This is a genomic window from Nocardia abscessus (assembly GCF_015477775.1).
GTDB classification, from domain to species: domain Bacteria; phylum Actinomycetota; class Actinomycetes; order Mycobacteriales; family Mycobacteriaceae; genus Nocardia; species Nocardia abscessus_A.
Map to the genome: position 1 here is coordinate 171,820 of NZ_JADLQO010000004.1, position 114,770 is coordinate 286,589.

Sequence of the window (114,770 nt, forward strand, 5' to 3'; positions counted from 1 at the left end):
CTGTTCTTCCTCGGCCTGGCCCAGCCGCTGCCCACGCTGGTGAACTTCGCCGAGCAGCAGAGCAAGCTGGTCGCCGCCTACCTGACCGGTCGCTACCACCCGCCGTCGGCGGAGGAGATGCGGGCGGCCATCCGGACCGCGGAATCGGCCAGGACGGGGCGCTACTACGACTCGCCCCGGCACACCATCCAGATCGAATTCGAACCGTATGTGCGGGACATGCAGCGGGAGCTGGCACGCGGCGCGAAACGTGCCGCCGCCGCGGGGAACGCCCTGCCGGTTCCGGCTCGGACGCTCGAACACGTGTGAGGCCGGGATGACCACTACGACAGGAACCGCGACGTCGGGATTCTGCGCCGAGCGATTCGCGCGGGTCCGCACGGAATTGGAGACCCGGCTCGCCTCCGGCGAGGAGCTGGGCGCGTCGATCTGCGTCATGGTCGACGGCGAACCGGTCGTCGACCTCTGGGGCGGCTACCGCGATCTCGAGCGCACCGCACCGTGGACCGAGGACACCTTGGTCAACGTCTTCTCGATCACCAAGACCATGACCGCGCTCAGCGCTCTGCTGCTGGTCGAGCGCGGCGAACTGGACGTGCACGCGAAGGTGGCCAGGTACTGGCCGGAGTTCGCGGCGAACGGCAAGGGCGACATCGAGATCCGTCATCTGCTCGCGCACACTTCCGGCGTCTCGGGCTGGCAGCCGCCGATCGAGCTCGCCGACATCTACGACGCGGAAGCGTCCGCCGCCCGCCTGGCGAGCCAGCCGCCCTGGTGGGAGCCGGGCACCGCGTCGGGGTATAACGCCCTCGCCTACGGACACCTGATCGGCGCGGTGATTCGCCGCGTCACCGGACGCTCGCTGGGCGAGTTCTTCGCCGAGGAACTCGCGGGGCCGCTGGGCGCGGACTTCCACATCGGCACCGCGCCCGAGCACCACGGGCGGATCGCCACCTTGGTCCCGCCCGCCATGCCGGAATTCGACATGGCCGCGCTCGACCAGGACAGCGTGCTGGTCAAGACGCTCACCAGCCCGCTGCTCGACATCGCCGAGACGGCGAGCGCGGGATGGCGGCAGGCCGAGATCGGCGCGGTGAACGGCCACGGCAACGCTCGCTCGGTGGCGCGGGTGCAGTCACTGGTGTCCTGCGGCGGCGAACTCGCCGGACGGCGGCTGCTGTCGGAGGAGACGATCGAGCTGATCTTCCAGCAGCAGTCCGACGGCGTGGATCTCGCGCTGCTGATGCCGCTGCGGTTCGGCATCGGCTACGGCCTGCCCGAGCGCCGGACCGCCCCGGAGGTGCCCGACGGCCGGGTGTGCTGGTGGGCCGGATACGGCGGCGCGATGGTGGTCAACGACCTCGAACACCGCACCACGTTCGCCTACGCGATGAACCGGATGGCTCCTGGCCTGATCGGCTCGGACCGCGCCGACGCCTACCTGCGCGCGACGTTCGCGGCGATACGCGGATGATGCGGGCACTGCAGCTCACCGAGCCCGGTGTGCTGGAACTGCGCGAGGTACCGATCCCGGAGATCGGTCCCACCGACCTGCTGCTGCGCGTGGGCGCGGCGGGCATCTGCCATTCGGACCTGCACGTGCTGCACATCCCCTTCCGGATGCGCGAGGAGCCGTTGACCCTCGGCCACGAGATCGCGGGCACCGTCGAGGCCGTCGGCGACGGAGTGGACGGCCGCCGGGCCGGCGAGCGCGGCATCGTGTACCTGTGCTGGTCGTGCGGCGTCTGCCGGGAGTGCGTCGGCGGCAACGAGAACGTCTGCCGCGCCGCGGGCCGCACCGCGATGCCGCCGTGCCCCGGCCTCGGGCCGGATGGCGGCATGGCGGACTACATCCGCGTCCCCGCGAGTTCGTTCGTGCCGATCGGCGACCTCGATTTCGGCCAGGCCGCGCCGCTGGCCGACGCCGCGCTGTCGAGCTATCACGCCATCCGCGGCGCTCGCGAGCAGCTCGGACCCGGGTCGGTGGCGGTGGTCGTCGGGATCGGCGGCCTCGGCCACGTCGCGGTGCAGATCCTCGCCGCGACCACCGCGGCGCGAGTGCTGGCCGTGGACGTGAGCGCCGACAAACTCGACCTCGCCGCGCGGTGCGGTGCGGCGGAGGGACTCCTCGCGAGCGACGACACCGCGCGCGAGATCCTCGACCGCACCGCAGGCCGCGGCGCGGACGCGGTGTTCGATTTCGTCGGCGTCGACACGACCGCACGGCTCGCGGTGGAGTCGGTGGCGCCCAACGGGGCGTACCGGATGATCGGCCTCGGCGGCGGCGCGCCGGAGATCACCGCGGCGCCGGCGGGCGGCACAGGCTGGCCGTGGGGCGCTTCGGTCCGAAAGTCCTACGGCGGCACCAAATCCGACTTGATCGACGCCGTGGCACTGGCCGCGTCGGGCAAGCTACGGGTCGAGGTGGAGCGCTACCCGCTGACCGAGGGCCGCGACGCCCTCGACCGGCTGGAACGCGGCCTGGTCACCGGCCGAGCGGTCCTGGTGCCCGAGCCGTGACGAATCAACCCAGTGCAGTGACGAGGAAGTACCCGATATGACGAAACCCATCGACCCGCAGGCGTTCGTGGCACAGGCCGCGAGCCGGCTCACCGGACCCGGCGGTCGATTCGAGATGGTGGTCGAGGACGTGCTCGGCGCACCGATGCCGGTGGTGCGCCACCGCAAGTCCTCACTGCGCGAAGTGCTCCTCGCCGCGGCGGCGCACGGCGATCGGGACTACCTGGTCACCGCGGACCGCAGGTTCTCGTTCACCGAGCACGCCGCCGCGGTCGCGGCGCTGGCCACGGCCCTGCGCGACCGATACGGCATCGAAAAGGGCGACCGCGTCGGCATTCTGGCGGCGAACACACCCGAGTGGGTGCTCACCTTCTGGGCGGCCCAGGCGCTCGGCGCGATCGCGGTGGGCTACAACGCGTGGTGGGCGCCGCGCGAGATCGCCTACGGCGTCGAGCACACCAGCCCCTCGGTGCTCGTGGTCGACGCGAAGCGCGCCGCGCTGGTGGCGGAGCTCGACATCCGGATCCCGGTGCTCACCATGGAGCACGACGTACCCGCACTCGTCGCCGAATACCGGACCGACACTCTGCCGGACACCCGGATCGACGAGGACGACCCGGCGGTGATCTTGTACACCAGCGGCACCAGCGGGCGACCCAAAGGCGCGGTGCATTCGCACCGAAACCTGGTCGCGGTCACCGACTATCACGTCTTCAACGACGCGCTGGCGGCGGCGCTCACCGGGGCGCAGGAGCTGCCCAGCGGGCGGCGCTTCCTGGTCACCTCGCCGCTGTTCCACATCGCCAGCCTGCACAATCTGGTGGTTCCCCGGCTGGTCACCGGCGACGCGGCGGTGATCCACCAGGGGTCGTTCGACGCCGACCGGGTGCTGCGGCTGATCGAGTCCGAACGGATCACCAACTGGGGCGCCATGCCGACCATGGCCACCAGGATGCTCGAACTCGACCTGTCCGGCTACGACCTCTCCTCGCTGGCCGCCTTCTCGCTGAACTCGGCGCCGTCCTCGGCCGCGCTGCAACAGAAACTGCGCGATCAGATCCCCGTCGCCCGCAACGCGCTGGTGACCAGCTACGGACTGACCGAATGCAGCACCGCCGCGACGCTGGCGAGCCCGGCCGAGCTGGCGGCGTTCCCGGACACCGTGGGACGACCGGTCGTCGGGGTCGCGCTGGAGATCCGCGACAGCGCGGGCGGCGCGGTCCCCGACGGCGCCGAAGGCGAGATCTGGGTGCGCAGCCCCTACGTGATGCTGGGGTACTGGCAGGACGAGGCGGCGACCGCCGCGGCGATCACGCCGGACCGCTGGCTGCGCACCGGCGATATCGGGGTCCTGGAGGACGGCAGGCTGCGTCTGTCCGGGCGCCGGTCGGATCTCATCCTGCGCGGCGGGGAGAACGTCTATCCCACGGAGATCGAGCAGTGCCTCGAAGAGCATCCGGCGGTGCGCGAATGCGCGGTGGTCGGCGTGCCCGACGCCGACCTCGGCCAGCAGGTCGCCGCCTTGGTCGTGGTCGACGACACCACGGCGATCACCGAAGACGAGCTGCGCGCGTTCGCCGCGCAACGGCTCGCCTACTACAAAGTGCCCGCCCGCTGGCGCCTGGCCACCACCGCACTCCCGCGCAATGCGACCGGCAAGGTCGTGCGCACCGATCTCGAGGTGTAGATCCATGTACGACACCATCATCGCCAACGGCCGCTGGTTCGACGGCACCGGCGCCCCCTCGGCGATCAGGCACCTCGGCATTCACGACGGGCGGATCGCGACCGTCTCGGCCGACCCGATCGAGGACCCGGCCTGTCCGAACATCGTGGACGCCACCGGAAAATGGGTGATGCCGGGCATGCTCGACATCCACACCCACTACGACGTGGAAGTGTTGCAGCATCCCGCGCTGACCGAATCGGTGCGCCACGGCATCACCACGGTGCTGCTGGGCTCGTGCTCGCTGTCGACCGTCCACGTCGACGCCTCCGACGCGGGCGACCTGTTCGCGCGGGTCGAGGCGATTCCGCGCAAGCACGTCGTCGGGGCGGTCGAGCAGCACAAGACCTGGCGCTCGGCGCACGAGTACGCGGCCGCGCTGGAACGACTGCCGTTGGGTCCGAACGTCGCCGCGTTCATCGGGCATTCGGATATCCGTGCTGCCCAGCTGGGGTTGGAGCGCGCGACCCGCAAGGACGTCCGGCCCGACGCCGCCGAACTGGCCGGGATGGAGGCGAAGCTGACCGAGGCGCTGGACGCCGGGTTCGTCGGGATGTCCTCACAGCAGCTGATGTTCGACAAACTCGACGGCGAAGTGTGCCGCTCGCGCACCCTGCCCTCCACCTACGCGACCACCCGGGAGCGGCGCAGACTCAACGCCGTTCTGCGACGGCGCGGCGGGGCGTTGCAGGGCGGACCCGACGTGTCCCGGCCGCACAGCCTGGTCACCATGGCGGCGAGCAGCCTGGGCCTGTTGCGCAGGCCGCTGAAGGTCAGTCTGCTCTCGGCCGCCGACATCAAGGCCATTCCCGGCGTGGTGCACCTGTTTCCGCTGATCGCGCGGGTGCTGAACGCGCTGGGGGGCAACTTCCGCTGGCAGCACCTTCCGGTGCCCTTCGAGGTCTACGCCGACGGCATCGACCTGGTGGTGTTCGAGGAATTCGGTTCCGGCGCCGAAGCGTTGCACCTGGCCGACCAAGTGGACCGACGACGGGAACTGCTGCGCGACGAAGACTATCGACGCCGTTTCCGCGCGGACTACGACAAGAAATTCGGCCCGAGGGTGTGGCACCGCGACTTCTTCGACGCGCGGATCGTCGAATGCCCCGACCCTGCGGTGATCGGCAAGTCCTTCGGCCAGGTGGGCTCCGAGCGCGGCGGCTCGCATCCGGTGGACGCCTTCCTCGACCTCGTGGTGGAGCACGGCAACAAGGTCCGCTGGCGCACGACGATTTCCAACCATCGACCGGAAGTGCTCGATCGGCTCGCCGCCGACCCCGGTGTGCAGCTGGGCTTCTCCGACGCGGGGGCGCATCTGCGCAACATGGCGTTCTACAACTTCGGGCTGCGTTTCCTGCGCCGAGTGCGCGACGCCGCCGAAGCGGGTCGGCCGTTCCTGTCCGTGGAGCGGGCGGTGCACCGGCTCACCGGCGAACTCGCGGACTGGTACGGCCTGGACGCCGGGCACCTGCGGGTGGGCGACCGGGCCGACGTCGTCATCCTCGATCCGGACCGCCTGGACGATTCGCTCGACGCCTACCGCGAGTCCCCGATCGCCCCGTTCGACAACCTGTCGCGCATGGTGAATCGCAACGATGACACGGTCACCGCGGTGTTCGTCGGCGGCGTGCCGGTCTTCGGCGACGGCGCTCCCGCTGCGGTCCTCGGCACCCGCCGGACCGGCCGGTTCCTCCGCGCGTCGACCGCCATCCGGTGACCGGAGTGCCCCTGCTCGGCCGTACCCGCCACGTAGAATCGCGAAGATGCGGCGGCTCGTCCGCCCGCAGTCCGTAGGGAGTCGGCGTGGACGTTTTCGAACATCGGGGCAGGGCCGTCGTCTTCGACCGCACCGGCAGCGGGTCGCCGGTCGTCCTCCTGCACAACGCGGGCACGCAACGGCGGATCTGGGACGACCAAGTCGCAGTCCTGCGGGACGAGCACGAGGTCTTCGCGCTCGATCTCCCCGGCTACGGTCGGTCCGACCAGCCCGCCACGGGCTACCGCCTCATCGACTACGTCGACATGCTGACGGAGTTCCTGGACGCCCACCGCCTCACCGACGTGGTGCTGATCGGCAACTGCCTCGGCAGCGCCACCTCGCTGCGCTACGCCATGGGTCATCCGGAGCGGGTGCGCGCGCTCGTGCTGATCAATCCGCTCACCTCCGACACCGTCCGCTCGGGCCGGTCGGCGGGCTTGGCCTGGCTCGACGCGCGACTGCCGCTGGCGCTGCCGGCGCGCCGGATCAGCTTGCCGAGCCCGATCGTCTCACTGATTCTCGGCAATCAGCTCGGTCCCCGCGGCCGAGCTCAGCACAACCAGCACGAGCCGCGCGTGCGGGCGCACTGGACCGATCGGGGCAGGCTGCATGCCCTGCACGGCCTGGTGCAGGATTTCCCGTCCTATCGCGCGTTGGACACGTTCGATCCGCCTGCCGGCTTCCCGCCGATCTGCACGATCTGGGGACGGCGCAATCGCATCCTCTCGGCGAAGGCGGGCGGGCGGCTCAACCGCAAGCTGCGCCCGCACACCGCGGTGGAACTACCCGACTGCGGTCATCTTCTGATGGTGGAGGCACCCGACCAGGTCACTTCGACCATCACCGGCTTTCTCGCCGCGATCGAAGCGCCCACCCCGAAGCGGGCCGACGGCCGCTGAGTACCGCTCACAGTGGAGCGGCGGTCGGGCAGAGTTCCGGGAAGCTGGCGGAGCGCACTCCGCAGCCGGTGCATTCGAACGCCATGCCCATGTCGAGCATCCAGTGGATGCGGGTATGGCAGGTCTCGCACAGGAAATCCACACCGGCCGGGTGGCAGCAGGACCGTTTACGGATGAACCATTCCGCGCGATGTCGACACGGCACGGAGTCGAAGCGGAACGTGCACCTCGGCGCAGCGGGCAACGCGGCGACGACGGCCTCGAAAGCCGTTGTGGCCGTACGGGTGTTCACAGCAGATACCTTCCGGCGAAGCAGGGGCGGGAGGCGGGAGCGTGCGCCACGGCGCCTCTCCTCCTGGATCGATCTCCCTCGAATTGCTGTTACCCGGATGAGGCGGCCTTCACACGGCGGCGGACCGGCTTGTTTGGTCACGAATCGCGCGGGAATCCGAATCGTGACGACATCAAGGGAAGGGGTTCTGTCATGTTATTGCGCCGACTCGCCCGGCCGCTGCTGGCCACCGCGTTCGTCGTAGACGGGGTCGATACGCTGCGGCGCCCGGACGAGCGGGTCAAAGCGGCGAACGCACTGCTCGAACGGGGGCAGCGGCAGCTCCCCGAAGAGATAGCCACAAAGTTGCCATCCAATCCGACGACCGTCGTGCAGGTCAACGCGCTCGCTCAGGTGAGCGGCGGCGTCCTGCTGGCACTGGGCAAGGCGCCGCGATTGGCCGCGCTGGTGCTCGCCGCGACCGTGGTGCCCGCGGCCGTCACCGAGCAGGATTTCTGGAACGAGCAGGATCCGGCGCGGAAGTCGGCGAAGCGGACCGCGTTCCTCAAGGACCTCGGACTGCTGGGCGGGCTGATGATCGCCGCGGCCGATACCGAGGGCAAGCCGTCGCTGGGCTGGCGCGGCCGCCGAGCCGCGCGTGACGCCGCTGCCGCGGTCACCGCCGCGCTGCCGTTCGGCGCGGCCTCGGACACCACGACCGGCGCGGCACTGCGCAAGCACGCGCAGGAGGCCGCGGAACGGGCGCGAGCGCTGGGCGCGGTCGCCGCGAGCAAGGGTGCGGAACTGGCCGAAACGGCGCAGCGGCACGGGCCGGAGTGGGCGGAAGCGGCCAAGGAACACGGCAGCGACCTGGCGGAGACCGCCAAGGTGCACGGGTCGGAGTGGGCCGAGGTAGCCAAAGATCGCGGCACCGACTGGGCCGAGTTCGCCAAAGAGCACGGCGCGGAATGGGCCGAGATCGCCAAGGAGCGGGGGGCCGAATGGGCGGAGATCGCCAAGGAACGGGGTGTTCGTCTCGCTGATCTTGCCAAGCAGCGCGGAGGCGAATGGGCCGAGATCGCCAAAGAACGCAGCGCCGAATGGGCGGAGATCGCCAAGGAGCGTGGACCGGAGATCGCCGATGCGGCGCGGGAACGCAGCGCGCACACAGCGCAGCTGGCCCGCGAACGGAGTGCGCAGAAAGCTCAGGCAGCCCGCGAGGCAATCGAGTCGCGTCGCCACTGACGCTTCGCACAGGCAGGCGTCGGCCTCGGCCCGGCGGTGAAATACGCGTTCGGCGGCCCCACTCGGGCCGCCGAACGCGTTTGCCGCGGCCGCGCCGGTCAGGCAGTCTCGTCGTAGCCGGGCGAGAGGTCCACGAGGGCGGCATCGAGCGAGGCGACCCGATGGAACCGGTCGGCCAGGCCGGTGATCTCGATGGCCCGGTCCACCGGCCGCACCGTGGTGATCAGCACGATCCGGTGGCGTGAGCGCGCCGCTTCGGTCTGCGCCTCGACCAAGACGCTGAGCCCCGCCGCGGCGAGGAAAGTGACCGGTGAGAGGTCGAGGACGAGCGTGGCCGCGCGGCGGAGGAAGGCGCACGCCAGCTCGGCACGGAACCGGGGCGCGGTCGCGGCATCGATTTCACCCGCGACCATCAGCATGGTGACGTCGTGGCGCGGGCGGCACACCGAAAAGCGAAGCGGGTCAGTCCGTTCGGTGTGTCGGGACATGCGCTCACTCCTGGCCGGAAGCTGGCACTGCACAGACCTTGGGCTTCCAGTGAAGCACGGTGCGCGAGGTCTGTACAGGCGCGGACTGCGTTCGCCGCCCGCCGTTTCCGGCCGCACCGGCCCGCCGCTAGGACGTACTCGCGCTCCCGCCGCAGGAAATGGTGATCGCCTCCCCGTTGAAGTGACGGCCGTGTTCGGAGACCAGCAACAGCGTCGCCTCGGCCACCTCGGCGGGCTGGATCAAATCGCCGTTGGGCGGACCGGATTCGATGATCGCCATCCAGTCCTCCTTGGTCGGGTTCTCCTTGTCCGGCACCATGAGCCGCCACGTCGCCGGGTTCTGGATCATGTCGGTGTCCACGCCGGAGGGCAGCAGGGCGTTGACCGTGATGCCGTACTCCGCCACCTCCAGCGACAGCGATTTCACCAGTCCGAGCACACCCCATTTGCTCGCCGCATAGTGCGCCGCGTTGCGCACGCCCATCTTCGCCACGATGGACGAGGTGGCCACCACGCGGCCCCAGCGGCGCTCGATCATGTGCGGGACCACCGCGCGGAAGCTGTGGAACACCCCGGTCAAATTGGTGTCGATCATGTCCCGCCACAAATGCTCGTCCATCTCGGCGACGGGTGAGTTGGACGCGATGCCCGCGTTGGCGATCAAGATGTCGACGCGGCCGAATTCCTCGATCGCGCGGTCGGCGACCGTCCGCATCTGTTCCAGGCTGCGCACGTCGGCCTGCACGGCGACGCAGCGGCGGCCCGCCCGCTCGACCAGGGCGGCGGTCTCGGCCAGGTCGTCCGGAGTGCTCAGCTCGTAGGGCAGGCCGGACAGCGGGGCGGCGATATCGCAGACCACGATGTCCGCGCCGGCGCTCGCCAGGGCCAGGGCGTGCGCGCGTCCCTGCCCGCGGGCGCCGCCGGTGATCACCGCTACCCTGTCGTCGAGATTCCCCATGGCGGGCCCTTCGTCGGTCGGTACCTGCTTCGGCCGCCACCCATCGTGTCACGGGCGCACCGAGCGAGCTCCCGATTTTCCGGCGGCCACATCACGACCGGCGTTTCCCAGAAATGGGAACTGTCCCGAGCCGACCCACACCGGCTTGCACCGGGGCGCGCGGTGCCCGCACACCCCGCGCCGACGAGGCGCTTTGCCGAAATATCCAGGGGCAGTGGGACAATGAGTCCGGTCTCGGCACCGGAGCGGGAACGGTAACGGCACGGGCGAACCGACCCGACTGCGGCAGGGAGACCACATGCGACAATTCCGACCCGGTCCAGCGACCAAATGAGTGCGATGTACGCTGCGCCCGGAACGACCCTGCCCGTGCCTACGCATCGTTCCTGGCACGGTCCGGCGCATCCACAATGGTTCCTGGGGGCCCGATGACCGATTGTGAGTACCTTTCCGTGAATCTCGACCGACAGCTCGACGCCGAACCCACCGAGCACGACAGCGCCGTGGCCGAACGGCTCACCAGCCCGCGCCTGCGCAGGCTCTTGAATACGGCCATCGGCCTCTCCGAGGATTCCGTCGATCTGCTGACGACCATGACCACCCGCCTCCGTGCCGCCGAGGGCATGATCCTGCGCGACCCGCTCGAAGAGTGTTGACCCGCGGGCGGTCGCCGGTCCCGAGCGAGCGGCACGGGCCTGCGGCCGCCGGGCGGCAACGGCCCGCGTGCGGGTAGGTTGCCGAAGCAGCAACGATATTTGCTGATCCGGTCGACCCCATGGATGGTGGGACGCATGAGTGCGACACACCACGACCACGCGGACCGGACGACGTCGACGACGGTCGAGTACTGGGAAAACTTCTACCAGGAGCGCGAGCGGATCTGGTCGGGACGGCCGAACTTCTTGCTGGTGCGGGAGATCGAATCGGTCGCCGCCGGCTCGGCACTGGATCTGGGCTGCGCCGAGGGAGCCGACGCGATCTGGCTGGCCGAGCGCGGCTGGCGCGTCACCGCCGTGGACGTGTCGGAGACCGCGCTGGCCCGCGCCAGGGCCCAGGCGGCACGCCAGGAACTGGCCGGCGAAATCGACTGGCAGCGGCACGATCTCGACCACACCTTCCCCGACGGACGATTCGACCTCGTCACGGCGCAGTACCTGCATTCGCCGCTCGCCCAGGACGGCGAACGGATGCGCATCCTCCGACGAGCCGCCGAGGCGGTGGCCCCCGGCGGGCTGCTGCTGATCGTCGGGCACGCGGAATGGCCCAGCTGGGTGTTGGAGCCGCCCGCCGACGTGCACTTCCCCACCACGGCCGAGGTGCGCGCGGGGCTGGCTCTGGACCCGGCCGCATGGCAGGTGGAGGTGGACGAGCTCGTCGAGCGCGAGCAACCCGGCCCCGAGGGGCAGCCCGGCACCAGGAAAGACAACATCCTGCGCATTCGCCGCAGCTGACCGAGAGCGCGAAGCGCGGCCCGACCCCGCACAGCGCACTCCCAGGTTTGCCCCAGGGTGCGGGCAGACAGCCTTCCTAGCCTTCGGAAAAGGTTTCCCACGGCAAGGAAGGCGAATTCATGGCCTCGATCAGCGTCCCGGAGGACGTGGCGGCCACCCCGCGACGGCCCAGACTTGTCGGCGAGGTCTGCGACGGACCGCTCGCCAGTCCTCCGAACCCGCGCTCCGCGTCGGCCGGTCCGAGACGCTCACAGGAAACACCCAGCTCGCTCGCAGATTGCTCGGCGCTTGCGCCGTAATCATGGGCTCATGACCAGTCGTGAACCCGAAGCCCGCGTCCTCATCGTGGACGACGAACCGATGATCATCGAACTGCTCGCCGTGAGCTTGCGGTTCCAGGGATTCGAGGTGGCCGGCGCGCTCAGCGGGACCGAGGCGCTGGACCGGGTGCGCGGGTTCCGGCCGGACGCGTTGATCGTGGACGTGATGATGCCGGGCATGGACGGGTTCGGGATGCTGCGGCGGCTGCGCGCCGACGGGGTGACCGCCCCCGTGCTGTTCCTCACCGCCCGCGACGACGTCGACGACAAGCTCACCGGGCTCACCCTCGGCGCGGACGACTACGTGACCAAACCGTTCAGCCTGGAGGAAGTGATCGCGCGACTGCGCGTCATCCTGCGCCGCAGCGGATTGCAGTCCGCGGGCGAGAGCGCCAACCGCATGACGGTCGGCGACCTGGTGCTCGACGACGACAGCCATGAGGTGTGGAAGGCGGGTGCGCCGGTGTCGCTGTCCCCGACCGAGTTCACGCTGCTGCGATATTTCATGGTCAACGCGGGCAGGGTGCTGAGCAAGCCGAAGATCCTGGACCACGTGTGGCGCTATGACTTCGGCGGCGACGCGGGCGTAGTCGAGTCCTACGTGTCGTACCTGCGGCGCAAAGTCGACACCACCGAACCGAAGCTGCTGCACACGCTGCGCGGCGTGGGCTACGTCCTGCGCGAACCCCAGCCGAGCCGGACGTGAGCGCGCGGGCGAAACCGGCGCGGCGGATATCGGCGGTCCCGCTGCGGGTGGGGCTGGTGATCGTGTTGCTGCTGCTGACGGCGACGGCGCTGTTCGCGTCGGGCGCGGCGGTGACCTCCGCGCTGAGTCGCTCGCTGACCCAGCGCACCGACGAACAACTCTACGACGCGGCGCGCTCCTGGGCGCAGCCGCGTCCGATGCGCCAGGTGATCACCAGCGACGGTCGCGTGCAATGGATTCCGGCCGACCTGCCCGCCGCGCCCGTGCCGCCGAGGTCGGCGGGCGAACAACCGCGGCGGTTCTTCGAACTGCGCACAGGCGCCGACGGGCAGGTCTATCAAGACCTGCCGAGCGGCAACAGCACCGGATCTCCCGATCTCGGCGCCGCGACCGCGGGCACCCCGAAGACGGTGCCGTCCTCGGACGGTTCTTCGATGGATTGGCGGGTGCTGACCACCACCAACCAGTACGGTTCCACCACCATCGGCCTGCCGCTGACCGACAACCAGGAGACGGTCTCCCGGTTGATCTTCTTCGAAATCGGCACGGGGGCGGCGGCTCTACTGGCCTTGGGCGCCGTCGGCTACCTGGTGATCCGGCGCAGCCTGCGGCCGCTGCGCGAGGTGGAGCGGACGGCGGCGGCGATCGCGGGCGGTGACCTGCACCGGCGGGTGCCGGTGCGCGGCGTCGACACCGAGGTCGACCATCTGGCGCGGTCGCTGAACGAGATGCTCGCGCAGATCCAGCACGGCGTGGCGGCCACCGAGGCGTCGGAGGAGGCGGCCCGGCGCTCGGAGGCGCGGATGCGCCGCTTCGTCGCCGATGCCAGCCACGAACTGCGCACGCCACTGACCACGATTCGCGGGTTCGCCGAGCTGTACCGGCAGGGCGCCAGTACCGACGCCGGGATGGTGGTCGGCCGGATCGAGGCCGAGGCCGAGCGGATGGGGCTGCTCGTCGAAGATCTGCTGCTGCTGGCGCGGCTGGACGAGAAACGCCCGCTGGAGCGCAAGCCCGTAGACCTGCTCGCGCTGGCGGGCGACGCCGTGCACAATGCCCGGGCCGTCGCCGCCCGCCAGAAACCGTCATCCGACGCGCCGGACCGCCCGATCACGCTGGCGATCGGCGACGGCGAGGGAACCATGGACGTCATCGGCGACGAGGCCCGCCTGCGCCAGGTACTGGCCAACCTGCTCGGCAACGCCCTCACCCACACACCGCACGAAGCGGCGGTCGCGGTGCGGCTCACGGCCGCCCCCGATCGCGTCCGCATCGACGTGATCGACGCCGGTCCCGGGCTGTCACCCGATGCCACCACCCGGGTGTTCGAGCGGTTCTACCGCGCGGACGCCTCGCGCACCCGCGCCAGCGGCGGCACCGGGCTCGGCCTGTCCATCGTCCAAGCCCTGGTCACGGCGCACGGCGGACGGGTCTCGGTCGAGAGCGAACCGGGCCGAGGGAGCACCTTCACGGTGATGCTGCCCCGTGAGCCGTCCGTCACGCCGACCGCGGATCAGCCGGCTCGGTCGCGGTGAACCGAAGCGGCATGCCGCCTGCCCGTTCGAGGCGCGTTCCGGGCGCTCACCTCGGCGCGGCCGCGAGCCCGGAGGCCGGCTCGGCGTGCACCGCGCGCCGAGCGCCTACCGCGAGCAGCCCGACCGCGATCCAGGCCAGCGCCCACGGGGCGGGCTCGAGGATGACGCCTGCGACAACGGACCAGATGCCCAGCGTCCACGTCAGGAACGACGGCGGCACGATGCCCCGTCGATCCAGCCACAGCACGAGCACGCCGATCAGGGCCAACGGCACGCCGAAGCTGCCGGTGGTCAGCCAGAACGACGCCATAGCCGGGCTCATCTCGCTGATTCCCTCCTCGGGGCTCCACAGCTTCGCGCCGAACCATGAGTCGGCATGGTCGGGAGCCACCAGGACATAACTGCCGAGTGTGTGCCCGACTCCGAGAAACACCAGGAGACGTCCTGCCCACTTGATCATTGGAATCCACCCTCCGTTACGGAACTGACAGTTCCGATACTGTCAGTTCCGTATACTAGGAGCGTGCCGAAACCGAAACAAGGGCAAGGACGTCCGCGCAACAGTGAGGTCGATCTCGCTATCGTCCGCGCCACGCGAGAACTCCTGGCCGAGCGCGGCTACGCCGGCCTGACGGTCGACGCCGTCGCGGCGCAGGCCGGAATCGGCAAGGCCGCGATCTACCGGCGCTACGCGACGAAGCAAGAGATGATCTTCGCGGCCACCGTGCACGACATGCGGGAACAGCCACCTCCGGACGCCGGGACCCTGCGTGCGGACCTGGCCGCCCTCACCCGGACCATCGCCGCCCAACTCGGCCGTGCGCCGACCGACGTGCTCGCCGGTCTGCTGGCCGACATCTACGCCGATCCCGCGCTGAGCGCCCGCTTCACCGAGACCTTCCTCGAACGGGAACGACAGGCCGTGATCGAAGTGCTCGACCGCGCGGTCGGCCGCGGCGAACTGGCCGCGCCACCCGACCCGGCCACGGTGCACGCCCTGCTGCTCGGCCCGATCTTCGCCTGGCTGCTGATCCTGGACGGCGATCGCGACAAGATTCCGGAACTCACCCGCACGGTCGCCGAATCGGCAGCCACCGCACTGCTGTCCCCTACCGACTGACCGCGATGTGCGTCCGCGAATCCGCTCGACCACGCAGCGGCGCGGGTAGACGCATTCAGCGCGGCGCCGGTTCGAAGATGTCGGTGAGCGGTGCGCCGGCGCCGGGAACGGCGCCTTCTTCGGCAAACCATTCCCAGCGCAGAACCCGGCCGAGCACGGGACCGGGTAGGCGGAGCAGGACACCGGCGATGGTGGCGAACCGGCTGGAGCCCTCGATGATCGAGCGGTGCGCGGTCAAGGCGGCTCTGCGCCGCGCCGCGTGTGCGCCGACATCGATGCGGTGCGTGATCTCCGAGCGCGGACTGAAGAGCGAGGCGAGGATCGCTGGGTCGTAGCGGAACGGGATCGGCAACCGCCCGAGGAAGCGGGCCAGGCGTGCGCAGCCCTCGCGCGGCAGGGTGGCGTCGAGCACGCGGGAGACACCGGCGAGTTCGGCCGCGCGCTTGCCCACCTCGTGCACGCGGATGTGGTCGCGGTGCCCGTACCCGCCGTTGCGGTCGTAGCTGAGCAGGATGTCCGCGTTCTCGTCGCGCAGGATCGCGGCCAACCGCTCGGCCGCCTCCTCGGAATCCGCACGGACGAACCGCGTCCGGTCCGGCGGGTCCGCGTACAGTACGGCGCCGTGTCCGCTGTCGGCGTAGCCGAGATGCGCCACCCGGTGCACGCCGAGCGCGGCGGCGCTGGCCGCCAACTCGCGCAGCCGCAGCGCTTCGCGCCCGGCCAGATCGGCCATGTGACCGTCGGTGGCCACCACGATGACGGTTCGGTGCCCGGCGGCCGACAGCTCGGCCAGCGTGCCACCGGTCAGCAGTGTCTCGTCGTCCGGGTGCGCGTGGAATGCCACAACGGTCGCCATCGCCCCAGAGTGCCAGAAACTCTCAGCGCAGGTCCCTGGCCAGGCGGGTCGCGCCGACGAGCATGTAGCCGCCGGTCAGAGCGACCAACGCGACGGCGGTCGGCCGCGGCACGTCACCGCGCAGCACGCGCACCCCGCCGTGGGTCGTGTCGAGGATGTCCACCAGCAACGCGAGGCGCTGCCAGCGGGGCAGTTCTTCGACGGGCGCGGTGAGATATCCGAGACCGAGCGCGATCGCCCGCGCACCGAAGATGCGGGTCATGTAGTCGAGCTCGGGCGTGGGACGCACGCCGAGCGCCTTGGTCAACATCGCCGGGGCCACGAGGGCGGCCGACCCCAGCGCGACCCGGCCGAGCGCCAGACCGCGCAGCGCGCCGGCCAGTGGAGAGCGGGACTGCCGCATGCTGTTGGTCACCATGCCCCGAGCCTGACCGACAAACGCCGTCAGGTCGATTACCTGCGAGGTAATCGACCTGACGGCGTGGATGGACGGACTCAGAGCAGCGGAATCCACCGGTCGAACAACCAGAACCCGTGCGGGCTCGGCTGCGGATCCTGGTGGTGCTGCTCGGGCACCGGGCCCCGCCCGTGGACTTCAACACCTTCATCCCTGTCTCCTTCGTCTGGCCCGTCAGGCCGCGGGCCGAACGTCGACCGCGAGAACGATCCTCGGTCGGCGCTCTCGAGGCACCCCGAGACTCCGCTGGGAGAACCCTGACAACCGGCCTACGCTGAGGTCTTCCGCCAGCCACCACCAGGAGAGGGCCATCCGTGAAACTTCTCGTCACCGGCGGCGCCGGCTACATCGGCAGCGTCGTCGCGCATCAGCTCGTCGACGCGGGCCATGAGGTGGAGATTCTCGACGACCTGTCCACCGGATTCGCGTCGAACCTCCCGCGACGGGCGGTCTTCCATCAGCTCTCCATCCACCGGGTCGCCGACGTGCTCACCCCGGCGTCCGGCTTCGACGGCGTGCTGCATTTCGCCGCCAAGATCGAAGTCGCCGAATCGGTCGCCGACCCCGAAAAGTACTGGTGGAACAACATCGAAGGCTCGCTCGCTTTGCTGCGCGCCGTCCGGGCCGCCGGGGCGCCGCGCCTGATCTTCTCCAGCACCGGTTCGATGTACACCGGCGACGGAAGCACCCCTTTCGACGAGAACGCCGAAGTGCGTCCGGCGAACCCGTACGCGGCGACCAAGGCGACCGTGGACATGATGATCGCGGGCGAGTGCGGGGCGAGCGACCTCGGCGCCGCGTCGCTGCGCTACTTCAACGCCTCCGGAGCCGTCGTCGCGGACGGGGTGCGGCTGGGCGAGCGGCACCACCCGGAGTCGCACCTCATCCCGATCCTGCTGCAAGCCGCGGCGGGACAGCGTGATTCCTTCACGCTCTACGGCACCGACTATCCGACGCCGGACGGCACCTGTGTTCGCGACTACGTGCACGTGGCCGACCTGGCCGCCGCCCACCTGCTTGCGCTGGAGACCATCCGGCCCGGCGAATACGAGGTGTACAACCTCGGCAACGGCGGCGGCTACTCCAACCGGCAGGTGCTCGACACCGTTCGCGAAGTCACCGGACGCGACTTCCCCGTGCACTACGGCCCGCGCAGGCCGGGCGATCCGGCCGTCTGCGTGGCCGCGAGCGGCAAGGCGGGTGCCCGGCTGGGCTGGAAGCCGCAGCGCCCGGACCTGGCCGACATCGTGGCCGACGCATGGGATTTCCACCGGTCGGTGTACGACGACTGATCGACCGGGCGGCCGCCCCGTGGGTTCCCTGGCGATCCTGGTTCGCTCGCCGGGAACCACGATGCGCTCAGAGAATGAGCAGAATCAGTGCTTTCTGCAGGGTGTCCACGATGCGGCCGATGGTGATGGCGATTTCGACGGTGCCCATGACAGGCCCCTTTCCTCGGGCATGGTGAATCCTCGACCCCTCAATTCAAGCGCGGACTAACGGGATTCGGAAGCTCGGGCCGGTATCGCCGGGTTCCGCCCGACCGCCCTCGCCGTACGACCGGCCCGCCGGAGCATGATTCGTGCACCGGAGTCACGGTGGAAGGTTGTCGAGAAGGGTTGATCCGCGAGGCCCGCCTCTTCGAATCATCTGTGTCGCGGCACCGGTCGCGGCCGTGAACGCGGATTACCGCACCGAGCAGACAATTCCAACCATCGTCAGGAGCATCTGTGTCGTCGCACCCGTTGGCCCCAGGAGACCAGCACGACTGTTTTCGGGATGCGGTGAGCACGGTCGGACAAGCCACGGCGATACTCGGCAGGCTTCGTCTGGTCCCCGCCGATCACGCGGCGGTGCGCGCGGGGATCGCGATACTCGCCGATCGAAGCGACGACATGGTGAGTGCGGCACCGGCGGACCGCCGCCACCTCGGCCGGTCCCTGCACAGTGTCCTCCTACACCTGCGGACGACGGCCGAGCGCGCGGACCGGCACGGCGTGACGTCGCTGACGAACGAACTCGCGGAAGTCGTCGGCATCATCGAGGAATGCGGTGGGCACACCGCCCGACTGATCGCGGCGCCGTTCGACCCCACCTGGGCCGCGTGGTATCGCGCCGAGATCCTCCGGCTGGCCGACGACGCCGACGACGCTTTCCGCCGGCTGTTCGCGCGGTGGTACTTCGACACCGACGACCTCTCGGCGGTGGCCGGGATGCGGGACGTCAGCGACGAACTGGAGAACGTGGTGCGAGCCTTCGAGGAGGTCGCCGACGCCGTGCTCGCGACCGTCGCGGACCAGCCGAGCGAGCTACCCCGATGAATCCGCTTCCAAGAAGCTACATTCCGACGAAATCGATGATCGGCCCCGGATAGTCCGCCGGATCGACGCCCGCACGCCACGGCCGATGAATGCGCGTACCGGGCAGGTGCGCCAGTTCGGGCACCCAGCGCCGTACGTACGCGCCGTCCGGGTCGTAGCGTTCGGCTTGACGCAGCGGATTGAGCACCCGGTTCGGCCTGGTGTCGGTGCCGGTGCCCGCCACCCACTGCCAGTTGAGCTGGTTGTTCGCCAAGTCGCCGTCCACCAGCCAGCGCAGGAAGTGCTCCGCCCCGACTCGCCAGTCGACGCGCAGCGACTTGGTCAGGAAGCTGCCGGTGATCAGCCGCGCCCTGTTGTGCATCCAGCCCTCCGCACGCAGCTGCCGCATCCCGGCGTCCACGATCGGATGCCCGGTGCGCCCTTCACGCCAGGCGTCGACGGCCTGCGGGTCGTCGCGCCAGCGAATCGCGCGCTCGTGGTAGTCCGACCAGGCCGCGGACGGGCGGGCGGCCAGCAGCTGGTGGTGGAAGTCCCGCCAGGCCAGCTGCCGGGCGAACGCGTGTCCGCCCTCGGTGGACATGTCCACCCGATGCGCCAGCTCCAGCGGGGACACGCAGCCGAAATGCAGGTACGGCGACAGCCTCGAGGTGGCATCGGCGGCAAGATCGTCATTGTCGCGCGCGTAGTTCTCGACCGGTCCGGACAGCCAGTCGCGCACGATCTTCCGTCCTGTGGTCTCGCCGCCGACGGCCAGCTGCGGCGAGCCCGGGCCCGCGCACAGTTCACCCGCGTCCGGCAGCGGCAAACTCGACACCCGGGGCACCGTGAGGTCGCGCGGCTTGCCGAGCGGCTTGCGCTGCGGCGCCTCGCACCAGCGCCGGAAGTACGGGCTGAAGATCGCGAAGTGGTCGCGTCCGGTGGCGGGCAGCAGCGACGCCGGATCGGCGGCGGTGATGGTGGCGGGATGTGTGTGCAGCAGACAGCCGCGGCGCGCGAGACGCTCGCGCAGAGCACGTTCCCGATGGCGGCTGTAGCCGCTGACGTCCGCGGCCACGTGCACACTCTCGGCGTGGACCTGCGCGACCACGCGGTCGACCTCCGTGGCCACATCGCCGCGGCGCAGGACCAGACTGCCGCCGATGGCGCGCAATTCGTCGTCCAGCTCGGCGAGCGCCGCGGACAGGAATCGGGCGCGGTTCGGCGCGGCGAAGCGGCCCGAGAGGATGGCGTCGTCGAGGACGAACAGCGGCACCACCGCCGCACCTTCCCGGTGTGCCGCGGTCAGCACCGGGTTGTCCCACACCCTCAGGTCGCGGGTGAACAAAGCGATCGTGACGGTCATCGGACGCGCTCCCCCTGTGCGACAGAGCTGTTCATCGGCGAACCTCCCCCTCGCGCTGAGCCGCAGCGGGTGCTCGGCGCCCATGAGGGCCGCGCCGGGGCGGCATCGGGCGGCTCAGCCATACCGCCGACGACGCGACCCTCACGAGCGCCGAGCATGCCGATCACCCCGCGCAGAGCGGGACGATGCGCGAGTCACCGCCCGTCGTCGGGGAGGTCAGATACAGGCACGCGTTCTGACCGGCCGCGGTGATCGCCGCACGCACCTGCTGCCAGGCGCCCGCGTCCAGCGCCGCGGCGCGGGCCAGGACGAACCCGGATATCCGGCTCGGGTCGGTGACCAGCGCCCACGAGTAGTCCGGGCCGAGCGCGGTGACGATGTAGTTCGTCTCCCCCTCCAAGCGGTCCTGGGTCGGCACGCCGGGGAAGCTGACGTGCAACTGCGCCTTGGTCTCCTGGTCGGTGACCGTCGCCGTGCCGTTGATCTCGTTACGCGTGTTCGCCCACGTGGTGCAGGTGTTGCGCACCGCGATATCGCCCTGCGGATCGAGCGAGTAGTTCGCCTGCGTGTCACGCGCACAGGCCAGGTTGAAGTACTGCGGCACGGCGGCGAGCTGACGCCACGTGCCCAGATACCGGTCCAGGTCGAGGCTCGGCACCGGCGCAGGCCCGGCGACCGGGCTGGGCGCCGCGGTGGCGCCGCCTGCCGCGAGCACCGACGCGGCCAGCGCCGACACCGTCCCGGCGAGCAGGCGAGTAGACGTACGCAGCAGGTTGCGACGGTTCACGCTAACTCCTCGATAATCGGCGACGTCCACCACGGTAGCACAATAACGATGCATAATTGATGCAACCGAGATTTCAGGAGGGAGCGATGACCCGGGCGCCAGTGCCACGCCTCGCGGGCACCGCGGTCTCCTTCCGACGCGCCGCGCCGTCCGGCCGGTGCGGCCGGACGGACGACGACACCGCGCGCCGCGCCGTGGCCCGCATCGCCGGAATGCGCGATTTCGCTTCCGGTCCGGCTCTCGTACTCGCCCCGACACAGAACGCCGTATGGCCCGCGAGCGAGGTCGGCACCGGCTCGGATCGCGGCGATGCCGTGGCGCTCGGGCGGGCGTCGCGCGGACAACCGCAGTGCGCCGAGACCATCCCGGCAGCGGTGAACCGGGGCCTGCGGCGTTCCGCCCACACCGGGCGGGGGTGACGCCATGCCGGAACCGCGCGGACCGACCACACCGCGCAACCACACGGGCGGGGCGGATCCCGCCGGCGGGGGCGGGCAGAATAGGGCGATGCCCGCCGGTTCCGTCCCCGTGTCCGACGCGGCCGGATACACGGTGCGCGCGGTCGCCGAACGTCTCGGTATCCCGACCGCGACACTGCGCAGCTGGAACCGTCGTTACGACATCGGGCCGCCGCAACACCGCCCGGGCAAGCACCGCCTGTACACCGAGGCCGACATCGCCATGCTCGAGCGGATGCTCACCCTGATCCGCGCGGGCGCGAGCCCGGCAGGGGCGGCGGCGACGGTGCGCGGGCCCGCGCCCACGCTCGGCCGGCGCGAATCACTGCTGGCCGCGGCCTTCGCGCTGGACACCGGGTCGGTGTCCAGCCAGCTCGACGCGCACGTCCGCGCCTTCGGCGTGGTCGACACGTGGAACCTGCTGTGCCGCCCCGCCTTCGCCGACATCATCGATCGGCAGCTCGGCGGCGAGGGATGCGTCGACGTCGAGCACTTGCTGTCCTGGTGCGTCATCTCGGTGCTGCACCGGACGTACCCGCCGCCGATGGCCGACGGCCCGACACCCGTGGTGCTCGCCTGCACCAGCGGCGAGACGCATTCACTGCCGCTCGAGGTGCTGCGCGCGGCCCTCGCCGAACGCGGCACCGGCGCGCGGATGCTCGGCGCCGACGTCCCCGCCGCGGCCCTCGCCGACACCCTCGCCCGGTTCGACCGCCCCGCCGCCGTGCTGCTGTGGTCGCAACAGGAGTCCACCGCGTTGACCTCCGCGGTGCGCGCGTGTCTCGGCGCGGGCGCCCGGGTTCTGGTCGGCGGCCCGGGATGGGAGGCGGTCTTCCTCCCCGACGGCGTGGAGCGCGTCGACAGCTTGGTCGACGCCGCCGACCGGCTCGCCTGAACTCTTCCGCTCCCGCGGCGCATAACGCCGTCGACCGCCTCCGCACCCGACGCTGTGCGAATCCTTCCTCGCCGCGCCCGTCCTCGGCCGCCTGACGCGGGGTTATCGCGAGGAAGGCAACCACACTGGCGATGTCCCGAACCGGTCCGCGGCTCGACGTTTAACGATGCGCAATCGATGCATCGTTGACGCTATAGGGATGGCAGCAGCCGAGGTGAGGAGTGTGGCGATTGTCGAGCACACTCCATTCGAATGGTCGAGCACACTCCATCCGGAAGGTCGGTGGTTGCGTCCACCAGCTGGGAAGGGGGTTTCCACCTCACCGGCGACTCCGGCCGACGCCCGACGTCAACCAGCGGTCCTGCCGAGCAGATGCCGCAGCGCCGGTTCCAAGGTCTGCGCGCGGAACCGATGCCCGGCCTCGGCCAGCCGCGTGGGAACGACCCGTTGGCAGGCGGACGCCACCTCCCGGTTACCTTCTCGGCCCAGTAGCAGCGCAGGACCGAACCCGGGTACCGGGAACAGTGCGGGCCGGTGCAGTACAGCTGCGAGGACCTTCGTGTATTCGGCATTGCGAACCGGTTGCGGCGCAACGGCATTGACCGCGCCCGACAGCCCGGCGTCCCAGAGTGCCCGATGGTAGACATCGATCAGGTCGTCGATCCCGATCCAGGACAGCCACTGACGACCGTCACCGATGCGTCCGCCCAGCCCGGCCGCGAACAGCGGGCGTAGTAGCCGCAGCGTACCGCCGCGCGGGGACTGCACGATCCCGGTGCGCACACGCACCACACGCACACCGGATTCCGCGGCGGGAGCCGTGGCCGCCTCCCACCCGTCGACCACGTCGGCGAGGAAGCCGTCACCGCGTTCCGACTGCTCGGTCAGCGTCTCGTCGCCGCGATCGGCGCCGTAGTACCCGATCGCCGAGGCACTGACGAAGACCGGAACCGCCGCCCCGGCCGCCACCTCGGCGAGCTTCCGGGTCGGCCCGATCCGGCTGTCGGCGATCGCACGCTTGCGCTTCTCGGTGAACCGGCCCGCGATGGATGCCCCGGCCAGATGCACCACCGCGTCCACGCCGTCCAGCAGATCCGGCGCTGGATCGTCGGTGTCCCAACGCCTTTCGTCCGCAGCACGGGGCGTGTGCCGGACCAGCCGCACCACCCGGTGCCCCCCGGTGGTCAGGAACGCGACCAGCGCCGAGCCGACCATGCCGGACGCTCCGGTCACCGCGACCGTCCTGCCCACGAAACCCGCTCGCGCCGCCCGCGCGTGGGCCGCCAGATCGTCGGCGAGCTGCCGGTGACGGTAGGCGAACATGGGGCGCAGCACCGCGGCGGGCACCGGCGCGTCCACCCGGTCCACCACCCTGGTGCGGTTCTCCTCGACGACCTCGAAATCGTGGGTGTGCCGCCAGGGCAGCAATCCGGCGGGCAAGGAGCCGACGCCGTCGACCGTGACCGCGTCGACGAAACGGCGCGGCGGGTCGTACTCCCGTGGATCGTGCCGGGCCACCCAGCGCAGACCACCGGGCAGTCCGAGCACCGCCTGCCCGTCGGAGAGCGAGTCCGATTCGGCGCGCGGCGATACCGGCTGCCAGGGCGGCGCCAAGCGGGTCAGCGCGCCGGGACGCGCGTGCCAGGCGAACACCTCGGACCGAGGAAGATCGATGACGCTCGCGTACTCGATGCCCATGACCCGACTGTAGCCCGAAACCGACTCGATGCAGCGTTTATGCATCGTTACTTGAGGCGAAATCTGCAAAACCGCAGGAATTGACCTATAAACAGTCTGTCCGATGCAATACGGTGGCTCGTTACCGTGCCCACCCAGACGAGCGCGCCGGGCCGCAGCCGAGTCGATTCGCCCACGCGGCGGACCCGCCGCCCCTCGAGCGGGTCGACTTCCGCGGCAACCTGCGGCAACCCGCGCAGATCCGGCATGACCTGCGACCCGCACCCCGACGCGATGCGCGGCCGCTCCGCCGAACGGTCAGACCACGAACGGAATCAACGCCTTGCGCCCGGCCGGATAGTCGGCGAACTTCTCCCGGTACCACTTGTGCGTAGCCAAGGCGCGCGGGACCAGGTTGCCCGCGGTGATCAGGAAGATCACCACACCAGCCAACGACCACGTCGCCAGCGCGAAGCCCGCCCACGCGAGCAACTCGCCCAGATAGGCCGGACTGCTGACGAAGCGGAAGCCTGCCCCGTAGGGGATGCGGTACTCGGCGGCGCCGGGATTCGCCTTGTCCCGCAGATTGCGCACGATCGATTCGGAGCGCACGAGCAGCGCGAACCCACCCAGATAGACGACGAGTCCGAGCAGGAACCGCGGATCGGTCAACCATTCCGGCCCGTACTGATCGAGGTAGTCGTGGCTGAAGAACGAACCGTTGAGGTAGCCGTGCAACGCCGTGACGAACACGCCCGCGGCGAGTACAGAGATGTTGAAACTGCTCCGCTTGCCCGGCACCTGCCGGATGGACAGCGGGAAGAACCAGCCTCGGTTGCCGTAGTGCAGCACCCAGATCGCCGCGAGCACCAGCGGGGTGGGCTCGAAACGGTTCGGGCCCGCGAGGTAGCAGACCGCGAACACCACCGTCGCCGGGATCTCCATCAACCACCAGCCCAGCTTCGGGTTGAGGTTGAAACCGACCTCGGTGGTGGCGAAACGCCCGTAGGGACTCTGTGCGAAGAAGCCGCCGACGAGCACGAACGCCGCGAATGCGAAGGCGATCGTCAGTACGGTGTCGTAGGCGGTGTTCCCGGTGTACCAGTCCATCGAGTTCCTTCGTCGTGCGGAAGCGACCGGTGCGACACCGGAACGCGACGCCAAAACTAGAACTTGTTCTACCATGTGTCGAGTCCCGGGCTCGCGTCAACGGAGGTACTGCCATGCCGCTGGATCCTTCGGCCGCAGCGCTGCTGACGGCCGTCGAGGCGTCACCGCGCGCGGTCGCCGCGCACGACAGATCCGCGTGGGTCGGCCTGTTCGCCGCCGACGCCGAGGTCAATGACCCGGTGGGCTCCCGCCCGCATGTCGGCCGCGCGGCCATCGAACGCTTCTACGACACCTTCATCGGGCCGAACACGATCGAGTTCCAGGTGGACCGCGACCTGGTCCACCCTCCGACGGTGGTGCGCGATCTGACCATCGCGACCACGATGTCGACCGGCGCCACCGTCTCGGTCCCGATGCATCTGAGCTACCGGCTGGTCGAGCAGGACGGGGTGTGGAAGATCGCCCATCTGGCCGCGCACTGGGAGCTGGCGGGCATGATCTGGCAACTGCTGCGCACGGGGCTGCCCGGACTCGCCGCCGCGCTGAAGCTCGGACCGCAACTGATCGCCAACCAGGGCGTGAGCGGGGCACTCGGCATGTTGCAGGCGCTCGGTGGCGTGGGCCGCAGCGGAAAGCGCGCCACGACAAGGCTTTTCGCGGCAGCGGCGAGCACCGACCTGAGCCGGGTACGCGAGCTGCTCGGCCATCGGGCCGACATCGAATTGCCCGCGGGAACGCCGGTATCGGTGGAGGAATTCACCAACCGGGTGCGAAACATGCGCTGGAGCAAGGTGATCGCCGCCGGGCGCACGGTCACGGCGAGTGTGCGGCTCGGCGGGGTACCGGGCGTGGCGGTCGCGGAGTTCGCGCCCGGCAGCGACGGCATCGTGGCCCTGCGGTTCTATCTCGATTCCGTCTGACGACCGCGAATCCTTGTCCGCTGATCGCCGGGCGCGCGCGCCGTTTCACCTCCCCGGATCTCCCCTGAATCAGCCTGGTGGGCGCACAGCCTCGAAGCACGATCGCGCTCCGAACACGGCTGGCCGGACGCGCTGGGACGCCCGGCCACCTCGGGTACACAGGGGTTCGAGCGGCGCCGAAGGACGCCGTCGCGGTCAGCAGGTGAGCTGCCCGACGCGTGCTGTCACCTGGCCGGCGGCCGGGATCTCGACTCGTTCCGACACCGGACCCTCGACTCGTTCGGACACCGGCTCGGCATGCTCCGTCCAGCCGGGCGGGCCGAAGACGTACCCGAGCCGGCCGCGCCACGTGCTCGCGCCGCGCACGTCGCGGATCAGCGCGGCCAATTCGTGATAGTTCACCTTCAGCGGGTTGTCGGTGCCGATGTTCTTGGTGAGGCCGTAGCGGACCGGTTCGGTCTCGGCGGCGAAGCTGCCGAACAGCCGATCCCAGATGATCAGGATGCCGCCGTAGTTCTTGTCGATATAGGGCTGGTTCGAGCCGTGGTGCACACGGTGGTGCGACGGTGTGTTGAACAAGAACTCGATCGGCCGCGGCAGCGTCCGCACGCGCTGGGTGTGGATCGGGAACTGGTAGAGCAGGCCGATGCCCTGGAGCAGGAAGATCATCCACGCCGGGAAGCCGAGCAGCGCCGCAGGCACCCACGCCAGCCCGCGCAGCACGCTCGCGACCGGATGCAACCAGGACAGGCGGATCGCGGTGGAGAGGTTGAAGTACTGGCTGGAGTGGTGCACGCTGTGCGCGGTCCACATCAGCCGGACCCGGTGGTCGGCGCGATGCGCCCAGTAGTAGCAAAGGTCCGTCACGACCAGGCCGAGCAGCCAGACCCACCACGACCGCGGCGACAGGTGCAGCGGGGTGATCGCCGCGGCACCGACCACCGCCGAGAACGGCACCAGGTACTGCAGCAGTGGCTTCGTCAGCCTGCCCAGCGTGAACGTCACCACGTTGGAGGCGGTGTCGCGGACCGACCCGCTGGTCTGCGGCCGGTCCGGATCGCGCCGGTAGGCGATCCACTCCACCAGCATGAGCACCGCGAACGCCGGAATGGCATAGCTCAACAACTCCACACGGCCCATCAGTTCTCCTTCACCGTCCGTCGTCGACCTTCGACGCTACGGACGCGGGCGAGTGCGGACATCGCGCAGGCGAGGGATTCCGCATCCCCCGTGCGGGGGACGCGCAGCGCGGCCCGCCGGTGCAGAGTTGTCGTCCGGCGAGGCCGAGCAGCATGGCTAGGATGCCAGGGACGCGGCGCCGGACACGGACGGAGGCGGTGACCATCTGTTGGATGTGAGCAGGTCGCTGGCCCGCCAGTCGGTGCTGGTCGCGGTGGTGGCCGCTGTGATCGACGCGGTGGTGCTCGGACTGAGCGGCGTGTTCACCGTGGCGCCGTGGCAGACGCTCGCGGCTGTCGCGGTGATCGTCGCCGCCGATCTCGCCTTGGCCTTGCCGCCCCGTACCGCAAGCGTGGTCGCGGTGACGCAGGTGCTCGTGCGCCTGCTGGCCGCGCTGCTGCTGTATCGGCACGGATTCCCGATCCGATTCGCCGACGTGGGGTTCCTGGTGGCCGGATATCGCGCGGGGGCATGGCTGGCCGGTCCTGTTTCGGTGCTCACCATGGTGCTGCTGTGCGCCGGGGTGGCCGGAGCTCACTTGTTCACCGACAGCGCCGCGGCGCACGACTGGAGAATGCTCCTGGCCGCCACGGTGTCCGCGGGCTGCGTGCCGTGGCTGGTCGGCCGCTACACCGCGGCACGGGGCGCCTACATCGCCGATCTGGAACAGCGTGCCCGATTGCGCCGCCAGGAGCACCGTACGGCATTGGAACGGGCCGTCACCGAAGAACGGGCCGCCATCGCGCGGGACCTGCACGACGTGATCTCGCATCACGTCAGCGCGATCGGCATTCACGCCGGTGCGGCGCGGCTGGCCCTGGGCGGCGCCGCCGACGCGGCCGCCGCCCGCTCGCTGTCGGCCGTGGAGTCCAGCAGCCGAGCCGCCATGGTCGATCTGCGCCGCCAGCTCGATCTGTTGCACGGGCGCGAGGACGACGGACAGCGCCAGCCGGGACTCGCCGACATCGACGGGCTGATCGAGCACGTCCGCGCGGCCGGGCTGGAGGTCGAGGTGACCGTACGCGGCGACGCGATCGAGCTGCCGGACTCGCTGAACCTCACCCTGTACCGCATCGTGCAGGAGATGCTCACCAACGCGCTGCGGCACGGCGACGGCACGCACGCGCGATTGGACGTGGAGTACCTGCCGAAGCGGATGGTGCTGCGTGCGACCAATCCCCTCGCCCGCGAACCGGCGATCGCCGACACCTCGGTTCCGCGCGGGCTCAACGGGATACGCCGCCGCGCCGAGCTGTTCGGCGGTGAAGTGGACTACGGCCGCGACGCCACGCACTGGCGCACCACGGTCTCGGTGCCGATCGGAGGATCGTGAACTCGCCCATCCGTGTCTTGATCGCCGACGACCACAGCATGTTCCGCTCCGGTCTGCGCGCCGTCGTCGACAGCCAGGCGGACCTGGATTGCGTCGCCGAGGTGGGCGACGGCCGCGACGCCGTCGCCGAGACCGCCCGGCTGCGACCGGATGTCGCAATCCTCGACGTCCGGATGCCGAAGCTGGATGGGCTGGCCGCCACCGCCGCGATCGTCGCCGCGGGCGGAACACACGTCCTGGTGCTCACCACCTACGACAGCGAAGCCAACCTCTATCGCGCCTTGCAGGCGGGTGCGAGCGGATTCCTGCTGAAAAGCCTGCCCCCCGAAGAACTGGTCGCGGCCATCCGGATCGCGGCACGCGGCGACGCCCTGATCGATCCGTCGATGACCCGCCGCCTCGTCTCCCGCTTCGCGAGCACGCTCGCGCCGCCGCGCACCCCGCCGGAAGTCCGGCTGCTCACCGCTCGCGAACTGGAAGTGCTGCTCCTGCTGGCCGATGCGCGCAGCAACGCCGAGATCGCCGCGCGGCTGTGCGTCGGCGAGGAGACGGTGAAAACCCACGTCTCCCGCATCCTCGCCAAACTCGGCGTGCGCGACCGCATCCACGCCGTCGTCTACGCCCACCAGCACGGCCTGGTCACGCCGGGGGCGGCGCGCTGCGACTGACCCGGCGCGCCGCCGCACCGCTTCGACTCAGGCGCCGGCCGGGGGTTCGCCGACCGTGGTCGTGGGGTCGATGATGCCGAAGACCTCACCCTGCGGGCCCTGGACGATGCCCATGCGGCCGAAGGGGCTGTCGTCGGGGCCCGCCATCACGGTGGCGCCGAGATCGCGCGCCTTGGCCAGCGCGTTGTCGGTGTCGCCGACCTGGAACCAGGTCAGCCAATACGACGGGTCGTCGCCCGGCATCTTCGTCGAGTCGTTGATCCCGCCGATGGCGTCGCCGTCCTGCGTCCGGCTGAAGGTCGAGTAGACGAAACGCTCACCATCACCGATCTCGGTGTAGTGCCAGCCGAACACGTCGGCATAGAACTGCTGCGCCTGCTTGTAGTCGCCGGTGTGCAGTTCGTTCCAGCAGTAGGCGCCGTGCTCGTTGTAGATGCCCGCGCCGGTGTGGGCCTTGGACTCCCAGACCCCGAAGACCGCGCCGGTGGGGTCGGCGGCGACGAACATGCGGCCGACGTCGAGCACGTCGAACGGTTCCATCATCAGCGAACCGCCCGCGCCCTTCACCTTCTGCGCGATGTCGTCGGCGCTGTCGGCGGCGAAGTACGTGGTCCACACCGACGGCATCGGCATGCCCTCCGGCTTGGGTCCGATGCCCGCGGCCGCGCGGCCCTGGCGCATCGCCATCAGATATCCACCCGCCTCGGGCGGGCTGTCCTCGATCTCCCAGCCGAAGAGTTCGCCGTAGAACCCGCGGGCACGCGCCGGGTCGTCGACCTGACTGTCGACCCAGCACGGCGTTCCCTGCGGCCAGCTTCCGTCGTGAGTGGGCATTGCGGGGTGCCTCCTGACATCGGTTGCCGAGGTGCGGCCGGGACAGCCGGCACACGGCTAGTCAACCATCAGCATTCGGTGCGGGTGAGCCGATTCGGCCAACCGCTCCGGCGGCATTCGCGAACCTGGAGTTCCAGGTGAAAGATCCCCTTACACAGATCAGTCCCCGGTAGTCTCGTCGAAACCGTGAGCCTCAGTCGTCGCTGTGGCTCCGGTGTTTCAACTGGCTGCCGGGGGCCTAGCCGGATCTTGGATCGGTGCTGTCATTGCCTGCCGACGTCTCAACGGACAATGCGAACACCTACCGGTGTTCCGGTGTACCTACCAGTCTCCTCCACTTTTTCCGCCAGTCAAGGGGGCCGCACCGCCGATTCTCAGGGCGGCGTCCGGCGCGAACGGCACTGCGGCACACCACCGCAGACATCCTTCAGCAAACCGATCTCGGCGTGTACCCTTGGCGAACGGACCAGATAACTGTGACTGGGGTCACATCACAGTGTTCGCGCGCACGCCATCCGCAAACCGCCCCCTTCGGGGCCACCGGATCCGTCACTACGGAGACATCATGAGCGCACCGAACCGATTCGACGAACTGCAGCACCGCGTCGCGGACCTCGCACCGGTGTTTCGCGAACCGCTGGACTCGCCCTACGAGATCTCGAACGAATTGTTCGCCGCACTGCGGCACGTCCTGCACGACGTGGGCGGCCAGCCGGACATCCCGGTCGAGTACCGGGAGAAAGAGGAGGAGCCCTGGGAGATGAGCACCTACGTCACGTGTGAATGCCTCGGCTGGCGTGGCGTGTGGAACTCCGAGGAACGCCGGCGAGCGGAGAACGACCTCGGCGCGACGCTGTACTTCGGTCTCCCCTACTACGCGCGCTGGGCGACCGTCGCGGCGAAGACCTTGGTCGCCAAAGGACTGATCACTCCTGACGAGCTGTCGGCCAAGCTGGACGAAGTACGCGCCCGACGGGAGGCGCGCGCATGACGAGGAAGTACCGGATCGGCGATCGCGTCCGGATCCGCGAGGCCACCTCGATGTTCCACACCCGCACCCAGGCCTACACCCGCGGCCGCACGGGCGTCGTCGTCGAGCACCGGCCGGAGTGGATCATCCCGGAGGACGAGGCGTGGGGGCGTGAGGACGGCCGCGTCGAGCCGTTCTACGTCGTGCGATTCCGCCAGAAGGATCTGTGGCCCAAATACACCGGCTTCGACGCCGACACCTTGGAAACGGAGGTTTCCGAGCACTGGCTCGAGCCCGCAGAGGAGGATGCCCGGTGAGCCGGACGCACGACCACGAGGCGCACGCGCCGATCCAGACGAGCGAACAGATCAGCGAGTTCGAGGTGCTCGAGACGGCGATCCGGGAACTCGCCATCGAAAAAGGGCTGTTCTCCCAGGAAGACCACCGCAGGTTCGCCGAGTGGGCCGAATCCGTCGGCCCGCACGGCGGATCGAAACTGGTCGCGAAGGCGTGGATGGACCCCGACTTCAAGGCGCGCCTGCTCGCCGACGGCACCGAGACGTGCAAAGAGGTCGGCATCGACTGGCGCGACCCGACCGGATCCGGGACGCCGAGCGACTACACCTACTTCTACGTGCTGGAGAACACTCCCCAGGTGCACAACCTCATCGTGTGCACCCTGTGTTCGTGCTATCCGCGACCGGTGCTCGGGATGTCACCGGACTGGTATCGCACGCCCAACTACCGCCGGCGCCTGGTGCGCTGGCCCCGCGAGGTGCTCGCCGAATTCGGCTTGCACTTCCCGCCCGAGGTCGAGATCCGGGTGCACGATTCGAATCAGAAGTCGCGGTTCATGGTGATGCCGATGCGTCCGGAGGGCACCGAGGGCTGGACCGAGGAGCAACTGGCCGCCATCGTCACCCGGGACACGATGATCGGCGTGGCGCTGCCCCAGGTCGACTGGACCGCGCAGCAGCCGCCGAACCGAGCCGAGTCCGCCACGAGGAAGGACGACCACCGGTGACGAGCGGCCCGTACGACGTCCTGCTGCACACACTGGACCCCGAGTCGCGCCGGGAGAGCACATTGCCCGAACTAGACCGCAAGCCCGATCCCTGGGAGTCCAGCATGCAGGCCACGTGTGAGTGCCTATCCTGGCGCGGCGCCCTGGACAACCTGGAACGCCGCCATGCCGAGGACGTGCTCGGCGAGACGATCTATCACGACTTCCCGATACGAACGCGCTCGGTCGTCGTCACCGCGCACACGCTGATGGATCGTGGCGTGATCACCCCGGCGGAACTGCGCGCCCGCATGGACGCCGTCCGCGAGCGGTTCCACCGGCAGTAGGGTCTGCCGACGAACCGGACACATGGCACAGACGAAAACGGCCCGGAACCTCTTGGTTCCGGGCCGTTTCCCTTTGTAGCGGGGACAGGATTTGAACCTGCGACCTCTGGGTTATGAGCCCAGCGAGCTACCGAGCTGCTCCACCCCGCGTCGGTGAACACAACATTACACACGGGTTCCCGCAGACCGCAAATCGCCAGTTCAAAGCACCTTTCGGGAGTTGAACAGACCAGGGGAAGCCGAAGCGCAGGTACATCGCGGACCGCCGAATCGCACGGCAGCAACCGCGAACACGATGCGCATATCGCTCGCGCCCACAAGATTCTCCACGGAGCGAGTACTTCAAACGTGACGTACTTCACTATATCATGGTGATCTCACTCACATAACGATGCGATAACTTACCACCCTTCGAGCGTGTTGATGGCGTTTACCACCTGGAAAAACGTCGATATTCGGGTTATTCGCTTCACGCGATTCCAGCGTTATCCAGATGTGATCTGCTGAGATTTCTTCGTTACCGTCAGTCCACGGCCCGGATCATCCGAGACGGGCTCGAACTCGAACCGCCGAACACCGGCGACCCTGTCCCGCGGTTCGAGGATCCCCGACGACCTGGGGACAGGGACACGGCAGCTGGATCGCCGTGCCGGCGGGCGCAGGGAGGGAAACGACCATGACTGAGAACCGGAAGATCAGCACCCGCGCCTTCGGCCTCGCCGCCATCACCGGCGCTCTTGTTGCCGTCCCGTTCGCATTCTCCACCGCTTCTGCCTCCGCGGCGACCCACGACTGGGACGGCGTCGCACAGTGCGAGAGCGGTGGCAACTGGGGAATCAACACCGGAAACGGCTACTACGGCGGCCTGCAGTTCTCGCAGAGCACCTGGGCCGCCAATGGCGGCAAGGGCTCCGCCCACACCGCGAGCAAGGAAGAGCAGATCCGCGTGGCGGAGAACGTGCTCGCCACCCAGGGCCCCGGCGCGTGGCCGTCGTGCGGCAAGTACCTGCGTCCGGGCACCTCCGAGCCCGCGCCGCTCGTCCGGGCCGAGGAACTTCCCGAGGTGCCCGAACCCGCCCAGCCCGCTGTGAGCGCCGCGCAGACCGTGGTCGAGCAGGCCAAGTCCGCCGCGGGCGAGCTGGCCGAGCGGTACGGCCTCGAGGGCCAGTTCCAGCAGCTCGTCGACCAGAACAGCACGCTGATCGACTCCTTCGGTCGCTGACGCACCCTGCACCGCAAACAAAAGACGCCGCCATCGCGATGATGGCGGCGTCTTTTGTCGTCGCGGCTAATGCGACGGCAGCGCTATATCAGCGACCCGCGTCCTGATACGCCTTGACGGCGGCTTCCAATTCATCGAGCGCTCGACCGAAATCCTGGAAGTTTCCGCTGCGCATGGCATTTCGGACATTCTCGATCTTGCGGTTCAGCTCCGTGGCCGCGGCGTCCTTGGCCGAGGACGATCCCGTGCCGGGCGGCGGGACCGACGCGGGCGGCGGTGTTCCGGCATTGCTGACGCCGTTGTTGCCCTGGTCGGCAGGCGGCGGAGCGGTGCCGGGCTTCGGCCTGGTGCCCGAGTCACCGCCGGACGGCGTCGCCAGCGCGCCCGCGGACGGGATGACCTGGTTCAGCGCCTCCGTCAAGGTCGAGGCGTAGCCCACCTTGACGTTGCCCGCCTCGTCCCGATAGCTGACCAGCACCCGCAGCAACTGCGGGAAGGTCGCCGTGTTCGGCCCCGTATTGCGTTCGTTGTAGAACGGCTCCACGTACAGGATGCCGCCGTCGGCGATCGGCAGCGTCAGCAGATTGCCATATTTGATCTTGTTCGAATTGGACAGCAGCGTTTTCTCGCGCGACACCTCGGGCGCGGTCGTCATCCGGTTCTGCGTCTGCTGCGGACCCAATGTCTGTGTGTCCGTGGGCAATCGCAGAATCGTGAACTTTCCGTACCCATCCGGGTCCGAGCGCACCGAGATATACGCCGCGAGATACGGCCGGTTGTAACCAGTCATGGCACTGGTCAGATTGAACGTGGGTTTGTTCGTTTTCTGGTCGCCGAGCAGCACGTAATACGGCGGCTGGTTGGCGGTGGTCCCGCCCTCGGAGGTCGGGTCGGCGGGGACCGACCAGAAAGCGTTGTTGGTGAAGAATTCCCGGGGGTCGTCCACGTGGTACTTGGACAACATTTCGCGCTGGACCTTGAACAGATCCTCCGGATAGCGGAAGTGCGCCCGCAGTTCCGGCGAGATCTCGTTCTCCGGCTTCACCGCGCCGGGGAACACCCCGCGCCACGCCTTCAGCACCGGGTCCGACGAGTCGACCTCGTACAGGGTGACGGTGCCGTCGTACGCGTCGACCGTCGCCTTGACCGAGTTGCGGATGTAGCTGACCGACTTGCGCGGCAGCAGCCGGCCGGTCTTCTTGTCGATGCTGTCCTCGACGCCCTCCAGCGCGGTGGACTGCGCGTACGGGTAGTTGTCCAGCGTGGTGTAGGCGTCCACGATCCAGACGATCCGTCCGCCGACCACCGCGGGGTAGGCGTTCCCATCGGTGGTCAGCCAGGGCGCGACCTTCTGCACCCGTTCCCGCGGGCTGCGGTTGAAGATGATCTTGGAGTCGTCGGCGATGGCCGAGGAGAACAAGATATTGCGCTCGGCGTACTTGGCCGCGAAGGCGAGTCGGTTGATCCAGTTGCCGATCGGCACGCCGCCCTTGCCGGTGTAGGTGTACTGCGCGGTGTCGGAGTCGTATTCGCGCGGACGCTGGCCGTCCATCGCGCCGACGATCGCGTAGTCCGGATTCCACTGCGAGATCAGCTCGCCGAAGTACACCCGGGGCTGGTCGACCCTGATCCGCTGCTTGTCCGCGGGCGTGAACAGGTCGCTCACCATGAAGATCGGGTAACCGCCGTCGCCGCTGCCTCCGGCGGCGTTCGGGTCCTCGGACGGCGGCTTGTTCACCCGGTTGGCCGGAGCGGCGACGAAACCGTTGCCGTGGGTGTAGACGGTGTGCCGGTTGATCCAGTCGGTCTGGTTGCCGCTCAGCGCCGCGGGCGAGAGCTCCCTGGCGGCGACGACGTAGTCCTGCACATCACCGTCGAGGTTGTAGCGGTCGATGTCCAGCGACTCCGGGAAGCCGTAGAAGTTCTTCAGCTGGCGCAGCTGGGTGAACGTGGGCGAGAGTATGTTCGGATCGAGCAGCCTGGCGTTGCCGATGGTCGCGGCGTCCACCGGGACATCGAGCGGGCTCTTGCTGCTCTCGCCCTTGTAGTCCTTGTAATCGATCCTGTCGTTGGTGATGCCGAACGCCTGCCTGGTCGCGGCGATGTTGCGTTCGATGTACTCGCTCTCCTTGTCCGCGGCGTTCGGACGCACCGAGAACTGTTCGACCACCAGCGGCCACACCGCGCCGACCAGGATCGAGGACAGCACCAGCAGCGCGGCGGCCATCGCGGGCACCCGCAGATCGCGCAGCACGATGCCGGCGAAGAACGCGAGCGCGCAGATCACCGCGATGGACAGCAGGATGAGCTTGGCGGGCAGCACCGCGTTGATGTCGGTGAACGAACCGCCGGTGAAGGTGGGTTCCTTGCGACTGCTGGAGAGCAGTTCGTACCGGTCGAACCAGTAGGCGATCGCCTTGAGCAGCACGAAGAGTCCGGCGAGCACGGCAAGCTGGATACGCGCGGGCCGGGTCAGCGTGCCCTCGCGGCCGGTCAGCCGCAGTCCGCCGAACACGTAGTGGGTCACCAGGCTGGCGAAGAACGCGATGACCACCGCGACGAACAGCCAGTTCAGCACCATGCGGTAGAAGGGCAGGTCGAAAGCGTAGAAGCCGACGTCGAGGCCGAACTCCGGGTCCTTCTCGCCGAACGATCCGCCGTTGAGGAACAGCTGCACCGTCACCCAGTTCGACTGCGCCACCAGGCCCGACAGCAGGCCGAGCAGCACCGGGATGCCCGCGCCGAACAGCCGCAGCCTGCTCATCACGGTGGTGCGGTAGCGCGCGATCGGGTCGTTCGGGCCCGCCACCGGCACGAACACCGGCCTGGACCGATAGGCCAGCAGCAGCGCCAGCCAGACCACCAGGCCGACAAAGGCCGCCACGGCCACGAACAGCAAGACCCGAGTCCGCAGCACCGTGAGGTACACGTTGCGGAAATCGACTTCGCCGAACCACAGCCAATTCGTGTAGGCGTCCGTCAGCCGCGGCCCGAGCAGCAACAACGCCGCGAGGACGATGGCCGCCACCAGCAGCACACGGCTGCGTCGGGACAGCGAAGGTAAGCCGGTGGGGGGCCGCATGCCCACGATGCCACTCTCCAAGGTCCGGCGACGCTCGCACCGATACGCCCGGCCGATGCGCCGCAGTCCGATGTTGCGGGTGGTCCTTCCGGACCGTGTCCCGGCCCACTCTACGGAAATCGGACACCGTGCAGCTGGCAGGGTTGCGCTTGCCGCGCCGGGGAACCGATCGCCCGGGTTTCCGGCTGGCCCGCTCGGCGGTTTGGTTGGATGTTCGCGTGACCCCAGACCTGCACGCCGAACTCGTCCTTGCCCGCTCCGTCCGGGAGGTGGCGGAATTCGTCGACGCGGAGGGGTGGGGTCGTCCCCCGCAAATGTTCGCGCTGGTGCCGACCGCGGACCTGGTCGCGGCGCAGCCGGAACTCGAGGATCAGCTCGACGAGGGCGACGAGCTGACGCCGGTCGCCCAGGAGGCGTTCCCCGACGACGTCACCGGCGGCTCGATCGCCCTGGACGAATTCCTCGCCACCACCAGCTGGCCCCCCGCCGTCCAAGGTTGTGTGCTGGTGCAGGAGATCGTGGTGCTTCCGCCGGACGCCGAGTCCACGCTCGACGACGCGCTGGCTCCGCTGCTGGCCGACCACGACGCCGCCGACGCGGCCGCGCGCGCCGCCGCCGAAGCGCACCCGGAGCGCCGGGAGGCGCGGTTGTTCGCCGCGGTGCTGCGCGACGGCGCGTCGCTGTGCCTGCTGCAACTGCGCCCCGAGGACGACGCCGACGATTTCGGCGACCTGGACCTGCGCACCTATCCCAACCTGGCGCCGAACCTGGTCGAAGCGCTGCACCACACGCTCGAGTGAAGCGCGGGCCGTGCGCCCGGGTGCGGCCTCACCCGCAGCTGACCGGCTCCTTGCCGGTGTTGATCTCGTTGAGCGACTGCACCGCGCCGGTGAGGTTCTCGACCCGCACCAGCCGCAGCCCGTCCGGGATCCGCTGCTTGGCCTCGTTGCAGTTGGCCTCGGGCACCAGGAACGTCTCCGCGCCCGCCTCCCGCGCGGCCATCATCTTGTACTGGATGCCGCCGATCGGACCGACCTTGCCGTCCTGATCGATGGTCCCGGTGCCCGCCACGAACTTGCCGCCGTCCAACTCGCCCGGGCTGAGCTTGTCGATCAGGGCCAGGCTGAACATCAGGCCGGCCGACGGGCCGCCGATGTCGGCGAGGTTGAACGCGACCTGCAGCGGCGGCCGGGCGCCCTCGCCCGGCGTCACGCCGAGGTAGCCCTTGGCGGGGTCGTCGGGGCGGGCGCCGAGGACGATCGTCGCCGTCTGCTCGGTGCTCTCGCGGCGGAACACCACGGTCAGAGTGCTGCCGGGCGCTTGGCCGGAGACCGCCGTGATGACGTCCTTCGGCGTGGTCATGGGCGTGCCGTTGATGCTGATCAGCTCGTCGCCCGCGCGCAGCGCGTCATGGGCGGGTCCGTCCTCGGCCACCTTGCGCAGCAGCACGACGGTCGGCAGGTTCAGGTAGTGCAGCGCGGCGACCTCGGCGTTGCCCTCGGAGTCCTTGAAGTCCTGCTGATTGGACTTGTCGATCTCCTCGCGCGAGACGCCGGGCGGGTAGACCTCCGAGCGCGGCACCAGGCCGTGCTGGCCGCTGGCCCAGAAGCCGAACGCCTCGAAGATGCTCAACCCGTCGCGCACCGAGACGGTGGTCATATTGAGATGCCCGGTGGTCGGATCGACCTCGGTCCCACGGACGTCCACGACTTCCTTGCCGTCCACCTTGCCGAGGGTGTTGAAGGTGGGGCCGGGACCGAGTGCGACGTACGGCACAGTCACGACGCTGCCGACGACGCCGAGCACGAGCACCGGGATCAGGGCGGCCACCAGGGTGAGGATCCGACGATTCACCTGGACCACAGTAGTGATGCCCGGCGTCGCGGACCGCCGGAGGCGGTCATTTCACCCGGGCGCGCCGCCGCCGGTTTCGCGGCGCGCGAACATCGAGACGCTGTGCTACACGCGTAACGTGAAGGGCATGAACGACCTCCCCTTCGGATTCTCGAACCGCGACGACGACGATCGCAAGCGCGGTGACGAGCCGAGCGGTCCCGGCCCGAACGACCCGTTCGGTTTCGGTATCGGCGGGTCCGGCGCGGGCGGATTCGACCCGGCGCAACTCGGGCAGATGCTGACCTCGCTCGGCCAGATGCTCAGCGGCATGGGGCAACCGGGCTCGGCGCAGGCCGGGCCGGTGAATTACGACGTCGCCAAGCGGCTGGCCCGTCAGCAACTCGGCTCGACCGTCGCTCCGGTGCCCTCGGGCGCCGCGAGCGCGGTGGCCGACGCCGCGCACCTCGCCGAACTCTGGCTCGACAGCGCGACCACCCTGCCCGCGGGCGCGACCAGGACGGTCGCGTGGACCGCCAACGACTGGATCGAGCAGACCCTGCCCACCTGGCAGCGCCTGTGCGACCCGGTGGCGCAACAGATCTCGGGCATGTGGACCGCGGCGCTGCCCGAGGAGGCCAGGCAGTTCGCCGCGCCGATGGTCGGCATGCTCGGCCAGATGGGTGGCCTCGCGTTCGGTTCGCAGCTCGGTCAGGCGCTCGGCCAACTGGCCAAGGAGGTGCTCACCTCCACCGACATCGGCCTCCCGCTCGGACCCACCGGCACCGCGGCGCTGCTGCCCGCTGCGATTTCGGAGTTCAGTGCGGGACTCGAGCAGCCGGAGAGCGAGATCCTGGTGTTCCTCGCCGCGCGGGAAGCGGCCCACCAGCGACTTTTCGCGCATGTGCCGTGGCTGCGCCAGCAGGTGCTCGGCGCGGTCGAGGACTACGCGCGAGGCATCCGCATGGACTTCTCCGCGCTCGAGCAGGCCGCGCAGGGCATCGACCCGATGTCGCTGACCGATCCCGCGAAGCTCGAGGAGATCCTGGCGCAGGGCACGTTCGAACCGCAGACCACGCCCGAGCAGAAGCAGGCGCTGGAACGGCTGGAAACACTGCTGGCGCTCATCGAGGGCTGGGTACAGGTGGTGGTCGGCGACGCCGTCGGCGACCGGTTGCCCGGCGCGGGCGCCCTGGCCGAGACGCTGCGCAGGCGCCGCGCCACCGGCGGGCCCGCGGAGCAGACCTTCGCGACCCTGGTCGGCCTGGAGTTGCGCCCGCGCAAGCTGCGCGAGGCGGCGGCGCTGTGGCGCAGGCTCACCAGCGACGCGGGCATGACCGCACGCGACCAGGTGTGGGCGCACCCCGACCTGCTGCCGGATTCCGACGACCTGGACTCCCCCGCGGGCTTCATCGACTCGGTGATCGGCGGCGGCACCACCGCGTTCGACGATCCGCTGGCGCAATTGGCCGAAACCGAGGCTCGGGAGCAGGCCGCGCGCGAGCGCAAGGACGACGACGCGGGCCCCGACCTGGGTAAGGAAGGCGACGCGTCCGCCTGATCAATCCTGTGGATGAAGCGAAACCCTGTGGATAACTGAGGATTTCGGCCTGGCCCCGCGGCACGTGGTCCGCATACTGATGACATGACAACGACGTGTCGCGGTCCGCGATTGCGGCCGCGGGTGACCGTCCTGGTCCGCCCGACCGGTGTCGTGCAGCTCGGGTGCGATCCGGAGACCGCGGTGGTGCTCGGTCCGGAAGGCATGGACGCCGAGACCGTCCTCGCTTTCCTGCGCCTGCTCGACGGTCTGCGCACGAAGCCGCAGATCATCTGGCGAGCCGGAGAGTGCGGGATCGACGCCGAGCGCGCCGTGGCCTTGCTCACGCTGGTCGACGAAGCCGGGCTGCTGGACCATCCCGAGGACCGGGCCGGGCAGGTGCGGTCCGTGCGGGTGCACGGCCTCGGTCCGCTGTCGGACGCCGTGTCGGCCGGTCTGCGCGCGCTGGGTGTGCGGCCGAGCCGGTCCAGGGACTACCCGGTCGGCGCGGCGACGGTGCGATCGTGGGGGTCGGATCTCGTCGTGCTCGCCGACGCGCTGATGCCCGATCCACGGCTGGTGCACGATCTGCTGCTGCACCGCATCCCGCATCTGCAGATGCGCATCCGAGACAACAAGGGCGTGATCGGCCCGCTGGTGCTGCCCGGCGTCACCAGCTGCCTGCGCTGCGCGGACCTGATCCGCGCGCAGAACGACGCCGACTGGCCGCACCTCGCGGCGCAACTGCTCGGCCGCGTGGGACACGCCTCTCCCGCCGGGATCGCCGCGACCACGGCGGTAGCCCTCGGCGAACTGGAGGCGATCATCGACTGCTCACCGCGGCGCACCCCGGCCACGCTGGACGTGACGCTGGAACTGGATCTGGATTCACACGTCCTCGATCGGCGCGAGTGGGACCGCCATCCCGCGTGCGCGTGTGCGAGTGTTTCCGCTGGACTCGGCGCCGGAGCGCGGGGGTGATCAAGATTGCCATGGCCGCGGGCTGGTCCGTCCGCCATGATGGGTACGTGTCAGAGATCGTGCGCCGTCGCTCGTCCCGCAACGCCAAGTTGGCCAAGATTCCGCTCGGCATCGCCGGCCGTGCCGCCGTTGGGTTCGGTAAGAAGCTCGCCGGGGGCGATAAGTCCGAGATCAACGCACAGCTCAATCAAAGGGCCGCCGAGCAGCTGTTCACCGTGCTCGGCGAGCTCAAGGGCGGTGCGATGAAGTTCGGGCAGGCACTCAGCGTGATGGAGGCCGCGGTCCCGGAAGAGTTCGGCGAGCACTATCGCGAGGCCCTCACCAAGCTGCAGGCCGCCGCTCCGCCGATGCCGGCCGCCACCGTTCACCGGGTGCTCGACCAGCAGCTCGGCACCCAGTGGCGCAGCCGGTTCAGTGAGTTCGACGACACTCCGGCCGCGTCGGCCAGCATCGGGCAGGTGCACCGGGCGGTGTGGTCGGACGGCCGGACCGTCGCGGTGAAGGTGCAGTACCCCGGCGCCGACGAGGCGCTGCGCGCCGACCTCAAAACACTGTCGCGCATGTCCGGCCTGGTCGCGTCCGTGATTCCCGGTGCGGACGTCAAGCCGATCCTCGCCGAGATCACCGAACGCACCGAAGAGGAGCTGGACTACCGCAACGAGGCGGCCAACCAGCGCAGCTTCGCCAAGGGCTTCGACGGGCACGGCGAGATCGTGGTGCCGAAGGTGGTGGCCAGCGCACCGAAGGTGATCGTCACCGAGTGGCTGGACGGCGTCGCCGTCTCGACGATCATCAAGCAGGGCGCCGAGGATCCGGAGGGCACCCGTGCGCTGCGCAATCGCGTCGCCGGCCTGATGGGCCGGTTTCACTTCTCCTCCCCCGAGGTGGTCGGGCTGCTGCACGCCGATCCGCACCCGGGCAATTTCATGATGCTGCCCGACGGCAAGCTCGCCGTCATCGATTTCGGCGCCTGCGCACCGATGCCGGAGGGCTTCCCGCCGGTGCTGGGCCGGATGCTGGCTTTGGCGGTCGAGGAGCGCTTCGCCGAACTCACCGAACTGCTCTACGACCACGGCTGGGTGATCCCCGGCCGGGTGGTCACCCACCAGGAGATCGCCGATTATCTGCGGCCGTTCACCGACCCGATCCAGACCGACTCGTTCCACTTCACTCGCCGATGGATGCAGCGCGTGGCAGGCAAGGCATCGGAGTTCTCCAGCCCCGAGATGAAAACCGCGCGGGCACTGCAACTCCCGGCGGAGTACGTGATGATCTTCCGCGTGCTCGGCGGCTCCGTCGGCATCCTGGCCCAGCTCGACGCCGAGCTGCCGTTCATGCAACTCGTCCGCACCTGGATGCCAGGCTTCAGCGAGGAGCGCACGGCCTCCTGAGCCGAACCCCCAGCTCTGTCGAGTGGTCAGCCACCCCGCGCTCTCCACTGGACTGGAACGACTGTGCACCTGCTCCAACCCTCGGGTGCGAGTCTTACGAGCACCGTTCGCGACCCGTCTCGCGTCCGAGTGGGCGAAGCGCATGCGCCGCAGGCGCTGCAAACCAGACACAGCCGCCCACCAGGTAGCGGTGGGCGGCTGGTCTGCTTTCTCGTTCGTTGGCTCGGCCCGTGCCGGGACCGACCGAATCGAGCACATCGACCGGAGGGAGGGAAATCACTCCCCGGCTCATGCCGGGACCGCGACCTTGCGCGGACGACCGCGGGGACGCTTGCGGGCGATCACGACACCCTGGTCGAAGATCTCACCGCCCCAAACACCCCATGGCTCACGACGATCCATGGCGGCGCTCAGGCAGCCCTTGCGGATCGGGCAGGTCGCGCACAGCGCCTTGGCCTGCTCCAACTGGACCGGGCTCTCGGCGAACCAGAGGTCAGGGTCTCCAGCACGGCAGGGCAGGACCTTGGTGATCTCCTGGGTCCGAGTAGTCGACGCCACGGTTCGGCATGTCACGTCAGTAGTGGCCTGCGGCCAACCCTGTGCGGTGAACACGTCGTTCTCCTTCAGCTCGTTTGCAGCGGTTCGTTTGTTGTGCGAAACCGGTGCCGGTCGGCTGAAGGGCCGGAGAATACTGGCCACGGTTTCGCTGTTGTGCGATCCGTGGCCAGGAGGTCGGGGAGGAGTTCCCTACCTAGGTCGACATCTGTGTCGAGTCCTGATCACGGTCGCTGGGTGTGCGGTGCGGAGGCGTGCTGCCCGCGGATCCGCCGGCTCGAAGCCGACTTCATCCGCGAAGACACCGACTGCTGCCTCGGCAGCCGTCGGGTGCCAGCCCGCGCTGGGCTTGCCCTGAATCTCGGTACGGAATGACGCGTGCATCGCAGCGGAATTCACTTGCGTGCAAGACGTGCCGAACGCACCGATTTCGGACAGACCGATCCCCTGCAAAGCGAGGATCCCCCGGGAGGCCGCCATGGGCGCATAGACCGCAACGCCATTGGCGCTGAAGTTCATGATGTTGTCCATTGCTCTGCCTCCCTCCTGTACTCGTGTGTGTCGGTAACTGTGCGCGCCGAGATGCCCTCCCGGTGCGTGAAATCCACCATAGGCAAGATCGTCCAACGCCACAACCTATTTTCTACCTGCGGTTTTGTGATGTGGATCGAAGTCGGGATGCGACGATCGCGAGCACGTCCGCGCCGAACTGGTCGATCTTCTTCGCACCGATGCCCGCGATCGCGGCCAGCGCGGCGTCGTCGGCGGGCAGTTGTTCGGCGATCGCGGTGAGCGTGGTGTCGGTGAACACCACGAACTCGCGCACCCGCAGCGCCTCCGCCTTCTCCGCACGCCAATCCCGCAGTGCGGCAAGCAGTTCCGCGTCCATTTCGGCCGGGCAGCGACGGCAGCGGCCGAGCATGGTCGCGTAGGTGCCGATCAACGGTTTCGCGCAGACCCGGCAGGTCGGGCGGACGCCGCCGGCCGCAGAGGACGGCGCCGCGATCCGCGACGCGGGCGAGTCGTCGGGGACCAGACCGTTGAGGAATCGGGAGCGCCGCCGGATGCGCCTGCCGCCTTCGTTCCTGGCCAGCGCCCAGGACAGCCGCAGATGCTCGCGCGCCCGGGTGACCCCGACGTAGAGCAGCCGCCGCTCCTCCTCGAGCGCCGCCTCGTCGGCGACCGAACCGTCGTCGGCGAGGACGTGCGCGATCGGCACGGTGCCGTCGGACAGGCCGACGAGGAACACCGCGTCCCACTCCAGGCCTTTCGCGGCGTGCAGTGAGGCCAGCGTGACCCCTTGCACCGTGGGTGGGTGCCTGGCTTCGGCACGGGTCGCGAGCTCCCGCAACAGGCCGGTCAGGTCCAGCCGGTCGTCGTGGCCGACCAATTCCTCGGTCAGGCGCACCAGGGCGACCAACGAGGACCAGCGTTCGCGCGCCTGGGCGCCCGCCGGCTCGGTGGCGGTCAGGCCTACCGGGGCGAGCACCGCGCGTACCAGCGAGATCAGGGCGCTGCCGCTGCGCGCCTGATCGGGCAGATCGTCTCGGGCGGCGGCCTGCCGCAGCGCCTGCACAGCCTGCCTGACCTCGGCACGCGTGAAGAACCCCTCGCCGCCGCGGACCTGGTACGGGATGCCGCGCTCGGTGAGCGCCTGCTCGTAGCTCTCCGATTGGGCGTTGATCCGATAGAGCACGGCGATCTCGGCGGCCGGTGTACCCGCCTCGATGAGCCGGCCGATCGCCTTGGCCACCGCCGCGGCCTCGGCAGGCGCGTCGTCGTATTCGGCGAAGGCGGGCTCCGGTCCGGCGGCCCGCTGGCCGATCAGTTGCAGCCTGGTGCCCGCGATGCGGCCGCGCGCCGCCCCGATCACCCGATTGGCCAGCGACACCACCTGCGGCGTCGAACGGTAGTCACGTTCCAGGCGCACCACGGTGGCGTCCGGGAAGCGGCGGGAGAAGTCCAGCAGGTAGCTCGGTGTGGCTCCGGTGAACGAGTAGATCGTCTGGTTGGCGTCGCCGACGACGGTCAGGTCGTCGCGGTCGCCGAGCCACGCGTCGAGCACGCGCTGCTGCAGGGGCGTGACGTCCTGGTACTCGTCCACGACGAAGCTGCGGTAGCGGCTGCGGAATTCGTCGGCCACCGCCGGATAGTCCTCCAGCGCGGCCGCCGTATGCAGCAACAAGTCGTCGAAATCCAGCAGCAACCCGTCGGGCGTCGCCTTCAGCTTCTCGTAGGCCGCGTAGACCTCGGCGACGCGCAGTGCGTCATAGGGCGTCTCGCGGTGCTGTTTCGCGACCGCCGCCGTGTAGTCCTCCGGCGCGATGAGCGAAGCCTTCGCCCACTCGATCTCGCCGAGCAGGTCGCGGACGCTGTCGGTAGCGGTGGACAGCCCCGCCCGGTGCGCCGCCTGTGCGACGATCGGGAATTTGGCATCGATCAGCCGCCACGGGACGTCGCCGACGATCTGCGGCCAGAAGTACTTCAGCTGCCGCAGCGCCGCCGCGTGGAAGGTCCGCGCCTGCACCTGGCTGGCCTCGCCGCCGAGGCCGAGCGCGCGCAGCCGGGTACGCAACTCCCCCGCCGCCCGTGCGGTGAACGTCACCGCGAGCACCTGATCGGCCTTCACATGCCCCTGCGCGACCAGATGCGCGATGCGATAGGTGATGGTCCTGGTTTTGCCGGTACCCGCGCCCGCGAGCACACATACCGGACCGCGCGGCGCACGGACGGCGGCGGCCTGCTCGGGGTCGAGGTCTGCGAGGTCGAGAGCGGGCACGCGGTCCATCATGACAGCGCCCACCGACACCCACCGATCGGCCGGGGTCCGCCCACGAGCTGCACGCCCTCAACGAGCCGAACTTCCCACCGCACCCCGGCCAACACGCACCGGACTTCGCGACGCACCCGCAGCGGACAACGGCGCCCAACTTCGAGACCCGGTTCGACGCCGTGTTCCGCCGTGCGCGGACTGTGGCGCAAGGCGGAAAAGGTTCGAGTTGGAACAGTGAGCGGTCCTGCGGCGTTGCAGTGTCCGTGACTGACGCGAACCCCACCCTGACGATGTACTCGACCACCTGGTGCGGCTACTGCCGCAGGCTCAAGAAGCAGCTGGACGAGGCGGGCATCATCTACGTCGAGATCGACATCGAGCAAGATCCGGCGTCGGCCGAGTTCGTCGGGAGCGTGAACGGCGGCAACCATGTCGTGCCGACCGTGAAGTTCGCCGACGGGTCCACCGCGACGAACCCGTCGCTGGCGGCGGTCAAGCAGGTCCTGGCCGGCCTGTCCTGATCAGCCGCCGCGCGCGGGCCGCAGCGGCCCGCGCGCGTGCGCTCAGTCGATCGCGGCCCAGGATTCCACGATGGTGCGCGCGATGGAGATCGAGCCCGGCAGCAGCAACTGGGCTCCCTCACCCTGCTTCGACCAATCGCCCACCGCCAGCGCTTCGCGTACCTGCGCGCGGGTGAACCAATTGGCTTCGGCGATCTCCCCGTCGGAGAAGACCAGCGGCTGCTCGGGATCGGCGACCGCGGCGAAGCCGAGCATCAGCGAGCGCGGGAACGGCCACGGCTGGCTGCCCAGGTAGCTGATCTCGCGCACGTCGAGGCCCACTTCTTCGCGCATCTCGCGCTCGACGCAGCGTTCCAGCGACTCGCCCGCCTCGACGAACCCGGCCAGCAGCGAGAACAGCGACTTCGGCCAGCTCTGCTGACGCGCGAGCAGCACCCGGTCACCGCCGTCGTGGATAAGGCAGATCACCGCCGGATCGATGCGCGGGAACTCTTCGTAACCGCTCTCGGTGATGCGCGACCACCCGCCCTTGGACACGGTGGTCACCGCTCCGTCCGCCCCGTTGTATCCCGCCTTGTCGTGCCAGTTCAGCAGTGCGATCGCGGTGGAGAGCAGCCCGGCGGTGCGGTCATCGATGGCGCCGCCGGCCAGCGCGCGCAGGTCGGTCAGCCTGCCCTCCAACTCCGCGTCGCGCACCGCCCACAGGTGAACACCGTCCTCGACGCCGAGGAACACCGCGTCCGGGTTCGGCTCGGCGGACAGCTCGAGGGCGGCGTCCAGGATCAGGACGCCCTCGTCGAAGCGCACCTGCCCGCGCCGATTGACCCGCAGGAGTTTGGCGCTCCCCCAGCCCTCCTTCAGAGCCTGAGCGTCACCCCGGATCGTCTCGGCCCGATCGACTACGGAACGGGACAGCAGTGGAACACCATTGAGCTGAAATGCCGGCACGGTTCGAGACTATCGCGCCCGAGCTACCACCCGGCCCGCGCCGGGGTCACTTCCCCGATCGGCGGATGTACAGCAGTTTGTCGCCCGCGTCGATCGCGTCGACTTCCGGCTCGCCCACTCGGTGGAGCACGCCGTCGCGCACCACACCGAGGACGATATCGCCGAGATGCCGTGGCGAACCGCCGATCTCGGACGGCTCCACCTCGCGTTCGGCGACGGCGAAGCCCTCTTCGGGCGTGAGCAGATCTTCCATCATCTCCACCACGGTGGGTGTGGTCGTCGCGATGCCGAGCAACCGGCCCGCGGTCTCCGAGGACACCACCACCGAGTTCGCGCCGGACTGCCGCACCAGGTGGGTGTTCTCCGCCTCCCGGATCGACACCACGATCTTGGCGGCCTTGTTCAATTCCCGGGCGGTCAGGGTGACCAGCACGGCGGTGTCGTCCCGATTGGTCGCGACCACCACCGAGTCGGCGTTCTGCGCACCGGCCAGCCGCAGCACGTCGGACTGCGTGGCCGAGCCGTGCACCGTGACCAGTCCGGCGTTCGCGGCCGCCTCCAAGGCGACCACGTCGGTGTCGACCACGACGATGTCGCCGGGCTGCACCCCGTCGCCGAGCATGGCGTCGATCGCGGTCCGTCCCTTCGTGCCGTATCCGACGACCACCGTGTGATTGCGCACTGTGTGCCTCCATCGCTGAATCTTGAAAGCCTGCCGGGAACGTTCGGTCAGCACGCCGAGGGTGGTCCCGACCAAGACGATCAGGAACAGGATGCGCAGCGGGGTGATGATGACGATGTTCGCCAACCGCGCCTCGGGCGTCACCGGGTGGATGTCGCCGTATCCGGTGGTCGACAGCGACACCGTCGCGTAGTAGAACGCGTCCAGGAACGAAAGTTCGTTCCCCGAGTTGTCGTGGTAGCCGTCGCGCCCGACATACACCACCAGCGCGGCCAGGAAGAGCAGCCCGGTGGCGAACAGCACCCGCCTGGTCAGCGAAATCCACGGGCTGGACTGCACTTCCGGGATGCGCAGCACGCCGACCAGTGCGAAATCGGGGCGGCTGGCCACTCCCAGTCCGCGCGCGCGATCACCGAACACCGGACACACCGGTCATCTCGTTGCTCGTGTCGGTCATCTCCGGTATTCCTTGTCCCTCCGGCACAGCAGGGGAGCCTACTGGTTTTATTTGTCCAGCGCCTGCGGCGCTGGGTGTCGTTCTGTGGTGCGCACCGTCGAGTCCGCATTCGCACGACCCGGCTCGAACGGAAGCGGGCATTGATGTAAGGGTTCCTCATGGCAGAAAACACGCTGACACCCGCGCTCGACGGTGGCCGACGGCCCGCGCTGGCCCTCGCTGCCCTGCTGTTCGGCACCGGGGTGCTGCATTTCGTCTGGCCGAAGCCCTTCGATTCCATCGTGCCGCGCGGACTGCCCGGCAAGGCTCGTGACTACACCTACGCCTCCGGCGTGGCCGAAATCGGCGTCGCCGCCGCACTGGCGGCGCCGCGCACCCGCAGCTTCGGCGGACGTCTCGCGGCGCTGCTGTTCATCGCGGTGTTCCCGGCCAATGTGCAGTTCACCGCGGACATGCTGGCCAGCGAGAAGGCGCCGCGGCTGGTCAAGATCGGCTCCGCGCTGCGGCTTCCGCTGCAGATCCCGCTGATCACTCAGGCGCTGGCGGTGAGCCGGCGGGCGCGACGTTCCTGATCAGCTCGGCCAACTCCTCCGGTCCGGCCAGGTTCACCGGCGCGATGGTGCGCCCGGTGCGCACGTAGTGGAACGCGGCGCCGACGCGGTGCAGCATCTCCTGCTCCGGCCGTCCCTCCCGCGCGGCCATCAACCGCGCCCACGCCAGGCGGTAGACCGCCAGCTGCATGGCGACCGCGGGTTCCTCCGCCGTGCTCGGCTCGGCGCCCGTCTTCCAGTCGACCACGGTCCAGCGCGCGCCCGGCTCGGCGAACACCGCGTCCATCCGCCCGCGGATCACGGTGCCCGCGATCGAGGTCTCGAACGGAATCTCCACCTCGATCGGGCTGCGGTCGGCCCACCGCGAGTTCAGGAACGCCTCCTGCATCGCGGTCAGCTCGGCGTCCAGGCCCGCGTCGGCCGCACCGTCGGCGGCGCCCGGCAGCTCGTCCAGCCCGAGCAGGCGGGTGGAACCGAACCACCGCTGCACCCAGGCGTGGAACGCGGTGCCGCGGCGCGCGAGCGGATTCGGCGGGTAGGGCAGCGGACGACGCAGGCGGGCGGCCAGTTTCGCCGGGTCGGCGCGCAGCTCGACCAGGGCGGTCGCCGCGATCTGGCCGGGTAGCTCGACCTCCGCGGCGGCGACCGCGGCCGCCTGGTGCTCGGCGAGCAGGGCATCGACGTCGGCGGCCCAGCCTTCCGGGTCGTCCGGGTCCGGTGCGGGGTGGGTGCGCTCCGGCCGGTACGGGTCCTCCGGCGGGGGCGGAGCGAAGCCGCTCGCGGCGAATACCGGCTCGTCGGCGGACAGGTACTCCTCCACCGGGTCGGGAGCCGCGCCGAAGTACGGCTCGATGTCCGCGTACGGGTCGGCGTATTCGGTCCGCGTGAAGTCGAAATCGTCCGCGAGTTCGTCCGGTGGGAACTCGTCGTCGGGCGGATAGTAGGCCGGTTCGTCCGGGTAAGCCGCCTCCGCGTCCGGCGGTGAAGCTTCCCCGTGCGACGGTGAAGCCACCTCGTTTTCCGGTGAAGCTCTCGCGTCCGACGGTGGAGCCACCCCGTCCCGCGATGAAGCCTTCTCCTCCGGCGGTAAGGCCTCCTTGTTCGGCGGCGCCAGGCCCTCCTGGTCGAGGGCGACGCGGGGCTCGTTGGTCTCATGCGCGTCCGGACCGGTATGGGCCGGACGAGCGCGCAGGTCGGCCAGCGCCGCGCGGACCAGCGCGGCGCCCTGTTCGATGGGGTCGCGGCGGGTGCTGAGCGGGTCGCGCGGCCACTCGGCGGTGGCGGGGTTGTCGGTGAACGGGTTGACGGCGTCGGCCGCGGGCGGGTCGTCCCAGCGGTCGATCGCCAGGACGTCGTATGCCGGGCTGCCGGGGTCCTCGTGCGCGTGCTTCAGCTCCAGCAGGAAATCCGAGGGGCCTTTCGGCGTGCTGCCGGTCTCGGCCCAGTAGTGGGCCGAGACCAGCAGCACGCGTTCGGTTCTGGTGAGCGCGACGTAGAACAGGCGGCGTTCCTCATCGATCCGGCGGCGCTCCAGCGCCTCCTTGTGCGCCTTGATCGCACGGTCGAGGTCGGCGCGGTCGTACAGGTCGGTGAGATCGAGCACCGGCACGCCCTCGGCCGCGTCGTCCTGCTGCCGGTCGCCCCGCAGCGACGTCGGCAGCTCGGCGAGCGCGCCCAGCCACGTGCCGGAACCGACCTTGGACGGGAACACGCCCTCCACCACGTGCGGGACCGCGACGATCTCCCATTCCAGGCCTTTCGCCGCGTGCACGGTCAGCACTTGGACGCGATCCTTGGCGACCTCGACCTCGCCCGGTTCGAGTCCGTTCTCGACCTCCTCCGCGGCGGTGAGAAAGGCGAGCAGCCCGCCGAGCGAGGCCCCGGTGTCCGCGGCGTATCCGGCCACCACTTCCGCGAATGCGTCCAGGTGCTCGCGCCCGGCGCCGGTGCCCGCCATCGCTCGCCGGGTCTGGGTCTCCACACCGACGCCGATGGTGCGTTCGACATCGGCGACCAACTCCGCCAACGGCTGACCACTGCGTTCGCGCAATGCGGCCAGCTCACGCCCGAGCGCTTCGATCCGAGCGAACCCGGCCGCCGAATACTGCTCCGGCGGACCTGGATCGGCGACGGCGTCGGCCAGCCCGGCCTGTTCGGCGGGCTCCGGGGCCACGTCCCGCAGCGCCTCGTCCAGCGTGGCGCCGTCGGCTATCTCGGCCCCCGCCTCGGACCCGGGTCGCCGGATGGAGAGGTCCCTGGCGCGGCGGGCGAGAGCGGCGATGTCGGCGACGCCGATGCGCCAGCGCGCGCCGGTCAGCACGCGCATGGCGGCGCTGCCGGAGCCGGGTTCGGCGATCAGCCGGAGGGTGGCGACGATGTCGGCGACCTCCGGTGTGGCGAGCAAGCCGCCGAGCCCGACGATCTCCACCGGAAGTCCTTGCGCGCGTAGTGCTTCCGCGAGCGGCGCGGCGTCGGCATTGCGCCGTACCAACACCGCCGAGGTGGGCGGTTGCTGCTGCGCCGCGCGCCGGGCGGCCCACTGCGCGGCGATCCGCTCGGCCACCCACTCGCGTTCGCCGGCGACGGTCTCGGTCAGCGCGAGCGCCACCTCCCCCGGCCCGGCGTCGGGCTTGGCGCGCAAAGCGTCGACCGTCACCCCGCCGCCCTCGATCGCCTTGCGCCGCAACGGTTCCGCGACCAGGTTCGCCAGGGCCAGCGCCTCCGGAGGATTGCGCCAGCTGGTCAGCAACGCCAGCGTGGGGGCCGGTACCCCCGGCGCACTGGGGAAATCGGTGGCGAACCGGGGCAGATTCGCCGCCGAAGCGCCACGCCAGCCGTAGATCGACTGCATCGGATCGCCCACGGCCGTCACGGCAAGCCGCTGCCCATCGTGTCGCGCGCGCTGGTCGCGACCGGCCGCGGCGTACGGATCGTGTGCACCAGCCGGTGCGGATGTATTGCCGATCGGCGTGTCCGGGTCTCGGACGATGTCGTGCGGTTCGCGCGCGGTCGTGCTGGTGTGCAGCTGATCGCCGTCCGCGCCGGGTGACAGCGGGTCCGCCTCCCCCGTGGCGGAATTCGGCTCGTCCGTGCCGCCATGTCCTTCCCGCTCGGCTGAATCGGCGTGCGCGGTCGTGTGGGACGCATCGACTGTCGCCGAGTCCGCCGACGTGCCGCCCGAGAGCGGATCGTCGAGGCCGTTGGCGGCCTGCGCCGCTCGTTGTGGGTGCACGTTCGCGCGTGACGAATCCTGGTCCCTGTTAGCAGGATCACCATCCGTTACCGGAGGAACGTCGTGCGCGTCATGCGGCGGTGTCGAGCCCGGCACACCGCCGAACAGGGCGGCGAGCAGGACTCGCTGGGCGTGGCCGGTGTCCTGGTATTCGTCGAGCAGCACCAGCCGGAACCGGGCGCGTTCGGCGGCGGCCACCTCGGGGTGCTCGGCGGCCAAGCGCGCGGCCAGGGACATCTGCGCGCCGAAATCGAGTGCGCCGCGGCGGCGCAACGCCTCGGTGAGCTGGTGCACCAGCGGCAGCAGCGCCACCCGTTCCTGCTGCACCTGCACGATGTTGAGCAGCGTTTGACTGGGTCCGCCGCGCTGCCGCGGACCCGCGGGCAGCGTGTGCACCAGCTTCGCCAACTCGGTGTGCGCCTCGGCCAACTCCTCCGGCTCGACCAGATGCTCCGCGAGCTGCCCGGACAGCGCGAGCACCGCCTCGGTGACCGACACCGGGGTGCGCTCGGTCTCCAGATCGCCGTCCCAGGTGCGGACCACCTGGTGGGCGAGCTGCCAGAGCTGGGTCTCGGTCAGCAGGGTCGCCGAAGGTTCCACCGGAAGAAGCAGGCCGTGTTCGGTGAGCAACCTGCCCGCGTACGAGTGGTAGGTGCTGATCTCCGGCTCCGCGCCGGTCAGCTGGGCGCGCAGCCGACCGCTCGGGTCCAGTTCACGCAGCAGCGGCGCGCCGGCCAGCCGGGCCAACCTGGTCCGGATGCGGGCGGTCAGCTGCTGGGCGGCTTTGCGCGTGAAGGTCAGCCCGAGCACCTCGTCCGGCAGGACGAGCCCGTTCGCGACCATCCACACCACGCGGGCGGCCATCGTCTCGGTCTTGCCCGCGCCCGCGCCCGCGACCACGAGGGTCGGGCCCGGCGGCGCCGCGATCACGGCTGCCTGTTCGTCGGTCGGCGGCGGCAGGCCCAGCGCCTGCGCCAGCTGATGGGGCGTCACCCGGTCGTTCACGGCGGCGCCCCGGCGACCTGCCGCGGCGAGGCCGAGGGCGCGCTCACTCGTCGGTCACCTGTCTCCCGCTGTCCTGCACGGGACAGCTGCCCGCGACCGCGCAGTGGCGGCATCCGTCGTTGCGCATGGCGAGGTAGCTGGGGCCCTGAGTGGACGCCGCGGCTCGGTGAATCGTGTCACGCCAGTGCTCGAGCGCCTCGGCGTCCAGCGGGGGCTGCAAGCGCTGGGTCGCGCCCTCCGCCTTGCTCGGCTTCGCGACATAGACCAATCGTGCCCCGCCGGGTTCGCCGGACGGATCGGCCCCCTCGGCGGAGCCGGATTCTCCCGCGGCGTCGAGGGCACCCGTGGCGGCCGCCACCTGATAGGTCGCCAGCTGCGCGTGATCGACGGCGGCCTGCTTGGTGACCGGGGACTTGCCGGTCTTCACGTCGACGATCACGAAACGGCCTTGCGCGTCCCGCTCCAGTCGGTCGACGCGGCCCCGGATCCGCACGGCGCGTTCGTCTTCGGTGCGCGCGGGCAGCACGCAGTCCACCGGCACCTCGACACCGGCCTGGGTGAGTTCGCCGCGGGTGTTGCGAACCCAGGCCTGGAAGTTCTCCAGCATGGCCTCGGTGCGGCGCAGCTCCTGCCTGGAATGCCAGCCCGTCCCGGGATCCACCGCCTGCCAGGCCCGATCCAGCGCCGCACGCACCTGGTCCGGGGGCACCTTGCCCGCCAGCGCCTGCACCAGCGTGTGCACCAGGTTGCCCTTGACGGCGTGTGGATTGTCGCCGTCGGTGCCGCCGTGGCGTTCCAGTGCCCAGCGCAGCGGACAGGTGCGCAGCAACTCGACGGTGGAGGGTGACAGCGCCACCGCGCCCTCGTCCTCGGCCCACAGCGGACGCAGCGAACTGAGCTCGGCGGTGCCGTACCAGTCGTCGGGGTGGGTGCCGCGCACGCCCGCGTCCGCCAGCCGCGCGAGCTGGTGCGCGGCGCGACGCCTGCGCTCCGGGTCGGCCTCGGGATCGCAGACCACGCCGCGCAATTCGGCGACCAGGGAGTGCATCACCAGGGCGCGGCCGGGATCGACCACCGGGAGCGCGCCGGGCTCGCCGTCGTCGTCGTGCCCGAGCAGCTCGGCGAGAAAACGCGAGGGCACCAGGTCACGTTCGCCCGCCACCGACTCCACCGCGGTGACCAGCAGCGATCGCCGGGCCCGGCTGCACGCGACGAGCAGTAGCCTGCGCTCCTCGGCGAGGATCGGCGCCGCACGGCTCACCCGCTCACCCGCGTCGGACACCCCGGCGGTGAGATCCACCAGGTCCTCGGTGTGCAGCAGGGTGCCGCGCGAGCGCGGATTCGGCCAGATCCCCTCCTGGACGGCGGCGACGGCGACCACGTCCCATTCCCGCCCTGCGGCGGCGTGCGCACTCAGCAGCGCCACCGCCTCGCCCGGTGCGGTGCGCGGCGCCGCGTCGAGCGGAATCTCCTGCTGCGCCAGATATTCGACGAACCCTTCGATGCTCGCGCGCGGCAGCCGGTCGACGTAGGCGGCGGCCGCGTCGAACAGCGCGACGGCGGCGTCCAGATCGCGATCGGCCTGCATGCCGACCGCGCCGCCGCGCTCCGACTGCGCCACCCAGCGCCGTTCCAGCCGGGAACCGGTCCACAACGCCCACAGGACGTCCTCCAAGCCCGCGCCGCGTCCGCGCGCCTTGCGGGCCCGGTGCAGGGCGTCCAGCACCCGGCGCAGCGGCGCCGCCTCGACCTCGGTGAGCCGGCCCAGGATCGCCGGATCGCCCGCCCCGATCAGCTGGTCGCGCAGCACCTGCGCGGAGGGGCGATCGATATCAGTGCCGCGGTGCTGGGGCGGATCGTCGCCGGTATCCGGGGTTTTCGCGCTGGCGCGCGCGGATTCCAGCACCGCGCGCCGAACGCCGCGGCGCAACCGGCGCAAGGCGATCTGGTCGGCGCCGCCGAGCGGCCCGGACAGCAGGTCGAGGGCGTCTTCCGGCTCGAACGCCGGTTCCGCGCCCCGCTGCGCCGCCTCGCCCGCCAGCACCGCGCGCAGCGACAGCAGCATCCAGGCAGCGCCGCGCCTGCGCGCCAGCGGCGTGTCCAGCGCGGGCTGCCGCACCGGCACGCCCGCGGCGAGCAGGGCACGGCGCAGCGGCGCCAGCGACAGCGGCACCGATCGGACGATCACCGCCATCCGCGACCACGGCACCCCGCCGGTGAGGTGCGCGCGGCGCAGGTGGTCGGCGATGAGCGCGGCTTCCTTCGCGGGTGTGGCAAGCACGCGCACCCGCACCTCGGTGCCGTCGTCCCGCGGTTCGGCCCGTTCCGGCACGGGGATGCGCTGCGGCGCACTGCCCGGCAGACGTGCGGCGATCCGCGCGACCGCCAGCTCAACCTGACCGCTGAAGCGATGGTTGGCGCGCAGCACGACGCGCCGGTCGTCCGGCACGTCGAGTTCGGCGACGAACCGCGCGTCGGCGCCGCGGAAGGCGAAGACGGCTTGATCGGGATCGCCCGCGATCACCGTGATCCGCGCGCTGTGCCCGATCGCCTTGACCAGGATCGCCGCCTGCGGGTCCAGGTGCTGTGCGTCGTCGACCAGCAGGTATCTGATCCTGGCGCGTTCGGCGGCAAGCAGATTCGGGTCGGCGGCCAGCGCGTCCAGCGCCGCGCCGACCAGTTCGGCGGCGTCCAGCGCGGGCGCGGTCGCCTCCGGCGCCTCCACGCCGACCGACCAGCGCAGCAGCATCGTCTGCTCGTAGCGGATGGCGAACTTGCCCGCGGCCACCCACTCCGGTTTGGCGTGCTCGCGGCCCAGCCGTACCAGGTCTTCCGGCCCGATGCCGCGTTCGGTGGCGCGCAGCATGAGATCGCGCAATTGCTCGGCGAATCCGCCGAGCGCGAGCGCGGGCCGCAGTCGCTCCGGCCACAACCCGCGCGCGCCCTCGGCCATGTCGGCCAGGTCGCCGCGCAGCATTTCGCGCAGCACCGCGTCCTGTTCGGCTCCGGTCAGCAGACGGGGCGGCGGGTTGCCGTGCGCTGTCGCGTGCCTGCGCAGCACGGAGAAGGCGTACGAGTGCAGGGTGCGCACCAACGGTTCTCGTGTGGCGCCGGGCACACCACCCTCGCCGCCGGGCTCGGGTCCGCTCAGCCGCGTGGTGATGGCATCGCGCACGGCGCCCGCCGCCTGTTTCGAATGAGTCAGCACCAGCACCGAATCGGGATCGGCTCCGGCCGCGATGCGCTCGGCGGCCAGGTCGACCAGCAGGGCTGTCTTGCCGGTTCCGGGCCCGCCGAGTACCTGCCAGGGCCGCCACCCGGGGCGCGCGGGACCGGCCTCGGTCGCGGCGTCCAGCAGCGCGCGAACGTCGGCGCCCCAGTCTCGCGGCCGGGGCGCCACCACATTCCGGCGAACCAGTCGCACCGCGCCATCCGATCGCACCACGCGGGCTATTGCAACAGACACGACCGACACGCCGGTACACGCCTCCGTGTGACCGGCACTGCGCGCGATTCCGGCGCAGGTCACAATGGACCGGTGTCTGTTCTGAATGTCCACCGGTTCGGTCCGACGACAGGACCGGTGGTGCTCGCCCTGCACGGCGTGACCGGCCACGGCAAACGCTGGGAAGACCTGGCCACCCGGCATCTGCCCGACGTCCGCGTGCTCGCACCCGACCTGCGCGGACACGGTCGCTCGACCTCGCTGCCGCCGTGGAACTTCGAGACCATCGTCGACGACCTGGTCGACCTGGTCACCACCGAGGCGGAAGGGCCGGTGGTGGTGGTCGCGCACTCCTTCGGCGGCGCGTGCGCGCTGCACCTGGCGCATCGGCATCCCGACCTGGTGCGCAAGCTCGTGCTGCTCGATCCGGCCATCGCGCTGGAACCGGAATGGCTCAACGAGATCGCGCTGTCCACCCTGGTCTCGGCCGACTACGACAGCGTCGACCACGCGCGCCGGGACAAGCTGGACACCGGCTGGGGCGATGTCGAGCCGCGGCTGCTCGAAGCCGAACTGCTCGAACATCTGATGCCCACCGCGGACGGGCGCTTCGGCTGGCGGATGAGCCTGCCCGCCATCAACTCCTACTGGGGCCAGCTGGCCCGCCACTGGGTGCTGCCGCCCGCCGACCTGCCCACCGTGCTGGTGCAGGCGATGAAGGTGCACCCGCCGTTCGTCACCCCGGAGTTCCGCGCGGCGCTCACCGAGCACATGGGCGCGAACCTGACCGTGCTCGAGTGGAACTGCGATCACATGGTGGCCCAGGCGTATCCGGCCGAGACCGGCGAACTCGTGCGCTCGGTGCTCTGAGCCGATGCCGACCAGCGACGCCCAGATCGAGCGGGTTCGCGCCCTGGTGGCGTCGGTTCCGCCCGGCCGGGTCGTCACCTACGGCGACATCGCCGCGGCCGCGGGACTGTCCACGCCACGCACGGTGGGCTGGATCATGCGCACCGACGCGGCCGACCTGCCCTGGCATCGCGTGCTCGGCGCGAGCGGCAAGCCCGCCGCGCACCTGGCCCGTCGCCAGCTGCGCCTGCTCGCCGAGGAAGGCGTGCCGATCCGGGACGGACGCGTCGACCTGCGCGCCGCGCGCTTCCCGCTGCCCGATCCCGCGGCAGGCTGACACCGCTTTCCGAAATGCCTCCGAGCCGGATCTGCGGCCAGTACCGTTGATCCATGCCCACCCGCCTGGCATGTGTCGTGTTCGATGCCGACCGGCCGCGTTCGGTCGCGGATTTCTGGGCCGAACTGCTCGGCTGGAGTGTGACGCTCGACCGGCCCGACGAGGTGAACGTCGCGGCCCCCGACGCCGACGGTGGCGAACTCGCGCTGACCTTCCTGCCCGCGATGCGGGCCAAGGTCGGCAAGAACCGCCTGCATCTGGATCTGGCCACCCGCTCGCGGGAGCACCAGCGCACCCAGGTGGACCGGGCGCTGGCCCTGGGCGCGCGAGCGGTGAACATCGGCCAGGGCGCGGTGCCGTGGGCCGTGCTGGCCGACCCGGAAGGCAACGAATTCTGCGTGCTCGAACCCAGGGAGGAGTACGTGGACACCGGAGCCGTCGCGGCGGTGGTGGTCGACACGCGCGAGCCGCAGCGCCTCGCCGACTTCTGGGCGGTCGCCACGGGCTGGCCGTCCGCCCGGCGCGGTGAGCGGCTGGCCGGGCTGCGTTCGCCGACCGGACTGGGCTCCTGGCTGGAGTTCGTGCGCACCCCCGACGCGGGGACCGGCCGGACCAGGCTGCGCCTGGACCTCACCTCGTTTCCCGCCGACGACCGCGCCGCCGAGGTGGCCAGGCTGCACGCGGCGGGCGCCACCACCGTCGACCGCGGCGCTCCGGCCGCCGACCGCGACACCGACCTCGTGCTCGCCGACCCGGAGCTCAACGAGTTCCGCTTGCTGCCACCGGCCCGCTTCTGGTCCAACGCCTGATCGACGCCGTCCGGTCCACGGCTTCCCCGCCGTGACGAATTAGCATGACCGCCATGGTGTACCCAGCTCGAAGTCGTGGCCTATGACCGCCGCCGACGCGATCGTGCTCGCGGGCGGCCGGGCCAGCCGGATGGGCGGCGTGGACAAACCGGCTATCGTCATCGGCGGCCGTTCCATGCTCGAGGTGGCGCTCGCCGCCGTGGCTTCGTGCGGGCACACCGTGGTCGTCGGACCGCACCGTCCCGAGCTTCCGCCGCGATTCGTCCAGGTGCGCGAGGTACCGCCCGGGTCGGGTCCGGTGGCGGCGATCGATACGGGGCTGCGCGCGCTCGGGTCCGCCGCTCCGCTGGTGGTCGTGCTGGCCGCCGACCTGCCGTTCCTGGCTCCGTGGGCGGTCACCGAACTGATCCGGCACGCCACCGAATCCGGCGCGGACGCGGTGTTCGCCGCCGACGAGTCCGGACGCCCGCAGTACCTGATCGGAGTGTGGCGGCGCTCCGCGCTGGCGGCCGCGCTGGAGGGGCTCGGCGCGCTGATCAACCAGCCGATGAAGGCGCTGGTGCCCGCCGCCGCCGCGATCATCCCGCTGCCCGGAGTCGGCGACTGCGACACCGAGGAGGAGGTTCGGCAGGCCAGGGCCACCGTCGACGCGCCACGGCGGCACCCGGCGCTGGATCTCGACGCGGCACGAGAGATGCTGCGCGGCAATCTGTCCCGGCTCACCGCCTACGAAGCCGACCTGCGTTCGGTGATCGGGGCCGCGCTCGCGGATCCGCTGACCGCCGCCGGGCCGTTGCCCCGCTTCGACGTCTCCGCGATGGACGGCTACGCGGTGGCGGGCGAGGGGCCGTGGCGCCTGCGCCGCGACATCGGCTTCGCGGGCGGCAGGCGGCCGGTGGGGCTGCTGCCGGGCGAGGCGGTGCGGATCGCCACCGGCGCGCACGTACCGGACGGCACCACGGGTGTGCTGCGCGACGAGTTCGCGCACGTCGCCGACGAAACGCTGTACCGCCTGCCGGACACCCCGCTGCGCGACGACATCCGCCGCCGTGGCGAGGACCGGCAGGCCGGTGATCTCGTCGCACCGCAGGGCTCGCCGGTCACCGCCGCGTTGATCTCCGCGGCAGCGAGCGTCGAGGTCACCGCGGCGCCGGTACGCGGCCCGGTGCGCGCGCGCATCGTCATGACCGGTGACGAGATCCGCAGCGAGGGGCCGTTGCAGGCGGGACAGACCCGCGATTCGATCGGCCCGATCCTGCCGGAGCTGCTGTCCTGGTACGGCATTCGCACCGCCGACCGAGTGCACCTGCGCGACACTCCGCACGGATTCGACGAGGTCATGGCCGTGGCGCCGGATCACGACCTGCTGGTGATCGTCGGCGCGACCGGCGGCGGGGCCGCCGACCAGCTCCGTGCCGCCCTGGCCCGCGCCGGAGCCGAGATCCTGGTGCCGCGCCTGCGGCTGCGCCCCGGCGGCTCCACCGTTGTCGCCGAACTCGCCTCCGGCACGACGGTGCTCGGCCTGCCCGGCAACCCGTTCGCCGCCGTCGCCACGCTCATGGCGCTCGCGCCCGCGATCGTCGAGGGCCGCACCGGCGCGCCCGCGGCCCGCCCGCTGCGTGGGCCGCTGCACAACGCGGCGGAGATCGCGGCGCAGGTGACTCGCGTCGTGCCCGCTCGCGCCGCCGAGGAAGGCGGCTGGGTCGGCGACCCGGCCATCCGCACCGCCCATCTCGGCGGCCTGATCGATCGCGAGGGGTTGGTCGTGGTCCCGCCCGGCGCCGTCGACGGCGTGACGGTCGAGTTCCTTCCGTTGCGCGGCTGAGCGTGGCGTACGGCACGACTCGTCCGCAGCTACCTCCCCTCATATGCCGCGAAAACTATTGCGGTGCTTGTGGTTCAACGGTGCGAGCGAGCGTTGTCGACGCGGGAATGCGCACTCTGGTCTCGGATGACGGAAAACTGTTGCCGCACAACGATATTCTCGACGGCGACAACGACACGATCCATCCGACGCGCACGTTTCGGCATCGCAATTCGATTCTTCGCGATAAATCCGATGTCACGCGGAGCCGGAGCGATATCGACCGCTCTCGAACAGGTTCACGCGACCCGGTTTGTTGCCGCTTCGAACACTCGACCGAACCTCCGGCAACCCGCCCGTCAAAAATGGCAGTACGCTGCCCACCCAGCCGCGTTCGCCACTGAAACCCACCTTCAATAGCACCTCTACCTGCGGAAATGCTGCAAACAGCCGCTCCGGGCCATATTTTTCATTTCCCCTTCCGGAAGCTCCATCAGCTCGCTATCGTTTGTTCGTTAGGCTGTTCGTTAGGCGAATATCAATCCCCCGGAAAGGACCGTGTGGAGATGGCTGAAAAGTCGAAGAAAACGCCTAAGAAAATGCCGAAGCAGATGCCGAGGCAGCAGCAGCAACAGCGCCAGGAGCAGGACATGCGCGAGGGCGCGGATATGGAAGGCCGTCGGGGCACCAGGTCCGAGATGCCCGACCGGCGCGGCGAGCAGGACCGTCGCCACTAGCTGATCTGCGCCACCCGCGCCGCCGGCCCCAACTCCTCCCGGGACCGGCGGCTGCGGTCGTGCAAGGTCCGGTGTACTCACCCCGGAGGTACTTACCCCGGAGGTATTTACCCCGGAGGTATTTACCCCGGAGGTAATTGTCACCCCGCGCGCGGCGGACCTACCGTCGGTTCGACGCCACTCCCGGCGTCTTCGAACGAAGGAACGCCGACCATCATGTCCGCCTATGGCTTCGCCCACCTCCGCGGTCGCAGGCCCCATCCCGACATCCTGGAATACCTGAAGCGCATCCAAGCCACCCTGGACCCGTTCGGTGGCCGCTTCGTCATCCACGGGCCCCCGGCCGAAGTCGTGGAAGGCAGCTGGCCCGGGAGCATGGTGCTGATCGAGTTCCCCGGTATGACCGAAGCGCGGGAGTGGTACCACTCGCCCGCCTACCAGGAGATCCTGCCGCTGCGCGCCGATCACGTCGACGGCGACCTGCTGCTGATCGAAGGCGTCGGCCCGGACTACGACCCGAGCGAACGCGCCGACAAGCTGCGCGCCGAGGCGGTCTGACGCGATTTCCACCCGCCATCCGCTGTCCGATACCGTTGACCAGGCACGACACGGCTCGACGCGATAAGGATGCGCCCGATGGACGACAGCTCTCTGGTCTGGGACGACGGCGCGCTCGTCACCATCGACCAGCGCGGACTGCCGCGCGAGGTACGTGAGCTGCGACTGAGCACGGTGGACCAGGTCATCGACGCGATCAAGGCGCTGGCCATCCGCGGCGCGCCCGCCATCGGCATCGCCGGAGCGTTCGCCGTCGTCATCGCCACCGCCGCGCACACCGTGGACGGCGTGGTCGACGAGGCTGCGGTGCAGGCCGAGGCGGACCGGATCGCCGCGGCGCGGCCGACGGCGGTCAACCTGGCCTGGGCGGTGCGGCGGGTCCGGGCTCAGGTGGGCCGGGGCGCCGACGCGGTGCTGGCCGAGACGCTCGACATGCTGGCCGAGGACGGCCGGGTCAACCGGGCCGCCGCCACCAACGCCGCCGACCTGGTGCAACGCCTGTGTCCGGACCGGCCGCTTCGGGTGCTGACCCACTGCAATACCGGCCGGCTCGCCACCAGCGCGTTCGGCACGGCCATCGGCACGCTGCGGGTGCTGTCCGAGCGCGGCGCGATCGAGTACGTCCTGGTCGACGAGACCCGTCCGCTGCTGCAAGGCGCGCGGTTGACCACATGGGAGCTCGCCGAAGCGGGTATCCCGCACCGGCTGACCATCGATTCCGCCGCCGCCTGGGCGATGGCGACCGGGCAGGTCGACTGCGTGCTGGTCGGCGCCGACCGGGTCACCGCCAACGGCGACGTCGCCAACAAGATCGGCACCTACGGTCTCGCGCTGGCCGCCCGCCACCACGGCATCCCGTTCGTCGTCGTGGCCCCGGAGTCCACCCGCGATCTCGCGATGGCCACCGGCCGGGAGATCGTCGTGGAGGAACGGGCGGCGGCCGAAGTGACCGGATTCGGTGGTGTGGCAACGGCTCCCGCGCACACCGAGGTCTTCAATCCGGCCTTCGACGTGACGCCGGCCGAACTCGTGACGGCGGTGGTCACCGAGCACGGCGTGGTGCACCGATCCGATCGGTCGCACGGGGCGGCGATCGCGGACGTCGCACGCGAGCTGTACCGGCGCGGCTGGATGCCGGGCACGGCGGGCAACATCTCGGTGCGCACCGGCGCGACCGCCGTCGTCACCGGAAGCGGGTTGTCCAAAGGCGAACTCACCGAGCGCGACATGGTCACCGTGCGCGTGGCGGACTCCGCGCCGGTGGCCGACCACGGCCGCAAACCGTCCGCCGAGACCACCATCCACACCGCCGTGTACCGGGCCCGCCCGGCCCAGGCCGTGGTGCACATTCATCCGCCGTTCGCCACCGCGCTGGCCGGCCGCTCGGCGGCGCGCGGCGCCATCGGCACGCTGCGGATCACCGACTACGAGCTGATCAAAGGGCTCGGCGGCGCTGATTCGGCCATCGCCGACATCCCGGTCTTCCCGAACTGGCCCGAGGTGCCGCGCATCGGCGCGGACATCGAGCGCTACCTTCTCGACCATCCGGACGCTCTGCCGGTGCTGGTCATCGCCGGGCACGGCATCACCGCATGGGGCGAGAATCTCGCCCAGGCGCGCGATCGCGCCGAATGCCTGGAAGCATTGTGTGAGCTGGTGTCCCGCACCGGCAGTCCGGCGGCGTTCGGCCCGCGCGACGATGTACTCGAGATTGGACTGACATGACCCTGCTGCAGGTGATGGCCGCCGCCGACGCGGCCGACGTGCGCGTGCGTACTACCGACGACGAGCGGATCGGCACCGAACTGGCCAGGCACGGCATCACGTTCGGCCGCTGGCCGGTGGTCGAGAACGCCGCGTCGGTGTCCTCCGACGAGCTGCTGGCGCACTACGAGAAGAACGTCGCCGACCTGAACGAGTTCGGACGCTACAAGCACATCGATATCGCCCGCATCCACCCCGACGACGCCGACCCGCAGTGGCCGGAGATCGCCAAGGGCGCGCGCGGGAAGTTCCTCGACGAGCACCGGCACGCCGAGGACGAGGTGCGCTTCTTCGCCGCCGGACGCGGCTGCTTCTATCTGCACCTGGGCGACGAGGTCCTCGCGGTGGTCTGCGAAGGCGGCGACCTGCTCTCGGTGCCCGCGGGCACGCTGCACTGGTTCGATATGGGCGAGCGCCCGGACTTCATCGCCATCCGCTTCTTCGAGGAAGAGGACGGCTGGGTCGGCGACTTCACCGGCGACAAGATCAGCGCGGGCTTCCCCACTCTCGACGAGCTGCTGACCGCGCCGTGATCGGCGCCGTCGTCGTCGACATCGAGGGCACCACCAGCCCTACCGCCGCGGTCCGCGAAGACTTGTACGGCTACACCCGGCAGCGGCTTCCGGGCTGGCTGGCCGAGGACAGCCCGGCGGCGGCCGCCGTCCTGGCCGCGACCAGGGAGCTGGCCGGGCAACCGGACGCGGGCCCGGCCGAGGCCGCCGCGATCCTGCGCGGGTGGCTCGACTCCGATGTGAAGGCCGAGCCGCTCAAGACCGCCCAGGGCTTGATCTGCGCGGAAGGCTTCCGCAGCGGTGCACTGCACGGCGAGTTCTTCCCGGACGTGCCACCGGCTCTCGCCGCCTGGCACGCCGCGGGGCTCGCGCTGTACGTCTACTCCTCGGGATCGGTGCGCAATCAACAGGATTGGTTCGCCTTCGCGCGCGGCGGCAGCCTGTCCGACCTGATCAGCGGGCACTTCGATCTGTCGACGGCGGGCGGCAAGCGCGAATCCGCCTCCTACGACAAGATCGCGGGCGCCATCGGCGCGCCCGCCGAACGCATCCTGTTCCTGTCCGACCACCCGGACGAACTCGATGCCGCCGTCGCCGCGGGGTGGCGGGTCGTCGGTCTGGCCCGCCCCGGGGAGCCGAATCCGCCACGGCCACCACACCGCTGGGTCGACACGTTCGCCGAGATCGATCCCACCGCGATCGCCTGAACGCGCTATGCGCCCTTACGGGCAAGTGCCGCAGTCACTTTCAGCACCGGCCTCATCAGTCCCCGAGGCGACGGCCACAGCACAGCTGGTCAACGGGTCGGGAACCGGCGCGGTGGTAGTGCCGCCATTTTCCGCGGCACGGGGGTAACCGGTCCCGCTGGGCTGCGAGGCGGCCGCCGCACCGAAACCGCGTCCGCCACCGGTCACGACATAAGACAGTGCCATCTGGTCGATGGTAGACAGACCGGCCGCCGCGACCACACCGGTGAATTCGTGGCGGCCGGACCCTCGCGCTCCGCCGGGCACTGAATTCATCAGCAGCAGATAATTTTCAGCGAATTGTGATTGTGCTTACAATACGTGGCGCGGAAGTCCGGGCCGAAACGCTGCGGAGGCGGTAAACGCGACGCCTACGACGAACGATCGGATGTGTTAACAAATGTAAAGCACTGGAGAACCCGCCGTTTCCAAAGCATCACCGACGATGCCGCGGGCGGGCTCTCCGGATCCGATTCCGTACAGCTCAGAGCATATTTCCCCTGGTCGGCCCGCAGGACGGCGCGCGGATGCGACGGGCTACCGTGACCGTGACGTTGCGCCGGTCTCACAACTCACCATGCTCGCAAATGGGCTGTGAGAGAGATGTTTGGCCAGCCGTGCACGCCTCTTTACAGTCGGAGCATCCACCCGATCGCACAGCTCGAAGGGGACGTCGTGGTTAATTCGCGTACCCAGGGTCGCGTACCCTCCGCTCCGGCCACCGACGCCGGGGACGCGCTCCTGCGGCTGGGGAAATATTTCCACCGGGGCGAGGTGTCGGCCGATCAGCGCACGCTGCACAAGGTCGGCGGGCGCAGCGCCGACGAGTTCTACCGCGATCGCTGGTCGCACGACAAGGTGGTGCGCTCCACGCACGGCGTGAACTGCACGGGATCGTGCTCGTGGAAGATCTACGTGAAAGACGGCGTGATCACCTGGGAGTCGCAGCAGACCGACTACCCCTCGGTGGGCGCCGACAAGCCGGAGTACGAGCCACGCGGCTGCCCGCGCGGCGCGTCGTTCTCCTGGTACACCTATTCGCCCGCCCGAGTGCGCTACCCCTACGTGCGCGGCACCCTGCTGGAGCTGTACCGGGAAGCCAAGTCCCGGCTCAAGGACCCGGTGCTGGCCTGGGGCGAGATCGTCGAGGATCCCGAGAAGGCGCGCAGCTACAAGGCCGCCCGCGGCAAGGGCGGATTCGTGCGCGCCGAGTGGTGGGAGGCGGCCGAAATCGCCGCTGCCGCACACGTCTACACGATCAAGCAGTACGGCCCGGACCGGGTGGCCGGATTCTCCCCGATTCCGGCGATGTCCATGGTCAGCCACGCCGTCGGCGCCCGGTTCATCTCGCTGCTCGGCGGCTCCATGCTGTCGTTCTACGACTGGTACGCCGACCTGCCGGTGGCCTCGCCGCAGGTGTTCGGCGACCAGACCGACGTGCCGGAGTCCGCGGACTGGTTCGACGCCGGGTACCTCATCATGTGGGGCTCGAACGTGCCGGTCACCCGGACGCCGGACGCGCACTACATGACCGAGGCGCGCTACCGCGGCCAGAAGGTCGTGGTGGTCTCCCCCGACTACGCCGACAACACCAAGTTCGCCGACGAGTGGGTTCCCGCGCGTCCCGGCACCGACGCGGCGCTGGCCATGGCGATGGGCCATGTGGTGCTGAAGGAGTTCTTCGTCGAGAAGTCGACGCCGCGCTTCCTCGACTACATCAAGCGCTTCACCGATCTGCCGTACCTGATCACACTGGACGAGCACGACGGCGCCTATGTGCCCGGCAAGTTCCTCACCGCCGCCGACCTCGGGCACACCGGCGAAGGCGTGCAGTTCCAGACGGTGCTGCTGGACGCGCAGGCCCAGCCGGTGGTGCCGAACGGGTCGCTCGGGCATCGCTTCGGCGAAGCGGGCGCCGGGCGCTGGAACCTCGATCTCGGGGACGTCGATCCCCTCCTGAGTCTGTATGGCCGCACCGACGATGCTGCGGCCGTACAGATTCCCCGCTTCGACAGCGACACCCCGGGTGTGCTCACCCGCGGTGTGCCCACCACGACCGTCGCGGGCAAGCGGGTCACCACGGTCTTCGATCTGCTGCTCGCGCAGTACGGGGTCGGTCGCTACGGGCTGCCCGGCACCTGGCCGAGCGGCTACGACGACGCCTCCGAGCCCTACACCCCGGCCTGGCAGGAGGCCATCACCGGCGTGCCCGCCGTGCAGGCCCAGCGCATCGCGCGGGAGTTCGCCGACAACGCCGACCGCTCCGGCGGCCGGTCGATGATCCTCATGGGCGCGGGCACCAATCACTGGTTCCACTCCGACCAGATCTACCGCGCGTTCTTCACCCTGACCCTGCTGACCGGCTGCCAGGGCGTGAACGGTGGCGGCTGGGCGCATTACGTCGGGCAGGAGAAGTGCCGTCCCGTCACCGGATGGTCCACCCTGGCCTTCGGCCTGGACTGGCAGCGCCCGCCGCGGCAGATGCAGGGCACGGTGTTCTGGTACCTCACCAACAATCAGTGGCGCTACGACCCGTTCACCGCGGAGTCGTTCGCCTCGCCGCTGGGCACCGGGAAGTTCGCCGGCCGCACCGCCGCCGACAACATCGCGCTGGCCACCCGGCTTGGCTGGATGCCGAGCTACCCGACCTTCGACCGCAATCCGCTCGACCTGGTGGACGAGGCCGAGGCCGCGGGCAAGACCGCGCCCGAGCACGTGGTGGACGGGCTGAAGTCCGGCGACCTGCGGTTCGCCTGCGAGGACCCGGACGCGCCGGAGAACTTCCCGCGCTGCCTGACCGTGTGGCGGGCCAACCTGCTCGGCTCCTCGGGCAAGGGCAACGAGTACTTCCACCGCCACCTGCTCGGCGCCGACTCCAACCTGCAGACCACCGACGCCACCGGCGTGCGGCCGCAGGAGCTGACCTGGCGCGAGACCGCCGCCACCGGCAAGCTGGATCTGCTGCTGTCGCTGGACTTCCGGATGACCAGCACCACGCTGTTCTCCGACATCGTGCTGCCCGCCGCCACCTGGTACGAGAAGCACGATCTGTCCTCCACCGACATGCACCCGTTCGTGCACGCCTTCTCCCCGGCCATCTCGCCGCCGTGGGAAGCCAAGACCGACTTCGACGCCTTCCACCGGATCGCGCGCGGGTTCTCCTGGATGGCCGAGAAGCACCTGGGCAAGCGCAAGGACATCGTCGCCGTACCGCTGCAGCACGACTCGCCAGACGCGACGGCCCAGGCGGGCGGGCGCGTGCTGGACTGGAAAGCCGGTGAGTGCGAACCGATTCCGGGCAAGACCATGCCGAAACTGGTCGTGGTCGAACGCGACTACCCGAAGCTCGCGGAGAAGATGGCCGCGCTCGGGCCGCTGATCGACACGCTCGGCGTCACCACCAAGGGCGTCACCACCTACCCCGACCAGGAGGTCGAGTACCTCGCCGGGGTGAACGGCACCGTGGTGTCCGGCGTGGCGCAGGGCCGCCCGTCGCTGGCCAAGGACACACACGCGGCCGAGGCGATCCTCGCGCTGTCGGGCACCACCAACGGCCGGCTGGCGGTGGAGGGCTTCCACGCGCTGGAACGCCGCACCGGAACCAAACTGGCCGACCTGGCCGCCGAGCACGAGGGCAAGCGGATCACCTTCGCCGACACCCAGGCTCGGCCGGTGCCGGTGATCACCTCGCCGGAGTGGTCGGGCAGCGAGACCGGTGGACGCCGGTACTCGCCGTTCACCATCAACACCGAGCGGCTCAAGCCCTGGCACACGCTGACCGGGCGGCAGCACTTCTACCTGGACCACGACTGGATGATCGAGCTCGGCGAGCAGCTGCCGATCTTCCGTCCGCCGCTGGACATGACCGCGCTGTTCCACGAACCCTCGATCGGCGACGTCGGTGACAAGGGCGTCACGGTGCGCTACCTGACCCCGCACTCGAAGTGGTCGATCCACTCCGCCTACCAGGACAACCTGCACATGCTGACGCTCTCGCGCGGCGGGCAGACGATCTGGATGTCCGATCGCGACGCGGCGAAGATCGGTGTGGCCGACAACGACTGGATCGAGGCGATCAACCGCAACGGCATCGTGGTCGCGCGCGCCATCGTCAGTCACCGGATGCCGGAAGGCACCGTGTTCATGTACCACGCCCAGGACCGGGCGGTGGACGTACCGCGCATCGAAGGCCTCGGCGAGGACACCAAGGGACGAGGCAAGCGCGGCGGCATCCACAACGCGCTCACTCGCATCATGATCAAGCCATCGCATCTCATCGGCGGCTACGCGCAGCAGTCGTTCGCGCTGAACTACCACGGTCCCACCGGGAACCAGCGCGACGAGGTCACCACGATCCGCAAACGCTCGCAGAAAGTGGAGTACTGACATGAGCGAGCCCGGCACGAGGACACCCACCGACGCGAGAAAGCGGTACTGACATGCGCGTCATGGCACAGCTGGCCATGGTGATGAACCTGGACAAGTGCATCGGCTGCCATACCTGCTCGGTCACCTGCAAGCAGGCATGGACCAACCGCGGCGGCACCGAGTACGTCTGGTTCAACAACGTGGAGACCCGCCCCGGACAGGGCTATCCGCGGCAGTACCAGGACCAGGAGAAGTGGAAGGGCGGCTGGACGCTGAACAAGCGCGGCAGGCTCACCCTGAAGTCCGGGTCCCGGCTGAAGCGGCTGCTGAACATCTTCGCCAACCCCGATCTGCCCACGGTCGAGGACTACTACGAGCCGTGGAGCTACGACTACGACAACCTGCTGTCCTCGCCGCCGATGGACACGACACCGGTGGCGCGGCCCAAATCGCTGATCACCGGCGAGGACACCAACGTCACGTGGGGCGCCAACTGGGACGACGACCTCGGCTCCGGTCCCGAGCAGGTCGGCCGGGATCCGCTGCTGGCGAAGCTGTCCGACCAGGTGAAACTGGAGTTCGAAGAGACCTTCATGTTCTACCTGCCGCGGATCTGCGAGCACTGCCTGAATCCGTCGTGCGCCGCGTCGTGCCCCTCCGGCGCGATCTACAAGCGCGCGGAAGACGGCATCGTGCTGGTCGACCAGGACAAGTGCCGGGGCTGGCGGCAGTGCGTGTCGGGCTGCCCGTACAAGAAGATCTACTTCAACCACAAGACGGGCAAGGCGGAGAAGTGCACCTTCTGCTACCCGCGCGTGGAGGTCGGCATACCCACGGTGTGCTCGGAGACCTGCGTGGGGCGGCTGCGCTACATCGGCGTCATGCTCTACGACGCCGACGCCGTGCTGGAGGCCGCGTCGGTCTCCGAGGACAAGGATCTCTACCCGTCCCAGCTCGGTGTGTTCCTCAATCCTCATGATCCGCGGGTGATCGCCGAGGCGGAGCGGGCCGGTATCTCGCCGGAATGGATTCAGGCGGCCCAGGATTCGCCGGTCTACAAGCTGATCGTGGACTACCAGATCGCGCTGCCGCTGCATCCGGAGTACCGCACCATGCCGATGGTCTGGTACGTGCCGCCGCTGTCGCCGGTGGTGGACGTGCTCGCCGAGACCGGCCACGACGGCGAGAACGCGTCGAACCTGTTCGGCGCCATCGACGCGTTGCGCATTCCGGTGGAGTACCTGGCCGAGTTGTTCACCGCGGGCGAGGTGGGTCCGGTGCGCGCGTCATTGCAGCGCCTCGCGGCGATGCGCGCGTTCATGCGGTCGGTGAACCTCGGGGAAGAGCCCGATCCCTCGATCGCGCCGTCGGTGCGGCTGGAGCCCGAAGAGATCGAGGCGATGTACCGGCTGCTGGCCATCGCCAAGTACGAGCACCGCTACGTCATCCCGACCGGCGCGGGAGCCCGTGCGCACGAATTGGATTCGCTCGCCACCGGATGCAGCCTGGACACCGACGGCGGGCCGGGTATGACGGCGTTCGACCAGATGGTGGAGAAATTCCACCTCACCGACAGCAACGGCGCCGCGCCGCAAGAGAAGTCGTCCCGGATCAATCTGCTGAACTGGGACGGCAAGAGCACCGAGGGCTTGGTGCCGAACGGGCAGGCGGACGACAACGCCAACGGGCACACGAACGGCGCGTCCAACGGGCACACGAACGGTACCGCCAACGGCGGGCATCCGAGCGGCAGCGGCAACGGGCACGCCGACGGCACGGGCGTCGCGGGCGACCCGGCCTCGACCGGAGCAGGCCGATGAGCCTGCTCAAACTGCGCCGCCGCCCGGAACCGGTGGTCGAACTCGCCCAGCGCGACCGGCAATTGGTGTGGCGGATCGCCGCGCTGCTGCTGGACTACCCGAGCGAGCAGACGCTGGCCATGGTCGACCAATTTGACACCGCCGCAACCGGATTGCCGGACGAGGTGCGCGCACACCTGAGCGACTGCCTCGACTACCTGCGGACGACCCCGCCCCTGGAACTCGCCGCGGACTATGTCGCGACCTTCGACATGCGCCGCCGCGCCAGCCTGCACCTGACCTTCTACGCCTACGGCGACACCCGCAAGCGCGGGATGGCGCTGCTGCGGTTCAAGCACGCCTACCGGCACGCGGGCGTCGAACTCGGCGACGAGGAGCTGCCCGATCACCTGCCGGTGTTGCTGGAGTTCGCCGCCACCGTCGATCCGATCGGCGGCGAACGGTTGCTCGGCGAACACGTTCCGGTGCTGGAGCTGCTGCGACTCTCGCTGTCCGACAACGGATCTCCCTATGCCGGTGTGCTCGCGGCGGTCGGTGCGACGCTGCCCCCGCCGACCACCGCCGACCGGCGGCGCATCGCCGAACTCGCCGCCCAGGGCCCACCCGAGGAGGAGGTCGGGTTGGAGCCCTTCGCGATGGACCCCTCCCTGTTCGACGGATCGGAAGGCCGACGATGAACGCAACGCCGAACCTGCCGACCGCGCTGTGGCTGATCCTGCCGTACGTCGCGTTCACCTCATTCGTGCTCGGGCACCTGTGGCGCTACCGCAACGACCAGTTCGGCTGGACCACCCGTTCCTCGCAGATATACGAGAGCCGCCTGCTGCGCCTGGGCAGCCCGCTGTTCCACTTCGGCATGCTCGGTGTGTTCGGCGGTCACGTGCTCGGCGTGCTGATCCCGGAGTCGTGGACCGCCGCGATCGGGATCTCCGAGCACCTCTACCACGTGATCGCGGTCGGGGCGGGGTCGGTGGCCGGTCTCGCCGTGCTGGCCGGGGTCGGCATCCTGCTCTACCGCCGGTTCACCGTTGCGGCCGTCCGCAAGGCGACGACCGGCAACGACAAGCTGATGTACGCGCTGCTGGCCGCCGCGCTGATCACCGGCCTGCTCAACACCTGGGGCAGCAATCTGCTGTGGGGCACCTACAACTACCGCGAGACGGTCTCGCCCTGGTTCCGCAGCCTGTTCACCCTCGCCCCGCAGCCCGAGCTCATGGTGGACACCCCGTGGACCTTCCAGCTGCACGGATTGGTCGTGCTCGCGCTGATCGGGCTGTGGCCTTACACCCGGCTGGTGCATATGTTCAGCGCGCCGGTCGGCTACTTGGTGCGGCCGTACGTGGTCTACCGCAGCAAGGAATACGACGCTCCCGACAAGCGCCGTTACGCCCGTGCGTGGGACTCTCCCGTGACCCCCGAACGCTGGCGCTGACGGCGCCGTCGAGCGCGGGACCCCGCCCGGACAACGGCGTCCGGGCGGGGTCTTCGACGCGTGTGGATCAGGCGTTGGCGGCGTTGGCGGCGTTGTCGGCGTTGTCGTAGGCGTCCTGCAAGACCTGGACGTCGAGTTTGGACATCGATCGCAGGGCGGTGCCGACGGCGATGGTCTTGGCGGGATCGTCGCCGCCCATCAGCTTCGGCAGCGCGGCGGGCACGACCTGCCAGGACAGGCCGTAGCGGTCGGTCAGCCAGCCGCACGGCCCGGGCTCGCCGCCGTCCGCGGTGAGCGCGTCCCACAGTCGATCGACCTCGTCCTGGGTGTCCACGATCACCTGCAGTGACGCGGCATCGGTGAGCGGGTGGTCCGGCCCGCCGTTCATCAGCGTGACCGCGTGGCCGTCCAGCTCCAGCGAGACGATGAACGCCGAACCATCGGAGTTGCGGGAGACGTCGACCACCCGCGAGTTCGGGATCGCGGAGGCGTAGAAGGCGGCGGCTTCCTCGGCGGCGTTGTCGAACCAGAAGAACGTGTTGACGGACATGTGGTGCTCCTGTGTGGTGGTGTCCTGCTGTCACCTACCGGTCGGAGCCGCCGGTTCGTCTTCGACATACTTCGCGAATTTCCCCGAATTTTTTTCCGGCAGCGTCGACCACTCTTGGCCAGGTGATCGCTGAAAGCGCTTCGATCCCCCGGGGCTTCGCAGCTTTTCGCAGGCAGAACCCATCGACCCAATGGATAACCAGGCATACGCTGATGTTTGGCCAATGCGATGTGGTCTACCCCACTTCCGGGGACATCATGTCTCGACCCCCGGCTTCGCCGGTGCACAGCGGTCGAGGCGAGCAAGGAGTGAGCAATGAAAGGTGGAGGAAGAATCGCGCTAGGGGTGGGCATCGGGTATCTGCTCGGCCGCACCCGCAAGATGCGCTTCGCGTTGTCGCTGGCAGGCGCCGCGATGGCCAAGCGGTCGACGGGAACCCCCGGTGATCTGCTCGAACGCGGGACGTCGCTGCTCAAATCGTCGCCGGAGTTGACCCGGATCACCGACACCGTGCGCGGCGAGTTGCTCGGCGCCGCGCGGTCCGCCGCGGTCACCGCGGCGAGTAGCCGCCTCGACGCGCTGAACGCCAGGTTGCAGCAGGGTTCGACGCCGACCGACGAGGATCGCCGTGGCTCGCGAGAGACCGATTCCGACGAGTACGAGGACGAGGACGCGTCCGCCGACGACGATCTCGAAGACGAGTACGAGGAAGACGAGGACCAGTCCGACCAGGGCGAGGACGAGGACGACACCGAGGCCGAGGACGACACCGAGCGGCCCGCCGCGCGGCGCGCTCGCCGACCGAGTACCGCGGGCAGGCGTGCAGCGAGTTCCCGCACCGCGGACCGTTCGGCCGACTCGGCGGATCGCAAGCCGTCCGGGAGTCGTGGACGCCGTAGTCGCACCGATACCGGCGCCGCCCCTGTGCGTCGCACGAGGAGGTGACTCCGATGGCGAAGACGTTGCGTGACGCGACAGCCGGAGTCGGCAAGCTGGCCACCGACACGGCGGGCAAAGCCACCAAAGCCGCGGGCCGGGCGGGATCGACCGCCAAGAAGAAGGCCCCACCGCCCACGCCGACCGGCCTTTTGCAGCAATCGGTGCAGAACCTCGCCGGAACCCTGGCCGAACGCGCGGTATCCGGGCTCGGCAACCAGGTGTCGAAGACCGCGGACCGGTTGACGGACTATGCCGAAGGTGGCGGAGGGAATCTGCTGTCGGCGGTGACCGGCGTGGAAAAGCTCGCCGGAGGTGCCTCGCCGTTCCAGGCGGCCATGAGCATGGGCAAGGCCAAGCTCGGTCATACGCTGCGCGGAGGGTTCGAATCGGTGAAGGAGACCCTGACCGGCGGCAAGGGCAAAGGTGGCGGCAAGAAGATCAAGCTGACCAATATCGTCGAGCACATCGACGTGGGCGTTCCGGTCGACCTGGCCTACGACCAGTGGACCCAGTTCGCGGACTTCCCGAAGTTCACCAAGAAGCTCGAGCAGGTCGAGCAGACGGCCGACGAGAAGCTCAGCTGGACCGGCAAAGTGTTCTGGTCCAGACGCACCTGGGAATCCACCATTCTCGAGCAGGTGCCGTTCGAGCGGATCGTCTGGCGTTCCAAAGGCCACAAGGGCCACATCGACGGCGCGGTCACCTTCCACGAGATCACGCCGGGTTACACCCGCATCCTCGTGGTACTGGAGTACCACCCCAAGGGTTTCTTCGAGAAGACCGCCAACATGTGGCGCGCGGCCGGTCGCCGGTGCCGCCTGGAACTCAAGCACTTCCAGCGGCACGTGATGACCGAGACCGTGCTGCACCCCGACGACGTCGTCGGCTGGCACGGCGAGATCCGCGACAGCCAGGTCGTCAAGGACGACGAGACCGCACGACGTGAAGAAGAAGAGGAGAACGCCGAAGAAGACCACGCGGACGACGAGAGTTCCGCGGGCCAGGAGCCGGAGGACGAGGAGCCGGACGAGGAAGACGAAGACGAGACCGACGAGCAGGATGCGGACGAGCGAGACGAAAACGAGCGAGACGAGGACGAGGACGAGGACGAGGAGACCGAATCCGAGCCGTCCCGCCGTCGTCCGGCCGCCCGCCGCCGCACCACGGTGACCCGCCGGTCGCGCGAGAAGCGAGAGGCACACGCATGACCATCGAACCCGCAGGAGGCTCGGGCGGTGGCGGAGCAGGCACGATGGCGCGCCCGAACTCCTCCAGCCTGGCCGACGTGATCGACACGATTCTCGACAAAGGCCTGGTCATCGACGCGTTCGCGCGCGTGTCGCTGGTCGGCATCGAACTGGTGACCATCGACGCACGCGTCGTGGTGGCCAGTGTCGATACGTATCTGCGATTCGCCGAAGCCGTCAACCGGCTGGAGATCTCCACCAGCGAACCGAAGGGGATCACCGACATCGTCGGCGACGTCACCCAGGGCGCGGCGAAGCACAAGACGAGCGGCGCCCTCGAGGCCGCGGGTGAGAAGGTGATGAACTTTCTCGGCGACGTGGAGGAGAAGCGTCAGACCGCCAGCAGGCCAAGGCACAAGGAGGATCGATGACTACCGGTCAAGCCTCCGTGTACGTGTACGGCATCGTGCCCGCCGACGTGGAGCCCGAGCCGCACGCCACCGGTGTCGGCGACCCGCCCGGCGAGGTCGGGGTGGTGCGGCACGGCGAGATCGCCGCGCTGATCAGCACGCTCGAATCGGACCGGCCACTGGGCACACCCGACGACCTCACCGCGCACGCCGAGCTGCTGGACGGCTCGGCCGCCGTCGCTCCGGTGCTGCCGCTGCGGTTCGGCGCGGTCATGACCGACGCGGAGGCGGTGGAGAACGAACTGCTCGAGGCGAACGAAAACGAGTTCCGCTCCGCGCTGGAGCAACTCGAGGGCCGCGCGCAGTTCGTGATCAGAGGGCGCTACGTCGAGGACACCATCCTGCGGGAACTGCTCGACGAGAACGCCCAGGCCGCCCAGCTGCGCGACGAGATCCGCGACAAACCCGAGGACGCCACCCGCAATGCCAGGATCGCGCTGGGCGAGCTGATCAATCAGGCCATCGAGGCCAAGCGAGCCGAGGACACGCGCAGAGTGGTCGCCGAGCTCGAGCAGTTCGAGGCACTCGTCAATCAGCGCGACCCCTCCCACGAGGAGGAGGCCGTCCACGTCGCGGTGCTGGTCGAGCTGGCCCGGCAGCAAGAGCTGGAGGAGACGCTGCGCCGGCTCGGCGAGGAGTGGGACGGTCGGGTGGAGCTGAACTTGCTCGGCCCGATGGCGGCCTACGACTTCGTGACGAAACGCGCACCCGAGGGGTGAGGACATGGGTCTGCTCTCGACGATCTTGACCTTGCCGGTCGCCCCGGTCCGCGGCGTCATCTGGCTGGGCGAATTGATCCAGGACCAAGTGGACCAGCAGCTCCACGATCCCGCCACCATGCGGCGGGAGCTCGAGGAGATCGATGCGGCCGCGGCAGCCGGTCAGCTCTCCGAAGAGGAGCGGAAACAAGCGCAGCAGGCGGTCCTGGATCGCATGACCGGTCGGCAGGCGTGATCGCGATCGATCGGAAGGAGTGACTCGCGTGGCACGCAAGACCACTTCCGACGACTCGGAGGATATGCGCTCGGCATCGAGTGAATCATCGTCCCTTTCACCGACCAGAGCCGCCGCGACGGCGGTCGAACACCTCGTGGAGCTGACTTCCAAGCAGGTGGAGGGCGTGACGTCGATGGAACCGACGGAGGACGGCTGGGCGGTGGAGATCGAGGTACTCGAGGACCGCCGGATTCCGTCGTCCGCGGACATCCTCGCGCTCTACGACGTCGAGATCGATCTGGACGGTGACCTACTGGCCTACCGCCGAACCAGACGCTATGCCCGCGGCAGCACCGACATCGGAAGGGCTCGGCAATGACGGTCGTCGGCGGCGGATCGTCCGCACCGCAGCCGTACGGAGGCGGCGGCGGCCATTCGTCGACGAACCTCGCCGACATCCTCGAGCGGGTGCTCGACAAGGGCCTGGTGATCGCGGGCGACATCCAGGTGAACCTGCTGGACATCGAACTGCTGACGATCAAGCTGCGATTGGTGATCGCATCCTTGGAGACGGCCAAAGCGGTGGGCATCGACTGGTGGGAGACCGACCCCTGGCTCAACAGCAAGGCCCGCACGCTGGAACGGCAGGATCGCGATCTCGAGCTCGAGAATCGGGAACTCCGCGACCGGATCGCCCAACTGGAAGCGGGGAGCGAACGCCGCCAACCCATCGAACGCCGCCAACCCATCGAACGCGGCCGCGCGCCGAAGGAAGAGCAATCGTGACCGATGGTCTCGGAGTTTGGCTGTACGCGGTCACGTCCAGCCGAGGCGACGCGCAGGACTCGGGCGAGCTGACCGGGGTCGCCGGTGAGCCGGTGCGCTCGGTGGTCTCGGACGATCTGACCGCGGTCGTCGGCTCGGTGCCGCTGGAGGTGTTCGGGGAGGAGCCGCTGCGGCGGAATCTGGAGGATCTCGACTGGCTGGAGGGGACGGCCAGGGCGCATGACGCCGTCGTGGCGGCCTTGGTGCGCCGAGGTCCGACCGTCCCGCTCCGGCTCGCCACCGTCTTCCGCGACGACGACCGGGTACGCGACCTGCTCGATGAGCGTCGAGCGGACTTCACCGCCGCCCTGGCGCTGGTGAGCGGCCGCACCGAGTGGGGCGTGAAAGCGTACGGCGACCGTGCCGCACTCACCGCCGCCGTGGCAGAGGCCCGCGCCGCGGGCGAAGGCAACGCGAAAGGCGCGGGCGCGGCATACCTGGCCCGGCGACGCGCGCAACTGTCCGCACAGGAAACCGTGGAACGCGACGCGGCGGAGCGCGCCGAGGAGATCCACACCCGCCTGGTGCATCAGGCCGCGGCGGGACGACGTCAGACGCTGACCGACCCGGCCCTCAGTGGCCGCCGGGACTGGATGGTGCTCAACGGCACCTACCTCGTGGACGACGACCGCACCGACGACTTCGCCGCGACAGTCACCGCGCTCAGCGCCGAATTCCCCGGCATCCGGCTCGAACTCACCGGCCCGTGGCCGCCGTATTCGTTCGCGGGCGTGGAACGGGAGCCGGCATGAGCCGGGTCGCCCAGCAGCACGTCGACGACGAGCGCCGCGTCGCGCTGGTGGACCTGCTGGACCGGGTGCTGGCCGGAGGCGTGGTGATCACCGGCGACATCAAACTCGCCATCGCGGACGTCGACCTGGTGCAGATCTCGTTGCGGGCGCTCATCTCCTCCATCAGCACCCTGTCCGCGCCACTCGGGCCCGCGACGAACCGCGCACCGGAGACGCCCGGCGATGACTGAATTCGGCGGCATACCCCCGCGCATCGACACCGACCCCGAATCCGTCGAGCGCGGGTTGGTCTCCCTCGTCCTCACCCTGGTGGAACTCCTCCGGCAACTGATGGAGCGCCAAGCACTCCGCCGTGTCGACGCGGGCGACCTCACCGACACCCAGATAGAACGCATCGGCACCACCTTGATGCTTCTCGAACAACGCATGGAGGAACTACGCGAGCACTTCGGCCTCACCCCCGAAGACCTCAACATCGACCTCGGTCCCCTCGGCACCCTCCTCCCCCGCGACCCGTCTTGACCCACCGCGCGCTGTGGACCTCGGCTGACCGCCCACGGCCACCGGCCACGACGGCAGCATGGTGTCCGCCTCGAGTCGAGGGTGTGGTGAGCATGCGGAAGGATTGGCTCATCATGACGGACAACGACGATTCCTTCCCGGCCGGCCGACGGTGGCACATCGTGCGGCTCGCGCTGTTCGCCGTGTTCCTGTTCGGGATGTTCTATCTCGTCGCCGTCACGCGGGTGATCGATATCGAGGCTGTGCGCAGCATGGTCGCGGCTACGGGGCCTGCTGCGCCTTTGGTCTATGTGGTGGTGTCGGCGGTCCTCGGAGCCATATTCGTGCCCGGCCCACTGCTGGCGGCTGGAAGCGGTCTGCTGTTCGGGCCGCTGGTCGGGACGTTCGTGACGCTGGGTTCCGCGGTGGGTACGGCGATGATCAGCAGTTATCTCGGGCGGCGGGCGGGCCGCGAGAGTGCGCGGGGGTTGCTCGGCACGGAGCGCGCCGAGCGCATCGACGCACAGATCGAGCGGCGCGGCTTGTGGGCCGTCGTCGGGCAGCGCTTCCTGCCCGGCGTCTCGGATGCGCTCGCGTCGTATGTGTTCGGAGCGTTCGGAGTTCCGTTGTGGCAGATGGCCGTCGGCGCGTTCATCGGCTCGGCGCCGCGCGCATTCGTCTACACCGCGCTCGGCGCCTCGATCGGCGATCTGTCCGGCCCCCTGGCCTACACCGCGATCGCGGTGTGGTGCGCCACCGCCGTCATCGGAGCCTTCGCCGCACATCGTGGATATCGGAGCTGGCGCGGCCGCGGTGCACGTCTCGAACGGGAAGCGGCGCCGGATCCCGCCCCGGAGCCGGGCAGCTGAAACCCTATTCTCCGATCGTCGAGCACCGGCCTGGCGGGGACTTCCCGAGAGGTATTTACTGAGAGGAACGGCCGACTTCGCAGCGGCCGGCCGACGGCCTTCGAGGTATGTATGCCGGTATGGCGACTACGCGAGTTCCGTGACGATGATCTGGATCAGGCCATCCAGATCTGGGAGCAGAGCCGTGTGCCTACCGCGGACGAGCCGGTCTTCGCCCTGGCGGAGGTGACAGCGGCCGCGCGAGCGAAGCAGTCGGCGGTGGTGGCCGAGGTCGGCGACGAGATGGTCGGGATGGCGGTCGCCCAGATCCATGGCGAGCGGGCCTGGGTCCTGCTGGTGGCGCTGGCGTCGCGGTGGCGGGGACGCGGAATCGGCAGCGCACTGCTTGCCGAACTGGAGCGGCGACTGCGCTCGAGCGGCGTGCGGCGGATCTGCACGCTGGTCCCCGAGGGCGCCACCGGGTCGGTGGCGTTCGAGAATTCCGGATACTCGCGCCGGGCGGGCCTCGTCTACTACGAGCTGCTGGAACCGTTGGCCCCCGCGCAGTCCACTCTGCTGACCGAATTGGGCGGGCGACTGCTCCCTCGGGGACTGTGGCAGTCGATGGCCGGGATGGACCGAGAGAAAGAGATCATCGAACGCCGGGTCGTGTTACCTCTGTCGAATCCCGATGTGGCCGAGCGTTATCGGGTTCTGCCGCCCAAGAGCGTCATTCTCTTCGGACCACCGGGGACCGGCAAGACCAGCTTCGCGAAAGCGGTCGCTTCCCGGCTCGGTTGGCCGTTCGTCGAATTGTTTCCGTCCCGCTTGGCCGCGGCGACGACCGGAGGGCTCGCGGCCTCGCTGCGCGAGGTATTCGCCGATCTGACCGAACTCGACGAACTACTGCTGTTCATCGATGAGGTGGAGGAGATCGCGGGCACGCGTTCGGGTACTGCGACCAGCCCTGCGCACGGAGTCACCAACGAACTGCTCAAGCTGATACCGACGTTCCGGGAGAACTACACCCGCCTGCTGATCTGCGCGACGAACTCGGTCCGCTCATTGGACCCGGCATTCCTGCGCCCCGGTCGATTCGACTATGTGATCCCGATCGGCCCGCCGGACGAACCCGCGCGCAATGCGATCTGGCAACGTTATCTCGGCTCCGCCACCGAAACCATCGATGTCGACCGTTTGACATGCGCCACAGCGCAATTCACTCCCGCCGACATCGAGTACGCGGCCCGCGCGGGCGCACAGTCCGCGTTCGAACGCGCAATGCGCGACGACACACGCGAACCCGCGACGACCGAGGACTACCTGACCGCGGTCGCCAACACCCGCCCGACCCTGACACCCGAAATCCTCACCGCGTTCGAGCAGGACCAGCAGGACTACACCCGATTGTGAGAAAGCGTGCACCCCAGATAGACAACGACCGGCCCGGAAGACGCGAGCGGTGCATGACCGCGTGTCGCGAGGGCCGAGCTACGCGCAGGGCGGGGCGGGTGCGTCGACGAACAGCGGCTGACCGGTGGGTGGGGCGTAGACCACGTCGAGGACGAGCGGTTCGGTACCGAGGTTCAGGCCCACGTGCACGTTCCATTCGCCCGCCGGCTCGTAGATGAACTCGCCGGTGCGGTAGACCGGGGCGTCGCAGTCGGGGCCGGGGTGGGTGAGCGTGCCCGATCGGACGAAGCCGAAGACGGGGCCGACGTGGTAATGCCAGCCGGTGGACCCGCCGGGGCCGATCGTGATCTCGCGAACGACCAGATCGGTGCCCTCGACGAACGGAAGCAGGCCGGCGGGGATCTGAGCCTGCCCGAGAGTGACGGCGGTGATGTCGCTACCGGGCGTCGCGTCGGCGTGCGCCGCACTCACCAGCGCGCCGGCGACGACGACCGGCACTGCGGCGACGCGGAGAAAGAGCGTCATCCTCGCAGCTTAGCCACGGGAGTGTGGCACCGGAACCTCGTTCCGCGCCCCTCTCGTCGCGCTGTCGCGGATGGCGTCGTGCCGCCGTGGCGAGTATCCGTGATCAGAGCACTGGATTACCGTACTTACGTGGCCCTGACGGACGAAGAGGATGCGGCGGCGAAGATCATCGACGCCGTGGTGTCGATGCTCGAGTCGGACGGCTACGACGCGGTCCAACTGCGGGCGGTGGCCCGGAAGGCGCATGTCTCCCTCGCCACGGTCTACAAGCGATATCCCACCCGCGACGACCTGATGGTCGCGGCGGTCGAGCGCTGGATGGCGACCAACACCTATGCCACCCCTGTCCCGCCGATCGAAGGCGAGACGCTGGGCAATGGCCTGATGCGGTTGCTGCGGTACGTGTTCGAACCGTGGGAACGAAATCCTCGAATGCTCGAGGCCTACTATCGCGTGCGATCCGGCCCCGGTGGCCGACGACTGGACGCCCAGGGCTTCGACGCCGTGCTGCCCGCCGCCGGGGCCTTGTTCACCGACGTCGATCCCGACTACACCGCGGACATCGCGCTCGTGCTGACCAACATGATCTACGCGCTGATCGGCCGCTTCGCGACCGCCGATCTCGACATCGCCGAAATCCTGCCCGCCCTCGAGCGAACCGTCCTCAGGCTGACCGGGAACAACGAACCGCTGGCGGCTGCCGCCAGGCCAGCGCGGCCGGGTGGCACGAGCTTTCCTTGGAGCGCTTCGCTCGTCTCCCCGTTCTCCCCCGGTCCCACCACAGGACCGGCACCGTCGCCGCATCCGTCGATCACAACGGATCACCCACCGCAGTAGATCAGTCCGGCCTCGGCCTGCCCCGGTAGTCATCCGACCCGCCCGGCTCGATGAACGCCGGACGACACCGGTCGCGGGCGAGAGGCGTTCGGACGACGCACATTCGGGCAAATGCCCCATATCGCGGCGAGTCCGGGGTATTCCCGCCTGCGGTGCGGTGTCGAGTTGCTCCGGCGCACCCGTCCGGTACAGCATCGGCGGTATGCCGTCCACACCGCTGAATCCAGCAGGCGACGTTCCCGACACCGGAATTCCCAGCCATCTCGCTGCCGATATGACCATCACCGAGCAGCACGAGTGGCATCGCGCCCACCTGCGCCGTCATCCGGTCTCGCGACGCAACATCCTGCGCGGCGCCGCGGCGGCCGCCGCCGTGGCCGCGATCGGCACGGCGCCGTTCGGCAGGCGCGCCTACGCCGAAGAGGCACAGCTGGCGGTGGGTGGACGGCGCGTTGCCTTCGGTCCGGACGCGGCCAGCCAATTGCGTTTCGCGGCGCAGCTGTCGCGGCGTCCGGCGGGCGCCACGGTGTACCTCGACCACGGACCGACCCCGGCGTTGGGTGCGACGGTCGAGGCCGAAGTGCGCAACCTGCTCACCCAATTGCCCACGGCCGACGGCGGCGTGCTCGCGGCCGAACAGTTCTACGTCCACGCCCCGGTGGACGGCTTGCCCGGCCGGGTGCCGCACTTCTACCGCTGGCGGACCTCCGACGGATTCGTCGGCGACATCCGTGCCGCCGCGCCCGCGATGCCCACCGCCCGACCCGCGGTTCTTCCGTTCCGCTTCACCATGATGGGCGATCAGGGCACCGACGCGACCCCGGCGCTGCCGGAAGGCGTCGCTCCCGGCGACTACGACGACAAGTACTACAAGGCCGACGATGATCCGGCCGCGCCGCACGCGAGCAACGTGCTGCGCCAAATCGCCGCGTCCCGGCCCGATTTCCACATCCTGGCGGGCGACATCGCCTACGCCGACCCGTCCGGCGCGGGCAAGCCGGGACAGTTCGTCGGGCACGGAGCACGGCCCACGGGCGGGTTCGACAAGTACAACCCTTATGTCTGGGACGTCTACTTCAACGCCATCGAGCCCAGCGCCGCGCAGACGCCGTGGATGTTCGCCACCGGCAACCACGATATGGAGGCGACCTACGGCGACCACGGCTACGGCGGGCATCTGGCGCGGCTGGACTTCCCCGGCAACGGTCCGGCCGGCTGTCCGGCGGCGTACTCGTTCACCTATGGCAACGTCGCGGTGCTCTCCCTGGACGCGAACGACGTCTCCTACGAGATCCGCGCCAACACCGGCTATTCGGGTGGAGCGCAGACGAGTTGGGTGGAGCGCACCTTGGCCGCCTACCGCGCCGACCCCGACATCGACTTCATCGTCTGCTTCTTCCACCACTGCGCGTACTCGACCACCGAAGCGCACGCCAGCGACGGCGGCGTGCGGGACGCTTGGGTGGAGCTGTTCGACCGCTACCAGGTGGATCTGGTGCTGCAAGGCCACAATCACGTCTACGAGCGCACCGATCCGATCCGCGGCGGACAGGCGACCAAGGTCGCGGGCGACAACTCGATCGTCTACCCCGAGACCGACGGAACCGTCTACTACACCGTGGGCGGTGGCGGACGCCCGCGCTACGAGTTCCAGCCGGGATCGCGGGAAAGCTTCCGGGGCCACGAGTTACCCGACACCTCGGTGCCGAACAGCTACGTATGGACGCCGGGCGGCGGCAAACAGGACGAAGCCGCGCCGTGGTCGCGGGTCCGCTTCCGGAACTATTCGTTCCTGCGCGTCGACGTCCGGCCGGGCGTCTTCGCCAGCGAGATGGACGTGGTCGCGGTCGACGAGTACGGCCGCGAATTCGACCGCGTGCTGTTCCGGCGGCAAGTCCGGCCCTGAGCCGGGGCTACTTCTTCTTCTTCTTCTTTTTGGGTGGGAGGGTCCGGGCGTAGGCTACGCCGCGCTCGACCCATTCCCGCAGGACCTCGTCGTCGTCGACCGCGGTGACCCGCAGCCAGCCGACCATCTCGCGCCCGCCCATGACCATGGGCTCCACTGCGTCACCGAGCAACCGCTCGCCCTCGTCGGGACCGACCCGCACCAGCAGACCGCCGTGGCCGCTCGCGGCGACCGCCATATTGCCGCCGATCAGGAAGGCGAGGCCGCCGAACATCTTCTGCTCGGTGAGCTCCGGGCCGGGCGCGATCAGTTCCCGGATCCGCTCGGCCAGCTCCTCGTCGTATGCCATGGCGGCATTGTCCACCTCGGGTACGACAGTTCGGCGATTCCGCCGTCCCGACCGGCAACGTGTCCTTCTCCCGCTCGTCCGCGAGTACATGACGGCCGCGAACTGTGCGCACCCCGACGCGCGATCGACCGGCCGAGTGGCGGCGTCTAGCGAAAATTCCTGCACCACAGCTGGATTGATTCCGCCCATAGGTAGCGCGCGAGGTACGTACGTACACTCCCGAGCCCCCTGGATGTCATTGGACGTTCAAGCGGATGTTTCCGTACCTGACTGTAATACAGGGCATGAGACGGGGGCCCGCATCGTCGATGCCTCTCGCGCGCAACCAGTTTCAGAGCTCGCAGTCGACTGCGCTCCCGAGACGGGAATAAGGACTCCTCCGTGCACATCTGCCCCCCGGTGGTGCGATCACGCACTGTCCGTCATCGTTCGTCCAGGCGGAATTCGATCCGAGTCCCCGGCACGTTCCCGATCCGCGGCGGTGTGCCGCACTGGTGGTCGCGCTTCGGGGCGAGCGCTTGGCGGAGGCGGGTGATCTGGATCGCGCTGATTCTCTTCGCGCTCGTCGTATTTCCGGGCTGCGTCGGCGCGCTGGCTGTCGCGCAGGACGCGGCGGGCTCCACGCGAGGTAGCTCCGAGATCGACGGGCTCAGCTGGATGAATATTCGCGACTCGTCGGGAGTTCTGCTCTCTGACTATCGGTTCGCGACGGGCGACGAAAGCCTGTTCAAGCCGCGCGCCACCATCCTGTGGGCCGTGCTGGGCTTCGAGTTCATCGGCTACATAGCCATTGTGACGACGGCGATCTGGTTGATCGGCTACGCGTTGAGCTTCCGTTGGCTGGACATGTTCAGTGCGGCGTTGCGCGGCGTGGCCGATGCTCTGACGGCACAGATCGCGACCCCGATCATGCTGATCACCGCGGCGAGCATCGGCGCGTTCTTCGTCGCGTATTTCATCGCGCGCGGGTACCACGCGAAGGCCACCATGCAAGTGGTGACGATGGTGGGTGTGGCGTTGCTGGGACCGCTGTTCCTGGCCGAGCCGCTGGCGGAGGTGCTGTCCTCACACGGGTTGCTCGCCCAGGGCCGCGATCTGGGCATCTCGGTGGCGGCGGGCTTGAACGGGAACTCCAACCCGAATCCGAACCAGTTGGTGTCGACGATGCAGAGCGACCTGGCCGACAATTTCGCCCGGCAGCCGCTGCAAGTGTGGAATTTCGGGCATACCGTCGACCAGCGGCCGTCCTGTCGCTCCGCGTGGTCGGCCGGGGTGGCGGCCGGCGACGACGCCCGGGTGATCAGCGGCTTGAAGGCATGCGGGGACACCGCCGCGCACGCCAAGGCCGAGAACCCCTCCATGGGGCAGGTCGCCACCGGGCTCATGCTGCTGATCTGCGGTGGCATCCTGTTGGCCTTCGCGACGTACCTCGGACTCAAGGTCATCAAGGCCGCGCTGGATACGATCTATCACGGATTCATGTCGATATTCGGTTTCGCCGCGGGCGGATTCGTGTACGGCCCCACGCAGACGTTCCTGGTCCGCAATGTCGTGGACAGCTTTGTCGCGGCGGCGCGAATGACGGCGTACACCATCTTTCTCGGGGTCTACATACTGTTCATGGGCAACCTGTTCGCGCAGGCTCGCGGCCAGGTGATGGCGGTGATCATCATCGCGGGCACCGTCGAGATCGTCGCGATATTCCAGCTCAAACGCCTCAGCAGTGGCCTCAACCGCGGCAACGACTGGATCGCCAACCGGTTCGGTCTGGCCGTCCAGGGCGCTGGGGGCAAGTCGTCGAGCAGCAGCGGCACCGCCCTAGGCATGGGTGGCGGCAGTAGCGGTGCGAAAGCCGCACCCGGGATGGGGCTCGTGAGCACACTCACCACGCTGAATGCCGTCAACGCCTCGCCGGTGACGGCATGGCTCGCCGGGGGAAGGGTGAATCCGTTGAATCCGCTGTCGAGCACACGACGCAGGATCGAACGCTCCACCAACAGAATCCTGACCAGCCGCGAAGAGGGATACATCGAGCACCAGCTGGCCCGCACGAACTGGCGGGGCGCCGCGGTCGCCGCGGCCACGGCGGCCGGGGGCATGCATACCCAATTGGGCGTCTCCCGCGCCCTGAAAGTGCTGCGCGACAACAAGGTTCCCGATTCACGCATTCATTCCGTGCTGCTCGCCTCCGGCGCCACCCACGAGCGGGTCACCCATGCGCTGACGGCATACTCCGTCCAGGAGTCGACGGCGTCGCAGAATCCGTACAGCTTCGCCCCGTTGCAGAAGGCGATCGCGGCGGCGTGGGCGGTCGACAACCACGTCGGCCACGAAGCGCACGACGCCTTCGCCGCTCAGGCGGTCATCTCGGCGGACAGCTTCGTCCGGCACAGCAACGCGCCGGCCCCCGGCGCCCCGATCGATCATGCGTTCGTGCAGCGGGTCGAGCAGAACTGGCATTCGGACCGGGCACTGCGCGCGGCGATCACCCCGGACGAGTGGGACGGCGCGGGCCGTGACACCCGGTGGGCGATCGGCCACCGGGTCGCGACCATGCACCAGGGCGCGGCCCGGGCGTACTACGAGAATCCGACCGATATCAACCGCGAAGCCCTGATGCGATCGGCCAGGCGGGTCGCCAACCTCGATCACCTCGACCCCGATGGTGGACTCGACCCCTGGAACCCGTAACGGAGGTCGTCCGGCCCACGCCGGTCAGGCCGCGCGCAGTACCTCCGCGAACACATCGTCCGGATCGGACGCTTTCAGGCCGAACGTGTCTCGGATGGCGGAGTCGTCGACCGTGAAGGGCGCGTGCGACATGTGGTAGGTCTCGAACAATTCCGGCCAGAACGGATCGGTGACCGCCAGCAGGGTCAGCTCGCGATCGCTCATGACCGCCAGCTGCGGCTCGGGCGCTCCGACCGCGGCGGCGAACCGTCCGGCCAGCTCGCGCACGGTCACGGTGATGGTGGGCGCGTGCCAGGCCCGGCCCCAGGCGCGTTCGTCGCGCGCGACCGCGACCGCCGCCGCGGCCGCGTCACCGATCGCGGTGTAGGCATGCGGCAGGTCGAGCGCCTGCGGCAGCAGCGCCAACCGCCCGTTCCGGATACTCGGCTGGGCGAGTAACGAGAACAACGAGACCGCGCCGGGGCCGAGGAATTGCCCTGCCCGCACCTCGACGGCACGCACCCGCCCTGCGCGGTGGGCCTGTTCGGCCTCCTGCCACATCCTGGCGCGTACGAGTCCTTTCGGTCCCGTGGCCGCCAGTGGCGACTGCTCGGTGAGTGGACCGTCGGCGGGGCCGTAGCCGTACAGGTTGCCCAGCATCACGTACGTCGCGCCGACTTGCTCCGCTGCGGCACGGATGGACCCGAACAGCGGCGGAATGGTCTCCGGCCAGGTGTGATACGCGGGCATGGCCATGTTGAACACGGTGTCGGCGCGTTCGGCGAGTCTCGCCAGCGCGGCGGTATCGACCGCGTCCAGCGCGACGCGCTCGATATTCGGATGCTCGGGGCCCGCACCGCTGCGGCTGACCACGCGCACCCGGTCGCCGGACTCGGCCAGTAGCGCCGCGGTGGCCGAAGCGGTGGCGCCCCGGCCGACGATGACATGCGAAGGCATGCGACTTCCCTTCTGAGACAGACCTATTCACGCGACCGGTGCACACCGTGCGTGCCGTCGCCGATCGCGTGCTACTCAGCCTGCCGCCGCGCGAGCGGGTAGGCTACTGGCCGGATTGCCAACTATCCCAAGGATCGAGCCATGCTGACTGTCGCCGTTGTCGCGGTCCCTCCGGTGAAGGCTTTCGACCTGGCCATGCCGGAAACGGTGCTGGGCGCGGCGATGGTGGACGGCGAGCCCGGCTACCGCATCGTGGTGTGCACCGCCGTGCCGGGCGTGCTGCCCGCCGGGCTGGGCGGATTCGACGTGGTGGTCTCCCAGGGGCTGGAGGCGATCGAGGAAGCGGACATCGTCGTCGTGCCGAGCACCGGCAGTCGCGCCGACACCGACGCCGCTACCCTGGCCGCCCTGCGTCACGCGGTGGCCGCGGGCAAACGCGTCACCTCGATCTGTAGCGGCGCCTTCGTCCTGGCCCAGGCGGGCCTGCTGTCCGGCCGCACCGCCACTACGCACTGGGCCCTGGCCGACGAACTGGCCGCGAACCACCCCGACGTGTCGGTCCGCAGTGACGCGCTGTACATCGAGGACGGCCCGATCACCACCGCCGCGGGCGCAGCCGCCGGAATCGATCTGTGCCTGCACCTGATCCGCACCGACTACGGCGCGACGGTGGCGAACGCCGCCGCCCGCGTCGCCGTCGTCACCCCGGTACGCCCCGGCGGGCAAGCCCAGTTCGTGGACGCGCCCTTGCCCGCGGAGCACGGCGTGACACTCGCGGACACGCGCGCTTGGGCGCTGCGACGGCTCGACTCGCCGCTGTCCCTGGACGACCTGGCCGCGCGCACGCGCGCACCAGCGTTCGCACGCTGACTCGCCGTTTCCACGAGGAAACCGGCCTCAGCCCGCAGAAATGGCTGCTGCACCAGCGCCTGCACCGCGCCAGGGAGCTGCTGGAGTCCACCACGCTGCCGATGGAGCAGGTGGCCAGGTACAGCGGCATCGGCTCGGCGGAGTCGTTGCGTCAGCACATGATCCGCCACGTCGGGGTGTCACCGAGCAGCTATCGCGCGTCCTTCACGCGCTCGCCCGTCCCTATCGCCTCGGCCGATCGTTGAGCCGTCCGAGAGTCGGGCGGGGCCGGGTCAGTAGGCGGATCGGACAGGCGATTGCTTGGATCGACCATGTGCCGGCTCGTTCGGGTCGGCCCCGAACTCACTGTGCGACTCGCCACCATGACGGCGAGCTTGCGGCCGCCTACCGGGCCTCAGCGGTAATAGTTGTTCATGGCCGAGATTCTCGTCACCGGCGGAACCGGTGCGCTGGGCAAGCTCGTGGTGGGCCGGTTGCGCGAAGCGGGCCACGAAGTACGAGTTCTCTCCCGTCGCGCGGGTGCGGGCACGCACGTCGGAGATCTGCGCAGCGGTGCGGGCGTGGCGGAGGCGGTGGCGGGAGCCGATGCGATCGTGCACGCGGCCTCGGATTTCCGGCGCCGAGGCGGACCGGACATCGCGCAGACGGAGAACCTGCTCCGGGCCGCACGCGGCGTCCCGCACCTGCTCTACGTGTCGATCGTCGGCATCGACCACATCCCGTTCCGGTACTACCGCAACAAGCTGGCCTGCGAGCAAGCCATCCTCGACAGCGGCGCGCCGCACACGATTCTGCGGGCGACGCAGTTCCACGAGTTGATCGCGGCGGGGTTGCAGACCGTCGAGGGATGGCCGATGGCGCCGCTGCCGACCGATTTTCGTTTCCAGCCCGTCGCTGCCGCAGATGTGGCGCGGAGGGTTGCCGAGTTGGTCGAGGGTGCGCCGCTCGGTCACGCTCCCGATTTCGGCGGCCCGGAGGTGCTGACGTTGGCGCAGTTGGCCGAGGTGTGGCGGGCCGCCCGGCAGCGTCCGCGCCGCATCGTCCGGCTGCCGGTGCCCGGACGCGTCGGACGCGCTTTCCGAGCCGGGTTGAATACCTGCCCTGACCACCCCGATGGCGAGCAGACCTGGGCGCAGTTCGTCGCTTCAGGCCCGACGAACGCCTACGCCACTGGGAAAAGGCATCACTGATCGCAAAACCTGCAACCGATTACCACTGCCCTGGAAGCCGACCGGACCGGCGGCGCCGAATATCAGCGCTGCCGGTCCCGGATTCGCCGAACGGTGAGGCACAGCGCCGGACGTCTCCGGTGCGGCGCGATCGACCGCGTACTGCTCAGCGAGCGCGCGCCCGGACCATTTCGTCCGCGGCGGCCCGGTAGCGCTGGGCGATCAACCGGACCACCGCCGGATGCACACCGATGGGCTCGGCGACCCCGTCGGCGCCCGCCTCGTGCAGCCGCTGCTGAAACAGGCCGTGCGCCAGCAGGTACGAGGCGATGAAAACCCGGCCCGCGCCTGCCGCGCGCTGTTCGGCGACCACGTCCGGCACGCGCGGCGCACCGGTCGCCACGTAGCCGATGCGGACCGCAGCGCCGAGGTGTTCGGCCAGCAGTGCGGCCGCGCGGCGGACATCCTGGCGGGCACGGGCGTCCGAGGAGCCCGCGGCGGCGAAGACCACCGCATCGCCCGGGGTCCAGCCCGCCGCGCGCAGACGCATCGTCATGATGCGCGCCAGCGCGGGATCCGGACCCATGGCGGGCGTGACCGCCACCACCGGATGCGCGCTCTCGGCCACCTCGCGCGGCACGTCCTGGTAGACGTGGTAGCCGGAGGCCAGGAAGGCCGGAACCACTACGGCCGGGACGGATTCCCCGGTCGGCGTCACCAGATCGCGCAGCACTTCGGACGGCGAAGGACCGAGCACGTCGACGAAAGCGGTTCGCACCCAGGGGCTTTCCCCCGTCTCGGTGCCGGGCCCCGAAATCCCGGCACCGAGTTCCTTCGTCACGGCCTCGGCGAGCGCGGCGATCATCTGCACGCCCTTGGTGCTGCGGGTGCCGTGGGCCACCAGCACCAAGGCCGGCGCGGTCACCAGCTCCCCGCAGTCTGGATGTGCCGAGGTGCCCGGGTCGGAATTCCGACACCGGGCACCTGAGGTCCTCCTGTCGCGGTGGGCCGTGGGTTGTTGTCGGTACATTCCGCCGGGTCCAGCGCGAGCCGGTACCCGCGTTTGACCACGGTCTGGATCGCCTTCGGCGTACCGAGCCCGGCGCGCAGCCGGGCGATGGCGGTCTCCACCGCGTGCGTGTCGTCCCCGCCGCCGGGCAGCGCGGCGAGCAGGTCCTCACGGGAGACGACCCGGCCGGGCTGGCGGGCCAGCGAACGCATCAGGGCCATCGGCGCGGGCGCCAGCTGACGCACCTGACCGTCGACCACCACGCACGCGCCGCGCACGCTGATGATGTGGCCCGCGGCGTGGATCCGGTTGGCACGGCGTGGCAGTTCCTCGGCGACGTGGCGGGCCAGCGCGCCGAGCCGGGCCCGGCCCGGCATCGAGGTGGGCACCCCGAGCTCCTCCAGCGGCGCCGCCGTGATCGGGCCGACGCAGGCGGGCAGTACCCGGCCGCGCAGCGCGTACAGCAGCCCTTCCAGCAGCCCGGTCTCCTTGGCGCGCATCAACATCGACGCCACGGCCGGGGCGCTGGTGAACGTGACGCAATCCATGCCGGAGGTGACGATCGCCTCGATGAGGTGATCCATCGGCCCCTGGTCGTCCGGCGGCACCCAGCGGTACACCGGCACCGGCACGACATCCGCGCCCGCGCAGCGCAGGACCTCGCAGAAGTCGGGCACCGGCTCCCACTCCGTGGTGGCGCCGTGCAGCTGCACGGCGATCCGGACGCCTTCGACGCCCTCGGCGAGCAGGTGATCGAGTACTTCGGCGGAGGACTCGGAGGCGGGCGACCATTCCTCGCGCAGTTCCGCGGCGCGGATGGCGCCCTTGGCCTTCGGGCCGCGCGCGAGCATCCGGGTGGTCCCCAGCGTCTCGCGCAGTTCCTCGGCGAGGCCCCAGCCCTCGGCCGCCTCCATCCAGCCACGGAAGCCGATTCCCGTGGTGGCGACGGTGATCTGCGGCGGATCGGCGACCAGCTGCCGGGTCACGCGCTCCAGCTCGTTGTCGTCGGCCAAGGGGATGATCCGGATGGCCGGCGCCGAAACGATGGTCGCGCCCCGTCGTTCCAGCAGGGTGGCGAACTCCACAGCCCGCCGGGCCGCCGTGATGCCCACCGTGAATCCGGCCAGGCTCGCGCCCGCGTCAACTGTTGTCATTGGCGTTCATCCATCCGAGGACGCGAGCGCGGCAGACACCGGCTCGTTGGAAATCGAAGCGATGCCGTCGTCCACGCGCACCGCGTACACCGGCAGCATCGCCGATTCGTCGTCCAGGCAACGCCCGTCGACAAGAGAGAAGGCCTGCTTCAGCAGCGGCGAGGCCACGACGGGCACTCCACCGCGATCGCCGACGATCCCGCGCGACATGACCGCCGCCCGTCCGATCGGATCGATATTGCCGACGGCGTACAGCATGCCGTTCTCGAGCAGGAACAGGGCGGCCTGTCGGCCACCTTTCAGCAACACCGCAACGCCGCGGCCGGGAATCAGGTAGTCGAGACGGCAGGCCTGCGTCCACCCGGTGGTGGTAGCTGTGGCAATGCCGGGGGTATCGATCACGGTCATCGGTGTCATCCTCCAAACGCCTTACTCATTGGTACCGACGTTCTGTTTCCAAGCGGTTAAGCGGTCATTTCCCCTGCGTGGCGACCGGAACTTCCGGCAGTCCGAGCAGCACGGGAACCTTCCGCTCCCCGGATTCATCGAAGGAAATCGTCGGATCGGCTTCCTCCGGGGCGTTGACGAACGACACGAAGCGAGACAGCTTCTCTTCGTCGTCCAGCACCGCGGCCCATTCGTCGCGGTAGCCGGCGACATGCTGAGCCATCGCCGCCTCCAGATCCTCGGCGATACCGAGGCTGTCCTCGCAGATCACCTGCTTGAGGTAATCCATGCCGCCTTCGAGCGCCTCCTGCCACGGCGCGGTGCGCTGCAAACGGTCAGCGGTGCGGATGTAGAACATCAGATACCGGTCGATGTACTTGATCAGCGTCTCGTCGTCGAGTTCACCGGCCAGCAGTACCGCGTGCTTCGGGGTGAGACCGCCGTTGCCGCCGACGTAGAGGTTCCAGCCGTTCTCGGTGGCGATCACGCCGACGTCCTTGCCGCGCGCCTCGGCGCATTCGCGGGCGCAGCCGGAGACCGCCAGCTTCAGCTTGTGCGGCGAACGCAGGCCGCGGTAGCGCTTCTCCAGGAGCACGGCCATGCCGACCGAGTCCTGCTGCCCGTAGCGGCACCAGGTCGAGCCGACGCAGCTCTTCACGGTGCGCAGCGACTTGCCGTACGCGTGGCCGGATTCCATGCCCGCGTCGACCAGCCGCTTCCAGATCAGCGGCAACTGCTCGACGCGCGCGCCGAACAGGTCGATGCGCTGGCCGCCGGTGACCTTCACGTACAGGCCGAATTCCTTGGCCACCTCACCGATGGTGATCAACTGCTCGGCGGTGACCTCGCCGCCGGGCATCCGCGGCACCACCGAGTAGGTGCCGTTCTTCTGCAGGTTGGCCAGGAAGTGGTCGTTGGTGTCCTGCAGCGCCGCCTGCTCGCCGTCGAGGATGTGCTCGCTCGAGGTGGAGGCCAGGATGGAGGCCACGGTGGGCTTGCAGATGTCGCAGCCCGCGCCCTTGCCGTACTTGCTGATCAGGCCGGAGAAGGTGCGGATACCGGTGACCTGCACGATCTGGAACAGCTCGGCGCGCGACTGCTCGAAGTGCTCGCACAGCGCCTTGGACATCTCCACGCCGGACTGCTCGAGCAGCTTCTTCAGCATGGGAACGCAGCCGCCGCAGGAGGTACCCGCGCTGGTGCAGCTCTTGATCGCCGGGACATCGCAGGCGCCGTCGGCGATCGCCCCGCAGATCGCGCCCTTGGACACGTTGTTGCACGAGCAGATCTGGGCGTCGTCGGGCAGCGAGTCGGCGCCCAGCTCGGCGCCCGCGGGCGAGATCAGCGCGGCCGGTTCAGCGGGCAGCGGACGGCCGACCAGCGGGCGCAGCGCCGAGTAGGCGGTGGCGTCGCCGACCAGGATGCCACCGAGCAGGATCTTCGCGTCGTCGGAGACGACGAGCTTGGCGTAGGTGCCCTTGGCCGCGTCGTGCAGCACGACCGAGAGCGCGCCCTCGGTGACGCCGTGCGCGTCGCCGAAGCTGGCCACGTCGACGCCCAGCAGCTTGAGCTTGGTCGACATGTCCGCGCCCGGGAACTCGCCCGCGCCGCCCAGGAGGCGGTCCGCGACGATCTCGGCGGTGCTGTAGCCCGGCGCGACCAGGCCGTAGCACACGCCCTCGACGGCGGCGCATTCGCCGATGGCCCAGATGTTCGGGTCGGAGGTCTGCAGGCCGAGATCGGTGATGATGCCGCCGCGCGGGCCGACCTCGAGTCCCGCGTCGCGGGCGATCTGGTCGCGCGGGCGGACACCGGCGGAGAACACCACCAGCCCGGCTTCGATCACCGTCTCGTCGGACAGGGTGACCTTCAGTCCGTTGTCGGCCGCCTCGATCGAGGAGGTGCCCACACCGGTGTGCACCTCCAGGCCGAGGTCGGTGACCAGGCGCTCCAGGATGGCGCCGCCGCCCTCGTCGACCTGGGCGGGCATCAGCCGGGTGTTGTACTCGACCACGTGCGGAGTGAGTCCGAGCAGGCGCAGCGCGTTCGCGGCCTCCAGGCCGAGCAGGCCGCCGCCGACCACCACGCCTACCGCGCCGGGTCCGGCGGCTTCGGCGGCCGCGCGGATGCCGTCGAGATCCTCGAGGGTGCGGTAGACGAAGCACTCGGGCATGTCGTGGCCGGGCACCGGCGGCACGAACGGGTAGGAGCCGGTGGCCAGCACGAGCGCGTCGTAGGCGAGGATGTCGCCTGCCGACGTGGTCACCTTGCGCGCGGCCTTGTCGATCGACTCGGCGCGCTGGCCCAGCCGCAGCTCGACCAGATCGTCACCGGCGTACTCGTTGCCGGGCAGCGCGAGCGCGCTCGGGTCCCAGCTGCCGACGTAGGACGAGAGGCCGACGCGGTCGTAGGCGGGCAGCTGCTCCTCGCTGAGCACGATCACCTGCCAGCGGCCTTCGGTGTCGCGCGAGCGCAGCGCCTCGACGAACCGGTGCCCGACCATGCCATGGCCGACGACCACCGCGGTCTTGCGAGCGACTGTGGGGTTCATCTGTTGGTCCTCCTGGACTGATCGGGGGTCAGGCGCGGGCCGACGAGCCGGCGGACTGGGACGGAGCGCTCCCGTTCACGGAGCGGCCTGATTCGGCTTCGAGCACCAGCGTCTCGGCTTCGGCCACGACATCGGATTCGGTGAGCCGCGCGCTGGGACGGCGCAGGAAGACCGTCCAGACCACCAGGGCGCAGACCACGTAGAAGGCCATGAACACCCAGAACGCGGTGGTCGCCGAGTTGGTCGAGGCGTAGGAGGAGCGCAGCACCAGGTTGATGCCCACGCCGCCGAGCGCGCCGATGGCGCCGACGAAACCGATCAGCGCGCCGGAGGTGTTCTGCGACCAGGCGGACCGCTGCGCCGCGGTGGCGTCCATGCTCCTGGACTTGGCCTCGAACACCGACGGGATGATCTTGGTGACCGATCCGTTGCCGATGCCGGAGAGCACGAACAGGGCGATGAAGCCCACGACGAGGGCGGTCATCACCGCACCGCTCGCCACGCCGTTGTTGCTGTCCGCCATCGTGCTGGCCACGGTGACCAGCACGGCCGCCGCCATCATCGCGCCGAAGACGTAGAGGGTGACCCGGCTACCGCCGATGCGGTCGGCCCACTTGCCGCCGTAGGGGCGGGCCAGCGAGCCCAGCAGCGGGCCGAGGAACGCGATCTGCGCGGCGTGCAGCGCGGCCTGCGCGGCGGTGTCGCCGCCCGCCCGGAAGCTGATCTGCAGGATCTGGCCGAAGGCGAAGCTGTAGCCGATGAACGAGCCGAACGTGCCGATGTAGAGGAACGCGATCGCCCAGGACTGCGGCACCTTCAGCGCCGTGATCATGTAGGACAGATCGGCCTTCTGATTGGGCAGGTTGTCCATGAACAGCGCGGCGCCCACTCCGGCGACCGCGATCAGCACCAGGTAGACCGCGCAGATCAGCGAGGCGTACCCGTTGCCGAGGGTCGCGATGACCAGCAGGCCGAGCAACTGGATCACCGGAACGCCGATGTTGCCGCCACCCGCGTTCAGGCCCAGCGCCCAGCCCTTGAGCCGCTGCGGATAGAAGGCGTTGATGTTGGTCATCGAGGAGGCGAAGTTGCCGCCACCGAATCCGGCGAACGCCGCGACCACGAGGAACGTGGTGTACGAGGTGCCGGGCTGGTTGATGAAGTACAGCGTGAGCAGCGTCGGGATCAGCAGCATGACCGCGCTGAAGACCGTCCAGTTGCGCCCGCCGAACCGCGCGGTCGCGACGGTGTACGGGATGCGCAGGAACGCGCCGATCAGCGTCGGCATCGCGACCAGGAAGAACTTGCCCGCCGGGTCGATGCCGAACTTGTCGGTCGGCATGAACAGCACCATCACCGACCAGATCGACCAGACGGAGAAGCCGACGTGCTCGGCGAAGACCGACCAGATCAGGTTGCGCCGGGCGATGTCCTTGCCGCCCGCTTCCCAAGCGGCGACATCCTCCGCATCCCAGTGCTCGATGTGCGGCCTGCGGATCTTCGTCTGTCCCAGCGCTCCCAAACGGTTACGCGTCAGCGTGCTCAACGGGGCCTCCCAAAGTCGGTTGGCCCCACGGTAGGAAATGGGTATTGCCGAAATGCTGCGCGAAATGACCGTCAAATCAACGGTTGCTCACGATTACCGGCGAACCGGGGTGAGTTCCGAGCGAATGTTTCAGGCATGTGACACAAGAGTTTCCGTGCGTCACGAATAGGCCGAAATGGAATTCGGCGACCAGTGAGGTGTGACCCGCGCTACGTTTCACAAATCAGATGGGCACATCCTGACTCCGTTCGCACAGCGGCGCAACCGGAACTGTGAGATTTCCGGCCGACGGCCGCGCGACTCAGCTCCAGGTGTCTTCGAGCACGCGCGGCTTGCACGCCTGCCAAGCGCCCGCCAGCAGCACCAGCACCGCCACGCCGAGCATCGCGAACGGAACGAGCCAGCCGCCCGTCGCCGTGTGCAGCACACCGAACAGCAACGGACCCACACACGCCACCGCGTATCCGACGCCCTGGGTGAAGCCGGACAGCGCGGCCGACCCGGCAGGCGTGCGGGTGCGCAAGTTGATCAAGGTCAACGCCATCGGGAAGGTGCTCGGACCGAGACCGAGCACGACGACCCACAGGATCGGGGCGGCCATCGGAGCGATGAGCAGACCGGCGAACGCGACGAAGAACAGCACCGCGCAGGCCACCACCACCGGAAACGGGTTGCGGAACCGGGCGACCACAGTGGGCGCGGTGAGCGCGGCGACGAGGCCGACCACGGCGAACAGACCGACCATGGCGCCGCCATAACCCGCGCTCGCGCCCGCCTCGCTCAAGATCTTCGGCAACCAGGTGAACATCGCGTAGGTGGTGAGCGAGGTCATGCCGAACATGCCCGCCATGCCCCAGGCGATCGGCGAGCGCCACACGCGGCCTGCCTCGGGCGCCTGCTCCGGCACCGCCGTCCGGTCCGCGCCGTCATGCCCGCGCCTGCCGCGCAGCACCACCAGCCACGGCACCGCCGCGGCGAAGCCCAGCAGCCCCCACACCCCGAGCGAGACGCGCCAGCCGTGCGCCTGCGCCAGCGGGACCGCGGCGAACGCGGGCACGACCGTGCCGAGTTGCACCATCACGATGTACAGCGAGCTGATCACGGCGAGGCGATCCGGGAAGTACCGCTTCACCAGCGGCGGGATCACCACGTTGCCGATGCCCATGCCCGCGAGTGCGAGCGCGGAGAAGGCCAGCAGTTCGGCAGTGCCCGACATCAGCACCCGGATGAGCATGCCGCTGCCCGCCATCAGCATGGCGATCAGCGCGGTGCGCTCCAGCCCGAGCCGGACCGCCAACACCGGCGTGAGCAGCCCGGACAGCGCGAACATGGCCGTGGGGATCATCCCGAAGACGCCGACAACCGCTGCGCCGTAGCCGATTTCGGCACCGATCTGCTCGGCCAGCGGGCTGAACGCGGTGACCGCGACGCGCAGGGTGAGCGCCGACATCACGATGGCGGTGAGAACCAGCAGGCGGCCCTCGGTCAGCGCACGTCGACGGCGCTCGACCAGGACGGATTCCGGGCCAGCCGCGATTTCCGGGAGGGTGACAGTCACCGAGAAATCATAGGATGACCGGATGATGACCGGCAACGATTTGTGATGGGCGGTACTCTGTCGGGGTGCAACCCGTCCGGCGCACCAGCCTCATCGCCCAGGTAACCGAGCAGCTGCGTGCCGAAATCCGTTCCGGCCGTTGGTCTATCGGCTCCCGTATCCCGACCGAGCCGGAGCTCACCGAACTCACCGGCACCGGCCGCAATACGGTGCGCGAGGCCGTCCAAGCGCTCGTGCACGCCGGCATGCTGGAACGACGCCAAGGTTCCGGAACCTATGTCATCGCGGCGTCCGACCTCGGCGGAACCCTGGGCAAATACTTCGCCGACGCCGAGGAACGCGACGTCCTGGAGCTGCGTCTGGCGCTGGACGGCACCGCCGCCGCACTGGCCGCCCGCCGCCGCGACGACACCGACATCGCGAATCTGCTGCGCCTGCTGGCCGAACGCGACGAGAAATGGGATGAGGACCCGGTCGCCGCGATCGAGGCGGACGTCCAGTTGCATCGCGCGATCGTCGTCGCGAGCCACAACGCGGTGTACCTCGAGTTCTACGACTCGCTGCTGCCCATCATCGAACAGGTCATCCGCGCGCGGACGTCGAAGTCCGACGACTCCTACACCGAGGAGCACGCGGCCTTGGTGCACGCGGTGATCGACGGCGATCCCGAACGGGCCGCCTCGGCCACCCGCTGCTTCCTCAACTCCCTCATCGCGGAATATCCGGACGCGCGATGAACGACGCCAGGTAACCAAGCGGTCACCATGCGACGCTGCGCGGTGTGAGTCGGAATTGCCGGGAACGTCACCGAAGGGCACGGGGACGCAACAAGCGGCTCATACCTTTGTCTCGACCGTAGCTAGGCACTCGACAGCCGCCGGCGGCACTGCGCCGCGATGAGGGCCGGTCGAGCCGAATCGAGAGGAAGCCGATGACCGCCGTAGCAGCCACCGGCCAGCAGTCGCAGACAACGACTTTCGAATACCAGAAACGTGGACGCTGGCTCGACCACTGGGATCCGGACAACGCGAAGTTCTGGGCATCCGGTGGCGCGAAGACCGCGCGCAAGAATCTGATCTTCTCCGTGTTCGCCGAGAATCTCGGCTTCAGCGTCTGGGTCATCTGGGGCACCGTGGTGACCAGCATGGGCGCCGCGGGATTCGACTTCCTCGCGGGCCTCGGCAAGGGCAACCCCGTCGCGGTGAGCAACGCGTTGCTGCTCACCTCGACCCCCACCCTGGTCGGCGCCGCCCTGCGCATTCCGTACACCTTCGCCATCCCCCGGTTCGGTGGCCGCGCGTTCACCGTGTTCAGCGCGGCGATGCTGCTGATTCCGACGCTGGGCCTGGCCTATTTCGTCAACCAGCCGGACACGCCGATGTGGGTGTTCCTGGTGCTGGCCGCGCTCGCGGGCGTCGGCGGCGGCAACTTCTCCTCCTCGATGGCCAACATCAACTTCTTCTTCCCCGAGGGCAAGAAGGGCGCGGCGCTGGGCATCAACGCGGCGGGCGGCAACCTGGGCGTCGCCCAGACCCAGTTGGTGCTGCCGTTGCTGATCACCCTCGGCACGCACATCATGGCGAAGGATCCGGGCGGCTACCGCTTCGGCATCACGCTGTCGGTCCTGGTCTGGGTGCCGTTCATCCTGATCGCCGCGTTCGGCGCGCTGCGCTACATGGACAGCATCAGCACCGCCAAGTCGGACGGAAAGTCCTACCGGCGCGCACTGACCAACCGGCACACCTGGGTGATGGCCGTCCTCTACATCGGCACCTTCGGCTCGTTCATCGGCTTCTCCTTCGCCTTCCCGACGCTGATCAAGGCCAACTTCCCGGACCTGGCCAAGATCGGCTGGATCACCACGCTCGGTAACCTCGCGTTCCTCGGCGCCCTGGTCGGGTCGTTCAGCAGGCCGTTCGGCGGGTGGGTGTCGGACAAGGTCGGCGGCGCGAAGATCACCCTGTACGTGTTCGGCGGCATGGCGGTCGCGGTCGGGCTGATCATGGCCGGGCTGGAGCTGAAGAGCTTCCCGCTGTACCTGGTCGCGTTCCTGCTGCTGTTCGTGCTCACCGGCATCGGCAACGGCTCCACCTACCGGATGATCCCGACCATTTTCAGCGCGGAGTCCAAGAAGTACGCCGCCGAGCACGGCATCGATCCGGCCGAAGCCGCCGCCTCGGCCAAACGCCAAGCGGGCGCCGCGATCGGCGTCATCGGCGCGGTCGGCGCCTCCGGCGGCTGGCTGTTGCAGCAGGCGCTGCGGTTGTCCAACACGCACCTGCACAGCATGGCTCCCGCGTTCTGGGCCTACGCCGCCACCTTCCTGGTGATGGCCGCAGTCACCTGGTGGTTCTATCTGCGGTCCTCGTTCGCCATCCAGCGCGTTCCCTCGCTGGCGTACGCGAACGTCTGACCGCCACAGCGTGTCCCGCGGTCCGGACCCCGCGGGACACGGGCGATGTCACCGCCGTTCCCCTCCGGCGGAGCCGCCCACCGCACAACCGAACGTCCGCCCTCACCCGGGTGAAAATCCGGCTCCGGCAACGGGTCCCGGCCTGCACCGGGACGACGGGCGGGCGTTCGGCCGCGTCCGGCGGGAGCACCGAGCGGCGGTCAGTACGGTAGGTGGACGCCGTCGCGCACTTCGGTGACGGTCCGGGCCATCATCTGTTGCAAGGTAGCTGCGATGCGGTCGGCGGTAGTGGGTTTGATCGTCACCACGTCGGTGCCGAAGGTGACGTAACGGCCGTCGTTCTCCACGTCGTTGAGCTGAAAGTCCTTGCGGCCATGGATATGCCGATTGTCGACGCTTCCCATCGCGTAGACCCCGACGTGACCGATCAACGTCATCGCACGCGTGAAGAACCGCTCGAATTCCTCCCGCGGCGTCGGTCGCCAGGCGTCCCGGACCGGCGGCCGCGGCCGCTCCAACTCCTCCGCCGAAGCCTGCAATTGCTTACCCCGCCCAGGGACACAGGCGGGGAACACATCGACCACAGCCCGCGCCACCTCGCCGGCGGGCAGCAACGTCAACACCACATCGCCGCCGTGCTCCGGCTCCGGGCCCGGTTCCTGCACCGCGACAGCCCCGTGCTGATAGTGCACCCCCGCGTGCGCCCGCAGCCTGCGATCCCGGCGGGCACCGGCGAAACCGGCTACTTCGACCCGCGCCTCCGGCGCCAGCAGCACTTCCACCGCACGCAGCAGATCGTCATCGATGCGCGGGCGCAACTCCTGAGCCGCCGCCTGCCGCAACCGCAAACTCTCCGATCGGAACTCGGTGGTGTACTGGTGCTGCAAGGGATAGGGCAGCACGTCCCGGCCGGTGGACTCCCACAGGGTCCGGAATTCGAGCGCGGTGAACCGCCAGCTCTGCACTTCGCGCATGCGCGAGATCCTTATCGCGAGTTGTCACCGATGACCGGCGGCACCGTTCCGGGCAGGTCGTCGAGCCCGATGAGCTCATCGCCGTGTTCCTGAGTGATCAGGTAGTCCGGAATGCCCTTGCTGGTTTCGTCATCGGATTTGCCGCCGCGCGCACCGGGCGCCATGCCGCCCGGCATGCCGCTCATACCGGCGCGACCGGTCGAGGTACCCGTCCGCGCGGCAGCGGCCGCGGCCGCGTTGGGGGTGTTCGATGCGGCTCGCGGAGGCACCGAGACGCCCGGCGCACCCGGATTGGTGGGACTTCCGGGACTGCCCGGCGTGCCGAGATGCGGAGTTCCGGGAGTGCCCGGAGTACTCGGCGTTGTGCTGGGGGTAGGCGTTGTCGAGGAGGGCGTGGTCGAAGCTGGTGTAGTCGAAGCCGGTGTGGTCGAGTCCTGCGTAGTGGACGACGGGTCGGTACTGGTCGACTCCGGTGTTTCGGAGGTGGTATCCGAGGGCTGAGTGCTCGACGGGCTGGTCGGATTGTCAGTGCTGTTCGTATCAGCGGGATTCGAGCTGGGCGACGAAGATGTGCCCGACGGGTTCCCACTGCTCGTCCCCTGCGGAATTGTTCCGTTGTCGACCCCGCTCGGATTCGAGGTAGGGTTCGGACGGGGAATCACGGGAACGTTCGTATCGGACTCCATCACCACCGGGGCGTAGACGGTGCGCAGCACCCGCAACGCCTCCGTCTTCGCGTTGTACTCGGCGACGTCATCGTTGCGCCATCCGCGCCCGGCCACCCAAGCGAGGGCGTTGTCTACTCCGCTGCGATGTTCCGGCGCATGCGGCACCAATTGCTTGGTGGGTTCCAACCCCGTCGACAACTCGGCCAACTTGCTACTGGTCAGCCGGGCGGCATTGGAGACCTGCGCACCCTGGGCGGCGTAGTCGCCGACCGCACTCGCCGCAGCGTTACGCGCCTCGCCCCGCCACACACCGTCGTCGGTGGCTCGCGCCATCGCCTGCGTAAAAGTAGTCAACGAGGTCTGGTGCCGCTCGGCGATGGTGTTCCACGCCGTCACAAGGTCGCTGACCGCCTTCAGATCGATTTGATCGACTTTCTGACGCAACGTGGCGACATCGTGCCTCTCGAACTCATCCGCGTCGAGCACTTCCCTCGGCCGGAACTCGCCCTGGAAACCGACCCCGGCAGCCCGGCTGCGCACGCCGTCACGCTGCTGGTTGTACCTGTCCTGCACAGCGGCCGGATCGACGTCGGGCTGCAACTCCTCACCAGAAATCCAGTTGGTGACATTGCGCAGCACAGTCGAACCCAGCTGCCCGTAGTCGGGAAATCCCAGACCGACGAAAGGATTACCCATCAGCGCACCTGCTCAGTGGTACCCGCGATCTGCGTCGCGTTCTCGATGTCCTGCCCGGTGATGCGCTTGAAGGAGATCGCCATGACCTCGCGCATGTTCTTCACGGTCTCGATGTGTTCGAGGATGACCTGGTCGATCGAATTGGGGTCTCCCAAAGCCTGCTTCAGGAACTTCTTGGCCAGGTCGGCAGCCATTTCGAAATCACCGAAGCCGGAAACGTTTTGAGCATTTCCCGTCAACCTGCGCAATGATTCGAGTTCGGCGATTCGTTTGTCACACGCTTTCGCGCAGAGGAATGCGGCGTTCTGGTCGTCGAGGTACAACTCTCCAGCATTGGCTTGGCCAGCGAGCCGACTCCAAACCGATGCGTCGTCTTCACTCATGCGTTCCCTCCCTGATCAACGCGGTAGTGCGGGCACGATAGACTCGCCGACGCGATACAGGACCATGCACGGATCCTCGAGATCGTCCCGACCTGCCCGGCCCTGAACCCTCAATTGCGCGACGCCCTGCGCCGCCGGGAACAAGACGTCGCAATCAAGATTCTTGGATGCGCCCTCGACCCTGAATTGCCGACCTTGACGGCCTGCAACCGTGACGTCCTGAAAGTCGACGTTCCCCGGCTTCCGTTCGAACTCCGACACGGTGCGTCTGGTTGAGAACACCGTGATGAAGTACTTGGGTCCGTCCCACGTACAGATCTCCCAACCGGACTGATGCACTCCGGCGATGCCAGACTCCTCAGTTTTCGGATCGACGCCCGCCGCTCGCAGCGCATCATCAGAGATTCCTGTGCACGGATCGAACAGAGGCTGTGCCGCAGTGGTGCTGGATCCCGTCGTGGGCGATCCGTTCGTGGTGTCCCCACACCCGACAACTCCGGTCGCCAACGCACCGACGAGCAGCCCCAACATGATTCGACGACTCATCCCCACCCTCTCGAACCGCGACGATTCAGGTTCGCCAACAGTAGCAGACGACCAACTGGTGAGCCCTGCCCGCGCTAAGGTGGCCTGAGGGTTCCGCAGGACGCGGCCGACAGCCAGCCGAACGGTGCCGGCCGGGGCCTCACGGCGTCGAGATCAGAGGGTTTAGAGCCGCATCCAACTGGTGCCTCATCCAGATAGGTTGTTGCGGTATCCGAGTGTCGCGTTGCTCGTTGGGTTTCGGTGCGTCCTGATCCGAAACCGGGTTGCCTCGAGTGGCGCAGCCAGCAGCGGTGAAGCCCGCCCCCACCCCAAGTGCGCAGGCTGTGGTCGCGGTCAGCCGTAGGGAGGCGGGTAGCGGTTGTAGGGGTAGCCACTCGGGCACAAGAAGTGCGAGCAGCCTGTGGAGTCCCCGTTTGCGACAACCGCTCTGCTGTACGGGGGACACTGGGGCCCATTAGTCGGGATGTCTTGCCCGACAAAGAGGCCGACGACCGTCCCACCACCGAACTCAGTGAGTTGGCTGAATCGAATCGGAAAGTTCCCTTGGAAGGCCCGATCCCACGGAATAGCCGGTATTGTCCGCGTTCCGGTCCACTCCCACGGAACCTCGCCAATGAATTGCTGTTGGATGTTGACGAAGATAAACCGAACTCCTGAGAACGGGGAAAGTGCACCAGGCGGGTCGGGCACCGGCTCCCACGAAAAACGCCATGGGCCGTTGTAGATCATGGCGGCGACATCCGGCCCGGAAGGCTGCGCGTTGATCTCGAACGCTGCCACCGGATTCACACACTCCGGTGGCCAGGTCCCAGCGTAGTCTATGGCGCGATTTACCTTGCTCAGTGGCAGGTCTATGTCCCCATAACGCGCGACCCACTGCTTCGCAGCGTCCAATGCGGAGCCGTCTGCTGGATTGCCGCGCGCTTCCACTCGAGCGAGAATTCCGGCGAGGGTTGTCGGCTCCGGCGGTTGTGCGACGCCACCCGGTGAACCGGTAATGGACGCCCCGACCATCAGGACTGAGGCGATCACCCCCCAACAGCGACTGTGCAATAGCATTCCAACCACCCCCTGGAAGCAAACTATCAGTTAACTACCATTAGACGCCTGGCGTCAGCCCCACGCAACCAACGAGTTGGACACGTAAACAGCTCCGTAGGATTTCGGTTCGGCTACCGCCGTTTCAAGCAACGTACGGTAGAAGGCTCAGCCGCCACTTGGATTCGCCATCTCCCCTACTGATGCGTCAGCGAATGTTCAGCCAACCTGATCGGTGGTACTCGCGATCTGCGTCGCGTTCTCGATGTCCTGCCCGGTGATGCGCTTGAAGGAGATCGCCATGACCTCGCGCATGTTCTTCACGGTCTCGATGTGTTCGAGTATGATCTGATCGATCGAATTCGGATCGCCAGTGGCCTGCCTCAGGAACTTGCCCACGAGTCGGTCCGCCATGGCAAAATCACCGAAGCCAGAGACATTTTGGGCGTCAAAGGTTGAGCGAGCGATCTGCTGCAGATCGAGAAGGCGCTGATCACAGGCCTTCGCACAGTCGTATGCAGCTTTCTCGTCATCTAGGTATAGTTCGCCCGCGCGCGCCTGGCCTGCAAGGCGACTCCACAAATCCGCGTCGTTCTCACCCATATAATCCCTCCCTGGTCAAGACGTACCCTCCCCCTGGTCACCGCGGGAATGTAGGCACGATTGACGTACCAACCCGGTATAGAACCGTGCACGGGTCTTCGAGACCGTCCACGCCAGCCCGGTTCAGGATCCTGAGTTGCACGACTCCCTGCGAGGCAGGAAACAGTACGTCGCAACCAAGGTTCTTCGATGCGCCCGCGACTCGGAACTGCCGACCTTGACGGCCCGCAACCGTGACATCTTGGAACTCGATATTTCCGGGTTTGCGCTCGAACTCCGCCACAGTACGGCCTGTCGAAAAAACTGTGATGAAGTACTGGGGCCCATCCCAACCGCAGATTTCCCAGCCTGACTGAGGTACACCGGCGATACCGGCTTCCTCGGTTTTCGGTTCAACCCCTGCCGCCCGCAACACTTCATCGGGAATCCCCGTGCACGGGTTAAAAAGTGTCTGTGCCGCAGGAGTGCTGGAACCCGTCGTGGGCGAACCGTTCGTGGTGTCCCCACATCCGACGGCTCCGGTCGCCAACGCACCGACGAGCAGTGTCAACATGATTCGACGACTCATCCCCACCCTCTCGACCCTGTGACGACGACTCAGGTGCGCCAACACTCGCAGAAGAGGTGGCGGTATCCGTCTGGTGGCGGGCGGGCCGCTGTTCGGTGGTGCGTGGGGCTTATGTGTTGTGCTGTGGGAGGTTTGGGGGTGCGGCTAGGGTGGCAGTGCGGTAACGAACTGAACGAGGGCTAGGACATACGACTGAGTTCGTCGGATGATCAAAGGAGCTGTAATCATGAAGTTCGGCAAGATCGCGGCCGGTGTGGTGCTCGCCGCCGCAGCTGTCTCTGTTGCTCCCGCCGTTGCCTCTGCTGATGATCCCGAGTTTCCGCGCAACGGCGTTATCCCGGTTGGGACTTATCACATCGGACGTGGACCCTCCAATATCGTTGGGTCGCCTATCGAGAACTGCGACCTGCAAGTTTTTCCGGATGGGCGGTCGGTGGTGCTGGTCTGTGGGACCTCGAGCCGGGGCGGGCATCAGACGCCGGTCGGCCCGGACGAGACCTACGTGACGTTCGACTACGTCCCCTTCGGGCTCGACCTGCGGGACATCGACCCCCGGCAGGGGCTCTGGACCGGAACGGTGAACATCGCCGGAACCCCGATCATCGCCCCGTACCCGCTGGCATCAGTCTGGCTCAGCCGTCGGTGAGCTAGACGCCCTGTGATGCGCGGTCCGCGGGACTTCCGTGGTGCCGAGGCGGCGCAGCCCGGCCTCGGCCGTGAAGTCCTGAGTCCGGGCCGTCTGTCGGCTACCGCGATTTCACAGATCAGAATGCAGGTCGAACCCGCCATCCATGACGCACGCGGTGAAGGCGTCCCATTGGCCCGGCGTGAAGATCAACGCCGGGCCGGTCGGGTTCTTCGAATCGCGGACACCGACCCGATCTGCATCGAGCCACGCCACTTCCACACAAGATTCGCCGTCGCCACTGTGCCGCGACTTGAACCAGTGGACGCCGAACTTCTCTACGGTCACTGCTGGTACCTCCACGCTAGGTTCCTCAGCAGATCTCGTGATGCTTGTTCTCCGAGTGCGCCCCGCCGCAGGTCTTCGTGGAAACCTCGATACCGCTGTACATCAGCGGGTTCCTCGAAAATCATCGTTCCTATCGCTCCTTCGGTATAAACAACAGATGGCTCGTCACGCGGGAAGTCGAGGATGATGTAGGGCGGGATCGCCAAACCGGCTGGGAACCCCGCGCTGAACGGAACGACGCGAATCGACACGTTGTCGCGCGTCCCTATGTCGGCCAGATGGCGGAGCTGGCATGACATATCGCGGTCAGATCCGACAACAGTGCGCAACACCGTCTCGTGCAGCAGAAATTCGGCGGGCAACGGCTTGTGTCGGCGCGTCAGGATCGTCTGCCTTCTCATCCGGAGTGCAACACGCTGCTCCACTTCCTCAGGCGTGTTGGGCGGGGGAGCCGCAGTGACCACTCCCGCGTAGTCCGCAGTTTGCAGCAGCCCTGGTACTACCAGTGACTGGTAGACGTGGAACCCGGTAGCCACGCCCTCCAATTGCAGATATGTGTTGAGCCCGGGTCGTACCAGATCCCGGAAGTCCTCCCACCAGGGCTTCATACGCGTCTGCTCGGCGAGCGATTTCAGATATTCGGTCCGTTCTTCCGGCAGCCCGTAGTACTCGCAGATGAACTCGACATCCCGGACTTTGACCTTCTCGTTCTGCCCCAGCTCGAGCCGCCCCAACGAGGATCGACTGATCTCCAGGACTTCGGCTACCTGCTCGAGGGTGTAGCCGTTGGCCTGGCGCGCGTCGCGCAGTGCGCGGCCCAGCTGGCGACGCGGCAGCGTCGTCCGGCTGATGTCCGACTTGGTACCCACCATTCCGCTGTGTACTCCCCTGCTTTCCCACGGTGTGACCTGGTTTTCCCACGGCGAGAATCGACATGCGCCCAACTCGGGAGACGTTCAGCGCAGACGCACCGGTTGCTCGGCTCCGGCCGTTTCGAGCCTCCCGTCGTGGGCACGCTCCGCAGCATATGCACATGGCCGAAGAACACGGAACAGAACTCGAATTCGTAACGAACTGTGCGGCAGGGGAAGGAAATACGCGCGGCCCGGCGAGTAACGACACTCGGTCGAGCAGTCACGGGTGTCGCGGAACGACGGATGCTCTGCTCGTTCTGCCCGACGTCTGCCGTCCCGCCGGCGTGCGACTGGCACACGAGCAGATGCAAGTTCACCTGACCTGCCGGATCGAGCGGTGCGCGTGGAAGGCGGCGGCATACCGCACGCTGGTGTCCACGGGACGGCTGACGCCGCAGGCGGTGACCCACCGTGAACGCGACGCCGCGCGTGGCATGCGGTTCCCGTCACATGACGAGTTCGGTAGCACCCACCCGGACCTCGACGTGCCCAGGCTTCAGAAAGTGCTGGAGGGACTTTCGGCGCTGACGGCGTCAACGGAACTGCTGCTGGGGTGACGGGCTTGCATCGAACCACGATCGGAGCCGTGCAGGCCGGCTGGCGGGTGGTGGGAAGTCGCATCGAAATCGTCTTCTTACGCGACGCCGCCGATCCCACGCCCGCCTATCGGCTGCGCAACAACGGCGATATCGTGCCGATTCCGTTGGGACAGAACGGGTTCATCGCGTTCGACGAACGCGCCCTTCCGGATCTGGCGCAGGTTCGCGAATGGTTCCCACGCCACTTCCGGCTATGGGACGCGGTGCGCGCCCAGTTCTGGGAGGTGTTGCTGCCCGCACGCGGGGCACGCACCACGGATCTTTCCGCCCGCCCCACATCGATCACCGCACGAGTGAATTCACCTGACCGCACCCACGGCGTGTACAGGCGACAACCGAAGAGGGAAATGTCCAAGCGACGCAATCGACCGCGGCACGAGTCTCGGAAGCCGACCGACTCCACCATTCGATATCCACCGCGCGCGACGATCGACGCGATACTCACGGCGATGATGGCCGAACGCCGCGCAGATGCCGCCGACGCCGACACCATTCACTTCTGGGGATTCGCCCGCGCCGAGAACTCCGCCGCGCAGGACGCGGCCCACACCCCGATAGTTCTCGATCCCCACGCCGAACGCTCCCCCGTCCTGGATTCGGCCGAATGGCTGATCCGGAGATTCGCGGGCCGCATGTGGGGGTTCGGGCTCGCCTACCTGACGGTGGGCGAGATGTTCACCGGATCCGAGGGCGTCCCCCGGGACGCGATACAGGCCGCGGCGGCGGGCCGCATGAGCGAACGCGTCACAGCCGACACCATGTGCGCGGCAACGATCTTCGATGCCCGAGGACGCGCCTACACCGCACTGACGTACGTCCACCTGCCCGAACTCGGAGCGACGCCCACTCGGGTGAAGGACACCCGCCGATCCATCGACTCCTGGATCGCCCTGTTCGACCGGCGTGCGGTCGCAGCGCACGTGTGGGCGGCGGCGATAACACTGGATCCGCACGCGAACCACGCCGCCATAGCTCGACTACGGTCGCGCTGAAGCCTCCGGTCCCGGATTGATGGTCCGATGCCGCGGGGGAACCGTCAGACCCTCGCGGTGTCGTTGGACGGTGGCTTGACCACGCCGACGAGCGATCCCGCGTTCATGGCATAGCTGTTGGATTTCAGCTGATCACTGGAATTGCCTTCGATGGTGGTGATCCGGCCGGTTCTGGGATCCACGGACTCCACGATTCCCACATGATCGGGGGTTCCGTCACCCTCCCAGTCGAAGATGATCATGTCCCCCTTTTGCGCACTCGAGATATTCGCCGCCAACCCCATGTGCTTGGCGTCGTTCCAGATGGAGGGCACGTAGTTCTTGTTGGTCCAGTCGACGTTGTAACCGGCCTGATCCCACGTCCAGGTGGAGAAGGCCGCGCACCACGCGTCATTGATGTTGTACGGGGCCTTGTAGAGCTTGCCATCCGGGCCGCGGAACATCGGGACATTGTTGCCGCCGCTTTCGGAGACACCGAGCGCCAGTTGCTCCCGCGCCTTCGCGACGATGTCGTCCGGAGTCCCGGTCCCGCGGGTCCAGGTGGCATTGCTCGCGGTCGGCGCCCACGGAGCGTGAGACCCGGCATCAGGCGCATTGCCATAAGGGTTGCGCGGCAGATCCGGCATCATGTCGTAGATATTTCCCGCGTTCCGTCGCATGCCGCTGTCCGCGTCCTCGATCGTGCTGTGCACACGGTCCACGGCCTCCAGGATCAGCTGCAACAACCGGTTCTCTTCGGCGGGGGTCAGGTGCAGGTTGCCATCTGGCAGCCGGGTCAGCTGATGTTCCGCGGGCTCGCGACTCAACTCGGCTTTGAGCCCTGCCACGATCCCTTTGACATCCTGGAACGCCCTGTTCGAGGTGTCGAAGCTCGCGATGGCGCGTTCGTTCACACCGCTGTTCTGTGCTCGCAGTTGCGACGCCTTGTCCAGGATCGCACCGCGCTTGTCGTCGTATTTGCCGGTCAGCACCGACGATCCCGGCTCGAGTGTCTGGGCGCCGTCCTTGGTGAGCTCCCGGCCGTCCGCGCTCAGCAGTTTCTGATCTCCCAGCCAAGCGATCATGTCCTGCTGTCCGCCGTCCCAACCGGAGGCGAACAGCACCACCGAATTCTGCATGTACGCGTTCGCGGCGTCCACGACAGCATTGAGACCGGCGCTGGCATACTTCGGATGCGGAAGGTCTTCGAGGTCTATATCGGCGAGGGTTGTCATGCCTTCCCTCCACTCGGCGCGGTCCACGCGGCCGACATCCGCGGGACAACAAACAACATCCGTAACCTCTCGGCGAGAGTCTGCTGGCGCATGCGGCACACATGCACTACCGCGAGTATCGGGCATTCCCGACATTGGCAACTCGGGTCGATCCTCCGCGGTAGAGCGAGCGGACTCACTCCGACGCGTTGCCCGCGGAGCGCGCAAGACCTTCGGTGGCAGCGCCTGCCGCGTCGGCTCCGCGAAAACCTGTACGGCGCAAGCTCAGAGGGTCAGGCGCACCATGTCCGCCGTGCGTGCCAAACCGGGGAACGCCTGAGGGGTGGACCTCGGGTGCAGCGCGTGCACGGCGAGGCGGAACATGACCGCGCGCAACAACATCTGCGGCCACTCCGGCAGGTCCGCCCAGCGATCGAGCAAGCCGTCGTCGGCCCCGCCCCAGGACAGGGCGTCCACGACGATCACGCCCGCCGCCCACGGCACCGGCCTCCAGTAGGGGGTGATATCGGTGAGACCTGGGGTGTGCGCGCCCGAGAACAGCACGGTGCCGAACAGGTCGCCGTGCACCAGCTGCGGCGGCGTCTGCACCGGCTTGCGGAGGGTGGCCAGCTGGCCGATCAATTCCAGGCTGCGCCGCCCGTCCGGGGACGTGGACAGGGCCGCGCCACCCGCGCGCAGGGTGCGCAGCGGCACCGGCTCCCAGGCGGCGCGATCGGCGGCGACGAACACGTCCACGTCCACCCAGGGCACCACCGGCGGCTGCGCGAGGAAGCGTGGCCGCTCGAGGTTCGCCGTCGCCTGGTGCAGACGCAGCGAAACGGAGACCACCTCGTCGTGCCGCGGTTCGGGAGCGCCCTCCAAGTAGGTGTCCGCACGCCAGCCGGACACCACGTAGCGGCCATCGGTCGCCCGCACCGGACGGGCCAGGCGCAGGCCGTCCACCTTCAATGTCTCCCGAGTCTTCGCCGACCACGCGGCGCGCGCGTGGTCGGCGACCGGACTGAGCACCACGTCACCGAAGCGCCAGCCGCCTTCCCAGTCGCCGAGCGAGACCGGGGTCACTTCGCGCAGACCGAACGTGGCACGCACGTGCTCGGGAGGTTCCACAGAAGTCACGGCCGTACGGTACGTGGTGTCTGATTTGGCGCGCCTCCGGCGCGCCGTGTTCGCGGCCCTCGATCCGCCGGGACGAGCCGTCTGCCGAATCCATGACGTCGCGACTGCACGGCGCTGTCGCAGCGCCGTGAAATCGCGGCCCCGGCGCAGACGTCTACCGGCTCAGTACACCGGCAGCGACTTGTCCACCTGGTTGGCCCAGGCGATCACGCCGCCTTGCAGGTGGGTGGCGTCGGAGAAACCCGCGCGTTTGAGCGCGGCCAGCGCCTCGGCGGAACGCACGCCGGTCTTGCAGTGCAGCACGATCGGGCGGTTCTGCGGCAGTTCGGCCAGCGCCTCGCCGGACAGGATGCGATCCTTCGGGATCAACCTCGCGCCCTCGATGTGCACGATGTCCCACTCGACCGGCTCGCGCACGTCGATCAGTTCGATCTCCTTGCCCGACGCCAGCAGCTCCTCGAGCTCGCGCGCGGTGATGGTGGACCCGGCCGCGGCCGCCTGGCCCTCCTCGGACACCACGCCGCAGAACGCCTCGTAGTCGATCAACTCGGTGATCGGCTGACGCTCCGGATCGCGGCGCAGCTTGATGGTCCGGTAGTTCATGTCCAGTGCGTCGTACACCATCAGCCGGCCCAGCAGCGGCTCGCCGATGCCGGTGATCAGCTTGATCGCCTCGGTCACCATCACCGAACCGATGGACGCGCACAGCACGCCGAGCACGCCGCCCTCGGCGCAGGACGGGACCATGCCGGGCGGCGGGGCCTCCGGGTACAGGTCGCGGTAGTTGATGCCGCGCCCGTCCGGGGCGTCCTCCCAGAACACCGAGACCTGGCCCTCGAAGCGGTAGATCGAGCCCCAGACGTAGGGCTTGCCCGCGAGCACCGCGGCGTCGTTGACCAGGTAGCGGGTGGCGAAGTTGTCGGTGCCGTCGACGATCAGGTCGTATTCGCGAAACAGCTCGATCGCGTTCTCCGGTTCCAACCGGATCTTGTGCAGCCGGACATCGATGCCGGAGTTGATCTCCAGGATCGAGTCGCGCGCGCTGTCGGCCTTCGGGCGGCCGATGTCGGATTCCCCGTGGATGATCTGGCGCTGCAGGTTGGAGGCGTCGACCTCGTCGAACTCGACGATGCCGAGCGTGCCGACGCCCGCGGCGGCCAGGTACAGCAGGGCGGGCGAGCCGAGGCCACCGGCCCCGATCACCAGCACCTTGGCGTTCTTCAGACGTTTCTGTCCGTCCACGCCGAGATCGGGGATGATCAGGTGTCGGCTGTAGCGGGCTACCTCATCCCTGGTCAGCTCCGCGGCCGGCTCGACAAGTGGCGGCAGGGACTTGGGTGATGACACGTCCAGGACTCCTCGAATCGCTCGGCCGATCGCTGCGGCGGTGTGACGCGCCCTTCTCGGGCTGCTCACTTCTGCAACACCGACGACCGGGCCGTTCTTCCCTGCCATCGTTGCGTATGACGGACGCACCGGGACAACCGCCCTGTCCATCCGGCGGAGCCTGCCCGTCCCGAGACGACCACATCGGCCCGGCCACCGGTTTCGAGCGAAGCGAGACCGAGCACGCGCCGTCGGCGCCGGAAAACCGGCACACCCCTACCCGCGCGGGTAGGGCCAGGGGTTGAACCGGCAGTGCTTGCCGTCCATCGGGACCACGCCGTGCGGATCGAGGGCGGCGATGTCGTTGTTCTTGGTGCCGAAGGTCTGCTGCATCATCACCGGCGCCAGCCCGCCGTCGGTCTCGCACGCCTGATGCTGGTGGTAGCCGATGGCGTGGCCGACCTCGTGGTTGATCAGATACTGCCGGTAGGACCCGATGTCGCCTTCGAAGGCGAGCGCGCCGCGCACCCAGCGGACCTCGGACAGCACCACGCGGCGGCTGGCGGCGTTGTAGCAGGACGTATCGATCGGGATGTCGAAGCCGCATTCCTTGCGGCTGGATCCGCGTGAGGTGAGCGAGACGCGGAAGTCCGCGTCGCCCTGGTCGACCCTGCGGAACGCGAACCTGGGGTCGTGCACCCAGCTCTTCGGATTGGCGAGGGTGGAGTCGATCATCTTGGCGACGGCTTCGTCACCGCCGAGGCCGGAGGTGTCCAGGCCGTTCTCGATCTCCACGGTGTAGCGGAAGACCGTGCCGTTCCCGGTGCCGATCTGCGCCGTCGCGCCGGGTACCACGTGCCAGGCGCCACCGCCGGTCTCGGCGAAAGCGCCGCCTTCGGGCAGCGCCCCGGCGGGGAGATCGGTGGGAAAGTGCCCGTCACCGGGCGGAGCGCCGATGACGCCCGCGGTGGCGGTGGCGGGACTGAGGTGCCCGAGCCCAGGGTCCGGGCCCGCGACGCTGCTGGGGTCGGTCGCGCGGATCGCGTCGACGACGACCAAGACGGTGATGACGACCAGTACGGGCAGGGCGTATGCCCGCCAGCCGTAGGTCGAGACGAATCTGCCGAGCGCGCTCTGCTTCTTGGCGTCCCGCTCGGGGCGGCCCCTGGCTCTGCCTTCATCGGGTGCGGTGGGATCCCAGCGAGCGCGTAGCGGTTGGTGCGACCGGTCGGCCTTATGCGAATAGAGACCGAGCGGGTCGTAGACCTCCACACCGTCCCGCTCCGGCTTCTGATCCGAATCGGCCGGTGGCGCAGTAGCTTCGGGCGCTTCGACATCTTCGGGCGCTTCGACCCGCTTGCGCTTACTCGTCCCGCGACCGGGTGACCCGCCGCCTGCCCCGGACCGCTTGGCTGCGCCGGTCCGAGCCGCACCATCGGATCGCGCCTCTGGCCAGGTTCTCGCCATGTGGTCCGACCCTACGGAACCGGGCGCGCCGGAGCCAGCCGGGCGGCGCGCACCACGCCGCCCGCCGGGTGGTCTGTCCGGGCGGTCGGTCACGCGCATCAGAGTCTCACAGCGGCGAATCCCCACTCACGGGCACACCGACGGCGCGGTCGGTGCGACAATGCTCTGCGGGTGGCACCAGTTGTCCGGCCCCGATCCGCGG

The 114,770-nt window shown here is 68.9% G+C and carries 109 protein-coding genes and 1 tRNA gene (1 of these 110 running past the window's edge); 66 read left to right on the forward strand and 44 right to left on the reverse strand.

What is annotated here, in order from left to right; all coding sequences use genetic code 11:
• The 6 genes from IU450_RS13760 to IU450_RS13785 all read left to right on the forward strand — a co-directional run.
• Positions 1 to 309: the 3' end of a flavin-containing monooxygenase gene (locus tag IU450_RS13760; RefSeq protein WP_195150195.1), read on the forward strand. It extends 1,059 nt beyond the left edge of the window; only the last 309 of its 1,368 coding nucleotides appear in the window; its start codon lies off the left edge, out of view; the stop codon is at positions 307 to 309.
• 7 nt (positions 310 to 316) lie between these two features.
• A complete protein-coding gene (locus IU450_RS13765) occupies positions 317 to 1,474 on the forward strand; it encodes a serine hydrolase domain-containing protein (RefSeq protein ID WP_195150196.1) in 1,158 nt (385 codons plus the stop codon).
• Complete coding sequence (locus IU450_RS13770) at positions 1,474 to 2,520, forward strand: NAD(P)-dependent alcohol dehydrogenase (RefSeq protein ID WP_195150447.1); 1,047 nt, start codon at positions 1,474 to 1,476, stop codon at positions 2,518 to 2,520. The genes IU450_RS13765 and IU450_RS13770 overlap by 1 nt, the downstream gene beginning before the upstream one ends.
• A 37-nt stretch (positions 2,521 to 2,557) precedes the next feature.
• Positions 2,558 to 4,207 carry a class I adenylate-forming enzyme family protein gene (locus IU450_RS13775; RefSeq protein ID WP_195150197.1) on the forward strand — a complete coding sequence of 550 codons (1,650 nt, stop codon included), beginning with the start codon at positions 2,558 to 2,560 and terminating at the stop codon, positions 4,205 to 4,207.
• Between the two features lie 4 nt (positions 4,208 to 4,211).
• Complete coding sequence (locus IU450_RS13780; protein ID WP_195150198.1) at positions 4,212 to 5,963, forward strand: N-acyl-D-amino-acid deacylase family protein; 1,752 nt, start codon at positions 4,212 to 4,214, stop codon at positions 5,961 to 5,963.
• Between the two features lie 86 nt (positions 5,964 to 6,049).
• Positions 6,050 to 6,904: an alpha/beta fold hydrolase gene (locus IU450_RS13785; protein WP_195150199.1), complete on the forward strand. Its 855-nt coding sequence runs from the start codon at positions 6,050 to 6,052 to the stop codon at positions 6,902 to 6,904.
• Between the two features lie 7 nt (positions 6,905 to 6,911).
• Here the strand turns inward: IU450_RS13785 and IU450_RS13790 are convergent, their stop codons facing one another.
• Positions 6,912 to 7,196, reverse strand: coding sequence for a hypothetical protein (locus IU450_RS13790; protein ID WP_157229798.1), 285 nt, complete (start codon positions 7,194 to 7,196; stop codon positions 6,912 to 6,914).
• Positions 7,197 to 7,388: 192 nt separating this feature from the next.
• On the opposite strand from IU450_RS13790, the gene IU450_RS13795 reads away from it, so the two are divergent.
• Positions 7,389 to 8,420, forward strand: coding sequence for a DoxX family protein (locus IU450_RS13795; protein WP_195150200.1), 1,032 nt, complete (start codon positions 7,389 to 7,391; stop codon positions 8,418 to 8,420).
• A gap of 98 nt (positions 8,421 to 8,518) precedes the next feature.
• Here IU450_RS13795 and IU450_RS13800 read toward each other — a convergent pair whose 3' ends face one another.
• Complete coding sequence (locus IU450_RS13800; RefSeq protein WP_195150201.1) at positions 8,519 to 8,908, reverse strand: STAS domain-containing protein; 390 nt, start codon at positions 8,906 to 8,908, stop codon at positions 8,519 to 8,521.
• Positions 8,909 to 9,035: 127 nt separating this feature from the next.
• The gene (locus IU450_RS13805) at positions 9,036 to 9,866 is read right to left on the reverse strand and encodes a mycofactocin-coupled SDR family oxidoreductase (protein WP_195150202.1); all 831 of its coding nucleotides are present in this window, start codon (positions 9,864 to 9,866) and stop codon (positions 9,036 to 9,038) included.
• 452 nt (positions 9,867 to 10,318) lie between these two features.
• On the opposite strand from IU450_RS13805, the gene IU450_RS13810 reads away from it, so the two are divergent.
• From IU450_RS13810 to IU450_RS13825, 4 genes are all read left to right on the forward strand, one after another.
• A complete protein-coding gene (locus IU450_RS13810; RefSeq protein ID WP_195150203.1) occupies positions 10,319 to 10,522 on the forward strand; it encodes a hypothetical protein in 204 nt (67 codons plus the stop codon).
• A gap of 135 nt (positions 10,523 to 10,657) precedes the next feature.
• The gene (locus IU450_RS13815) at positions 10,658 to 11,317 is read left to right on the forward strand and encodes a class I SAM-dependent methyltransferase (protein ID WP_195150204.1); all 660 of its coding nucleotides are present in this window, start codon (positions 10,658 to 10,660) and stop codon (positions 11,315 to 11,317) included.
• 309 nt (positions 11,318 to 11,626) lie between these two features.
• Positions 11,627 to 12,343: a response regulator transcription factor gene (locus IU450_RS13820; RefSeq protein WP_195150205.1), complete on the forward strand. Its 717-nt coding sequence runs from the start codon at positions 11,627 to 11,629 to the stop codon at positions 12,341 to 12,343.
• A complete protein-coding gene (locus tag IU450_RS13825; protein ID WP_195150206.1) occupies positions 12,340 to 13,878 on the forward strand; it encodes a sensor histidine kinase in 1,539 nt (512 codons plus the stop codon). The genes IU450_RS13820 and IU450_RS13825 overlap by 4 nt, the downstream gene beginning before the upstream one ends.
• Positions 13,879 to 13,924: 46 nt before the next feature.
• On the opposite strand, the gene IU450_RS13830 is transcribed toward IU450_RS13825, so the two are convergent.
• A complete protein-coding gene (locus tag IU450_RS13830) occupies positions 13,925 to 14,338 on the reverse strand; it encodes a DUF6463 family protein (protein ID WP_195150207.1) in 414 nt (137 codons plus the stop codon).
• Between the two features lie 63 nt (positions 14,339 to 14,401).
• Between IU450_RS13830 and IU450_RS13835 the strand changes: the two genes are divergently transcribed.
• The gene (locus tag IU450_RS13835) at positions 14,402 to 14,998 is read left to right on the forward strand and encodes a TetR/AcrR family transcriptional regulator (RefSeq protein WP_324197664.1); all 597 of its coding nucleotides are present in this window, start codon (positions 14,402 to 14,404) and stop codon (positions 14,996 to 14,998) included.
• Positions 14,999 to 15,053: 55 nt separating this feature from the next.
• Here the strand turns inward: IU450_RS13835 and IU450_RS13840 are convergent, their stop codons facing one another.
• Both IU450_RS13840 and IU450_RS13845 read right to left on the reverse strand, forming a co-directional pair.
• Positions 15,054 to 15,854: a PIG-L deacetylase family protein gene (locus IU450_RS13840; protein WP_195150209.1), complete on the reverse strand. Its 801-nt coding sequence runs from the start codon at positions 15,852 to 15,854 to the stop codon at positions 15,054 to 15,056.
• Between the two features lie 22 nt (positions 15,855 to 15,876).
• The gene (locus IU450_RS13845) at positions 15,877 to 16,272 is read right to left on the reverse strand and encodes a hypothetical protein (protein WP_228834537.1); all 396 of its coding nucleotides are present in this window, start codon (positions 16,270 to 16,272) and stop codon (positions 15,877 to 15,879) included.
• Between the two features lie 353 nt (positions 16,273 to 16,625).
• Between IU450_RS13845 and galE the strand changes: the two genes are divergently transcribed.
• Positions 16,626 to 17,603: a UDP-glucose 4-epimerase GalE gene (gene galE / locus IU450_RS13850; RefSeq protein WP_195150210.1), complete on the forward strand. Its 978-nt coding sequence runs from the start codon at positions 16,626 to 16,628 to the stop codon at positions 17,601 to 17,603.
• 492 nt (positions 17,604 to 18,095) lie between these two features.
• Positions 18,096 to 18,632, forward strand: a complete 537-nt coding sequence (locus IU450_RS13855; protein ID WP_195150211.1) for a hypothetical protein — start codon at positions 18,096 to 18,098, stop codon at positions 18,630 to 18,632.
• Positions 18,633 to 18,648: 16 nt separating this feature from the next.
• Here the strand turns inward: IU450_RS13855 and IU450_RS13860 are convergent, their stop codons facing one another.
• Both IU450_RS13860 and IU450_RS13865 read right to left on the reverse strand, forming a co-directional pair.
• Entirely contained in the window at positions 18,649 to 19,974 is a 1,326-nt protein-coding gene (locus IU450_RS13860) for a cryptochrome/photolyase family protein (protein WP_195150212.1), read from the reverse strand.
• 163 nt (positions 19,975 to 20,137) lie between these two features.
• A complete protein-coding gene (locus IU450_RS13865) occupies positions 20,138 to 20,761 on the reverse strand; it encodes a lipocalin family protein (RefSeq protein ID WP_324197665.1) in 624 nt (207 codons plus the stop codon).
• 86 nt (positions 20,762 to 20,847) lie between these two features.
• On the opposite strand from IU450_RS13865, the gene IU450_RS13870 reads away from it, so the two are divergent.
• Complete coding sequence (locus tag IU450_RS13870) at positions 20,848 to 21,180, forward strand: hypothetical protein (protein WP_195150214.1); 333 nt, start codon at positions 20,848 to 20,850, stop codon at positions 21,178 to 21,180.
• 88 nt (positions 21,181 to 21,268) lie between these two features.
• On the forward strand, positions 21,269 to 22,114 hold the full coding sequence (locus tag IU450_RS13875) for a MerR family transcriptional regulator (RefSeq protein WP_195150215.1): 846 nt from the start codon (positions 21,269 to 21,271) through the stop codon (positions 22,112 to 22,114).
• A 348-nt stretch (positions 22,115 to 22,462) separates the two neighbouring features.
• Here IU450_RS13875 and IU450_RS13880 read toward each other — a convergent pair whose 3' ends face one another.
• Both IU450_RS13880 and IU450_RS13885 read right to left on the reverse strand, forming a co-directional pair.
• A complete protein-coding gene (locus tag IU450_RS13880; protein WP_195150216.1) occupies positions 22,463 to 23,812 on the reverse strand; it encodes a TIGR01777 family oxidoreductase in 1,350 nt (449 codons plus the stop codon).
• A 297-nt stretch (positions 23,813 to 24,109) separates the two neighbouring features.
• Positions 24,110 to 24,901 carry a 3-oxo-5-alpha-steroid 4-dehydrogenase gene (locus IU450_RS13885; RefSeq protein ID WP_195150217.1) on the reverse strand — a complete coding sequence of 264 codons (792 nt, stop codon included), beginning with the start codon at positions 24,899 to 24,901 and terminating at the stop codon, positions 24,110 to 24,112.
• 113 nt (positions 24,902 to 25,014) lie between these two features.
• On the opposite strand from IU450_RS13885, the gene IU450_RS13890 reads away from it, so the two are divergent.
• Positions 25,015 to 25,821 (forward strand): nuclear transport factor 2 family protein, encoded by an 807-nt coding sequence (locus IU450_RS13890; RefSeq protein WP_195150218.1) that lies wholly within the window; start codon positions 25,015 to 25,017, stop codon positions 25,819 to 25,821.
• A 195-nt stretch (positions 25,822 to 26,016) separates the two neighbouring features.
• Here the strand turns inward: IU450_RS13890 and IU450_RS13895 are convergent, their stop codons facing one another.
• Positions 26,017 to 26,961 carry a sterol desaturase family protein gene (locus IU450_RS13895; RefSeq protein WP_195150219.1) on the reverse strand — a complete coding sequence of 315 codons (945 nt, stop codon included), beginning with the start codon at positions 26,959 to 26,961 and terminating at the stop codon, positions 26,017 to 26,019.
• A gap of 214 nt (positions 26,962 to 27,175) precedes the next feature.
• Here IU450_RS13895 and IU450_RS13900 point away from each other — a divergent pair, with 214 nt between their 5' ends.
• Both IU450_RS13900 and IU450_RS13905 read left to right on the forward strand, forming a co-directional pair.
• Positions 27,176 to 28,333, forward strand: a complete 1,158-nt coding sequence (locus tag IU450_RS13900; RefSeq protein ID WP_324197681.1) for a sensor histidine kinase — start codon at positions 27,176 to 27,178, stop codon at positions 28,331 to 28,333.
• Entirely contained in the window at positions 28,330 to 29,001 is a 672-nt protein-coding gene (locus tag IU450_RS13905) for a response regulator (RefSeq protein WP_195150220.1), read from the forward strand. The genes IU450_RS13900 and IU450_RS13905 overlap by 4 nt, the downstream gene beginning before the upstream one ends.
• A 27-nt stretch (positions 29,002 to 29,028) precedes the next feature.
• On the opposite strand, the gene IU450_RS13910 is transcribed toward IU450_RS13905, so the two are convergent.
• On the reverse strand, positions 29,029 to 29,835 hold the full coding sequence (locus IU450_RS13910) for a VOC family protein (RefSeq protein WP_195150221.1): 807 nt from the start codon (positions 29,833 to 29,835) through the stop codon (positions 29,029 to 29,031).
• Between the two features lie 565 nt (positions 29,836 to 30,400).
• Between IU450_RS13910 and IU450_RS40905 the strand changes: the two genes are divergently transcribed.
• Genes IU450_RS40905 through IU450_RS13930 form a run of 4 tightly spaced genes read left to right on the forward strand, consistent with a single transcriptional unit; the run spans position 30,401 to position 32,155 of the window.
• Entirely contained in the window at positions 30,401 to 30,826 is a 426-nt protein-coding gene (locus IU450_RS40905) for an SH3-like domain-containing protein (protein WP_181719808.1), read from the forward strand.
• Entirely contained in the window at positions 30,823 to 31,122 is a 300-nt protein-coding gene (locus IU450_RS40910; RefSeq protein ID WP_195064820.1) for an SH3-like domain-containing protein, read from the forward strand. The genes IU450_RS40905 and IU450_RS40910 overlap by 4 nt, the downstream gene beginning before the upstream one ends.
• Positions 31,119 to 31,829, forward strand: coding sequence for a thiocyanate hydrolase subunit gamma (scnC, locus tag IU450_RS13925; RefSeq protein WP_195150222.1), 711 nt, complete (start codon positions 31,119 to 31,121; stop codon positions 31,827 to 31,829). The genes IU450_RS40910 and scnC overlap by 4 nt, the downstream gene beginning before the upstream one ends.
• Positions 31,826 to 32,155 carry an SH3-like domain-containing protein gene (locus tag IU450_RS13930; protein WP_195150223.1) on the forward strand — a complete coding sequence of 110 codons (330 nt, stop codon included), beginning with the start codon at positions 31,826 to 31,828 and terminating at the stop codon, positions 32,153 to 32,155. Before scnC ends, IU450_RS13930 begins: the two co-directional genes overlap by 4 nt.
• Positions 32,156 to 32,231: 76 nt before the next feature.
• On the opposite strand, the gene IU450_RS13935 is transcribed toward IU450_RS13930, so the two are convergent.
• A tRNA-Met gene (locus IU450_RS13935) sits at positions 32,232 to 32,305 on the reverse strand.
• 526 nt (positions 32,306 to 32,831) lie between these two features.
• Here IU450_RS13935 and IU450_RS13940 point away from each other — a divergent pair.
• Positions 32,832 to 33,377 carry a transglycosylase family protein gene (locus IU450_RS13940; RefSeq protein ID WP_195150224.1) on the forward strand — a complete coding sequence of 182 codons (546 nt, stop codon included), beginning with the start codon at positions 32,832 to 32,834 and terminating at the stop codon, positions 33,375 to 33,377.
• A gap of 88 nt (positions 33,378 to 33,465) precedes the next feature.
• Here IU450_RS13940 and IU450_RS13945 read toward each other — a convergent pair whose 3' ends face one another.
• The gene (locus IU450_RS13945; protein ID WP_195150225.1) at positions 33,466 to 36,465 is read right to left on the reverse strand and encodes a UPF0182 family protein; all 3,000 of its coding nucleotides are present in this window, start codon (positions 36,463 to 36,465) and stop codon (positions 33,466 to 33,468) included.
• Between the two features lie 212 nt (positions 36,466 to 36,677).
• On the opposite strand from IU450_RS13945, the gene IU450_RS13950 reads away from it, so the two are divergent.
• Positions 36,678 to 37,259 (forward strand): PPA1309 family protein, encoded by a 582-nt coding sequence (locus IU450_RS13950; protein WP_195150226.1) that lies wholly within the window; start codon positions 36,678 to 36,680, stop codon positions 37,257 to 37,259.
• 28 nt (positions 37,260 to 37,287) lie between these two features.
• On the opposite strand, the gene IU450_RS13955 is transcribed toward IU450_RS13950, so the two are convergent.
• Entirely contained in the window at positions 37,288 to 38,313 is a 1,026-nt protein-coding gene (locus tag IU450_RS13955; RefSeq protein ID WP_195150227.1) for a PDZ domain-containing protein, read from the reverse strand.
• A gap of 127 nt (positions 38,314 to 38,440) precedes the next feature.
• On the opposite strand from IU450_RS13955, the gene IU450_RS13960 reads away from it, so the two are divergent.
• The 3 genes from IU450_RS13960 (at position 38,441) to IU450_RS13970 (ending at position 42,204) form a co-directional block, all read left to right on the forward strand.
• Complete coding sequence (locus IU450_RS13960) at positions 38,441 to 39,853, forward strand: zinc-dependent metalloprotease (protein ID WP_195150228.1); 1,413 nt, start codon at positions 38,441 to 38,443, stop codon at positions 39,851 to 39,853.
• Positions 39,854 to 39,937: 84 nt separating this feature from the next.
• Positions 39,938 to 40,813: a hypothetical protein gene (locus IU450_RS13965; protein WP_195150229.1), complete on the forward strand. Its 876-nt coding sequence runs from the start codon at positions 39,938 to 39,940 to the stop codon at positions 40,811 to 40,813.
• 11 nt (positions 40,814 to 40,824) lie between these two features.
• Positions 40,825 to 42,204, forward strand: a complete 1,380-nt coding sequence (locus IU450_RS13970) for an ABC1 kinase family protein (protein ID WP_195150450.1) — start codon at positions 40,825 to 40,827, stop codon at positions 42,202 to 42,204.
• 288 nt (positions 42,205 to 42,492) lie between these two features.
• On the opposite strand, the gene IU450_RS13975 is transcribed toward IU450_RS13970, so the two are convergent.
• From IU450_RS13975 to IU450_RS13985, 3 genes are all read right to left on the reverse strand, one after another.
• Entirely contained in the window at positions 42,493 to 42,816 is a 324-nt protein-coding gene (locus IU450_RS13975; RefSeq protein WP_157106825.1) for a WhiB family transcriptional regulator, read from the reverse strand.
• 135 nt (positions 42,817 to 42,951) lie between these two features.
• The gene (locus tag IU450_RS13980; protein WP_195150230.1) at positions 42,952 to 43,290 is read right to left on the reverse strand and encodes a hypothetical protein; all 339 of its coding nucleotides are present in this window, start codon (positions 43,288 to 43,290) and stop codon (positions 42,952 to 42,954) included.
• 112 nt (positions 43,291 to 43,402) lie between these two features.
• Complete coding sequence (locus IU450_RS13985; RefSeq protein WP_195150451.1) at positions 43,403 to 45,550, reverse strand: ATP-dependent DNA helicase UvrD2; 2,148 nt, start codon at positions 45,548 to 45,550, stop codon at positions 43,403 to 43,405.
• 272 nt (positions 45,551 to 45,822) lie between these two features.
• Here IU450_RS13985 and IU450_RS13990 point away from each other — a divergent pair, with 272 nt between their 5' ends.
• Entirely contained in the window at positions 45,823 to 46,053 is a 231-nt protein-coding gene (locus IU450_RS13990; RefSeq protein WP_195150452.1) for a mycoredoxin, read from the forward strand.
• 42 nt (positions 46,054 to 46,095) lie between these two features.
• On the opposite strand, the gene nudC is transcribed toward IU450_RS13990, so the two are convergent.
• A complete protein-coding gene (nudC, locus tag IU450_RS13995) occupies positions 46,096 to 47,001 on the reverse strand; it encodes an NAD(+) diphosphatase (protein WP_195150231.1) in 906 nt (301 codons plus the stop codon).
• Between the two features lie 46 nt (positions 47,002 to 47,047).
• Complete coding sequence (locus IU450_RS14000; protein WP_195150232.1) at positions 47,048 to 48,103, reverse strand: potassium channel family protein; 1,056 nt, start codon at positions 48,101 to 48,103, stop codon at positions 47,048 to 47,050.
• 195 nt (positions 48,104 to 48,298) lie between these two features.
• On the opposite strand from IU450_RS14000, the gene IU450_RS14005 reads away from it, so the two are divergent.
• On the forward strand, positions 48,299 to 48,712 hold the full coding sequence (locus tag IU450_RS14005; RefSeq protein ID WP_195150233.1) for a hypothetical protein: 414 nt from the start codon (positions 48,299 to 48,301) through the stop codon (positions 48,710 to 48,712).
• Here IU450_RS14005 and IU450_RS14010 read toward each other — a convergent pair.
• Positions 48,669 to 52,928, reverse strand: coding sequence for a UvrD-helicase domain-containing protein (locus IU450_RS14010; RefSeq protein ID WP_195150234.1), 4,260 nt, complete (start codon positions 52,926 to 52,928; stop codon positions 48,669 to 48,671). The genes IU450_RS14005 and IU450_RS14010 overlap by 44 nt on opposite strands.
• A gap of 43 nt (positions 52,929 to 52,971) precedes the next feature.
• Positions 52,972 to 56,394, reverse strand: coding sequence for an ATP-dependent helicase (locus IU450_RS14015; RefSeq protein ID WP_416382865.1), 3,423 nt, complete (start codon positions 56,392 to 56,394; stop codon positions 52,972 to 52,974).
• Positions 56,395 to 56,466: 72 nt separating this feature from the next.
• On the opposite strand from IU450_RS14015, the gene IU450_RS14020 reads away from it, so the two are divergent.
• The 13 genes from IU450_RS14020 to narI all read left to right on the forward strand — a co-directional run bounded on the left by IU450_RS14020 (position 56,467) and on the right by narI (position 72,109).
• Entirely contained in the window at positions 56,467 to 57,243 is a 777-nt protein-coding gene (locus IU450_RS14020) for an alpha/beta fold hydrolase (protein WP_324197667.1), read from the forward strand.
• 4 nt (positions 57,244 to 57,247) lie between these two features.
• The gene (locus IU450_RS14025) at positions 57,248 to 57,559 is read left to right on the forward strand and encodes an MGMT family protein (protein WP_195150236.1); all 312 of its coding nucleotides are present in this window, start codon (positions 57,248 to 57,250) and stop codon (positions 57,557 to 57,559) included.
• Positions 57,560 to 57,612: 53 nt separating this feature from the next.
• Complete coding sequence (locus IU450_RS14030; protein WP_195150237.1) at positions 57,613 to 58,368, forward strand: VOC family protein; 756 nt, start codon at positions 57,613 to 57,615, stop codon at positions 58,366 to 58,368.
• Between the two features lie 82 nt (positions 58,369 to 58,450).
• Entirely contained in the window at positions 58,451 to 60,193 is a 1,743-nt protein-coding gene (locus tag IU450_RS14035) for an NTP transferase domain-containing protein (RefSeq protein ID WP_195150238.1), read from the forward strand.
• A gap of 545 nt (positions 60,194 to 60,738) precedes the next feature.
• Entirely contained in the window at positions 60,739 to 60,909 is a 171-nt protein-coding gene (locus IU450_RS14040) for a hypothetical protein (protein ID WP_195035157.1), read from the forward strand.
• Positions 60,910 to 61,125: 216 nt separating this feature from the next.
• Positions 61,126 to 61,467 carry a DUF1330 domain-containing protein gene (locus IU450_RS14045; RefSeq protein WP_195150239.1) on the forward strand — a complete coding sequence of 114 codons (342 nt, stop codon included), beginning with the start codon at positions 61,126 to 61,128 and terminating at the stop codon, positions 61,465 to 61,467.
• Positions 61,468 to 61,545: 78 nt separating this feature from the next.
• Positions 61,546 to 63,192, forward strand: a complete 1,647-nt coding sequence (gene mtnA / locus IU450_RS14050) for an S-methyl-5-thioribose-1-phosphate isomerase (protein WP_195150240.1) — start codon at positions 61,546 to 61,548, stop codon at positions 63,190 to 63,192.
• Positions 63,189 to 63,764 (forward strand): 1,2-dihydroxy-3-keto-5-methylthiopentene dioxygenase, encoded by a 576-nt coding sequence (locus IU450_RS14055; protein WP_195150241.1) that lies wholly within the window; start codon positions 63,189 to 63,191, stop codon positions 63,762 to 63,764. Before mtnA ends, IU450_RS14055 begins: the two co-directional genes overlap by 4 nt.
• Positions 63,761 to 64,450, forward strand: coding sequence for an acireductone synthase (mtnC, locus tag IU450_RS14060; protein WP_195150242.1), 690 nt, complete (start codon positions 63,761 to 63,763; stop codon positions 64,448 to 64,450). Before IU450_RS14055 ends, mtnC begins: the two co-directional genes overlap by 4 nt.
• Positions 64,451 to 65,164: 714 nt before the next feature.
• Complete coding sequence (locus IU450_RS14065) at positions 65,165 to 68,875, forward strand: nitrate reductase subunit alpha (protein ID WP_195150243.1); 3,711 nt, start codon at positions 65,165 to 65,167, stop codon at positions 68,873 to 68,875.
• A gap of 53 nt (positions 68,876 to 68,928) precedes the next feature.
• On the forward strand, positions 68,929 to 70,677 hold the full coding sequence (gene narH, locus IU450_RS14070) for a nitrate reductase subunit beta (protein ID WP_195150244.1): 1,749 nt from the start codon (positions 68,929 to 68,931) through the stop codon (positions 70,675 to 70,677).
• Positions 70,674 to 71,354, forward strand: a complete 681-nt coding sequence (gene narJ / locus IU450_RS14075; protein ID WP_195150245.1) for a nitrate reductase molybdenum cofactor assembly chaperone — start codon at positions 70,674 to 70,676, stop codon at positions 71,352 to 71,354. Before narH ends, narJ begins: the two co-directional genes overlap by 4 nt.
• Complete coding sequence (narI, locus tag IU450_RS14080; RefSeq protein WP_195150246.1) at positions 71,351 to 72,109, forward strand: respiratory nitrate reductase subunit gamma; 759 nt, start codon at positions 71,351 to 71,353, stop codon at positions 72,107 to 72,109. The genes narJ and narI overlap by 4 nt, the downstream gene beginning before the upstream one ends.
• A gap of 67 nt (positions 72,110 to 72,176) precedes the next feature.
• Here narI and IU450_RS14085 read toward each other — a convergent pair whose 3' ends face one another.
• Positions 72,177 to 72,659 (reverse strand): VOC family protein, encoded by a 483-nt coding sequence (locus IU450_RS14085; protein WP_195150247.1) that lies wholly within the window; start codon positions 72,657 to 72,659, stop codon positions 72,177 to 72,179.
• A gap of 315 nt (positions 72,660 to 72,974) precedes the next feature.
• On the opposite strand from IU450_RS14085, the gene IU450_RS14090 reads away from it, so the two are divergent.
• From IU450_RS14090 to IU450_RS14145, 12 genes are all read left to right on the forward strand, one after another.
• On the forward strand, positions 72,975 to 73,604 hold the full coding sequence (locus tag IU450_RS14090) for a hypothetical protein (RefSeq protein ID WP_195150248.1): 630 nt from the start codon (positions 72,975 to 72,977) through the stop codon (positions 73,602 to 73,604).
• A gap of 5 nt (positions 73,605 to 73,609) precedes the next feature.
• Positions 73,610 to 74,806, forward strand: a complete 1,197-nt coding sequence (locus tag IU450_RS14095; protein WP_195150249.1) for an SRPBCC family protein — start codon at positions 73,610 to 73,612, stop codon at positions 74,804 to 74,806.
• Positions 74,803 to 75,216, forward strand: coding sequence for a gas vesicle protein GvpJ (gene gvpJ / locus IU450_RS14100; RefSeq protein WP_195150250.1), 414 nt, complete (start codon positions 74,803 to 74,805; stop codon positions 75,214 to 75,216). The genes IU450_RS14095 and gvpJ overlap by 4 nt, the downstream gene beginning before the upstream one ends.
• Positions 75,213 to 75,974 (forward strand): GvpL/GvpF family gas vesicle protein, encoded by a 762-nt coding sequence (locus IU450_RS14105; protein ID WP_195150251.1) that lies wholly within the window; start codon positions 75,213 to 75,215, stop codon positions 75,972 to 75,974. The genes gvpJ and IU450_RS14105 overlap by 4 nt, the downstream gene beginning before the upstream one ends.
• A 4-nt stretch (positions 75,975 to 75,978) precedes the next feature.
• Complete coding sequence (locus IU450_RS14110; protein WP_195150252.1) at positions 75,979 to 76,209, forward strand: gas vesicle protein GvpG; 231 nt, start codon at positions 75,979 to 75,981, stop codon at positions 76,207 to 76,209.
• 64 nt (positions 76,210 to 76,273) lie between these two features.
• A complete protein-coding gene (gene gvpO, locus IU450_RS14115; RefSeq protein ID WP_195150454.1) occupies positions 76,274 to 76,570 on the forward strand; it encodes a gas vesicle protein GvpO in 297 nt (98 codons plus the stop codon).
• Positions 76,567 to 76,977 (forward strand): gas vesicle protein, encoded by a 411-nt coding sequence (locus tag IU450_RS14120; RefSeq protein ID WP_195150253.1) that lies wholly within the window; start codon positions 76,567 to 76,569, stop codon positions 76,975 to 76,977. Before gvpO ends, IU450_RS14120 begins: the two co-directional genes overlap by 4 nt.
• The gene (locus tag IU450_RS14125; RefSeq protein WP_195150254.1) at positions 76,974 to 77,768 is read left to right on the forward strand and encodes a GvpL/GvpF family gas vesicle protein; all 795 of its coding nucleotides are present in this window, start codon (positions 76,974 to 76,976) and stop codon (positions 77,766 to 77,768) included. Before IU450_RS14120 ends, IU450_RS14125 begins: the two co-directional genes overlap by 4 nt.
• A complete protein-coding gene (locus IU450_RS14130; protein ID WP_195150255.1) occupies positions 77,765 to 77,998 on the forward strand; it encodes a gas vesicle protein in 234 nt (77 codons plus the stop codon). The genes IU450_RS14125 and IU450_RS14130 overlap by 4 nt, the downstream gene beginning before the upstream one ends.
• Entirely contained in the window at positions 77,991 to 78,290 is a 300-nt protein-coding gene (locus IU450_RS14135) for a gas vesicle protein K (protein ID WP_195064853.1), read from the forward strand. Before IU450_RS14130 ends, IU450_RS14135 begins: the two co-directional genes overlap by 8 nt.
• 113 nt (positions 78,291 to 78,403) lie before the next feature.
• Positions 78,404 to 79,138, forward strand: a complete 735-nt coding sequence (locus IU450_RS14140) for a TVP38/TMEM64 family protein (RefSeq protein ID WP_195150256.1) — start codon at positions 78,404 to 78,406, stop codon at positions 79,136 to 79,138.
• 111 nt (positions 79,139 to 79,249) lie between these two features.
• The gene (locus tag IU450_RS14145; protein ID WP_195150257.1) at positions 79,250 to 80,530 is read left to right on the forward strand and encodes an ATP-binding protein; all 1,281 of its coding nucleotides are present in this window, start codon (positions 79,250 to 79,252) and stop codon (positions 80,528 to 80,530) included.
• A 78-nt stretch (positions 80,531 to 80,608) separates the two neighbouring features.
• On the opposite strand, the gene IU450_RS14150 is transcribed toward IU450_RS14145, so the two are convergent.
• Positions 80,609 to 81,055, reverse strand: a complete 447-nt coding sequence (locus tag IU450_RS14150) for a cupin domain-containing protein (protein ID WP_195150258.1) — start codon at positions 81,053 to 81,055, stop codon at positions 80,609 to 80,611.
• Between the two features lie 129 nt (positions 81,056 to 81,184).
• Between IU450_RS14150 and IU450_RS14155 the strand changes: the two genes are divergently transcribed.
• On the forward strand, positions 81,185 to 81,892 hold the full coding sequence (locus IU450_RS14155; protein WP_324197668.1) for a TetR family transcriptional regulator: 708 nt from the start codon (positions 81,185 to 81,187) through the stop codon (positions 81,890 to 81,892).
• Between the two features lie 202 nt (positions 81,893 to 82,094).
• A complete protein-coding gene (locus tag IU450_RS14160; RefSeq protein WP_195150259.1) occupies positions 82,095 to 83,798 on the forward strand; it encodes a metallophosphoesterase in 1,704 nt (567 codons plus the stop codon).
• A 7-nt stretch (positions 83,799 to 83,805) separates the two neighbouring features.
• Here IU450_RS14160 and IU450_RS14165 read toward each other — a convergent pair whose 3' ends face one another.
• Positions 83,806 to 84,147 carry a TfoX/Sxy family protein gene (locus IU450_RS14165; RefSeq protein ID WP_195150260.1) on the reverse strand — a complete coding sequence of 114 codons (342 nt, stop codon included), beginning with the start codon at positions 84,145 to 84,147 and terminating at the stop codon, positions 83,806 to 83,808.
• Between the two features lie 531 nt (positions 84,148 to 84,678).
• Here IU450_RS14165 and IU450_RS14170 point away from each other — a divergent pair.
• Positions 84,679 to 86,838 (forward strand): hypothetical protein, encoded by a 2,160-nt coding sequence (locus IU450_RS14170; RefSeq protein ID WP_195150261.1) that lies wholly within the window; start codon positions 84,679 to 84,681, stop codon positions 86,836 to 86,838.
• A gap of 24 nt (positions 86,839 to 86,862) precedes the next feature.
• Here IU450_RS14170 and IU450_RS14175 read toward each other — a convergent pair whose 3' ends face one another.
• Positions 86,863 to 87,774, reverse strand: a complete 912-nt coding sequence (locus IU450_RS14175) for an NAD-dependent epimerase/dehydratase family protein (RefSeq protein WP_195150262.1) — start codon at positions 87,772 to 87,774, stop codon at positions 86,863 to 86,865.
• 141 nt (positions 87,775 to 87,915) lie between these two features.
• Between IU450_RS14175 and IU450_RS14180 the strand changes: the two genes are divergently transcribed.
• From IU450_RS14180 to IU450_RS14185, 3 genes are all read left to right on the forward strand, one after another.
• Positions 87,916 to 88,644 (forward strand): GlxA family transcriptional regulator, encoded by a 729-nt coding sequence (locus tag IU450_RS14180; RefSeq protein WP_228834540.1) that lies wholly within the window; start codon positions 87,916 to 87,918, stop codon positions 88,642 to 88,644.
• Entirely contained in the window at positions 88,563 to 88,889 is a 327-nt protein-coding gene (locus IU450_RS39710; protein WP_228834541.1) for a helix-turn-helix domain-containing protein, read from the forward strand. Before IU450_RS14180 ends, IU450_RS39710 begins: the two co-directional genes overlap by 82 nt.
• 168 nt (positions 88,890 to 89,057) lie before the next feature.
• The gene (locus IU450_RS14185) at positions 89,058 to 89,834 is read left to right on the forward strand and encodes an SDR family oxidoreductase (RefSeq protein ID WP_195150263.1); all 777 of its coding nucleotides are present in this window, start codon (positions 89,058 to 89,060) and stop codon (positions 89,832 to 89,834) included.
• Positions 89,835 to 89,979: 145 nt separating this feature from the next.
• Here the strand turns inward: IU450_RS14185 and IU450_RS14190 are convergent, their stop codons facing one another.
• The 6 genes from IU450_RS14190 to IU450_RS14215 all read right to left on the reverse strand — a co-directional run bounded on the left by IU450_RS14190 (position 89,980) and on the right by IU450_RS14215 (position 98,078).
• Positions 89,980 to 90,738, reverse strand: a complete 759-nt coding sequence (locus tag IU450_RS14190; protein ID WP_195150264.1) for a sirohydrochlorin chelatase — start codon at positions 90,736 to 90,738, stop codon at positions 89,980 to 89,982.
• Entirely contained in the window at positions 90,735 to 91,976 is a 1,242-nt protein-coding gene (locus IU450_RS14195) for a uroporphyrinogen-III synthase (RefSeq protein ID WP_195150265.1), read from the reverse strand. The genes IU450_RS14190 and IU450_RS14195 overlap by 4 nt, the downstream gene beginning before the upstream one ends.
• Before the next feature lie 6 nt (positions 91,977 to 91,982).
• Entirely contained in the window at positions 91,983 to 92,384 is a 402-nt protein-coding gene (nirD, locus tag IU450_RS14200; protein WP_195150266.1) for a nitrite reductase small subunit NirD, read from the reverse strand.
• Positions 92,385 to 92,448: 64 nt separating this feature from the next.
• On the reverse strand, positions 92,449 to 94,974 hold the full coding sequence (nirB, locus tag IU450_RS14205; RefSeq protein ID WP_195150267.1) for a nitrite reductase large subunit NirB: 2,526 nt from the start codon (positions 94,972 to 94,974) through the stop codon (positions 92,449 to 92,451).
• Positions 94,975 to 95,002: 28 nt separating this feature from the next.
• Positions 95,003 to 96,520 carry a nitrate/nitrite transporter gene (locus IU450_RS14210; protein WP_416382866.1) on the reverse strand — a complete coding sequence of 506 codons (1,518 nt, stop codon included), beginning with the start codon at positions 96,518 to 96,520 and terminating at the stop codon, positions 95,003 to 95,005.
• A gap of 301 nt (positions 96,521 to 96,821) precedes the next feature.
• Entirely contained in the window at positions 96,822 to 98,078 is a 1,257-nt protein-coding gene (locus IU450_RS14215; RefSeq protein ID WP_324197669.1) for an MFS transporter, read from the reverse strand.
• A 65-nt stretch (positions 98,079 to 98,143) separates the two neighbouring features.
• Here IU450_RS14215 and IU450_RS14220 point away from each other — a divergent pair, with 65 nt between their 5' ends.
• Both IU450_RS14220 and IU450_RS14225 read left to right on the forward strand, forming a co-directional pair.
• Complete coding sequence (locus IU450_RS14220) at positions 98,144 to 98,815, forward strand: FadR/GntR family transcriptional regulator (RefSeq protein WP_043696647.1); 672 nt, start codon at positions 98,144 to 98,146, stop codon at positions 98,813 to 98,815.
• 194 nt (positions 98,816 to 99,009) lie between these two features.
• Entirely contained in the window at positions 99,010 to 100,491 is a 1,482-nt protein-coding gene (locus IU450_RS14225) for an MFS transporter (protein ID WP_195150268.1), read from the forward strand.
• Between the two features lie 200 nt (positions 100,492 to 100,691).
• On the opposite strand, the gene IU450_RS14230 is transcribed toward IU450_RS14225, so the two are convergent.
• The 6 genes from IU450_RS14230 to IU450_RS14255 form a co-directional block, all read right to left on the reverse strand.
• Positions 100,692 to 101,465: an ESX secretion-associated protein EspG gene (locus tag IU450_RS14230; RefSeq protein ID WP_195150269.1), complete on the reverse strand. Its 774-nt coding sequence runs from the start codon at positions 101,463 to 101,465 to the stop codon at positions 100,692 to 100,694.
• Between the two features lie 11 nt (positions 101,466 to 101,476).
• Positions 101,477 to 102,829, reverse strand: coding sequence for a hypothetical protein (locus IU450_RS14235; RefSeq protein ID WP_195150270.1), 1,353 nt, complete (start codon positions 102,827 to 102,829; stop codon positions 101,477 to 101,479).
• Positions 102,829 to 103,212, reverse strand: coding sequence for a hypothetical protein (locus IU450_RS14240; protein ID WP_195150271.1), 384 nt, complete (start codon positions 103,210 to 103,212; stop codon positions 102,829 to 102,831). Before IU450_RS14240 ends, IU450_RS14235 begins: the two co-directional genes overlap by 1 nt.
• Positions 103,213 to 103,227: 15 nt before the next feature.
• On the reverse strand, positions 103,228 to 103,743 hold the full coding sequence (locus tag IU450_RS14245; RefSeq protein ID WP_228834542.1) for a DUF3558 domain-containing protein: 516 nt from the start codon (positions 103,741 to 103,743) through the stop codon (positions 103,228 to 103,230).
• A gap of 1,272 nt (positions 103,744 to 105,015) precedes the next feature.
• The gene (locus tag IU450_RS14250) at positions 105,016 to 105,399 is read right to left on the reverse strand and encodes a hypothetical protein (RefSeq protein WP_157229808.1); all 384 of its coding nucleotides are present in this window, start codon (positions 105,397 to 105,399) and stop codon (positions 105,016 to 105,018) included.
• Between the two features lie 37 nt (positions 105,400 to 105,436).
• On the reverse strand, positions 105,437 to 105,952 hold the full coding sequence (locus IU450_RS14255) for a DUF3558 domain-containing protein (protein ID WP_195150273.1): 516 nt from the start codon (positions 105,950 to 105,952) through the stop codon (positions 105,437 to 105,439).
• A 241-nt stretch (positions 105,953 to 106,193) separates the two neighbouring features.
• Between IU450_RS14255 and IU450_RS14260 the strand changes: the two genes are divergently transcribed.
• Positions 106,194 to 106,613, forward strand: a complete 420-nt coding sequence (locus tag IU450_RS14260) for a hypothetical protein (protein WP_195150274.1) — start codon at positions 106,194 to 106,196, stop codon at positions 106,611 to 106,613.
• A 111-nt stretch (positions 106,614 to 106,724) separates the two neighbouring features.
• Here the strand turns inward: IU450_RS14260 and IU450_RS14265 are convergent, their stop codons facing one another.
• Together IU450_RS14265 and IU450_RS14270 are read right to left on the reverse strand one after the other, a co-directional pair.
• Positions 106,725 to 106,940, reverse strand: coding sequence for a DUF397 domain-containing protein (locus IU450_RS14265; RefSeq protein WP_195150275.1), 216 nt, complete (start codon positions 106,938 to 106,940; stop codon positions 106,725 to 106,727).
• The gene (locus IU450_RS14270) at positions 106,937 to 107,812 is read right to left on the reverse strand and encodes a helix-turn-helix domain-containing protein (protein WP_195150276.1); all 876 of its coding nucleotides are present in this window, start codon (positions 107,810 to 107,812) and stop codon (positions 106,937 to 106,939) included. Before IU450_RS14270 ends, IU450_RS14265 begins: the two co-directional genes overlap by 4 nt.
• Before the next feature lie 347 nt (positions 107,813 to 108,159).
• Between IU450_RS14270 and IU450_RS14275 the strand changes: the two genes are divergently transcribed.
• Positions 108,160 to 108,411, forward strand: coding sequence for a hypothetical protein (locus IU450_RS14275; RefSeq protein ID WP_195150277.1), 252 nt, complete (start codon positions 108,160 to 108,162; stop codon positions 108,409 to 108,411).
• 5 nt (positions 108,412 to 108,416) lie between these two features.
• Positions 108,417 to 109,445: a hypothetical protein gene (locus IU450_RS14280; protein ID WP_195150278.1), complete on the forward strand. Its 1,029-nt coding sequence runs from the start codon at positions 108,417 to 108,419 to the stop codon at positions 109,443 to 109,445.
• Between the two features lie 44 nt (positions 109,446 to 109,489).
• On the opposite strand, the gene IU450_RS40915 is transcribed toward IU450_RS14280, so the two are convergent.
• The 4 genes from IU450_RS40915 to IU450_RS14300 all read right to left on the reverse strand — a co-directional run bounded on the left by IU450_RS40915 (position 109,490) and on the right by IU450_RS14300 (position 114,568).
• On the reverse strand, positions 109,490 to 110,686 hold the full coding sequence (locus IU450_RS40915; protein ID WP_195150279.1) for a CHAP domain-containing protein: 1,197 nt from the start codon (positions 110,684 to 110,686) through the stop codon (positions 109,490 to 109,492).
• Positions 110,687 to 110,923: 237 nt separating this feature from the next.
• On the reverse strand, positions 110,924 to 111,775 hold the full coding sequence (locus tag IU450_RS14290) for a TIGR02569 family protein (RefSeq protein ID WP_195150280.1): 852 nt from the start codon (positions 111,773 to 111,775) through the stop codon (positions 110,924 to 110,926).
• Positions 111,776 to 111,937: 162 nt separating this feature from the next.
• Positions 111,938 to 113,122: an adenylyltransferase/sulfurtransferase MoeZ gene (gene moeZ, locus IU450_RS14295; RefSeq protein WP_195150281.1), complete on the reverse strand. Its 1,185-nt coding sequence runs from the start codon at positions 113,120 to 113,122 to the stop codon at positions 111,938 to 111,940.
• A gap of 255 nt (positions 113,123 to 113,377) precedes the next feature.
• Complete coding sequence (locus IU450_RS14300) at positions 113,378 to 114,568, reverse strand: DUF3152 domain-containing protein (RefSeq protein WP_228834543.1); 1,191 nt, start codon at positions 114,566 to 114,568, stop codon at positions 113,378 to 113,380.
• Positions 114,569 to 114,770 lie beyond the last annotated feature (202 nt).

Coding starts and splice junctions, on each gene's coding strand:
- IU450_RS14165 (WP_195150260.1), bottom strand. CDS start 84,147: ATGGCATACGACGAGGAGCTGGCCGAGCGGATCCGGGAACTGATCGCG.
- IU450_RS40910 (WP_195064820.1), top strand. CDS start 30,823: ATGACGAGGAAGTACCGGATCGGCGATCGCGTCCGGATCCGCGAGGCC.
- IU450_RS13845 (WP_228834537.1), bottom strand. CDS start 16,272: ATGGTGACCAACAGCATGCGGCAGTCCCGCTCTCCACTGGCCGGCGCG.
- IU450_RS14090 (WP_195150248.1), top strand. CDS start 72,975: ATGAAAGGTGGAGGAAGAATCGCGCTAGGGGTGGGCATCGGGTATCTG.
- IU450_RS13765 (WP_195150196.1), top strand. CDS start 317: ATGACCACTACGACAGGAACCGCGACGTCGGGATTCTGCGCCGAGCGA.
- IU450_RS14150 (WP_195150258.1), bottom strand. CDS start 81,055: ATGACGCTCTTTCTCCGCGTCGCCGCAGTGCCGGTCGTCGTCGCCGGC.
- IU450_RS14180 (WP_228834540.1), top strand. CDS start 87,916: ATGCTGACTGTCGCCGTTGTCGCGGTCCCTCCGGTGAAGGCTTTCGAC.
- IU450_RS14130 (WP_195150255.1), top strand. CDS start 77,765: ATGAGCCGGGTCGCCCAGCAGCACGTCGACGACGAGCGCCGCGTCGCG.
- IU450_RS13820 (WP_195150205.1), top strand. CDS start 11,627: ATGACCAGTCGTGAACCCGAAGCCCGCGTCCTCATCGTGGACGACGAA.
- IU450_RS13770 (WP_195150447.1), top strand. CDS start 1,474: ATGCGGGCACTGCAGCTCACCGAGCCCGGTGTGCTGGAACTGCGCGAG.
- IU450_RS13840 (WP_195150209.1), bottom strand. CDS start 15,854: ATGGCGACCGTTGTGGCATTCCACGCGCACCCGGACGACGAGACACTG.
- IU450_RS13890 (WP_195150218.1), top strand. CDS start 25,015: ATGCCGCTGGATCCTTCGGCCGCAGCGCTGCTGACGGCCGTCGAGGCG.
- IU450_RS14145 (WP_195150257.1), top strand. CDS start 79,250: ATGCCGGTATGGCGACTACGCGAGTTCCGTGACGATGATCTGGATCAG.
- gvpO (WP_195150454.1), top strand. CDS start 76,274: ATGCGCTCGGCATCGAGTGAATCATCGTCCCTTTCACCGACCAGAGCC.
- IU450_RS14245 (WP_228834542.1), bottom strand. CDS start 103,743: ATGTTGGGGCTGCTCGTCGGTGCGTTGGCGACCGGAGTTGTCGGGTGT.
- IU450_RS14045 (WP_195150239.1), top strand. CDS start 61,126: ATGTCCGCCTATGGCTTCGCCCACCTCCGCGGTCGCAGGCCCCATCCC.
- IU450_RS13795 (WP_195150200.1), top strand. CDS start 7,389: ATGTTATTGCGCCGACTCGCCCGGCCGCTGCTGGCCACCGCGTTCGTC.
- IU450_RS14255 (WP_195150273.1), bottom strand. CDS start 105,952: ATGTTGACACTGCTCGTCGGTGCGTTGGCGACCGGAGCCGTCGGATGT.
- IU450_RS14260 (WP_195150274.1), top strand. CDS start 106,194: ATGAAGTTCGGCAAGATCGCGGCCGGTGTGGTGCTCGCCGCCGCAGCT.
- IU450_RS14095 (WP_195150249.1), top strand. CDS start 73,610: ATGGCGAAGACGTTGCGTGACGCGACAGCCGGAGTCGGCAAGCTGGCC.
- IU450_RS40905 (WP_181719808.1), top strand. CDS start 30,401: ATGAGCGCACCGAACCGATTCGACGAACTGCAGCACCGCGTCGCGGAC.
- IU450_RS13985 (WP_195150451.1), bottom strand. CDS start 45,550: ATGATGGACCGCGTGCCCGCTCTCGACCTCGCAGACCTCGACCCCGAG.
- IU450_RS13880 (WP_195150216.1), bottom strand. CDS start 23,812: ATGGGCATCGAGTACGCGAGCGTCATCGATCTTCCTCGGTCCGAGGTG.
- IU450_RS13775 (WP_195150197.1), top strand. CDS start 2,558: ATGACGAAACCCATCGACCCGCAGGCGTTCGTGGCACAGGCCGCGAGC.
- IU450_RS13860 (WP_195150212.1), bottom strand. CDS start 19,974: ATGACCGTCACGATCGCTTTGTTCACCCGCGACCTGAGGGTGTGGGAC.
- IU450_RS14105 (WP_195150251.1), top strand. CDS start 75,213: ATGACTACCGGTCAAGCCTCCGTGTACGTGTACGGCATCGTGCCCGCC.
- gvpJ (WP_195150250.1), top strand. CDS start 74,803: ATGACCATCGAACCCGCAGGAGGCTCGGGCGGTGGCGGAGCAGGCACG.
- IU450_RS14195 (WP_195150265.1), bottom strand. CDS start 91,976: ATGACAACAGTTGACGCGGGCGCGAGCCTGGCCGGATTCACGGTGGGC.
- IU450_RS14040 (WP_195035157.1), top strand. CDS start 60,739: ATGGCTGAAAAGTCGAAGAAAACGCCTAAGAAAATGCCGAAGCAGATG.
- IU450_RS14175 (WP_195150262.1), bottom strand. CDS start 87,774: ATGCCTTCGCATGTCATCGTCGGCCGGGGCGCCACCGCTTCGGCCACC.
- IU450_RS14240 (WP_195150271.1), bottom strand. CDS start 103,212: ATGAGTGAAGACGACGCATCGGTTTGGAGTCGGCTCGCTGGCCAAGCC.
- IU450_RS14030 (WP_195150237.1), top strand. CDS start 57,613: ATGCCCACCCGCCTGGCATGTGTCGTGTTCGATGCCGACCGGCCGCGT.
- narJ (WP_195150245.1), top strand. CDS start 70,674: ATGAGCCTGCTCAAACTGCGCCGCCGCCCGGAACCGGTGGTCGAACTC.
- IU450_RS13990 (WP_195150452.1), top strand. CDS start 45,823: ATGTACTCGACCACCTGGTGCGGCTACTGCCGCAGGCTCAAGAAGCAG.
- IU450_RS13815 (WP_195150204.1), top strand. CDS start 10,658: ATGAGTGCGACACACCACGACCACGCGGACCGGACGACGTCGACGACG.
- IU450_RS14185 (WP_195150263.1), top strand. CDS start 89,058: ATGGCCGAGATTCTCGTCACCGGCGGAACCGGTGCGCTGGGCAAGCTC.
- IU450_RS14225 (WP_195150268.1), top strand. CDS start 99,010: ATGACCGCCGTAGCAGCCACCGGCCAGCAGTCGCAGACAACGACTTTC.
- IU450_RS14085 (WP_195150247.1), bottom strand. CDS start 72,659: ATGTCCGTCAACACGTTCTTCTGGTTCGACAACGCCGCCGAGGAAGCC.
- IU450_RS14055 (WP_195150241.1), top strand. CDS start 63,189: ATGACCCTGCTGCAGGTGATGGCCGCCGCCGACGCGGCCGACGTGCGC.
- mtnA (WP_195150240.1), top strand. CDS start 61,546: ATGGACGACAGCTCTCTGGTCTGGGACGACGGCGCGCTCGTCACCATC.
- IU450_RS14005 (WP_195150233.1), top strand. CDS start 48,299: ATGGCAGAAAACACGCTGACACCCGCGCTCGACGGTGGCCGACGGCCC.
- IU450_RS14160 (WP_195150259.1), top strand. CDS start 82,095: ATGCCGTCCACACCGCTGAATCCAGCAGGCGACGTTCCCGACACCGGA.
- IU450_RS14250 (WP_157229808.1), bottom strand. CDS start 105,399: ATGGGTGAGAACGACGCGGATTTGTGGAGTCGCCTTGCAGGCCAGGCG.
- IU450_RS13965 (WP_195150229.1), top strand. CDS start 39,938: ATGACAACGACGTGTCGCGGTCCGCGATTGCGGCCGCGGGTGACCGTC.
- IU450_RS13870 (WP_195150214.1), top strand. CDS start 20,848: ATGACCCGGGCGCCAGTGCCACGCCTCGCGGGCACCGCGGTCTCCTTC.
- IU450_RS14270 (WP_195150276.1), bottom strand. CDS start 107,812: ATGGTGGGTACCAAGTCGGACATCAGCCGGACGACGCTGCCGCGTCGC.
- IU450_RS13805 (WP_195150202.1), bottom strand. CDS start 9,866: ATGGGGAATCTCGACGACAGGGTAGCGGTGATCACCGGCGGCGCCCGC.
- IU450_RS14300 (WP_228834543.1), bottom strand. CDS start 114,568: ATGGCGAGAACCTGGCCAGAGGCGCGATCCGATGGTGCGGCTCGGACC.
- IU450_RS13830 (WP_195150207.1), bottom strand. CDS start 14,338: ATGATCAAGTGGGCAGGACGTCTCCTGGTGTTTCTCGGAGTCGGGCAC.
- IU450_RS14110 (WP_195150252.1), top strand. CDS start 75,979: ATGGGTCTGCTCTCGACGATCTTGACCTTGCCGGTCGCCCCGGTCCGC.
- IU450_RS14120 (WP_195150253.1), top strand. CDS start 76,567: ATGACGGTCGTCGGCGGCGGATCGTCCGCACCGCAGCCGTACGGAGGC.
- IU450_RS13970 (WP_195150450.1), top strand. CDS start 40,825: ATGGCCGCGGGCTGGTCCGTCCGCCATGATGGGTACGTGTCAGAGATC.
- IU450_RS14230 (WP_195150269.1), bottom strand. CDS start 101,465: ATGCGCGAAGTGCAGAGCTGGCGGTTCACCGCGCTCGAATTCCGGACC.
- IU450_RS13800 (WP_195150201.1), bottom strand. CDS start 8,908: ATGTCCCGACACACCGAACGGACTGACCCGCTTCGCTTTTCGGTGTGC.
- IU450_RS13895 (WP_195150219.1), bottom strand. CDS start 26,961: ATGGGCCGTGTGGAGTTGTTGAGCTATGCCATTCCGGCGTTCGCGGTG.
- narH (WP_195150244.1), top strand. CDS start 68,929: ATGCGCGTCATGGCACAGCTGGCCATGGTGATGAACCTGGACAAGTGC.
- IU450_RS14135 (WP_195064853.1), top strand. CDS start 77,991: ATGACTGAATTCGGCGGCATACCCCCGCGCATCGACACCGACCCCGAA.
- IU450_RS13910 (WP_195150221.1), bottom strand. CDS start 29,835: ATGCCCACTCACGACGGAAGCTGGCCGCAGGGAACGCCGTGCTGGGTC.
- IU450_RS14035 (WP_195150238.1), top strand. CDS start 58,451: ATGACCGCCGCCGACGCGATCGTGCTCGCGGGCGGCCGGGCCAGCCGG.
- narI (WP_195150246.1), top strand. CDS start 71,351: ATGAACGCAACGCCGAACCTGCCGACCGCGCTGTGGCTGATCCTGCCG.
- nirD (WP_195150266.1), bottom strand. CDS start 92,384: ATGACCGTGATCGATACCCCCGGCATTGCCACAGCTACCACCACCGGG.
- IU450_RS13875 (WP_195150215.1), top strand. CDS start 21,269: ATGCCCGCCGGTTCCGTCCCCGTGTCCGACGCGGCCGGATACACGGTG.
- IU450_RS13940 (WP_195150224.1), top strand. CDS start 32,832: ATGACTGAGAACCGGAAGATCAGCACCCGCGCCTTCGGCCTCGCCGCC.
- IU450_RS14140 (WP_195150256.1), top strand. CDS start 78,404: ATGACGGACAACGACGATTCCTTCCCGGCCGGCCGACGGTGGCACATC.
- IU450_RS14275 (WP_195150277.1), top strand. CDS start 108,160: ATGCAAGTTCACCTGACCTGCCGGATCGAGCGGTGCGCGTGGAAGGCG.
- IU450_RS13980 (WP_195150230.1), bottom strand. CDS start 43,290: ATGGACAACATCATGAACTTCAGCGCCAATGGCGTTGCGGTCTATGCG.
- IU450_RS13780 (WP_195150198.1), top strand. CDS start 4,212: ATGTACGACACCATCATCGCCAACGGCCGCTGGTTCGACGGCACCGGC.
- IU450_RS14235 (WP_195150270.1), bottom strand. CDS start 102,829: ATGGGTAATCCTTTCGTCGGTCTGGGATTTCCCGACTACGGGCAGCTG.
- IU450_RS13960 (WP_195150228.1), top strand. CDS start 38,441: ATGAACGACCTCCCCTTCGGATTCTCGAACCGCGACGACGACGATCGC.
- IU450_RS13885 (WP_195150217.1), bottom strand. CDS start 24,901: ATGGACTGGTACACCGGGAACACCGCCTACGACACCGTACTGACGATC.
- IU450_RS14025 (WP_195150236.1), top strand. CDS start 57,248: ATGCCGACCAGCGACGCCCAGATCGAGCGGGTTCGCGCCCTGGTGGCG.
- nirB (WP_195150267.1), bottom strand. CDS start 94,974: ATGAACCCCACAGTCGCTCGCAAGACCGCGGTGGTCGTCGGCCATGGC.